Source organism: Chryseobacterium sp. LAM-KRS1 (assembly GCF_013184525.1).
Taxonomy (GTDB): domain Bacteria; phylum Bacteroidota; class Bacteroidia; order Flavobacteriales; family Weeksellaceae; genus Chryseobacterium; species Chryseobacterium proteolyticum.
On record NZ_JAAOIZ010000005.1, the window covers coordinates 230,686 to 346,028 of the forward strand.

At 36.7% G+C, this 115,343-nt stretch carries 117 protein-coding genes (2 of these 117 only partly in view); 45 read left to right on the top strand and 72 right to left on the bottom strand.

What is annotated here, in order from left to right:
- From G9C87_RS15595 to G9C87_RS15620, 6 genes are all read left to right on the top strand, one after another.
- Positions 1-189, top strand: the end of a protein-coding gene (locus tag G9C87_RS15595) for a polysaccharide lyase family 8 super-sandwich domain-containing protein (protein WP_172282807.1). It extends 1,878 nt beyond the left edge of the window; only the last 189 of its 2,067 coding nucleotides appear in the window; its start codon lies off the left edge, out of view; it ends in the stop codon at positions 187-189.
- A 68-nt stretch (positions 190-257) separates the two neighbouring features.
- Positions 258-2,396 (top strand): glycoside hydrolase family 2 protein, encoded by a 2,139-nt coding sequence (locus tag G9C87_RS15600; RefSeq protein WP_228457028.1) that lies wholly within the window; start codon positions 258-260, stop codon positions 2,394-2,396.
- Between the two features lie 44 nt (positions 2,397-2,440).
- Positions 2,441-3,868: an alpha-L-fucosidase gene (locus G9C87_RS15605; protein ID WP_172282809.1), complete on the top strand. Its 1,428-nt coding sequence runs from the start codon at positions 2,441-2,443 to the stop codon at positions 3,866-3,868.
- A gap of 271 nt (positions 3,869-4,139) precedes the next feature.
- Positions 4,140-4,991 (top strand): SDR family NAD(P)-dependent oxidoreductase, encoded by an 852-nt coding sequence (locus tag G9C87_RS15610; RefSeq protein WP_172282811.1) that lies wholly within the window; start codon positions 4,140-4,142, stop codon positions 4,989-4,991.
- Between the two features lie 5 nt (positions 4,992-4,996).
- Positions 4,997-5,251 carry an Atu4866 domain-containing protein gene (locus G9C87_RS15615; RefSeq protein WP_172282813.1) on the top strand — a complete coding sequence of 85 codons (255 nt, stop codon included), beginning with the start codon at positions 4,997-4,999 and terminating at the stop codon, positions 5,249-5,251.
- Positions 5,252-5,280: 29 nt separating this feature from the next.
- Positions 5,281-6,195, top strand: coding sequence for a helix-turn-helix domain-containing protein (locus G9C87_RS15620; RefSeq protein WP_172282815.1), 915 nt, complete (start codon positions 5,281-5,283; stop codon positions 6,193-6,195).
- A 23-nt stretch (positions 6,196-6,218) separates the two neighbouring features.
- Here the strand turns inward: G9C87_RS15620 and G9C87_RS15625 are convergent, their stop codons facing one another.
- From G9C87_RS15625 to G9C87_RS15640, 4 genes are all read right to left on the bottom strand, one after another.
- A complete protein-coding gene (locus tag G9C87_RS15625; RefSeq protein ID WP_172282816.1) occupies positions 6,219-6,719 on the bottom strand; it encodes a hypothetical protein in 501 nt (166 codons plus the stop codon).
- Positions 6,720-6,725: 6 nt separating this feature from the next.
- On the bottom strand, positions 6,726-7,547 hold the full coding sequence (locus G9C87_RS15630; protein ID WP_172282818.1) for a helix-turn-helix domain-containing protein: 822 nt from the start codon (positions 7,545-7,547) through the stop codon (positions 6,726-6,728).
- Between the two features lie 18 nt (positions 7,548-7,565).
- Entirely contained in the window at positions 7,566-7,967 is a 402-nt protein-coding gene (locus G9C87_RS15635; protein ID WP_172282820.1) for a GlcG/HbpS family heme-binding protein, read from the bottom strand.
- Positions 7,968-8,039: 72 nt separating this feature from the next.
- Entirely contained in the window at positions 8,040-8,828 is a 789-nt protein-coding gene (locus G9C87_RS15640; RefSeq protein WP_172282821.1) for an SDR family oxidoreductase, read from the bottom strand.
- A 216-nt stretch (positions 8,829-9,044) separates the two neighbouring features.
- Here G9C87_RS15640 and G9C87_RS15645 point away from each other — a divergent pair, with 216 nt between their 5' ends.
- The 4 genes from G9C87_RS15645 to pdeM all read left to right on the top strand — a co-directional run bounded on the left by G9C87_RS15645 (position 9,045) and on the right by pdeM (position 14,885).
- Positions 9,045-10,067 carry a ligase-associated DNA damage response exonuclease gene (locus G9C87_RS15645; RefSeq protein ID WP_172282823.1) on the top strand — a complete coding sequence of 341 codons (1,023 nt, stop codon included), beginning with the start codon at positions 9,045-9,047 and terminating at the stop codon, positions 10,065-10,067.
- On the top strand, positions 10,064-11,644 hold the full coding sequence (locus tag G9C87_RS15650) for an ATP-dependent DNA ligase (RefSeq protein WP_172282825.1): 1,581 nt from the start codon (positions 10,064-10,066) through the stop codon (positions 11,642-11,644). Before G9C87_RS15645 ends, G9C87_RS15650 begins: the two co-directional genes overlap by 4 nt.
- A gap of 1 nt (position 11,645) precedes the next feature.
- Positions 11,646-14,096: a ligase-associated DNA damage response DEXH box helicase gene (locus tag G9C87_RS15655; RefSeq protein WP_262888842.1), complete on the top strand. Its 2,451-nt coding sequence runs from the start codon at positions 11,646-11,648 to the stop codon at positions 14,094-14,096.
- Between the two features lie 144 nt (positions 14,097-14,240).
- Complete coding sequence (pdeM, locus tag G9C87_RS15660) at positions 14,241-14,885, top strand: ligase-associated DNA damage response endonuclease PdeM (RefSeq protein ID WP_172282827.1); 645 nt, start codon at positions 14,241-14,243, stop codon at positions 14,883-14,885.
- On the opposite strand, the gene G9C87_RS15665 is transcribed toward pdeM, so the two are convergent.
- Entirely contained in the window at positions 14,882-15,412 is a 531-nt protein-coding gene (locus G9C87_RS15665) for a GNAT family N-acetyltransferase (protein WP_172282829.1), read from the bottom strand. The two genes, pdeM and G9C87_RS15665, sit on opposite strands and share 4 nt — an antisense overlap.
- Positions 15,413-15,577: 165 nt before the next feature.
- Here G9C87_RS15665 and G9C87_RS15670 point away from each other — a divergent pair, with 165 nt between their 5' ends.
- Positions 15,578-16,309, top strand: a complete 732-nt coding sequence (locus tag G9C87_RS15670) for an MBL fold metallo-hydrolase (RefSeq protein WP_172282831.1) — start codon at positions 15,578-15,580, stop codon at positions 16,307-16,309.
- Between the two features lie 6 nt (positions 16,310-16,315).
- Here G9C87_RS15670 and G9C87_RS15675 read toward each other — a convergent pair whose 3' ends face one another.
- Positions 16,316-16,657 (bottom strand): helix-turn-helix transcriptional regulator, encoded by a 342-nt coding sequence (locus G9C87_RS15675; RefSeq protein ID WP_172282833.1) that lies wholly within the window; start codon positions 16,655-16,657, stop codon positions 16,316-16,318.
- A gap of 561 nt (positions 16,658-17,218) precedes the next feature.
- Here G9C87_RS15675 and G9C87_RS15680 point away from each other — a divergent pair.
- The gene (locus G9C87_RS15680) at positions 17,219-17,812 is read left to right on the top strand and encodes a Crp/Fnr family transcriptional regulator (protein WP_172282835.1); all 594 of its coding nucleotides are present in this window, start codon (positions 17,219-17,221) and stop codon (positions 17,810-17,812) included.
- A gap of 21 nt (positions 17,813-17,833) precedes the next feature.
- Positions 17,834-18,289, top strand: a complete 456-nt coding sequence (locus G9C87_RS15685) for a PCC domain-containing protein (RefSeq protein ID WP_172282837.1) — start codon at positions 17,834-17,836, stop codon at positions 18,287-18,289.
- Between the two features lie 20 nt (positions 18,290-18,309).
- Here the strand turns inward: G9C87_RS15685 and G9C87_RS15690 are convergent, their stop codons facing one another.
- The 3 genes from G9C87_RS15690 to G9C87_RS15700 all read right to left on the bottom strand — a co-directional run bounded on the left by G9C87_RS15690 (position 18,310) and on the right by G9C87_RS15700 (position 21,373).
- Positions 18,310-19,200 (bottom strand): MBL fold metallo-hydrolase, encoded by an 891-nt coding sequence (locus G9C87_RS15690; protein WP_172282839.1) that lies wholly within the window; start codon positions 19,198-19,200, stop codon positions 18,310-18,312.
- 179 nt (positions 19,201-19,379) lie between these two features.
- Positions 19,380-19,958, bottom strand: a complete 579-nt coding sequence (locus tag G9C87_RS15695; protein ID WP_172282841.1) for a nucleosidase — start codon at positions 19,956-19,958, stop codon at positions 19,380-19,382.
- A gap of 185 nt (positions 19,959-20,143) precedes the next feature.
- A complete protein-coding gene (locus G9C87_RS15700; RefSeq protein ID WP_172282843.1) occupies positions 20,144-21,373 on the bottom strand; it encodes an MFS transporter in 1,230 nt (409 codons plus the stop codon).
- 186 nt (positions 21,374-21,559) lie between these two features.
- On the opposite strand from G9C87_RS15700, the gene G9C87_RS15705 reads away from it, so the two are divergent.
- From G9C87_RS15705 to G9C87_RS15720, 4 genes are all read left to right on the top strand, one after another.
- Positions 21,560-22,150 carry a TetR/AcrR family transcriptional regulator gene (locus tag G9C87_RS15705; RefSeq protein WP_172282845.1) on the top strand — a complete coding sequence of 197 codons (591 nt, stop codon included), beginning with the start codon at positions 21,560-21,562 and terminating at the stop codon, positions 22,148-22,150.
- Between the two features lie 70 nt (positions 22,151-22,220).
- Positions 22,221-22,679, top strand: a complete 459-nt coding sequence (locus tag G9C87_RS15710; RefSeq protein ID WP_172282847.1) for a hypothetical protein — start codon at positions 22,221-22,223, stop codon at positions 22,677-22,679.
- 2 nt (positions 22,680-22,681) lie between these two features.
- Positions 22,682-22,984 (top strand): DUF3817 domain-containing protein, encoded by a 303-nt coding sequence (locus G9C87_RS15715; RefSeq protein WP_172282849.1) that lies wholly within the window; start codon positions 22,682-22,684, stop codon positions 22,982-22,984.
- Positions 22,981-23,340: a rhodanese-like domain-containing protein gene (locus G9C87_RS15720; protein ID WP_172282851.1), complete on the top strand. Its 360-nt coding sequence runs from the start codon at positions 22,981-22,983 to the stop codon at positions 23,338-23,340. Before G9C87_RS15715 ends, G9C87_RS15720 begins: the two co-directional genes overlap by 4 nt.
- Positions 23,341-23,392: 52 nt before the next feature.
- Here the strand turns inward: G9C87_RS15720 and G9C87_RS15725 are convergent, their stop codons facing one another.
- From G9C87_RS15725 to G9C87_RS15745, 5 genes are all read right to left on the bottom strand, one after another.
- Positions 23,393-24,037 carry an NADPH-dependent F420 reductase gene (locus G9C87_RS15725; RefSeq protein ID WP_172282853.1) on the bottom strand — a complete coding sequence of 215 codons (645 nt, stop codon included), beginning with the start codon at positions 24,035-24,037 and terminating at the stop codon, positions 23,393-23,395.
- Positions 24,038-24,127: 90 nt separating this feature from the next.
- Positions 24,128-24,736 carry a Crp/Fnr family transcriptional regulator gene (locus tag G9C87_RS15730; RefSeq protein ID WP_172282855.1) on the bottom strand — a complete coding sequence of 203 codons (609 nt, stop codon included), beginning with the start codon at positions 24,734-24,736 and terminating at the stop codon, positions 24,128-24,130.
- Between the two features lie 138 nt (positions 24,737-24,874).
- The gene (locus tag G9C87_RS15735; protein ID WP_172282857.1) at positions 24,875-25,831 is read right to left on the bottom strand and encodes a nitrilase family protein; all 957 of its coding nucleotides are present in this window, start codon (positions 25,829-25,831) and stop codon (positions 24,875-24,877) included.
- A 177-nt stretch (positions 25,832-26,008) separates the two neighbouring features.
- A complete protein-coding gene (locus tag G9C87_RS15740; RefSeq protein WP_172282859.1) occupies positions 26,009-26,803 on the bottom strand; it encodes a helix-turn-helix domain-containing protein in 795 nt (264 codons plus the stop codon).
- Between the two features lie 136 nt (positions 26,804-26,939).
- On the bottom strand, positions 26,940-28,178 hold the full coding sequence (locus G9C87_RS15745; protein ID WP_172282861.1) for a Na+/H+ antiporter: 1,239 nt from the start codon (positions 28,176-28,178) through the stop codon (positions 26,940-26,942).
- Positions 28,179-28,465: 287 nt separating this feature from the next.
- Here G9C87_RS15745 and G9C87_RS15750 point away from each other — a divergent pair, with 287 nt between their 5' ends.
- Positions 28,466-28,972, top strand: coding sequence for a pyridoxamine 5'-phosphate oxidase family protein (locus G9C87_RS15750; RefSeq protein ID WP_172282863.1), 507 nt, complete (start codon positions 28,466-28,468; stop codon positions 28,970-28,972).
- Positions 28,973-29,055: 83 nt separating this feature from the next.
- Here G9C87_RS15750 and G9C87_RS15755 read toward each other — a convergent pair whose 3' ends face one another.
- Genes G9C87_RS15755 through G9C87_RS15765 form a run of 3 tightly spaced genes read right to left on the bottom strand, consistent with a single transcriptional unit; the run spans position 29,056 to position 30,665 of the window.
- Positions 29,056-29,289: a thioredoxin family protein gene (locus G9C87_RS15755; RefSeq protein WP_172282865.1), complete on the bottom strand. Its 234-nt coding sequence runs from the start codon at positions 29,287-29,289 to the stop codon at positions 29,056-29,058.
- A gap of 4 nt (positions 29,290-29,293) precedes the next feature.
- The gene (locus G9C87_RS15760) at positions 29,294-30,178 is read right to left on the bottom strand and encodes a dihydrodipicolinate synthase family protein (protein WP_172282867.1); all 885 of its coding nucleotides are present in this window, start codon (positions 30,176-30,178) and stop codon (positions 29,294-29,296) included.
- 31 nt (positions 30,179-30,209) lie between these two features.
- A complete protein-coding gene (locus tag G9C87_RS15765) occupies positions 30,210-30,665 on the bottom strand; it encodes a cupin domain-containing protein (protein ID WP_172282869.1) in 456 nt (151 codons plus the stop codon).
- A gap of 100 nt (positions 30,666-30,765) precedes the next feature.
- Between G9C87_RS15765 and G9C87_RS15770 the strand changes: the two genes are divergently transcribed.
- Positions 30,766-32,220, top strand: a complete 1,455-nt coding sequence (locus tag G9C87_RS15770; protein ID WP_172282871.1) for a PLP-dependent aminotransferase family protein — start codon at positions 30,766-30,768, stop codon at positions 32,218-32,220.
- Between the two features lie 37 nt (positions 32,221-32,257).
- Here G9C87_RS15770 and G9C87_RS15775 read toward each other — a convergent pair whose 3' ends face one another.
- From G9C87_RS15775 to G9C87_RS15885, 23 genes are all read right to left on the bottom strand, one after another.
- Positions 32,258-33,046 carry a phosphatase PAP2 family protein gene (locus tag G9C87_RS15775; RefSeq protein WP_172282873.1) on the bottom strand — a complete coding sequence of 263 codons (789 nt, stop codon included), beginning with the start codon at positions 33,044-33,046 and terminating at the stop codon, positions 32,258-32,260.
- Positions 33,047-33,063: 17 nt separating this feature from the next.
- Complete coding sequence (locus G9C87_RS15780) at positions 33,064-35,487, bottom strand: TonB-dependent receptor domain-containing protein (RefSeq protein ID WP_172282875.1); 2,424 nt, start codon at positions 35,485-35,487, stop codon at positions 33,064-33,066.
- A gap of 5 nt (positions 35,488-35,492) precedes the next feature.
- Entirely contained in the window at positions 35,493-35,921 is a 429-nt protein-coding gene (locus G9C87_RS15785) for a PepSY-like domain-containing protein (RefSeq protein WP_172282877.1), read from the bottom strand.
- A gap of 64 nt (positions 35,922-35,985) precedes the next feature.
- Entirely contained in the window at positions 35,986-36,729 is a 744-nt protein-coding gene (locus G9C87_RS15790; protein ID WP_172282879.1) for a hypothetical protein, read from the bottom strand.
- Between the two features lie 87 nt (positions 36,730-36,816).
- Positions 36,817-38,103 (bottom strand): sensor histidine kinase, encoded by a 1,287-nt coding sequence (locus G9C87_RS15795; protein WP_172282881.1) that lies wholly within the window; start codon positions 38,101-38,103, stop codon positions 36,817-36,819.
- A gap of 119 nt (positions 38,104-38,222) precedes the next feature.
- Positions 38,223-38,903 carry a response regulator transcription factor gene (locus G9C87_RS15800; RefSeq protein ID WP_172282883.1) on the bottom strand — a complete coding sequence of 227 codons (681 nt, stop codon included), beginning with the start codon at positions 38,901-38,903 and terminating at the stop codon, positions 38,223-38,225.
- A gap of 84 nt (positions 38,904-38,987) precedes the next feature.
- A complete protein-coding gene (locus G9C87_RS15805; RefSeq protein ID WP_172282885.1) occupies positions 38,988-39,644 on the bottom strand; it encodes a DUF6766 family protein in 657 nt (218 codons plus the stop codon).
- 72 nt (positions 39,645-39,716) lie between these two features.
- Positions 39,717-40,514 (bottom strand): NAD(P)/FAD-dependent oxidoreductase, encoded by a 798-nt coding sequence (locus G9C87_RS15810; RefSeq protein WP_172282887.1) that lies wholly within the window; start codon positions 40,512-40,514, stop codon positions 39,717-39,719.
- A gap of 63 nt (positions 40,515-40,577) precedes the next feature.
- Entirely contained in the window at positions 40,578-40,724 is a 147-nt protein-coding gene (locus tag G9C87_RS15815) for a hypothetical protein (protein WP_172282889.1), read from the bottom strand.
- Between the two features lie 24 nt (positions 40,725-40,748).
- Positions 40,749-42,218, bottom strand: coding sequence for an alpha-amylase (locus tag G9C87_RS15820; RefSeq protein ID WP_172282891.1), 1,470 nt, complete (start codon positions 42,216-42,218; stop codon positions 40,749-40,751).
- A gap of 5 nt (positions 42,219-42,223) precedes the next feature.
- Positions 42,224-42,976 (bottom strand): SDR family oxidoreductase, encoded by a 753-nt coding sequence (locus tag G9C87_RS15825; RefSeq protein ID WP_194304268.1) that lies wholly within the window; start codon positions 42,974-42,976, stop codon positions 42,224-42,226.
- A gap of 5 nt (positions 42,977-42,981) precedes the next feature.
- Positions 42,982-43,782 carry an SDR family NAD(P)-dependent oxidoreductase gene (locus G9C87_RS15830; RefSeq protein ID WP_172282893.1) on the bottom strand — a complete coding sequence of 267 codons (801 nt, stop codon included), beginning with the start codon at positions 43,780-43,782 and terminating at the stop codon, positions 42,982-42,984.
- 4 nt (positions 43,783-43,786) lie between these two features.
- Positions 43,787-44,287: a CinA family protein gene (locus G9C87_RS15835; protein ID WP_172282904.1), complete on the bottom strand. Its 501-nt coding sequence runs from the start codon at positions 44,285-44,287 to the stop codon at positions 43,787-43,789.
- A gap of 44 nt (positions 44,288-44,331) precedes the next feature.
- Entirely contained in the window at positions 44,332-45,501 is a 1,170-nt protein-coding gene (locus G9C87_RS15840) for a zinc-dependent alcohol dehydrogenase (RefSeq protein WP_172282906.1), read from the bottom strand.
- A 48-nt stretch (positions 45,502-45,549) separates the two neighbouring features.
- The gene (locus tag G9C87_RS15845) at positions 45,550-47,685 is read right to left on the bottom strand and encodes a catalase (RefSeq protein WP_172282908.1); all 2,136 of its coding nucleotides are present in this window, start codon (positions 47,683-47,685) and stop codon (positions 45,550-45,552) included.
- Positions 47,686-47,724: 39 nt separating this feature from the next.
- The gene (locus G9C87_RS15850; RefSeq protein ID WP_172282910.1) at positions 47,725-48,105 is read right to left on the bottom strand and encodes a hypothetical protein; all 381 of its coding nucleotides are present in this window, start codon (positions 48,103-48,105) and stop codon (positions 47,725-47,727) included.
- A gap of 12 nt (positions 48,106-48,117) precedes the next feature.
- The gene (locus G9C87_RS15855; protein WP_172282912.1) at positions 48,118-48,465 is read right to left on the bottom strand and encodes a hypothetical protein; all 348 of its coding nucleotides are present in this window, start codon (positions 48,463-48,465) and stop codon (positions 48,118-48,120) included.
- 21 nt (positions 48,466-48,486) lie between these two features.
- A complete protein-coding gene (locus G9C87_RS15860; protein ID WP_172282913.1) occupies positions 48,487-49,077 on the bottom strand; it encodes a ferritin-like domain-containing protein in 591 nt (196 codons plus the stop codon).
- 72 nt (positions 49,078-49,149) lie between these two features.
- A complete protein-coding gene (locus tag G9C87_RS15865) occupies positions 49,150-49,905 on the bottom strand; it encodes a KGG domain-containing protein (protein ID WP_172282915.1) in 756 nt (251 codons plus the stop codon).
- Between the two features lie 219 nt (positions 49,906-50,124).
- Positions 50,125-50,739: a Crp/Fnr family transcriptional regulator gene (locus tag G9C87_RS15870; RefSeq protein ID WP_228457029.1), complete on the bottom strand. Its 615-nt coding sequence runs from the start codon at positions 50,737-50,739 to the stop codon at positions 50,125-50,127.
- 41 nt (positions 50,740-50,780) lie between these two features.
- Entirely contained in the window at positions 50,781-51,377 is a 597-nt protein-coding gene (locus G9C87_RS15875) for a Crp/Fnr family transcriptional regulator (RefSeq protein WP_172282917.1), read from the bottom strand.
- Positions 51,378-51,633: 256 nt separating this feature from the next.
- Entirely contained in the window at positions 51,634-51,873 is a 240-nt protein-coding gene (locus tag G9C87_RS15880) for a hypothetical protein (RefSeq protein ID WP_172282919.1), read from the bottom strand.
- 257 nt (positions 51,874-52,130) lie between these two features.
- Positions 52,131-53,015 (bottom strand): DMT family transporter, encoded by an 885-nt coding sequence (locus G9C87_RS15885; protein ID WP_172282921.1) that lies wholly within the window; start codon positions 53,013-53,015, stop codon positions 52,131-52,133.
- An 89-nt stretch (positions 53,016-53,104) separates the two neighbouring features.
- Here G9C87_RS15885 and G9C87_RS15890 point away from each other — a divergent pair, with 89 nt between their 5' ends.
- Positions 53,105-54,529 carry a PLP-dependent aminotransferase family protein gene (locus G9C87_RS15890; RefSeq protein ID WP_172282924.1) on the top strand — a complete coding sequence of 475 codons (1,425 nt, stop codon included), beginning with the start codon at positions 53,105-53,107 and terminating at the stop codon, positions 54,527-54,529.
- Here G9C87_RS15890 and G9C87_RS15895 read toward each other — a convergent pair.
- From G9C87_RS15895 to G9C87_RS15915, 5 genes are all read right to left on the bottom strand, one after another.
- A complete protein-coding gene (locus G9C87_RS15895) occupies positions 54,526-55,116 on the bottom strand; it encodes a Crp/Fnr family transcriptional regulator (protein ID WP_172282926.1) in 591 nt (196 codons plus the stop codon). The two genes, G9C87_RS15890 and G9C87_RS15895, sit on opposite strands and share 4 nt — an antisense overlap.
- The gene (gene ytxJ, locus G9C87_RS15900; protein ID WP_172282928.1) at positions 55,113-55,493 is read right to left on the bottom strand and encodes a bacillithiol system redox-active protein YtxJ; all 381 of its coding nucleotides are present in this window, start codon (positions 55,491-55,493) and stop codon (positions 55,113-55,115) included. The genes G9C87_RS15895 and ytxJ overlap by 4 nt, the downstream gene beginning before the upstream one ends.
- The gene (locus G9C87_RS15905; RefSeq protein WP_228457030.1) at positions 55,490-55,951 is read right to left on the bottom strand and encodes a DUF1569 domain-containing protein; all 462 of its coding nucleotides are present in this window, start codon (positions 55,949-55,951) and stop codon (positions 55,490-55,492) included. Before G9C87_RS15905 ends, ytxJ begins: the two co-directional genes overlap by 4 nt.
- Positions 55,945-56,481 (bottom strand): YfiT family bacillithiol transferase, encoded by a 537-nt coding sequence (locus tag G9C87_RS15910; RefSeq protein ID WP_172282930.1) that lies wholly within the window; start codon positions 56,479-56,481, stop codon positions 55,945-55,947. The genes G9C87_RS15905 and G9C87_RS15910 overlap by 7 nt, the downstream gene beginning before the upstream one ends.
- A 184-nt stretch (positions 56,482-56,665) precedes the next feature.
- Positions 56,666-57,808, bottom strand: a complete 1,143-nt coding sequence (locus G9C87_RS15915; RefSeq protein ID WP_172282932.1) for a DEAD/DEAH box helicase — start codon at positions 57,806-57,808, stop codon at positions 56,666-56,668.
- 266 nt (positions 57,809-58,074) lie between these two features.
- On the opposite strand from G9C87_RS15915, the gene pncA reads away from it, so the two are divergent.
- Positions 58,075-58,680: a bifunctional nicotinamidase/pyrazinamidase gene (pncA, locus tag G9C87_RS15920; RefSeq protein ID WP_172282934.1), complete on the top strand. Its 606-nt coding sequence runs from the start codon at positions 58,075-58,077 to the stop codon at positions 58,678-58,680.
- A 196-nt stretch (positions 58,681-58,876) separates the two neighbouring features.
- Here pncA and G9C87_RS15925 read toward each other — a convergent pair whose 3' ends face one another.
- A complete protein-coding gene (locus G9C87_RS15925; RefSeq protein WP_194304269.1) occupies positions 58,877-60,046 on the bottom strand; it encodes a pseudouridine synthase in 1,170 nt (389 codons plus the stop codon).
- A gap of 101 nt (positions 60,047-60,147) precedes the next feature.
- Here G9C87_RS15925 and aroB point away from each other — a divergent pair, with 101 nt between their 5' ends.
- On the top strand, positions 60,148-61,194 hold the full coding sequence (gene aroB, locus G9C87_RS15930) for a 3-dehydroquinate synthase (RefSeq protein ID WP_172282936.1): 1,047 nt from the start codon (positions 60,148-60,150) through the stop codon (positions 61,192-61,194).
- Positions 61,195-61,269: 75 nt separating this feature from the next.
- Here the strand turns inward: aroB and G9C87_RS15935 are convergent, their stop codons facing one another.
- Positions 61,270-62,043, bottom strand: a complete 774-nt coding sequence (locus G9C87_RS15935; RefSeq protein WP_172282938.1) for a hypothetical protein — start codon at positions 62,041-62,043, stop codon at positions 61,270-61,272.
- A 509-nt stretch (positions 62,044-62,552) separates the two neighbouring features.
- Between G9C87_RS15935 and G9C87_RS15940 the strand changes: the two genes are divergently transcribed.
- From G9C87_RS15940 to G9C87_RS15950, 3 genes are all read left to right on the top strand, one after another.
- Complete coding sequence (locus G9C87_RS15940) at positions 62,553-63,200, top strand: porin family protein (protein WP_172282940.1); 648 nt, start codon at positions 62,553-62,555, stop codon at positions 63,198-63,200.
- 142 nt (positions 63,201-63,342) lie between these two features.
- A complete protein-coding gene (locus G9C87_RS15945) occupies positions 63,343-63,903 on the top strand; it encodes a porin family protein (RefSeq protein WP_172282941.1) in 561 nt (186 codons plus the stop codon).
- 499 nt (positions 63,904-64,402) lie between these two features.
- A complete protein-coding gene (locus tag G9C87_RS15950; RefSeq protein WP_172282943.1) occupies positions 64,403-65,107 on the top strand; it encodes a porin family protein in 705 nt (234 codons plus the stop codon).
- 101 nt (positions 65,108-65,208) lie between these two features.
- Here G9C87_RS15950 and G9C87_RS15955 read toward each other — a convergent pair whose 3' ends face one another.
- From G9C87_RS15955 to G9C87_RS15980, 6 genes are all read right to left on the bottom strand, one after another.
- The gene (locus G9C87_RS15955; protein WP_172282945.1) at positions 65,209-66,156 is read right to left on the bottom strand and encodes a glycerophosphodiester phosphodiesterase family protein; all 948 of its coding nucleotides are present in this window, start codon (positions 66,154-66,156) and stop codon (positions 65,209-65,211) included.
- Positions 66,157-66,322: 166 nt separating this feature from the next.
- Positions 66,323-67,816, bottom strand: a complete 1,494-nt coding sequence (gene purF, locus G9C87_RS15960; RefSeq protein WP_172282947.1) for an amidophosphoribosyltransferase — start codon at positions 67,814-67,816, stop codon at positions 66,323-66,325.
- A gap of 110 nt (positions 67,817-67,926) precedes the next feature.
- Positions 67,927-68,646: a phosphoribosylaminoimidazolesuccinocarboxamide synthase gene (gene purC / locus G9C87_RS15965; protein ID WP_172282949.1), complete on the bottom strand. Its 720-nt coding sequence runs from the start codon at positions 68,644-68,646 to the stop codon at positions 67,927-67,929.
- 32 nt (positions 68,647-68,678) lie between these two features.
- Positions 68,679-69,374: a DUF3307 domain-containing protein gene (locus G9C87_RS15970; protein WP_172282951.1), complete on the bottom strand. Its 696-nt coding sequence runs from the start codon at positions 69,372-69,374 to the stop codon at positions 68,679-68,681.
- A 1-nt stretch (position 69,375) separates the two neighbouring features.
- Positions 69,376-69,981 carry a SatD family protein gene (locus G9C87_RS15975; protein ID WP_172282953.1) on the bottom strand — a complete coding sequence of 202 codons (606 nt, stop codon included), beginning with the start codon at positions 69,979-69,981 and terminating at the stop codon, positions 69,376-69,378.
- Positions 69,982-70,185: 204 nt separating this feature from the next.
- Positions 70,186-72,060 (bottom strand): endonuclease, encoded by a 1,875-nt coding sequence (locus tag G9C87_RS15980; protein WP_172282954.1) that lies wholly within the window; start codon positions 72,058-72,060, stop codon positions 70,186-70,188.
- A gap of 195 nt (positions 72,061-72,255) precedes the next feature.
- Here G9C87_RS15980 and G9C87_RS15985 point away from each other — a divergent pair, with 195 nt between their 5' ends.
- From G9C87_RS15985 to G9C87_RS16030, 10 genes are all read left to right on the top strand, one after another.
- A complete protein-coding gene (locus tag G9C87_RS15985; protein ID WP_172282956.1) occupies positions 72,256-73,395 on the top strand; it encodes an acyl-CoA dehydrogenase family protein in 1,140 nt (379 codons plus the stop codon).
- A 16-nt stretch (positions 73,396-73,411) separates the two neighbouring features.
- Complete coding sequence (locus tag G9C87_RS15990; protein WP_172282958.1) at positions 73,412-73,909, top strand: DinB family protein; 498 nt, start codon at positions 73,412-73,414, stop codon at positions 73,907-73,909.
- Positions 73,910-74,110: 201 nt separating this feature from the next.
- Positions 74,111-77,041, top strand: coding sequence for a reprolysin-like metallopeptidase (locus tag G9C87_RS15995; RefSeq protein ID WP_172282960.1), 2,931 nt, complete (start codon positions 74,111-74,113; stop codon positions 77,039-77,041).
- A 249-nt stretch (positions 77,042-77,290) separates the two neighbouring features.
- Positions 77,291-79,525 (top strand): zinc-dependent metalloprotease, encoded by a 2,235-nt coding sequence (locus tag G9C87_RS16000; RefSeq protein WP_172282962.1) that lies wholly within the window; start codon positions 77,291-77,293, stop codon positions 79,523-79,525.
- 422 nt (positions 79,526-79,947) lie between these two features.
- Positions 79,948-80,655, top strand: a complete 708-nt coding sequence (locus tag G9C87_RS16005; RefSeq protein ID WP_172282964.1) for a glycohydrolase toxin TNT-related protein — start codon at positions 79,948-79,950, stop codon at positions 80,653-80,655.
- A gap of 13 nt (positions 80,656-80,668) precedes the next feature.
- Positions 80,669-81,088 carry a hypothetical protein gene (locus G9C87_RS16010; protein WP_172282966.1) on the top strand — a complete coding sequence of 140 codons (420 nt, stop codon included), beginning with the start codon at positions 80,669-80,671 and terminating at the stop codon, positions 81,086-81,088.
- Between the two features lie 194 nt (positions 81,089-81,282).
- Positions 81,283-81,750 carry a nucleoside triphosphate pyrophosphohydrolase family protein gene (locus tag G9C87_RS16015; RefSeq protein WP_172282968.1) on the top strand — a complete coding sequence of 156 codons (468 nt, stop codon included), beginning with the start codon at positions 81,283-81,285 and terminating at the stop codon, positions 81,748-81,750.
- Between the two features lie 3 nt (positions 81,751-81,753).
- Entirely contained in the window at positions 81,754-82,320 is a 567-nt protein-coding gene (locus G9C87_RS16020; protein WP_172282970.1) for a thioredoxin, read from the top strand.
- A 3-nt stretch (positions 82,321-82,323) separates the two neighbouring features.
- Positions 82,324-82,929, top strand: coding sequence for a DUF4230 domain-containing protein (locus G9C87_RS16025; protein WP_172282971.1), 606 nt, complete (start codon positions 82,324-82,326; stop codon positions 82,927-82,929).
- Positions 82,930-82,939: 10 nt separating this feature from the next.
- A complete protein-coding gene (locus G9C87_RS16030) occupies positions 82,940-83,125 on the top strand; it encodes a hypothetical protein (protein ID WP_172282973.1) in 186 nt (61 codons plus the stop codon).
- A 75-nt stretch (positions 83,126-83,200) separates the two neighbouring features.
- Here the strand turns inward: G9C87_RS16030 and leuB are convergent, their stop codons facing one another.
- The 4 genes from leuB to G9C87_RS16050 form a co-directional block, all read right to left on the bottom strand.
- On the bottom strand, positions 83,201-84,325 hold the full coding sequence (leuB, locus tag G9C87_RS16035; RefSeq protein ID WP_172282975.1) for a 3-isopropylmalate dehydrogenase: 1,125 nt from the start codon (positions 84,323-84,325) through the stop codon (positions 83,201-83,203).
- Positions 84,315-84,914, bottom strand: a complete 600-nt coding sequence (gene leuD, locus G9C87_RS16040) for a 3-isopropylmalate dehydratase small subunit (protein WP_172282977.1) — start codon at positions 84,912-84,914, stop codon at positions 84,315-84,317. Before leuD ends, leuB begins: the two co-directional genes overlap by 11 nt.
- Before the next feature lie 120 nt (positions 84,915-85,034).
- Complete coding sequence (gene leuC, locus G9C87_RS16045; protein ID WP_172282978.1) at positions 85,035-86,423, bottom strand: 3-isopropylmalate dehydratase large subunit; 1,389 nt, start codon at positions 86,421-86,423, stop codon at positions 85,035-85,037.
- A 37-nt stretch (positions 86,424-86,460) separates the two neighbouring features.
- Positions 86,461-87,624, bottom strand: coding sequence for a 2-isopropylmalate synthase (locus G9C87_RS16050; RefSeq protein WP_172282980.1), 1,164 nt, complete (start codon positions 87,622-87,624; stop codon positions 86,461-86,463).
- 146 nt (positions 87,625-87,770) lie between these two features.
- On the opposite strand from G9C87_RS16050, the gene G9C87_RS16055 reads away from it, so the two are divergent.
- Positions 87,771-89,315, top strand: coding sequence for a hypothetical protein (locus tag G9C87_RS16055; RefSeq protein ID WP_172282982.1), 1,545 nt, complete (start codon positions 87,771-87,773; stop codon positions 89,313-89,315).
- Between the two features lie 52 nt (positions 89,316-89,367).
- Here G9C87_RS16055 and G9C87_RS16060 read toward each other — a convergent pair whose 3' ends face one another.
- The gene (locus G9C87_RS16060; protein WP_228457031.1) at positions 89,368-90,327 is read right to left on the bottom strand and encodes a dipeptidase; all 960 of its coding nucleotides are present in this window, start codon (positions 90,325-90,327) and stop codon (positions 89,368-89,370) included.
- Between the two features lie 270 nt (positions 90,328-90,597).
- Here G9C87_RS16060 and thrS point away from each other — a divergent pair, with 270 nt between their 5' ends.
- From thrS to G9C87_RS16105, 9 genes are all read left to right on the top strand, one after another.
- The gene (gene thrS, locus G9C87_RS16065; RefSeq protein WP_172282986.1) at positions 90,598-92,517 is read left to right on the top strand and encodes a threonine--tRNA ligase; all 1,920 of its coding nucleotides are present in this window, start codon (positions 90,598-90,600) and stop codon (positions 92,515-92,517) included.
- Between the two features lie 71 nt (positions 92,518-92,588).
- Positions 92,589-93,119: a translation initiation factor IF-3 gene (gene infC, locus G9C87_RS16070; protein WP_172282988.1), complete on the top strand. Its 531-nt coding sequence runs from the start codon at positions 92,589-92,591 to the stop codon at positions 93,117-93,119.
- Positions 93,120-93,308: 189 nt separating this feature from the next.
- The gene (locus G9C87_RS16075; RefSeq protein WP_172282989.1) at positions 93,309-94,130 is read left to right on the top strand and encodes an alpha/beta fold hydrolase; all 822 of its coding nucleotides are present in this window, start codon (positions 93,309-93,311) and stop codon (positions 94,128-94,130) included.
- A gap of 174 nt (positions 94,131-94,304) precedes the next feature.
- Positions 94,305-94,868 (top strand): hypothetical protein, encoded by a 564-nt coding sequence (locus tag G9C87_RS16080; protein WP_172282991.1) that lies wholly within the window; start codon positions 94,305-94,307, stop codon positions 94,866-94,868.
- Between the two features lie 180 nt (positions 94,869-95,048).
- Positions 95,049-95,246, top strand: coding sequence for a 50S ribosomal protein L35 (rpmI, locus tag G9C87_RS16085; RefSeq protein ID WP_034676300.1), 198 nt, complete (start codon positions 95,049-95,051; stop codon positions 95,244-95,246).
- A 121-nt stretch (positions 95,247-95,367) separates the two neighbouring features.
- The gene (gene rplT / locus G9C87_RS16090) at positions 95,368-95,712 is read left to right on the top strand and encodes a 50S ribosomal protein L20 (RefSeq protein ID WP_172282993.1); all 345 of its coding nucleotides are present in this window, start codon (positions 95,368-95,370) and stop codon (positions 95,710-95,712) included.
- A 110-nt stretch (positions 95,713-95,822) separates the two neighbouring features.
- Positions 95,823-96,998: a M28 family peptidase gene (locus G9C87_RS16095; protein ID WP_172282995.1), complete on the top strand. Its 1,176-nt coding sequence runs from the start codon at positions 95,823-95,825 to the stop codon at positions 96,996-96,998.
- Positions 96,999-97,125: 127 nt separating this feature from the next.
- Positions 97,126-98,310, top strand: coding sequence for a M28 family peptidase (locus tag G9C87_RS16100; protein ID WP_172282997.1), 1,185 nt, complete (start codon positions 97,126-97,128; stop codon positions 98,308-98,310).
- Between the two features lie 128 nt (positions 98,311-98,438).
- Entirely contained in the window at positions 98,439-99,617 is a 1,179-nt protein-coding gene (locus G9C87_RS16105; protein ID WP_172282999.1) for a M28 family peptidase, read from the top strand.
- A gap of 68 nt (positions 99,618-99,685) precedes the next feature.
- On the opposite strand, the gene G9C87_RS16110 is transcribed toward G9C87_RS16105, so the two are convergent.
- The 14 genes from G9C87_RS16110 to G9C87_RS16175 all read right to left on the bottom strand — a co-directional run.
- Complete coding sequence (locus G9C87_RS16110; protein WP_172283000.1) at positions 99,686-101,683, bottom strand: glycoside hydrolase family 97 protein; 1,998 nt, start codon at positions 101,681-101,683, stop codon at positions 99,686-99,688.
- Between the two features lie 246 nt (positions 101,684-101,929).
- The gene (locus tag G9C87_RS16115; RefSeq protein ID WP_172283002.1) at positions 101,930-104,050 is read right to left on the bottom strand and encodes a TonB-dependent receptor; all 2,121 of its coding nucleotides are present in this window, start codon (positions 104,048-104,050) and stop codon (positions 101,930-101,932) included.
- Positions 104,051-104,281: 231 nt separating this feature from the next.
- A complete protein-coding gene (hisIE, locus tag G9C87_RS16120) occupies positions 104,282-104,869 on the bottom strand; it encodes a bifunctional phosphoribosyl-AMP cyclohydrolase/phosphoribosyl-ATP diphosphatase HisIE (RefSeq protein WP_172283004.1) in 588 nt (195 codons plus the stop codon).
- On the bottom strand, positions 104,856-105,620 hold the full coding sequence (gene hisF, locus G9C87_RS16125) for an imidazole glycerol phosphate synthase subunit HisF (protein ID WP_172283005.1): 765 nt from the start codon (positions 105,618-105,620) through the stop codon (positions 104,856-104,858). Before hisF ends, hisIE begins: the two co-directional genes overlap by 14 nt.
- Positions 105,613-106,335 carry a 1-(5-phosphoribosyl)-5-[(5-phosphoribosylamino)methylideneamino]imidazole-4-carboxamide isomerase gene (hisA, locus tag G9C87_RS16130; protein ID WP_172283007.1) on the bottom strand — a complete coding sequence of 241 codons (723 nt, stop codon included), beginning with the start codon at positions 106,333-106,335 and terminating at the stop codon, positions 105,613-105,615. The genes hisF and hisA overlap by 8 nt, the downstream gene beginning before the upstream one ends.
- 2 nt (positions 106,336-106,337) lie before the next feature.
- Positions 106,338-106,916 (bottom strand): imidazole glycerol phosphate synthase subunit HisH, encoded by a 579-nt coding sequence (gene hisH / locus G9C87_RS16135; RefSeq protein WP_172283009.1) that lies wholly within the window; start codon positions 106,914-106,916, stop codon positions 106,338-106,340.
- A gap of 1 nt (position 106,917) precedes the next feature.
- Complete coding sequence (gene hisB / locus G9C87_RS16140) at positions 106,918-108,012, bottom strand: bifunctional histidinol-phosphatase/imidazoleglycerol-phosphate dehydratase HisB (protein ID WP_172283011.1); 1,095 nt, start codon at positions 108,010-108,012, stop codon at positions 106,918-106,920.
- 2 nt (positions 108,013-108,014) lie between these two features.
- Positions 108,015-109,040: a histidinol-phosphate transaminase gene (gene hisC / locus G9C87_RS16145; protein ID WP_172283013.1), complete on the bottom strand. Its 1,026-nt coding sequence runs from the start codon at positions 109,038-109,040 to the stop codon at positions 108,015-108,017.
- The gene (gene hisD, locus G9C87_RS16150; RefSeq protein ID WP_172283015.1) at positions 109,041-110,324 is read right to left on the bottom strand and encodes a histidinol dehydrogenase; all 1,284 of its coding nucleotides are present in this window, start codon (positions 110,322-110,324) and stop codon (positions 109,041-109,043) included.
- A 2-nt stretch (positions 110,325-110,326) separates the two neighbouring features.
- A complete protein-coding gene (hisG, locus tag G9C87_RS16155; protein ID WP_172283016.1) occupies positions 110,327-111,184 on the bottom strand; it encodes an ATP phosphoribosyltransferase in 858 nt (285 codons plus the stop codon).
- Positions 111,185-111,432: 248 nt separating this feature from the next.
- On the bottom strand, positions 111,433-112,530 hold the full coding sequence (locus G9C87_RS16160; protein WP_172283018.1) for a glycosyltransferase family 4 protein: 1,098 nt from the start codon (positions 112,528-112,530) through the stop codon (positions 111,433-111,435).
- Positions 112,527-113,303, bottom strand: coding sequence for a polysaccharide deacetylase family protein (locus tag G9C87_RS16165; protein WP_172283020.1), 777 nt, complete (start codon positions 113,301-113,303; stop codon positions 112,527-112,529). Before G9C87_RS16165 ends, G9C87_RS16160 begins: the two co-directional genes overlap by 4 nt.
- Entirely contained in the window at positions 113,304-114,233 is a 930-nt protein-coding gene (locus tag G9C87_RS16170) for a glycosyltransferase family 2 protein (RefSeq protein WP_172283022.1), read from the bottom strand.
- A 4-nt stretch (positions 114,234-114,237) separates the two neighbouring features.
- A protein-coding gene (locus tag G9C87_RS16175; protein WP_172283023.1) for a glycosyltransferase family 87 protein crosses the window boundary here: on the bottom strand, positions 114,238-115,343 show its 3' portion. 64 nt of this gene lie beyond the right edge of the window; 1,106 of the gene's 1,170 nt are visible here — the last part of the coding sequence; its start codon lies beyond the right edge, outside the window — the gene reads right to left on this strand; it ends in the stop codon at positions 114,238-114,240.

The following is a 115,343-nucleotide window of genomic DNA, read 5'->3' on the forward strand; positions in this document are numbered from 1 at the left end:
ACTCAAAGCCTGCAAGCGGTTTTTTATCAACCCGGAAAGCTCCAGTTAAATGATCGTACTATTACCGTAGATAAAGCCTGTAATCTGATCATCGAACATCTTAATAATAAGCATCGCAGGAAAATTTATGTCTCGAGTCCCGATAAAAAAGCAAAAACAAAAGATACAATCATGGTAGATATCTTATAAATGGACAGAACATAAAATAAATGGAATTGCATATCAGAAAATATATACGCACGATTAAAAAATTGAAAATGATGTATAGTGTAGAAAGACATTTTAGAAAATTTGCAAAAAAAAATACAACAGAGCTACCAATAGTAAAAGTACACTTTATGATCAGAAAAATCATGTTAGGCATTCTTATAGGTTTAATGATTTTAAAAACGGCCCCCCTTTTTTCACAAGGCCGCCAGGTTATTTCATGGAATACCGGTTGGAAATTTCATAAAACTGACATTCAGAAAGTTAAAAAGGTTTCTGATACGGTTTGGTCTCAGGTCACGATCCCTCATACCTGGAATAGAGAAGATATGCAGTTGGGCAAAGATTTTTACCAGGGTAATGCTGTTTACGAAAAACAGTTCAAAGCAGATCCGGCGTGGAAAGGTAAACGGGTATTCATCCGTTTTGAGGGAGTGGGCAATGTGGCAAAAGTTCTGATTAATAATAAAATGGTTGGAGAGCATAAAGGAGCCTATAGTGCATTTTCTTTTGATATTTCATCATGGCTTCGATGGGATGAAATCAATACCTTACAGGTAGTGGCTAATAATGAAGCTAGACCGGATGTGATCCCTGTTAATCACCAGCTGTTCGGAATATATGGTGGCATCTACCGTCCGGTTTCGTTAATTATTACTGATCCTCTGAATATAAGTGTCGATAATTATGCAGGACCGGGGATTTATATTTATCAAAAAAATGTTTCTGAAAACCAGGCGGATGTATCTGTTTGTACGGAGCTGAACAATAAGACCGGGCAGCCACAACAAGCTGCTTTAATAGCTAATATTCATAACCGGGAGGGACAAGTTATTCAATTAGCTGAACTTCCTATAACAGTAACTGCACAGGGTTTACAACGTTATTGTCAGAATATACAGATGCAAAAGCCCCATTTATGGAATGGTTTGGAAGATCCCTATCTCTATAAAGTAACCGTACAGGTTAAAAAGCAAGGGAATATAATAGATGAAGTTTCTCAGCCTCTTGGTATCCGTCACATTGAGATCAGTAAAGAAAATGGCTTCTCCTTGAATAATAAAAAAATAAAGATTCACGGAGTGACAAGACATCAGGATCGTTGGGGTTTCGGGAGCGCATTGAGTAATAAACAGCATGCAGAAGATCTCGAAGACATCCGTGATATAGGAGCCAATTCAATTCGATTGGCACATTACCAACAATCTGAATATGTGTATGCAAAAAGTGATAGTATTGGTTTTTTGATCTGGGCAGAAATTCCATTTGTCAATACAACGACTGGACAGGAAAAAGACAATGCTTTGCAGCAGATGAAAGAGCTTATCCGGCAAAACTTCAATCATCCTTCTATCTATGTTTGGGGAATGCATAACGAAGTTTATGAAAAAAATGCCGGAGGCTATGTAAGCCAGGTAACCGCAGCATTGCACGATCTGTCAAAAACAGAAGATCCCGGACGATACACGGTAAGTGTAAATGGATATGGAACTATGGAACGACCGGAAAATGGAGAAGGAGATTTACAAGGAATGAATCGTTACTATGGATGGTATGAAGGAGCAACCACTGATCTGGAAAAATGGATGAAGAAACTTGAGCAAGACTATCCTTCTAATAAAATAATTTTATCTGAGTATGGTGCTGATGGCAATATCTTCCAGCAAGCTGAAACACTACCGTTGGAATTTAATCCTGTAAATGGAACGTTCTTTCCTGAACAACGGGAAACACGAATGCATGAAATACAATGGGGAGCAATATCCAGATCCTCTTACCTGGTCGGCAGCTATTTGTGGAATATGTTTGATTTTGCAGTACCTCTTTGGAGCCGCGGAGGTATTCCTGCCAGGAATATGAAAGGATTGGTCACCTTTGACCGGAAAACAAAAAAAGATGTTTTTTATTGGTATAAAGCCAACTGGAGTACACAGCCTGTATTGTATATTTCGGATAGAAGACTGGTCGAACGTACAGAAGCCACTACAACTATTACTGTATATTCTAATATTGGAGTTCCCGCTTTAAAGATTAATGGACGAAAAATATCAGATCCTGAAACGGGTACGACAGCTGTCCATTTTCTATTCAAAAATGTTTCTTTAAAAAAAGGTAGAAACAAAATCAATGTTCTGGTAAAAAAAGGAGGCAAAACATATACCGACGAGGTATATTGGAATTTGAAATAGCAATGGACTCTTATTCATTCGTATAATCTTAAAAAACTAATGAGATGCAATTACCTAAACAATATCTATTGATCTTTTTTTTAATAGGATCTCTTTCATTAATAGGACAAAATCATGAAAAGAAGTTGCTTAAGTACGGAGCACAATATGAAGGCAAACGGACAGATGCAGCTATGCAAAAATGGCGGAGCAATCGTTTTGGGCAATTTATTCATTGGGGTCTGTATGCTATTCCCGGAGGAGAATGGAAAGGTAAAACATATACGTATGCTGCAGAGTTCCTGAAATCAAGTGCCCATATTCCTAATTCGACCTGGGATTCACTACAATATCAATTTAATCCCGTAAAATTTGACCCGAAAACCTGGGCAAAGATGGCGAAGAAAATGGGCGTAAAATATATGACTATCACCACAAAGCATCATGAAGGTTTTTGTTTATGGCCAACCCAATATACCAAGTTTAATATTGGAAACACTCCGTATAAAAAAGATATTATCAAAGCATTAGTGGATGCCTACAATTCAGAAGGGATTGACGTTAATTTCTATTATTCCGTCTTAGACTGGCACCATCCTGACTGGAGATACGATATTAAAACCAAAGAAGATAGTATCGCATTTTCGAGGTATCTTACTTTTGCACAAAACCAGCTCAAAGAACTTGCAGAGAATTATCCGAGTGTAAAAGGATTTTGGTTTGATGGAACCTGGGATCAATCCATAAAGAAAAATGGATGGTGGACATTACAGGTAGAACAAATGCTCAAATCCATTCGTCCGGGGGTTGTAGTGAACAGTCGATTAAGGGCTGATGACTATGGAGCACGTCATTTTGATTCCAATGGAAAGATGATGGGAGATTATGAATCAGGATACGAACGAAGACTACCCTCTCCTACAGATACTCAGGTTATTAACCGCGATTGGGAGGCTTGTATGACCATTCCCGAAAATCAATGGGGATATCATAAAAAATGGGATATAAGCTATACTAAAACTCCCCTTGAGCTTATTGAAATGTTGGTGCAAACCACTTCATTAGGAGGAAATTTTCTTTTGAATTTCGGACCAAAACCAGACGGAACGATACGAATAGAAGAACAACAAATAGCTGAACATATTGGAAACTGGATGAAAATAAACAGTGCTGCCATATACAATGCCGGACATGCCAAAGGCTGGCCACGACAGGACTGGGGATATTTTACACAAAATGAAACAACCGGAAAACTGTATGCTGTTGTTTTTAATATTCCCATTTCAGGAATTCTAAAAATTCAAACTCCGGAAGGCATAACAATTAGTAAAGCTTCATTCTTAGAAAAACCTGATGTTCCCATCACTGTTAAAGAAATAGCCAAAAAACAGGTTAATCTTTATTTGCCACAACAATCGTTCTCAGAACCTTTTGTTATTATTCTGGATACAATTAATGAGAATAAAAATAAATACATCGATGCAAAAACATAGTTTTTCAATTGTTTAAATATTGATCTTTTCGGTTAAATTCAATTAGAAATAATAAGATATTTCTCACATTATTGGAAAGGACAATCTTTGAAAAACCATATTCAGTCGTTATCAGCTACGTATCATCTTCGATTTCAGAACGAAGCGAAGAATCTAAATCAATAAAAATTACCATTCACGATTTGATTACATTTTTAGTTGATCGGGTTATCTAAAATTTTGATTTCCTTATGATCTTTGTATCATCAATTAAGATCAAAAAAATAAAAAAATGGAAACAAAAAAAGTATGGTTTGTTACAGGCGCTTCAAAAGGTTTGGGGCTTAGTCTGGTAAGAAAATTATTAAGTGAAGGATACCGCGTTGTAGCGACAAGCCGGAATGCCGAATCTTTGGTTAAAGAAATAGGTGATGCCTCTGATGCATTTTTACCATTGGAAGTTAATTTACAAGATGATTCCAGCGTAAAAGAGGCTGTGGAAAAAAGCATTGCACATTTCGGACAATTGGATGTTATTGTCAATAATGCAGGATATGGCCAGATAGGTACTCTGGAAGAATTATCGGACGAAGAAGCCAGAGAAAATTTTGATGTGAACGTATTTGGCTCCTTAAATGTAATCAGAAATGTTATGCCTTATTTACGGAATCAGGGTTCCGGAAATATATTTAACATTGCTTCTGTAGGAGGTTTATTTGGAAGTTTTCCGGGTTGGGGAATTTATTGTTCTACTAAATTTGCTGTTGCAGGATTCACTGAAGCGCTTGCTGAAGAAGCTAAAGCTTTCGGCGTAAAAGCTACAGTGGTTTATCCGGGCTATTTCCGCACAGATTTTCTTGCTAAAGGTTCTGTAAGGACACCTAAAAATACCATTAAAGCATACGAAGCAGCCCGTGAATCTGAGCAATTACACCTTGATACAATTAATGGAAACCAGGCCAACGATCCGGAGAAGGCTGCTGAAGTGCTTATTGCCATAAGTAAGGAGGCTCAGCCACCTGTGCATTTATTGCTGGGAAATGATGCCTATGATATACTTAAAAATAAAATTAATATGATTAACCAAGATGCGGAACAGTGGAAAAATTACACATTGTCTACCGCATACACAGAACTTTCATAATAAAAATGAATAAGACCATCGAAGAAACAAAAGAATACATCGGAATGTGGGCAACAGAGGATGGATACGTCCGTCATGAATTGCTGCCGGGTAACCGGTATGATGAAGCACGTGGCTCAAGAGAAAGTGCTTATCAGGGAAGTTATATCGTTTCAGGTAATCATATTGATTATAAAGATGACACAGGATTTACAGCTGACGGAGAGTTTAAAGAAGGGATATTATATCATGGAGGTATGATTTTGTACAAAGAAAATTGATTCACTAATTTAGCATCATAGTATAAGATATGGAAAAGACATTTCGCTTTAATTCGATTTCCGAGTTTCATCATTTTTGTAATCTTGAAGGACCTGAACATCCGCTGATCAGTCTGATTGATTATAGCAGGGTTTCTTACCCTGTGAAGGATGATGAAATGAAATGGATTCAGAATTTTTATTCTATTGGTTTAAAGCGGAATGTTAATGCTAAATTTAACTACGGACAGCAGGAGTATGATTTTGATTCCGGGGTTTTATCATTTGTTTCTCCTTTACAGTTTTTAAAGGTCGAGATCAATCAGAATGCTAAAGTGGAACCTACAGGCTGGATACTTCTGATCCATCCCGATTTTCTGTGGAATACGTCACTTGCCAAAAAGATCAAATCTTATGATTTTTTCCAATATGCAGTGAATGAAGCTTTATTTCTTTCAGACAAAGAGGAAAAAGCTATTGTAGAAATTCTGCTGAATATAGAAAAAGAATACCGGTCTAATATCGATAAATTTACCCAGGACCTGATCATTGCACAGATAGAACTACTTCTCATATATTCCGAACGTTTTTATGAAAGACAGTTCCTGACCAGGAAAAAATCCAATCATGAAGTCATAGAACGTTTTGAACAAACAATTTCTAAATTCTTTGATCATGAAAGGATTATTAGTAATGGTTTACCCACAGTGAAAGCTATTGCTGAAGAAATGAATATTTCTCCTAATTATCTGGGAAGTCTGTTGCGTATTCACACTCAGCAAAGCACGCAGAACCATATTCAGAACAGGCTTATCGACTATGCAAAGGAACGGCTAAGTACAACCAGTCTGTCCGTTAGCGAAATTGCCTATGAATTGGGTTTTGAGCATCCGCAATCTTTCAGTAAACTTTTCAAACAGAAGACGGCCCAATCCCCATTGGAATTCAGAAAGTTTTTTTCATAAAAGATTGTTTCTATGTTTACCTTTTACTTGTTAAGTTCTTGTAAAAAAGAAAGATAAACATTCAGCCTGGCATGAAATAAGGTATCTGTAATCAATAAAGTTAAAAACAGAATAATACACCCTGTTGAAAAACCTTTTATATACATACTGCTTGCCAGAAGGTAGATTACAATGGAAACCAGAAGCAATGAACCCCAGATTGTTTTAAAAACGACATAACTCTGACTGTTGGCATTTCCTCTGGATTGTTCTTTACTAATAATTCTCTTTTGATTTTCTAAATACTGCTGTTCTAATTTCTGAACCTCTTTGTCTTTTGTGATCAATAAATAGCTACCATACCCAAAAAGCATGAGGACCAGTAAAATTAATGGAATAATGAGACCTTTATAAAAGATTTTATTGATTTTAAAACAATAGCAGATGAGCGGTATACAAAAAATAAAGGCCCAGGCCAACATGATTTTAGCCTGAAGCAGATCCCCTTTTGCCCAATGATGAAGTTGCTGAATATAATTCATCATAATACATCAGGATACTGACTGTGGTGAAATTTCAGAAGTAGTAAGACCATATTTTTCTTTAAATGAATAATAGAAATGGGACAGGTTTTCAAATCCAAGATCCAGATAGATGTCAGCCGGTTTTTTATTTTTATGTTTGATAAGATAATACGCTTCCTGTAACCTTTTTTCCTTAAGCCATTTTTTAGGAGGCATATTGAATGTCTTCTGAAAATCACGCTTGAAGCCTGAAAGGCTGCGTCCTGTCAGCTTTGCAAAGGCATCTATAGAAAGATTAAAGATAAAATTCTTATTCATAAATTCCTTCAGGTCCGTTTTATGGGGATCGGAAAAATCAAAAAGCAGATTTTTAAAATCAGGATTGCTCTGTAAAATAAGCTCAATAGCTTCTTTCACTTTTAAGGAAGCAAGATTGGAGCTAATTGTTTTTGTTTTATCAATGTAAGGAGTAAGCGAAATAAAATAATTCGAAAAGAATGCATCCGATTCAAAGAATATTTTCTTGTTATTATGGAATACATCGTCCGTTACTACTTTATTTTCAGCGGCATATTGCCGTAAAGTTTCTTTATTCAGTGTTATAGAAATAAATTGGTATTTTGCACTTTTGGCAGGATACTTTATGGTCCTGATCAGCTGGTTTTTTCTCACCAGAACCACTGTATTTTCCTTTATAACGGTTTTCCCCTGATCATGGAAAGCGTGGGTTTCACCAGACAGCTGAAAACCAAGGAAATGATCAGGAATAAATTCCTCATGTCCCCTGTGTTTTTCAAATGCACAGGAATACACCAGTTGATTAAATAATATTTCAGATTGTGGAGCCATTATACAAATATGCAAAATTTAAAAAATAGAAGAGGCTCCTTCAAGTGCTATTTCTCTATCCTGCTCCACAGTACCTCCTGAAGACGCGATAGCACCTATTATATCCCCTTTTTCATTCCTGATGACTACGCCGCCTGCAATCGTAAGGAGACCGTCGTTTGAATTCAGCATGCCATATCCGTGAATGTCTGCGCCAGCAATGATGGTTCCCATTACCTCCGTGTCTACTCCGAACATAACGGCCGTTCTTGCTTTTTTTATGGCGAAATCTATTACTCCGTATACACTGTCTAAGCGGGCAAAAGAAACCAGATGTCCTCCGGTATCTACAACGGCGATGCTTACGGGAATACCAAGTGTTTCTGCTTTTTTAATTGATTCGTTTAACGCTTTTGTTGCTTCGTGATAAGTAATATTCATGTCGTTTAAATTTAAATGGGAGAATGAATGCATGAACAATAATATTCATGCATTCTATAAATAACTGTGTTTTTAACTCTTTGCGCTCCAGGCTTCAGTTTGTAATTGTTTTACAAAATCCTCGGTTTCCTTTGGATGTAAATTTCTGAAGTTGCTATGGTCATCCAACGTAACATTTACAATAACATCTGCCATGGATTGAGGATCCAATTGATGGGCTAATGATTCTTCAGCTCCTGCAAAAGCAGATTCCGGAGTGAAGTTTTCTTTAGGATCATACCAATGTCTTATGGAATCCACTCCCCTGTCGTTAAAACCGGTTCCGAATACTCCCGGATTGCATGTCGCAATTTTGATGTTAAAAGGAGCCAGTTCTGTCTTTAAGCCCTCAGCTATAGCTTCCAGAGCATGTTTTGATGCGCAGTATGCTGCCACGTACGGAACCGTCCACAAACCTCCCATAGAAGAGGTAAATACTATTTTTCCGCTTTTCTTTTGAACGAATTTTTTAATGAATCCCTGAGCGAGTTCCAAAGCTCCGAATACATTCACCTCAAACATTGAACGGATAAGATCCAAAGGCTGTTCAGCAATAGGTCCGCCTTCCATAATACCGGCGTTGCTTATTAAAATATCAATATCATATTTTTTTAAGATATAAGCGATATCTCTTGAATTGGTAACATCCAGTTTATCAACAGTCATTTCTACCCCTTGCTCTTTGGCTTCACGGATCATGTCGCTCATCTGGGGGTATACCTGTGTTGTAGCAATTACATGGTGTCCTTTTCTTGCTAAATCGAAAGCTGCTATTTTTCCAAATCCGCTTGCTGCTCCAGTAATTAAAATTGTCTTATTCATTTTGTACTTTTTATGGGTTAGTCATAAGGCAAATTTCAGATTTATACAGTCTTTGTTTATTGGTGAAAAGTCCAATGTTTTATTGCTGGGAAGTTCACACTGAAAAATGATTATTTTTCATGATTTAATGATAATTGGTCAGCTTTTTGAATGATAAATTAAACCAAATCGCTATAAAAGCATTATATCTTTTATCGATAACAAAATATACCTCATTTGAAACTAATTACATTCACAAAAAAAGGAATATACTGCCCCCAGGGTCAGTTTTACATAGATCCGTGGCGTCCTGTAGATCTTGCGGTTATAACGCATGGCCATGCTGATCATGCCCGTTGGGGAATGAAGAAGTATTTTTGCCATGATTTTACAAAACCTATTTTATACCAGAGAATTGGTCCCGATATCGAATGTCAGAGTGTAGGATATGGAGAAGTTACCACGATCAATGGAGTAAAAGTTTCCCTTCATCCTGCCGGACATACTATTGGTTCTGCCCAGGTCCGGTTAGAATATAAAGGATATGTAAGTGTGATTTCCGGAGATTATAAGGTTCAGGATGATGGATTAAGTACACCCTTTGAATTGGTAAAGTGTAATGAATTTGTTACTGAGAGTACCTTCGGACTTCCCATCTATAATTGGCTGGATATTGAAGATCTCAATAAAAAGCTTCAGAACTGGGTGTTGAGAAATAAGGAAAATTCCAAGACTTCAGTTTTTGTAGGATATTCTCTTGGAAAAGCTCAGCGTATCATGAAAGCTGTAGAGGGCCTAGGTAACATACATGTCCACTACTCTATCGGAAAGCTTAACGAAGCATTTGAAAGTGCCGGAATCGTCCTGCCTGAGTATGAAATCCCGGATTTCAGAGAAAGCATAAAACACCTGCAGGGTGAAATTGTCATTGTTCCGCCTGCTTTACTGGATACCAATATTATCCGCAAAATACCGGATGCCGCTACGGCAATTTGCTCCGGCTGGATGCAGGTTCGCGGGGCCAGAAGATGGCGGAGTGCTGATGCAGGGTTTGCAATGAGTGACCATGCGGATTGGGGTGGATTGTTACAAGCTGTAAAAGCTACCGAAGCTGAAATAGTACATGTAACCCATGGCCAGACTGAAGTTTTTTCAAAATACTTAAATGAAATAGGAATTAAGGCGGATGTGGTAGCCACCCAATTTGGCGACGATGAAGAAGAGGCTGAAAAAGAAATCATTGAAAACCCCGAATCATGAGACATTTTGCAGAACTGATCAACGCTTTGGAAAGCACCAATAAAACCAATGCCAAAATTGATGCGATCATTGATTATCTTGAGCGTGCTCCTGATGAAGATAAAGTATGGTTTATTGCCTTATTTACAGGCAAAAGACCCAAAAGGAATATCAATACAAACTATATGAAAGAATGGGCTTTGGAGATTACAAAGCTGCCTTTCTGGCTTTTTCAGGAAAGCTACTTTTCTGTCGGGGATCTTGGAGAAACACTTTCTCTGATTCTTCCGCAACCTACCGAAAAAATAGAACGAAGTCTTTCACAGTGGATGAATGATATTGTGAACTTAAAAGAAAAGACAGAAGCTGAGAAAAAAGAGTTTGTCTTACAATCGTGGAATGGGCTGGATTATACGGAACGATTAATATTCAATAAATTACTGGGCGGAAGCTTCAGGATCGGCGTATCGGATAAAACACTGATTAATGCGCTTACAAAGTATTCCGGACAGGAAGCCAGTGCACTAATGCACAGTATGATGGGGAAATGGAATCCCGGTGAAGTTTCTTTCCAGGAACTGATCTCCGCCGAAAAAGTAAATACAGATAATTCACGTCCTTATCCATTTTGTCTTGCCTATCCTTTGGAGAAAGAGCTTTCGGAATTGGGAGATCCGGATGAATGGCTCGTCGAATACAAGTGGGATGGAATCCGCGGGCAGATCATCAGGAGAAATGATGAAGTATTCATCTGGTCCCGGGGTGAAGAGTTGGTAACAGAACAGTTTCCTGAAATTGCAGAGTCTGTAAAGGCCATGCAGGGGAATTTTGTCATAGATGGAGAAATACTTGCGGTAAGGGATGATAAAGTTTTAAACTTTAATGAATTACAGAAAAGGTTAAACCGTAAAAATGTCACCAAAAAAATGCTTACTGATGTTCCTATCGAAGTATTTGCCTATGATCTTATTGAGCTTGAGGGAAATGATCTGCGCGAAAAGCCTATCTCAGCCAGAAGAGCAATGCTAGAAGAATTATTCCTGAATGAAAATCCCGAAAAATTAAAGCTGTCAGCAATCGTTGATTTTGAAAGATGGGAGGAACTGGATCAGATCAGGGAAAGCTCCAGGGATATTAATAGTGAGGGTTTAATGCTTAAACAAAAAAACTCTCCGTATCATTCAGGACGGAAAAAAGGAGATTGGTGGAAATGGAAGATCAATCCCATGACCATTGACGCAGTGCTGATCTATGCTCAAAAAGGAAGTGGCCGACGAAGTGCTTACTATACCGACTACAGTTTTGCAGTTAAAAATGGAGATTCACTGGTAACAATTGCTAAGGCTTATTCAGGATTGACGGATAAGGAGATCATGGAAGTAAGCAGGTTTGTTAATAAGAATGCGATTGAAAAATTCGGTCCTGTCCGGACTGTAAAGGCGGAACTTGTTTTTGAAATTGCTTTTGAAGGAATAGGTTTCAGCAGCAGGCATAAAAGCGGGGTGGCTCTACGTTTTCCGAGAATCGTAAGATGGCGGAAAGACAAAACGGTCGATGAAATTGATGATCTTGAAGAAATAAAAAAACTGATACAATAGTTTGAGTGCTTTTGAACATACCAACGGATTTAAGGTTATCCAGCAATGGATGGCTGAAAAAGGCAATACCCCATTTAAATTCCAAACGGATACCTGGTGGAAATTTGGAAACGGATACAGCGGAATGGTTATTGCGCCTACGGGATTTGGTAAGACCTATTCCGTGTTTTTGGCGTTAATTACAGATTTTCTTAATCATCCTGAGAAATTTAAAAAAGGACTTAAAATGATCTGGATCACTCCTCTCCGATCCCTTTCCAAAGATATTGCTAAAGCCATGGAAGAAGCTATCAATGAAATCGGGTTGGATTGGACAGTAGGTGTCAGAAATGGTGACACTGATCCTAAAACAAGACAGCAACAGGTAAAAAATATGCCTGAAATCCTTGTCGTAACACCGGAAAGTTTACACCTGCTTCTAGGACAGAAAAATCATGTCAGATTCTTCCAGAATCTTCATTGTATTGCTGTAGATGAATGGCATGAGCTGCTGGGATCCAAAAGAGGTGTGATGGTGGAACTGGGAATTTCACAGGTCAGAAAATACGCTCCAACACTAAAGATCTGGGGAATTACCGCCACAATAGGCAATCTTGAAGAAGCAATGGATGTTCTGATACCGTATGATGTAAAAAAAGTGAAGATCACGGCCAAACAACATAAAAAGATCGATATCATTCCTGTTTTTCCGGATGAAGTTGAAATTTTACCGTGGGCTGGGCATCTCGGGGCTAAACTGGCAGATAAAATTGTTCCCATCATTCTGGAATCCAAATCTACCATTGTTTTTACGAATACCCGGAGCCAGAGTGAAATGTGGTATCAGCTGCTTTTAAATGCATATCCTGATTTTGCCGGGCAAATTGCCATTCACCATAGTTCCATAGATGCTCATTTAAGGATCTGGATTGAAGAAAACTTAAGTAACGGCAAATTAAAGGCTGTTGTTTCTACTTCATCTTTAGATTTAGGTATCGACTTTAAACCTGTTGATACAGTGATCCAGATAGGATCAGCAAAAGGAGTCGCAAGATTTCTGCAACGGGCAGGAAGAAGCGGACACTCCCCTTTTGAAACTTCAAAAATATATTGTGTTCCTACCCATTCCCTGGAGCTGATCGAGGTGGCAGCATTGAAGGAAGCCGTCAAACAGAAAGTTATAGAGCCCAGAGAGCCTCAGGTTTTGTGTTTTGACGTATTGGTTCAGTTCCTGATGACTTTAGCTGTAGGTGATGGTTTCTACCCTGACGAAACCTATCAGAGAATTAAAAACATTTATACTTTCCAGGAAATAAGGGATGAAGAATGGCAGGCTATAATAGATTTTCTTACCATTGGCGGCAGTGCTCTGAAAAGTTATGAGGAGTTTCATAAGGTAGTTATTATGGAAGATGGTTTGTTTAAAGTTACTTCCCGCAAAATAGCTATGCTGCACAGAATGAACATGGGAGCGATTGTAAGTGATGCCATGCTGAAAGTGAAATTTATTTCCGGAGGCTATATCGGAATGGTTGAGGAATATTTTATTTCAAAGCTTAAAAAAGAAGAGAAGTTCATTTTGGCTGGAAGAGTTCTTGAGGTAGCAATGGTGAAGGATATGACCGTTTATGTACGGTTGGCAAAGGGAAAAGCTCTGGCTCCGAGCTATCTTGGAGGAAGGTTACCTTTAAGTTCAAATCTGGGGCATTTCTTAAGGGAAAAACTTTCCGGTGCATTGAATCCTTCATCTTCGGAAAAAGAGCTGAAATTTTTACATCCATTATTGGTTAATCAGGAAAAAAGGTCCCATATACCGAGAGAAGATGAGTTTCTGGTAGAACTTATTAAAAACAGAGAAGGTTATCATTTGTTTATGTACCCTTTTGAGGGACGTTTAGTGCACGAAGTGATGGCTGCCCTGATCGCTTTCAGGATTTCAAAACTGGCTCCCATTTCATTTTCAATGGCCATGAACGATTACGGATTTGAATTGTTCAGTGATAAGGAGATTCCGATACATGAAGATAATCTGCAAAAAATCCTGACCCGGGATAATCTTATGGTTGATGTAATATCGAGTATTAATTCGGCTGAAATGGCCCGGCGAAAATTCAGGGATATTGCTGTGATCTCCGGAATGGTGATTCAGAATTTTCCCGGACAACAAAGATCGAACAAAGCTTTGCAAAGCTCAGCAGGCCTTATTTTTAAAGTATTGGAAGACTATGATCCCAATCACTTCCTTGTTCGTCAGGCCTATACGGAAGTCTTCAACATGCAGCTTCAGGAGCAAAGGCTCGTGGAAGCTTTTAAGAGAATAGAAAAATCAAAGATTGTTTTAAAATATTCCAATACTTTTACCCCTTTAAGCTTTCCTATTAAAGTTGACAGTCTTCGTCAGACGCTTTCAAGTGAAGGGTTAGATACGAGGATACAAAAGCTGATACAACAGGCGACTAAGGGAAGGAAATAGAAAAAGAGAGTAAATAGAGCAAAGAAAAAAGAGAAAAGAGAAAAGAGAAAAGACCGGAATACTCAATAATCTTTAACTTTGCCTCTAACCTCTAACCTCTAACCTCTAACCTCTAACCTCTAACCTCTAACCTCTAACAAATAAATGAACATCGCCACAAAAAACGTAACCATTCAATCTGAAATCTTCACCTTAACCAATCAGCGCGCTGTATTTTGGAAAAAAGAGAAAGCACTGATTTTATCCGATCTCCACATCGGGAAAACAGCCCATTTCAGAAAAAATGGAATTGCTTTGGCGAACCATGTAATGAAAAGTGATCTGGAGCGTCTTTCTGTGCTGATTGCTTATTTTCAGCCTGAAAAATTTATTATGGTAGGCGATCTGCTTCATGCCGGAAATAATTCTGATGTGGATGAATTCTGTGCATGGAAAAATCAATACCCAGATCTGAAATTCTATCTTGTGGAAGGAAATCATGACCGGATTTCCAAAGTGCTGGATGAAAAATTATGTCTTGATTTTAAAGCCGATGTGCTTGAATTAGGAGATATCCTGTTTATTCATGATTTCGACAATTCGAATCCGAAGTTCCAGATTACAGGGCATATCCATCCGGGATTTGTCATCAGCTCTCCGGTTAAAAACATCCGTCTTCCATGTTTTGTAAAAACATCCGGACAGTTGCTTCTTCCGGCTTACAGTGAATTTACCGGATTAGATACAAAGAATCTTCCTAAAGGAGGAAAATTCTTTGTTTTTACCGATGCCGAGATCTATGAAATTTAAAATTGTTTATTCAATGTTTTCTTCATCATAAGATCTGTCTGTTCTTCATTGCCTAAACGGAAAATATGTTTGTCAAATTCCTCAAAACCGTTTTTTTTATAAAAACTAACAGCCCTATGGTTTTCTTCCCATACGCCAAGCCAGATATAAGCCTTATTTAGCTCTTGGGCAGTGTTTAATGCTTTTTCATAAAGAAGCTGACCCACTTTTTTACCGTGATGGCTGCTCTTTACATAGATTCTTTCAATTTCAAGTGACGAATGGTCCTGTAACTCAGTCTGTGCAGTTCCAGAATTCAGTTTCAGATATCCGATCGGGTTATCTTCTTCCCAGGCAATAAAAAAATAAGATTCGGGATTATTCAATTCATCAGTCAGTTTTTCTTTATTAAAACTTTTTTCAAGATAAAGATCCATTTCTTCTTTGGAATTGCTTGCTGCAAAGGTTTCCGAAAAAGTTTCTTTTCCAAGGATCTGAAGGATATCCAGGTCTTCCGGAAATGCTTTATTGAGTATTATCGAGCTCATATTTACTGTTGCTATTACTAATTGTAAAATTACAAATAGATTATAAAAAGGGATGGATACAGAGTTGATAAAAATTGACATTTTTGATAATAACATTGGTTTTACCGATAGTTTGTATTGAAAATAAAGTTTTCAATATTTACAAATATTCAGGAAATTTGCAACATGAAAATCATTCCACTAAAAGAAGGTAATTTTGTAGCCAGCCCAACCAAAGACTTCAGTCTTTTAACCACGGGGAAAATTGATCTTGCCCAAGGAATAAAAATGGCTGTACAACCTTTTCTGATCATTACTAAAAACGATTATATTCTGCTTGATACCGGATTGGGCTGGAAAAATCAAACAGGAAAAATGGTTATTTTAGACATTCTGGAGAAAGAAAATATCAGCCGTCATCAGATTACCAAAGTCCTGCTCTCTCATTTACATAAAGATCATATCGAAGGAGCGATCCTGCACCTAGAAACCGGCTTTGAGGCTACTTTCCCCAATGCTGACCTATATATCCAGAAGCGTGAATTGGAATATGCACGTGAAAATACCGGAAATCCATCGTTTGATTTCGATACCTTGGATAAGCTTGTTCAATTACCAAACATCGTCTGGATGACTGATGATAAAGGCAGCATTACCAGTGAAATTTCTTACCAAGTGGTTGGAGGACATACTCCTTTTATGCAGGTTTTCTGGATCACTGAGGACGGGCAAACGGCCTTTTATGGTGCTGACGATTTGCCACAGGAAGCCTATCTGCACTATCATCTCGCTTATAAAAGCGATTTTGATGGCAGAAAAGCTATGGAATTACGACAAGACTGGCAAAAGCAAGCCGAAGAAAAACATTGGAATATATTACTGTATCACGATCTTGATAAAACTTCTATACAGTTCTAAATCCTCCTATAAATCATTAAACCACTTGTAAATGTCTGTTTCAGAGGGAATGAATAGCTTTTTTCTGATTCTGTTTTTCCTGTTCTGGATGGCTTTTGGCGTTACAAAAGTATAGGTTGCAATCTCTTTTGTTGATAAATTCAGTTTTAGATAAACACAAAAAATCAATTCCGAATTTTTTAAATCGGGTTGTATAAGGGATATTTTTTCAAAGAAATTGGGATAAACTAATCTGAATTTATTCAATAGACGTGGAGAATTTTCTTTGGCTAATGCTATAATTTCGTCTTGAGCAAAAAATTTTTCGTTTAAATCTTCTAAATTAAATCCAGGTTTTTCGTTTTTCATAATATTTTTCTCATCTCTACTAGTTTCTGCAACGGTATCATTTTATTACACTGCTACAGAGTTTAATACGCTTTCTCACTATTATTTTTAATACATTTAGAATCTTCTGATTGTTATTGAAAACAATAGGACACCATTAATTTTTTAGACTGAACTATTTTTTACAATTCCTTCATACCTTTAAAAATAAAGTTTGCTTTAACAAAGACAAAGAAAGAAAAAATGATTAAATTTTTGTTAAATTAAAATACCACATAGATACCACGCTACTCTCTCTATAGTGCCAGTCAGATTTATTTTTAGTGTTTTTTCCAGATTCCGCATTTTTTAAATGAGAATTCAAATGTACACCGCTTCACTCATTACTTTTTATGATCATGATCAATGTTTTTCTATTTTGTTATAGCAGCATGTTTCCACATACCGACAAATAAAATACGTGGTACTGATGTGGTATGTTATTTTTAGGAAATTACCAAAAATTAGTCTCTCTTTACCAAACAAAGGTAGCAGCTACCTTACCAGCACATTTAATTTTTGACCTTATAAGCTGATATTACCATGATAAATGAAGATCTATTGCTTTCCTATGGAGCAGAAGTTAAAAATTATAAATCAGGCGACACGATATTCCGGGAAGGAGAACTTGCACTACATTACTACCAAATTATTAAAGGAAAAATAAAACTCAATAATTATACGGAAGACGGAAAAGAATTCATTCAGAATATTTTTTCGGATGGGAATAGCTTTGGAGAATCCATTTTGTTTGTCGATAAACCCTATCCCATGAACGCGGAATCCCTCACCCCCTCCGCAGTCCTCAAACTCTCTAAATCGGATTTTTTAATTTTAATGAAAGAAAATCCTGAAGTTTCCAACAATATTTACCAGTGTATGGCAGAACGGATGTATTACAAATATGTTATGTTGTATAATCTTTCCGTTCAAAATCCCGCTTCCAAATTAAAACTCTTAATGGATTATCTTAAAAGCTATGACGAAAATAAGACACCGTATTCTTTTCAAATCCCTTTAACCAGGCAACAATTGGCTTCTTTAACAGGGCTTCGTGTAGAAACTGTAATTCGTGTTATAAAAAATATGGAAAAAGAAAATGAATTAAAAATTGTGAACCGAAAAATTTTCTATTAATTTTAAGCAAAACTAACTATCATGAATTCACAAATTGTTACCGGCAATCTATGGACCGCTCACAGAATTGAAGATTACTACATTGTAAAGCTTCAGGACAAAGCAGATGTTCTGGATGCTTTAAATGATTTTGTCTCGTATGAAAGGATCAAATCAGGAAATTTTTCGGGTGTAGGAATCGTCAAAGAGATGACCCTTCGCTTTTTAGAGCCTATTGTAAAGAAGTATCTATATACCCATTTAAATAATCCCATAGAAATTCAGAATATTTCAGGAGCTGTTTCAGATCACGAAGGAAAAATATCCGTTTCCTTGAATGCTACCCTCGAATGGAGAAATGAAACCACATTATCGGGTCAGCTGATTGATGCTAAAGTGCATGGTTGTACGGAATTCCTGTTTTATTCTGCAGATGACCGGATAATCACCGATGAGTTTCTGGACCTCTGCCATACCAGCTTCTGGAGTTTTAATTAATTGTATTATCCAAAAATACTTCAGATCCTTATTGAATAGGGATCTGATTGTGCTTTCGGAATCCATTGCCAGCCTTTTTCGGTTTTCCCGATATATCCTATCCCCGGCCACGGAAGATGGCAGGTGGTCACTAAAGTATTGTTGACAGAACAACTTTCTAAAATCCGCTTTCTGGTAGCAACTCCTTCTTCAAAATTAACATCCCATTGGGTGCCCCAATCCGGATGAGCAATGAGCAAAGAAGAATGAACCACATCTACGAGGTGTGTGATAGATTGGTCACCGGAAAATATATGCAATATAATATGCCCGGGTGTATGGCCGGGTGCCAGTTCTGTTTTGATGCATGAGAATAATACATCGCCGGGCTCAAAAATAGTAAGCTCATTTTTAATCGCTTCAAGGATATCGGTCTGTATTTTTCCTGTTGGATAAACAGTCATTTTGCTTTTGGAGAAATCTTTTGCTTCGCTGTTCCAGAAGTTATATTCCGGAGCCGGTATATGATATTTTGCATTAGGATATCTTCTTCCGCCATCTTCAAAAAGGATTCCTCCGATATGGTCCCTGTGTGCGTGCGTGATCAGGATGTCCGTAACGTCTTCCGGTGAGAACCCTGCTTCCGATAAGCTATTTTGAAGCCAGCCAGCGTTTACGGGATCATGATACCCTTCGCCGGTATCCACAAGGATATGACGGTCTCCTCTCTTGATAAAAAGGGTGGTAATAGGCATCTCGTATTCAGATCCGGGTAAGTGTAAAGATTTTAAAGCATCCTTTACATTCTCTTCTTCAATTTCAGGAGCTAAAATAGGTTGTGGATTGCCTATTCCAAAATATCCGTCCGACACAATATAAACATCCATTTCCCCCATTGGAATATGGATCGATGCGCTATTTTTTGATTTCATTCGCTTTCTGAATTAATATATTCCTATATCAGTTTTCAAAAACTGTTTTAAATAAGAAACACCAGATCATAAGAACTGGTGGTAAATTGATTTACTGTATTGCAAAATTAAATAATTTTACAAATAAAAAAAATACTTTAAATTAAAATTAATCCTTTCTGACAGGCAATTTCTGTTATTTAAAACAACAACTTCCTGAATGCCTCGGCAGCAAGATGTACCTGTACCGACCAGTCGTCAGCAGCATCACTGCCAGCATCATCCGAAATATATTTCAAACTTAGAAAAGGAATTTCCTCCTTCATCGCAATCAATGCCAGAGGATAAGCTTCCATATCCACTACATTATAATCTGTTTCTATATGATCCATTTCAAAGCTGTCACCACTTCCGCATATCCCCTGTTGTACTCCATCCATTTTCAATCCGTATTCGAGGACAGGTGGAATTCCCGATAACGGAGTCTCATATTTTTTAAACCCAAGACCTCTTACGTCCATATCGCGCTGGATAAATTTTGTGCAACAAACAATTTCTCCTTTACCGAATGTTTTGCTCCCTGCGGAACCCAGATTAACAATTAGCTTCGGCTTTCTGGAATGGATTTCCCTGGTGAGTGCTGAGGCAGCATTCACCTTTCCTATTCCGGTGATCAGTTTATGGGTATCATTAAAAAGATCTGCGGCTTCAGATTCCAGTGCGAAAACAAAAAGGGTGCCTTCTAACGGATATGTATGCTCAGAATTAATTGCTATCATGAGTAATAATTTTTAGAAATAACGGATGCAAATGTATTTATTAAAAAGCATATAAAAAATCTGTGCAGATGGTTTTTTGCTTACACTGTTCAAAACATAGTTAGATTTGGTGTTGCAAGTAAAGACTCATCCCAAAAGGGTTGAGTCTTTTTATACGGATAAACAGTTAATCGTTTTTCCACCAATTATTTCAACAGTTTTTTTCCAAGACGAATACTGTATAATGTAATTATTACTGTAATCACAAGGAATAAAGCTCCGATCCATGGTGTACTTCCAATTCCTAAAGATGATGTTACAATAAGCCCACCTGAATAGGATCCTATCGCAATTCCGATATTAAAGGCGGCAATATTAATGCCTGACGCCACATCCTGTGTTCCCGGAAGTTCCTTTTCTGCAATCTGAACCACTAAAAGCTGTAATCCGGGAACACTGGCAAAAGATAATGCTCCGAGGAAGAATAAGGTTATAATACTTAAAACCGGACTGTGAACCGTAAAGTAAAAAAGAAATAAAACCAGACCTTGTGCTATAAACATCCATAATAATGCTTTCAGGGGATTTTTGTTAGCTAACCTTCCTCCGATAAGATTTCCCAGAGCAATAGCAATTCCATAAATCAGTAAGATCAACGTTACAACAGATTCTTTCAGCCCTGTAATTTCCTGCAGAATTGGTGATAGATAAGTGAAAACGACAAAGGTTCCGCCATATCCCATAGCTGTCATTAAAAAGGCAAAAATTAAACGTTTATTGGTAAGTACTTTTAACTGTTGTTGTAAAGAAGCTGTTTTTCCATTTTGTAAATGGGCAGGTACAAGAATCATACTGGCCAATAACCCGATAATTCCTAAAATAGCGACTCCGATAAAAGTTGCCCGCCAGCCGAAATGCTGTCCGATAAACGTTCCGAGTGGAACACCGGTAACAATGGCTAAAGTGAGGCCTGCAAACATAATCGATATTGCCGTAGCTCTTTTTTCCTCAGGAACTAAAGATGCTGCGATCGTAGATCCGATAGAAAAGTAGACTCCGTGAGCAAATCCTGTTAAAATTCTGGCTAAAATTAATGTAATAAATCCAGGGGCTATTGAAGCTAATCCATTTCCGATAACGAATAGGATCATAATGGAGATCAAAAGCGTTTTGCGGGGTACCTTACCTGTTAAAGCTGTCAAAACGGGAGCTCCTATGGCTACTCCTATAGCATACAAGCTTACCAATAAGCCTGCTGAAGGAATGGAAATACCTAAATCTCCTGCTACTGTTGGTAAAAGACCTACGATAACGAATTCTGTAGTTCCGATTCCAAATGCACTGATCGTTAATGCCCATAGTGCAGCAGGAAGGCCTTTTTTTATCTTTTGGGTGACTGTTTTGTCGGAAACAGCTATTTCATTCTGATGATTCATTGTATTATGTTTTTGGTTGTTCTTTTAACAGGACAAAGTTCCGATGAAATTTTGTATTATGAAAATTAGTTAAATAGTAGTTATTTATTATAATTATAATAGTTTAGAGGTTGAATTTAACCGGATCCGAATTTGTAATGATGAAAAAATATTGTTTATTTGTAGAAAAATACCGGTTAGTATCTAATGAAAAAATCTGAATCCACCCGACTAAACATTCTCCAGAAAGCATTTGAACTGATCTATTCCAATGGATATCAGACAACAAGCGTAGACGAGATCATAGCAACCACCCAGGTTACAAAGGGAGCCTTCTATTATCATTTCAAAACAAAAGATGAAATGGGGCTGGCCATCATCAATGAATTGATGAAAACTACCTTTCAGGATACTTTTATTGCTCCCTTTAAAAATACGGATGATCCATTGGATACTGTATATCAATTGATGTATTCCCTTCTGATGGATAATGAATTTTTAAAAGTAGAATACGGTTGCCCTGCTTCGAATTTCACACAAGAAATGGCTCCATGGAATATAGAATTCACAAAAGCACTGAACAGTTTGTCGGGCCAGTGGGAGGAGGCAATGATCCAGGCAATTGAGAAAGGCAAAGAAAATGGAACGGTTAGTGAAAAAGCAGATGCTAAAGGAATTGCAGTCTTTGTAATGTCGGGCTATTGGGGAATCCGTAATTTAGGAAAATTAGAAAACAATAAATCAGTTTATCTTATTTATTTAAAGCAACTTAAGGGTTATTTACAAGGCTTTCAATAATTTTTTTACTTAAAAACATACTAATTAGTATGTTTTTATTATATCTTTGTCTGCGTATTAAAAACTACATATGTACCAGACGCTTACTTTTCTGCATTCCATCTTCCGGTGGTTGGTTTTAATAAGCCTTATATATGCAATATTCAGCGCTTATAAAGGATACCGTTCAAACAGCAAATTCTCTAAAACTGATGATTCCGTGAGACACTGGACAGCAACGATTGCCCATATCCAGCTTGTTCTGGGAATTATACTATACTCCAAAAGTCCTATTGTCTCCTACTTCTGGAAGAATTTCAAGGTAGCTAAAGATACCGGTGACCTGTTATTTTTTGGACTGATCCACATTTCCCTAATGCTGATTTCTATTGTTATGATTACGATTGGCTCTGCCCTGGCAAAACGTAAAGAAACCGACAAGGATAAGTTTAGGACTATACTCTTATGGTTTGGCGTCGGATTACTTATCATTCTTATCGCGATCCCGTGGCCTTTCTCCCCTCTTGCAAACAGACCTTATTTCAGATAATTATGACAGATTTACTTAAAACCAAAATCGGACGCCTGCGGATCCTTGCTATTCTTGAAGGGATCTCGTTATTAACCCTCGTGTGCATTGCTGTTCCTATGAAGTACGGAATGGAAAATCCTTCTCTAGTAAAAATCATGGGACCGGTTCACGGTTCTCTGTTTCTGCTTTTCCTTTTTAATACCCTGAGTGTGGGAGTTGAGCAACACTGGAAATTTAAAGAGACAACATGGAAAGTCTTAATAGCTTGCTTTATTCCTTTCGGAACCTTTTATATTGATAAAAAAATACTAAGCAAGCTATGAAGAACCTTCTTATTTTCTGGGGAATTTTGCTTGGGATTTATGTCATCTACCGGGTCTACAGATACCAGACTCTGGACAATGGTTTGCCCCAACTTATTAAAAACGGAGCCGTTATCCTGGATGTACGGACGGAGAAAGAATATGAAACCGGCCATATTAATGGTTCCGTCAATATTTCTTTAGGAACAATAAGGGAAAGGTATATCGAATTGGATCCCAATAAAACGTATATCACCGTATGCTCGCATGGGCTCAGAAGTGTAAAAGCTGAAAGTATTTTAAAAGAAAGGGGATTTCTAAAAGTTTATAATGGTGGAGCATGGAGTGACTTGGAGAAGACCTTGAAACCGGATTAAAAAAAATCGAAAAGGTCCAAAAAGATCTTTTCGATTTAATATTTTAAAATCTTTATATTTTCTGCTTTGCCTCAGATAAGGTAACCAGTTTTCCCAAAGCACCGAATTCATGAAGGTCGCCAAATACTTCTATCCTGATCGATTGATCGATCCCTCCTACTCTTAATGCATCATAGCCGGTATCATGAATTAGCTTTTCTACCTGAGGATCGATACTGGTATCGTCTGTAGCATAGAATAAGACTGCTTTTTCAGGAGATTGATATGCTGCGTTGGACAACGTTTCGGCACCTAAGGTTCCCAGTGCTTTAACTAATTTTGCACCATGAGGAAGATAAGATGCATTGATTTCTCCTGCTGATTCATTTTCTCCGATAACTTTCTTGAATCCTCCACTTTCTGCGGGAGCAATCGGATTGGACGGATCAACGATGATTTTACCCTCCAGATCTGCGGAATAGTCTTTCATAAATCCACTGATGGTCCCAAAAGGAATAGCAAGGACTAGAATATCTGCATTTTTTACAGCACCTGGAATATCACTTGGTTCAGCATTCCATTTTTCAGAAAGTTCCTTTGCTTTTTCTAAATTACGATCTGCAGCAATAAATGAGGTATTGGACTTTGAAAGATTTCCTGCTACTGCCTGACCGATATTTCCCAAGCCGATTACGGCTACTTTTGATGATGTTGTCATGATGATTTTTTTTTAAATTGATAAGACAAATATCCCCCGAAAAATGCTCTGTTTCCAATGAACTGCATCAAGAAATACGATTGATCTGGTTTAAGATTTTGATTTTACCAGTCTGTTTCTAAGTCTGCTGAGAAATTCAGGTGTAATCCCTAAAAAAGATGCAATCTGTGTTTGTGACAGACGATTAGATAAATGGGAATACGTGTGCATAAAGAAAAGATATCGTTCTTCTGCCGTAGAACTTATGCTTTGCAACAATCTGTTTTGTAATGTAATAAAACTGTTTTCCAGCAAAACCCTGAAGATTCTGTCAAATTTAGGAGCATTTGTATACAAAGTAACTAAATCCTCCCGGGTGATCTGCAAAAGCATGGTATCCTCCAAGGCATCAATATTAAGTTCTGAAGGCTGTTTCTTATGAAAACTTCCAATATCATTGATCCACCAGTTTTCTGCAGCAAATTGGATAATATGAGTATGGCCTTTTTCGTCTACCTTATACATCCTGAGGCATCCCCGGACCACAAAATTAAAGTGAGTACAATGATCTCCTGCCTGAAGAACATATTGCTTTTTCCTGTATAATCTGGGCTTGAAAAGTTCAGTTACAAGTAGGCGTTCCTCAGCATTTAAAGGAATGCGTTGGTTAAAATAATCAATTAATGGCTCTACTGAATCTTGTCCGGGATTTTCTTTCATAAAATGGATTTGTATGACAAATTTACTATTCCTTTGCTAATTTTATCCATTGATCAGCAATATTTAAGGAAATCATAATTCTTATTCAGTGAGTCCCGCATATTCCGGCAATAATACAACTGTGCAAATCCGTAGATTTTAGTCATTTTCAGGATGTAACCAGATTACTTTCTGATCAGGCTGATGCTCGCATCCAATGATATCCCGGTACAGATCGGGCCGTCTCGCTTTAATATACCGGTATCCTCCTGACTGGAAGAGTTTTTCAGAAGTAATCAAAGCGGTTGTAAAGCTATCTTCAAATGAGCGGCATTCTGCCAGAACATCTCCAAAAGGATCAATGATCATGGAGCAGCCATTTTTCAGCTGGTCATCATCCATTCCTATGGGATTGGAGAAAATAACGTAGATACCATTGTCATAAGCTCGTGCGGGCATCCATTTCATAAGCCAGTCGCGTCCTTTCATTCCATCAAACTCAAGGCGTAATGAAGTGGGGTCGGCTTCCCGGTTTTTCCAAAGTTGAGCATCTACAAAACCGGCTCCCGGTCTTGAGGAGGGTGTACACATGGTAACATGAGGCATAAAAATAATATCTGCTCCTAAAAGTCTGGTAGCCCGTACGTTTTCAATAATATTATTATCATAACAGATCAAAATTCCGCATTTCCATCCATGAATATTAAAAATACAGTATTCCTGTCCCGGACTAAGATGGGGATTGATGAAAGGATGCAGTTTCCTGTATTTCGCTATCAATCCGTTCTTATCGACACAAACATAGGCCTTGAACAGGTTATCATGCTCATCTTTTTCAAAAAGACCGGCTAATATGGTAATGTTAAATTTCCCTGCGATTTCCTTTAGTTTCTGTATACTTTTGCCTTTCGGAATGAATTCGGCAATATCGAGCATTTGTTCCCTGTTTAGTTTTCGGGCAAATGTATATCCTGTGATTGAACATTCGTGAAAGGCAATAACGTGTGAACCTTTATGAGCAGCTTCCTCGCTTAGCTTTTCTATGACTGAAAGATTGTATTCTTTATCTCCACTTTTGTTTTCGAATTGCGCGCTTGAAATTTTTAGATTGGTCATATTTTTTTTCAGCAAAGCTATAAGCTTGAAATATTCCGGAATTGTAAAAATCCGCCATTTTCTCTGTGGCGTTTTTATCTTAAAATAAAATTAATAGTTAAAAAAAACACGTTCATTATATCCAGCGAATAGAAATGAATTGTTACTGTTTTTTATTTATTGTGCTTTAAATTGCTTTCAATGAAGCTCTATAAAATTAACAGCTAATTTATTCTTCGTTGTAAGATATTGTCCGGGAGTCAGGCCAATGATGTTTTTAAAATCTTTGATCAGGTGTGACTGATCCGTATACCCTGCTTCATAAGAAAGACTTGTCATGGTAGTGTTTTTAGTGGTATTCTTCATAAGACCCAAAAAGTGATGAAGCCGTATGATGGTATTGTATCTCTTAGGGGATATCCCAATATGGTTTTCAAATGTCCTTTCGATATGCCTTTCGGAATATCCCGTAAAGCGTTCGAGCTTTTTTAATGATACCGTTCCTTTATTTTGTAAAAGATATTGCTGGGCTTTTATCAGCCAAAGCTCAGACATATTTTTTTTGGAAATCAATTTTAAGAAGAAGAGATCCAAAGCATTGATTATCGATTGCGGATCATCTTTTTTATAAAGACTTTCCTGGAATGGTAGGAGCTGATTTTTTAAAATATCAGTTGCAGAAATGATTTCATTTTTAGTTTCTTTAGCAGGCACACCAAAAAGAAGATTGAAAAAATAGGGCTGGAAAACGACTGCCAATAAAGAAAACTCCCCTTTTGTATAAAGATCTTTGTAGACAGTTGGCTGACCATAAAAAAAAGATGAGGGCAGGTTTTGCTTTGAACTATCAGACATATTCATATCGGGTGATAGAATAAGCCCTGTATTCCCGTCAGCAAATAAACGCAGGTCTTTATGATCTTTTTCAGTGTTTTTTAAAAAGATGTAATGTTTGATAAAACCGGATAATTGACTGGAAGGAGAAACCTGCATGATCCAAAATTAGGTAAAAATAACTAATAAAATATGCCATTCAGGAAACGGGGTATTCAATTTACATAGTCTGCTGCAAGAGTTTGAATGATGAAAACAAGCAATTAAAGCCTTTATTTGAATATGCTTATACCATTTATAATTTAAACTTTTTAACGATCCATGGTAACGTTAAACCTTGTCCTAATAAGGAGATCAAAACCACAACGACAGATAAAAAGATAATTTCATTACGCATCGGAAACGGTTCTCCTCCATTAATCGTTGTTGGAAGACCTAATGCAATGGCTAAAGAAACGATTCCGCGCATTCCCGACCAGCTAAGAATAAAGCTCGTTTTGGAGTCGAACAAAGCTTCTTCGCTGATTTTTCTTTTACCCTGAAATGCCTTTTGAAGGTTAAATTGCTGCAGATATACCCTGGCCATTCTGATCAGTAAGGTTACAATCACAATAATAGCAGCATAACCCGCATAGGTCCATACCTGGATTTGAGGCATTTTCTTCAAAATAACAGGGAATTCCAGTCCAATCAATAAAAAGATCAATCCATTGAGTAGAAAAATAATGATATCCCAGAAATTACGGGATTGTTCCTTTACATGATCAGGAAATTTAATCCTGCTCAGTTTAGACATTCCCAAACCTAACATAACAACAGCAATTACCCCGGAAACTTTGAAATGTTCTGCAATAAGATAAGTTACAAACGGCATTAAAAGGATCAGGCTGTTTACAACCATGGCATCTTTACGGAAGAAGGCAATAGCGAATCTTAATGCTATAAAAATAATCCAGCCAATAAGAAATCCTCCTCCCAGTACACATAAAAATTCAATGGACGCTTTCCAGGTTACAAAAGCTACTCCTGTTACGGCAGCTACGGCAAAACGATATGCTACCAACGCAGAGGCGTCATTGATTAAACTTTCTCCTTCAAGTATAGTCATTGTTTTATGGGAGAGACCTAATCCTTTTGTTACGCCTAAAGCTGCCACAGCATCGGTTGCAGATAGAATAGCGCCTAAGACAAAAGCCAATGGCCAGGTCATTCCGGGAATTAGGTAATAAGCCAGCACAGCAATACCTGCAGTAGTCATAAAAACAAGTCCTATAGCCAGGGTACCTATTGTATTGAGATTGGTTTTAAACTGCTGAAATGAGATATTAAATGCTGCATCATACAATAAAGGAGGTAAGAAAAGCAACATAATGATCTCCGGATTGATCTCAACCTCTGGCATAGCGGGAACAAACCCGATCATCACCCCGGCAATTAAAAGCAGCATGGGGACGGGAACCTTAAATTTACCCGCTAAACCGGACACCCCGATCATCAGGGCCATAATTACTAAAATGACTGCATAGTTCTCCATCAGGTTTGTTGTATTTCAGAAAATGTGTCGTTTTAACTGTTTATTGAATGTATAAAAGTAACAAAATATTATTTCTGCTTATCAAGAGTCCTTTTGTTTTCTCTATATTGATTATAACATATGGAAATTTATTTTAAAAGAAGGTGAAAAAATATACCACAAATACAAGTTTTTAATAGACTAAATATTTTGTATTGGTATTTATGGTTAGGTTTTTGAAGTGTAATACCTGAAATGAATTATCATTTTATTCAATTTTCTTAACCAATCACTTAAAATATAATATTATGTCAACAAAAGATCTTGTCCATTTGGAGGCAATCAAAAAGATTCAGGAACTTTCGACGAAAGCAAGAATTTGTATGTTTTGTACAGAACTGGAAACTGTTCCTGTTAATTCCCGTCCCATGACTTTGCAGGAAACGGATGACAGCGGGAATTTATGGTTTATAAGCAGTGAAACCAGCAATAAGAATTTTGAGATCAAAGAAGATCGAAGAGTCCAACTGTTCTTTATGAATAATGATGATTCCCAGTATCTTTCTGTATACGGTGAAGCATCTGTATACAAGGATAAAGCTACAATTGAGGAAAAATGGTCCGCAATGGCAAAGGCCTGGTTCGATGGTAAAGATGATCCTAATGTGACCATTATCCGGGTGGAACCGAAAGAAACCTATTACTGGGACACTAAGGCTGGAAAACTGGTAAGTTTGTTAAGCTTTGTTGCTTCTGCCGTTACAGGAATCAAGACCAATAATGCTGATGGTGTGGAAGGCAACGCCAGCATTTGATCATAAAAAAGCAGACCGAGAAATCGGTCTGCTTTTTTATTATTTTCCTTCTCTATTAATACAGGTTTTGACCTGTTTTCATTTTATTTTTTCACATCTTCCAGCGATGCTCCGAAATTAATATGAAGTACATTCCCGTTAGGAGTAATTAAAGCAGGTACAGACTTTACACCAGCTTTTTCTGCAGCATCAATTCTGTGCCTTTCCTCTCCAAGATGTACAACTTCTATATTGTCTTGACCGATCAGGTTAAAGATATCGTGCTCTGCACTGACACATACAGGACATCCCGCATGATAAAAAACGGATTTTTTCATTTGATTAATTTTTAAGGTTATTAATAATATTTTTTAACTCTTTTATTTCATTTTCCTGCAAGGGTTTTAGAGGACTTCTTAAGCAGCCTCCATCTTCACCCAGGATATTTAAACCAGCTTTAATCGCTCTCGGAAGTCCTTTGGAAACAATAAACCTGAGTAATTCCACCTGTTTATAAAAAATATCCTGAGCCTCCTGTAATTCGTTATTTTCAATGGCCTTGTACAAATCTATATTCAGTTCAGGAATTAAATTAGGAGATGCAGTACACCATCCTCTTGCACCAGCTGCAAATGCAGCAAGCGCCAACGGGTTCGATCCGTTATAAAAAGCGACATCTTCTCCAAGCTCTTTTCGCAGGTAATGCATTCTTTGGATATCACCTGTGCTTTCTTTAATCATAGTAACATTGGGGATTTCCAACAACCTTTTCAGTAAGGCCGGGGACATATCTACTCCACCGGTTGCCGGATTATTATACGCCATAATGGGTATTGATATTTTACCGGCTACTTTATCATAATGAGCAACGATTTCGTCGTCTGTTAATTTCCAGTAACTCATTGGAATGATCATTACAGCATCGGCTCCCGCCTTTTCAGCAAATTGTGCATGATACGTTGTTTTTTCAGTGGTTAAATTAGAAACACCCACCAGTGTCGGGATCCTTCCCTTTACCTGCTTTAGTGTTGCTTCAGTAACGGCCTCTTTTTCTTCATCTGATAAATACGGCAATACACCGGTACTTCCCAAAGGTGCAATACCGTTACTTCCGGAAACAACAAGTCTTTCGACTAACTTTTTGAAAAGAGGGAGATCTACTTTTTCATTTGTGTCAAATGGGGTTATAGGATAGGCAATGATCCCTTTAAATGGAACATTTTTCATGTATTTCTTCTTTTTAAATGGTAATTTGATTTTACAAATCTCTTCCTTCTTCCTCTCTCAATGCTACTCCCAGGTTTTGTAATTGCGGAGCATTTTCACAGGCAATGTATTTTGCAGGTTCGGTATCACTGAGGTTTTGATGCTTGTGCCATCCCCACGATGGAATATATACAGCATCTCCGGCCTGCCATTCCACTTTTTCGCCTTCTATTTCCGTCCACCCTTTTCCCTCTATAACATACAGAACGGTTTCATAAGTATGACGGTGCCTGTTGGTTTGCTGCCCGGGTAATAATCCTCCAATAGTCATGCTTACATTTTTACTGGGCAGATCCACAAAGAAAACAGGATGTTTTCTTTCCGTTGAAAACTGATTATGCTCACCAGCTCTTTCTACATTTTTATGAATGAGATGAGTGGGTTTTTGGAATTCTGGTCTTGCAAAAGTTTTATGAAAATCTTTTGAACTGAATTTTTCATTGTCCATGATGTAAAATATTTAATGTTTTTTGCATTATTGCATGACAAAATTATTTTATATTTGGACCAGTTAACTGATTCAGTTTTTATAAAAACAGGTAGTCCAGATGTTGCGTCCTTGGAAATTAGAATTTAAAATCGATAAAAAAAGCTCAAAAGCAGTATATCTTCAGATTGCAGATACCATCATAGCAGATATCCGTTCCGGAAGATTAAGAGCCGGAGATGTACTTCCGGGCAGTCGTATTCTGGCCTCAATGCTTGAAGTGAACAGAAATACAGTCGTTGAGGCTTACCAGGTTTTGATTAATGAGGACTGGGCAATGTCTAAAGAGCGTAAAGGTATTTTTGTTTCTGACAGATTACCTTCTTCATTGGAAATTTATCCCGTTGATACCAAAGCCCGTGTAAATGATCATATCCCTTATGCAGATCCTTTTATCATTGATTTTGATGACGGACATCCAGACAGTAAAATAGCTCCTATTACTGAATTGGCCAGAGCTTACCGTCAGATATTCGACAGGAAAGCCAGATGGCAGATGATGGGATATACAGATGTTCACGGCGACATTGAATTCCGGAGAGCAATTTCCCGGATGCTTAATCACCAAAGAGGAATGGATACCACTGAACATGAGATTTCCATAACCCGGGGAAGCCAGATGGCCATGTTTCTTACTGCAAAAAGCCTTCTAAATCCCGGAGATTATGTAGTGGTCGAAAATCCAGGATATAAACCTGCCTGGAAAGCAATTGAGCATACAGGAGCCCAACTTTTGCCCGTATCCGTAGATCAAGAAGGTATAATCGTGGAAGATCTTATTCAAATTCTCAAAAAGAACAAAAAGATAAAAGCGATATATTTAACGCCTCACAGACAGTATCCTACAACCGTTACTTTAAGTCTCGCTAGAAGGATAAAATTAGTAGAGCTTTCCAATGAATATGGCATTACGATAATTGAAGATGATTACGATAATGAATTTCATTTTGGCTACCGGCCCATCCTTCCCCTTTCAAGTTTTGCGGAGCTAGACAATTATGTATATATCGGGACTATGAGTAAAGTTGTTGCTCCGGCTTTAAGAATTGGCTATTTAGCAACCAAGGACACTTTATTGCTTGAAAAGATCGGAGAATTGAGGAAGATTATTGATGTACAAGGCGATGTGATTATGGAACAGGCTGTTTTGGAGCTGATCAAGGAAGGAGCGGTACGGAAACATATTAAAAGAGCTACTATTCATTACAGGAATAAGAGAGATTTTGTATACCGGCTTTTAAAACAATATATGGCGGGTTGTGCGGATTTTAATTTACCAGATGGAGGACTTGCTTTCTGGATTACACCTAAAGCAGAATTGAACTGGGATATAGTAACTGATTTGTTATTAGATCATAAAATTAAAATAATTCATCCCAAGCATTATGGTTTTGATCAATATATTAACGGATTCAGACTCAGTTACGGTTCTCTTTCAGAGGAACAGCTGGATCAAAGCATTAAGGTTATCGGGGAAATATTGTCCGGTCAACATCAAGGAAGCTCTCCCGCTTAGGAAAGCTTCGTTGATTATTGATTTTTAAAATGCTTTTTTAGAAATTTTTAACTAAACCTATTCCCACATTTCCCTGCTGATAAAATGGCATTACCATGGTTTGAGATCTTTCACTTTTTCCTCCTAAAAGTTTATTGATTTTAGGATAAAGCCAATAGGCCAATTCTGTAGATAAAATACCAAAACCAGCGCCACCTACCACATCTCCGAACCAATGCTTATTATTCAGCATCCTGTAAACTCCCGTAAAAACAGCAAATGAATATCCGGAAACTCCCAACCAGAAATTAGTATCCTTATATTCCCGGAACATAAACTGGGCCGAGGCAAAAGCCATTGCAGTATGGCCGGACGGAAAGGACAGGTTGTTCGACCCGTCAGGTCTTTCTTCTTTTGTGAGATGTTTAAGGGGCAATGTAAAGGCGGAGGAAATAAGTAAAGAAGTACCATAAATAATACTTCTGTCCCTGAAATTATGCTGTCCTTTAATTCCAATGGCATTTAATCCGTATACCAGAGCTGCTGGTGCAAACTGGGAATAATTGTCCAGTTTTATAGGATCAGGCTTGTGCTCACTGATTTCATATTGTGTTGAAGAATTAAGCTGTTTGAGTCCTTTAATACTTAAACTGGCTACACCATAGGTAATTAATGTCGCGGGTATGATTAGTTTTTTATAAGAAAACTGATGATTGGCCTGATCCGTATTCAATGCAACAGGAGAAATTATACTGTCTTTAACTTTGTCCACAGCTATACTATCCTGAGCAACAACATTCTGAAAGCCTATGAAAATTAAAATGATGCCTGCAATTAAACCTTTCATTTGAATTATATTTGAAATTAAAATTTATAACTATAGCCTAGTCTGATGACCTGAGTTTCATAATAATCGTCACTTGTATACCTGAATCCACTACCCTGGATTTGTTTTTTCATGACGAGGGTGTTAAAAAGATCAGTTGCATTTAGAAAAACTTCACCTTTTCCGTTTTGAATGGATTTTTTTACTCCAAGGTCCATTGAAAAACGACCTTTGACTTTTCCTTGTGGAATAATATCCGGTGCAAGATAAACTGCTGTAAGCTGAGCATTAATGCCTTTAGAAAATTTAAAGGTGTTATTGAATTTTATATTCCCTGAAACAGCAGTTTGTTTCTCCGCTGAAAAAGTATTGGGTTGAGGATATAAATTTTCCACCGTAAAGGCGTTGATCTGATTCCTGTACACATTTCCATTGATATTGAATGAATAAACCGGGGAGATCTTCTGATTCCAGATGGCTTCAATCCCGGAATTATAACTTCTTCCTGCATTCTGAAATACGGCATAAATCAAATTACTTCCGGGAACAATGCTGGAGATCCTGGTAATTGTTCCGTTTGAAAAACGATGATAGACTGAAGAATACAAATACCCACTGTCCCAATTGTATTTATGCCCCAGTTCAATTGAGTTCGTAAATTGCGGGCGTAAACCTGGATTTCCAACCTTGATAATTTCAGCATCATCATACTTTGGAAATATCCTGATGTCAACCTCATTAGGACGGTCTACCCTTCTGTTATAGAATACAGAAAACTTATTGTGATCATTAAGCTTATAAGCCAATCTCAGATTAGGAAAAGGCTGGGTATAATTATATCCGTTACTTGAATATGTAGGATGATTGGGATTTACATCATACCGAATTTTTACATACTCCATTCTTAAGCCCAGTTCTGCTTCCCATTTTTTATTTTCAAAGACATAGTTACCATATACTGCAGGAATCAGTTCTTTATAGTTTGCCCAGCCTCCTGCATTGGCATCAATTACAGAATTGATCCCCGGGATAAAATTCATATTCGTCGGTATATTTCTGTTTCTAAGCTTGATTCCAGCCTCAATACGTCCATATTTCAAAGGTTTCACATAGTCGATATTGAAATCATAAACCTGTTCATCGGAAAGAAGTTTAAATGCATCTGTTCCTGCTGAAGAAGGCAAAAAATTATCATAGAAATATTTTTCATCTTCCCTGTGGAAAGTATAATTGAAACCTATATTAAGCAGGTGACCAGCTTCTTTAAATTTATGCTGGTAAGAAGCCGTAGCCATTACCGTAGTTTTTAATTCATCCTCTAAAAATTGCCACAAGCGTAAACGCTGTGAAAAGTCTCCGTTAAAAAAAGGCTGATCTCCACGATCTTTTATTTTTTCACTTCCGTAAAGCCCTGAAATTGTCAATGTATTCTGGCTATTCATATTCCAGTCTATTCCTGCTTTTGTAGTCAGAAAATTGGTATTTCTGTTTCTTTTCAACTGTGAGTTGATAACCGTTCCATCATCATATATTCTTCTTACATATTCATTTTTGTTAAGGGTCTCGGTATAAAGGTTATCCGCCTGTAAAAAAGCATTGATCTTATTTTTTCTGTAATTCAGGGAAATCGATGGATTGATCTTGGGAGTGGTTTTGTATTGTGGGCGTATCGTAGGAAGATTTTGTTTTCTTTCCCATAAAGATCCGAGCCCCAGTGTAAGGCCTGCTTTTCCATTCCAACCATTCTGTTTGTTTTTCTTCATGATGATATTAATGATCCCCGCATTCCCGTTAGCATCATATTTTGAAGAGGGATTATTAATGATCTCAATCTTATCAATTGCCGAGGAGGGAATATTATCCAATCCGGTCTGGCTTCCGAATCCCGTTAAAGCAGTTTGCTTTCCGTCAATCAGAACAGTCACCCTATCATTTCCACGAAGCTGTACTTTTCCATCCTGTACTGTTATTCCCGGGAGATTCTGCATGCTTTGCAATACAGAACCTCCGGCTTGGCTGATATTATCCGCAACAGAATAAGTTTTCTTATCAAGCTGGTTGCTCACTTCATTTTTTTTATCACTTGTAAGCACAATCTCTTCTATTTTTGTTTCTTTATCATTAAGATGCTGTCCAAGCTCAACGGGAGGAATATCCAGAAACTCTGAAAGGCTACCCACAAAAAGAGGCTGACTATACGTATCATATCCGGATATTGAAACTTCAATCTGATAATTTCCGGGTTTTACTTCCGTAAGGGAATATCGTCCTTCTTCATTGGTAATTGTTCCCGATACAAATGCATTGTCTTTTGATGATTTTAAAATAACGCTGGTGTAAGGTAATGCAGCTTTCCCGGTATTCGTTACGAGGCCGGAAACAGTTACAGATGACACCTGGGCTGTGATAACTGAAGAAAACGATAGAATGATGAACAAAAATAACAACCTGAATTTTCCCATTATTTCTAGTCTTTAATTTCCTTTAAAAATTTACCGTTGGCGTCAAAGATGATGTCCATTCCATTCACTTCTGCTTCGTAAGTAACCACCCCTTTTGAATCTGTTATTTGAGCAGCTTCTTTTATAGAGGATTCCGGATATTTTTTAATGATAAACTGTTTAATGGGAGCAGAAAGTGATTGTGGATTGATCAGCTTTTCACTCTCAATAATGTTTCCTGTTGCATCCAGCAGAGCTGAATAAGAAGTTCCTTTAGATGTAAATCCCGCTTCAAATTTCCCTTTTTCTTTTTCCCATTTTACATGATGAGCGTCTGGAAATTTTCGGGTGAACGAAGATTGTACCTGAACCGGGACATCTTTTGTTTGGATCTTTTGTGCATGAATCATGGCTGCACCTACTATAAATGCTATTAAAATTCCTGATTTTTTCATTGTATGATAGTTAATTAATGATACAATGATCGGGTATGATTTAGAATAAATTTAGAAGATGGAATTACAGGGGTTTATTTTCTTGCTTTTTATGAGAAATAAAGATCATGAAAAGTAATAGTCCCAGGGAAACCAATGACGCATTGAGTGTTCCCAGATCAAGTCCTCCCTTTGAAAGAGGTTTGGTCAGGAAATCACCAAAGGTAGCACCAAACGGTCTTGTAAAAACAAATGCAATCCAGAATAGCAAAACATGATTGATTTTGGTATGATAATGCAGGAGAACTACGACCAGGATAATGATACCGGTAACCCAGGCTCCCGTTAAATAACTCAATCCCAGATTGTCACTCAGGAAGTCACCGAATGCCGTTCCGAGACTATTTGAAAAAAGAATACTAATCCAATAATAGATCTCTTTGCTTCTTTCAAAAACAGGATAAACCTCAAGATTCTTATATTTTCGGTACCATAAGAAAAGCGTCGTTAATAATCCTGCAACTAAAATTAAACTGCCTGCAAGGTATCCTGCTTTTAAAGTCCGGTCAATAAAATCAGAAATTTCAGTACCTAAAGTAGTGGTTCCTATGATTACCAGCCAGTAAACAATGGGAATATATTGCTTAACCGTTAATTGGATTGAAATAGTGATGATAAAAAGGCATAAGGTAACAAGAATACCCATCGTATATCCGAGATTGAGGGTCATGGATATAAAATCCCTGAAAGTTTCACCCAGGGTCGTAGCCGTTATTTTCATCAGCCAGAAAAGAAGCGTGACAGAAGCTACTTTATTAATCGTTTTCATTTTTTCATTCAAAGTTCCTGATCAATTTGGAAGAAATTTAGAATGAAAGAATAGATTTATGGCATCCGCATCATACCTTCGGGATTATTAGAAATTTACAGAAAAAATGTGATGATGATGCTCAAAATGATATGTTATGGTCCACTGTTGATGATTACAAATCTCTTTCACAATAGCCAACCCAAGACCACTTCCATTAGTGTCTGTAGAAGCTTTTGAAAACCTTTTAAATAGAGACTCTTTCTCCAGTTCAACAGATCCTGAATTGGAAATGACCAACTGTTTTTCGGAAAGCTTTACATAAGCTGTTCCATTATTTGGGGTATGCCTTACCATATTGATCAGAAGATTATTGATCAGCGTTTCAGCTAATGTATGATTTCCATCAATATATACTTCTTCAGTGATTTCTGAACGAATATGTATCTGCTTTTGATCAAAATACTCCTGAAACATATCTAAACTCTGGTGGAGAATTCCACTCATTTCCAGGTTTTCTTTTTGAGCAAACTGACGGTTTTCAATCTTAGCCAGTAATAAAAGATTTTGATTGATTCTTGAACTTCTGGTCAAAGCCCTGTTGATTTCTTCTATGATTTCATATTGCCTTTCCGTAAGATCCCTGTTCTGCAATAGAACATCCAACTTATTTTTGATAATAGCCAAGGGGGTTTGCAGCTCATGAGAAGCATTTTCCGTAAATTCCTTCTGAGTTTTATAAGCTGAAACATTATGTTCTATCAACTTCTTTAAGGATTCGTTCAGTTCTTCAAATTCTGTAATATCAGTGCTGGTAAAATCGATGGTATTCTGACTATTCAGATTGAAAGTTTTTAGTTCTTCCAATGTATTTCTGAAGGGCTGCCAGATGGAACGAGAGAGTCTTCTATTGAGGAATAAGAGTCCCACAACAATAAGAACAAAGAAAAACACAGTAATGGCAGCAATAACAGCTATTGTTTCATGTGATTCTTCAATATTGGTTTCTACTGTAAAAAGAAATGGTTTATGATTGATATAAACCGTTTTTTTTAAACACCGGTAGCGTTCGACCTCTGGCTTTTCAGAAAAAGTTTTCTTTTTCTCTACTGTAAATGTAACGTCTTTTTGCGCGTCATTACCTGAAACATATTCAATATCAGTTCCTGGCTGAATCTTGTTCCAGAGGACAATGCTTTTTTCCAGCTCACTATCCGAAAGTTTTAAGCGGTTAAAGCTATAAGCCGTTTTCTCTACAATGGTTATATTATGCTCATCCAGCTCACTTTTCCAAATAGTATCCACTACCCAGTAATAAATGGGTATACTGATGACCAATACGATAAGAACGTAGATCAGGAAAGGTTTTGTGGTTTTACTTAGTAAAGGTTTCAAAGTTCGGGGAAAATAAGCATTATATTATTAATCATGAGGTTTACTTTATCTGGACCGAATTTCAGAATCCGGAAAATTTTATATCATATTTTTAATATCTAAGTTCTAATATCTGTCTCCTAATCTTCCTCTTCCCATTTATAACCTGTTCCATATACTGTTTTCAAATAATGATTACATCCTGCATCGTAAAGCTTCTTCTTTAAATTTTTAACGTGGGCATACACAAAATCGTGATTATCAAGCATATCAGCAAAATCACCTGAAAGGTGTTCAGCCAAAGTACTTTTGGAAATTACTTTATTTTTATTACCTATAAAATAGATTAAAAGATCAAATTCTTTTTTGGTAAGCGACACGACGGTATTATTAATGGATACTTTTTTAGCCAAAAGATCGATAAGGAGCTCACCTTGGCTGATAACATTAGAATTATTAAACTGTTTTCTGCGGATAATAGAATATATCCTTGCCAGAAGCTCGGAAAGATGGAATGGTTTCGTCAGATAATCATCTGCTCCCATTTGTAATCCGTTGATCTTATCATCCAAAGCATTTTTTGCAGAAATAATAATGACTCCGTCCTGTTTGTTTTGCTTTTTTAGTTCTTCTAAAATTTTGAGCCCATTGCCATCGGGAAGCATGATATCCAAAAGGATACAGTCATATTGAAACATTTCTACTTTCCTTGTTGCTTCAAGAAAAGTAGTGGCAAACTCACATAGGTAATCCTCTTCCGACAGATATTCAGAAATGCTTTTGGCCAGCTCGGTTTCATCTTCTATGATCAGAATTTTCATGGGACTAATTTACATATCCAATTTTGAAGAAATTTTGAATAAACTAAAATAGTGCTAAAAATCCGAAAAAATAGAAAACATTAATCAGGGATTTTCGTCATGAGCCATGTCAACGGGTTTAGATTCTGGAGATCCTTTCTCCCTAAGCCAGATGGATAGAATAACAAGAGAAAAAACAGCTAGAAATTCGCTTTGCCAATTCTGAAATGATTCAAACCAGAAACGGGATTCCGTTATATAATCAAATGCTGTAATTACTGGTCTTTCCTTGGAGATCTGTTCCGTATTGTACTCTTTGAGACTACCGTAAAAATGCAGTGCAAAGCTTAAAAGAAATAAAATGGCAAAGGCAATGGATAGAGAATGCTTATATATCCTTAACCAAATGCCTCCTTTCTTCACAGGCCATGGGGCTTTTGGATGTGGGACAGGCTCTTTGTCCACATCTTCTTTTTCTTCCAGGGATTTGGATTCACTGGAGCCCTTTTGTCTAAGGGAAATCGTCAGCAAAACATAGATCATCATTTGGAGGAATTCACTTTCCCAGTTTTCAAAAGTCGCCTGAATGAAATGACCGCTGTATACATATTCACTCAGGCTGAGAATAGCATTTCCTTCCTCCATTAATTCTTTATTCTGAGTATTCCAGCCGGTTAAAAACTGCCCCAAAAGACAAATGAGCATTAAAGAAATTAAAACAATACTCAGACTATTCCGGTAAAAAAAACTATTTTTTGACATGACCGTAAGTTTTAAAATTAAGGTTCTATTCTTTGCAAATCCTTTACGGCAGGACCCGTAAAAAGCTTACCATTAACCAAGATCTTTCGGATATGAATCACCTTTTAAGGTAAATGCAATGGCATAACTTCTATAAGGTGCATTCATAAAATGAAGCTGATTAATCCCAGGAGGAATGTGAGTGGCATAAATTATATGTGCGGCGTTGATTATGCCTTTCGATGTATGCAATCTCACCATATCGTCAAACTCCTCATGGCTTTTACAAAGGCACTTTTCGATAAACACACCACCGGAAGCGATAAAAGCTTCGGTAAGTTTTTTTATATATTTAACCGGATGAAATTGCGCCTGATCAGGAATAATTGCCGCTGCTTTAAACGGGATGGGAAATGGAATATCATTAATGGAATCAATACGATGTCCTACTTTTGAAGAGCCTTCTATAATATCAGCGAGTTTCTTCTCCTGCTTTTCATCCAGAGCAAAAAGATAGCCGGCTTTCATCTCAAAATCGCAATCAATATCAAACTCATGGATATTGTTTTTAATAATATGAAGTGCTTCTATTCCTACATTTTTTAAGAGTATGGCATTATCTAATCCAAAATCTTTAATAGCTTCAGCATAGGTGGTATCAAAGAAATTATTCAGGTGAGCAGTGGTGCCTCCTGTTGTTCCAAAGCCAATATTGGAGGCTTCCAGGATAATGCAATTTTTGCCGGCCTTTTGCAGGCGCATTGCTGTTGAAATACCAGTAATACCGCCACCTACTATGGCTACATCATACAATGGGTCTGTATGGATTTTAGATGGGAATTTTCTGATTTCTTCCTGCCATATACTTTTTCGTACGCCGTCTCTAAACATAATTGATGTTTTAAGTTGTTATTCCAAAATATCAGATTTGTTTCCATTACTTATTAATGCACCCTACTTTTTAAGAGTGATGGTGTCGTTTTCGATATCCGGGCTTTTTTTATATTTTGTCTTTGGCTCATCTTCTTCGAGATTGCACCTGCATGAACCCGCAGAAAAGAGACAAATAATACCTAAAAGGATCGTTGCTGTTGTTTTCATAATACAAGTATTTGATGGTTTATATTATTTTTGAATCCAGATGCTTACAGACCGGGTATTTACTTTAAAAACGGCCTTTCCGTTCTCATCTGATTTTATTTTATCTTTTCTCTGTTGAAGAAAATCGAAATATTCGGAATTAGCATTTTCTTTCCCCATATCAATTTCTTTGGCTCCCTCACCGTTGTTAGAAATGATGATGATACATCCTTTGTGTTTTTCATCACCTTTTCTCATCCATGCAATGCAGTTCGGATCATCAAAATAGTTGATCTGCTCACCATGGGCAAATTCCTGCCGGGCTTTTAGAAGCAGTGGCAAAAGATGAACTTTAGGCATAGAAACTTTAATTTCTTTACCCTCTGACAAGTCAGTATATTCAGCGCCGTATAGGTCCGGATAGAAAATACATGGATAAGCATTTTCGTTCATAAGGATCAATGTGTAGGCAATCGGTTTAAACCAATCTTTAACGATGGATTCCAACGCCTGAAGCTTTTGGGTATCATGATTTTCTACAAATGACACGGAACATCTGGGGTTCTGACTTAAAAGAGTGCCATCCAGAATATTTCTCAGATCATATTTCTCCCCTTTATTGGAGGCATTATAAAAATGGTAATGCAACGGAACATCAAAATAATATAAAAGATCTTCCATGAGTTCAGAAAAGTCGTTGATCTTTACTACCTCATCTTTCCACAATTCCCCCATAATAAAAATATCGGGCTTAAGCTCCGTTTTTATGTAGGTAATCCATTCTTTTAAAAAATCATAGGATAGATGTTTTAACGCATCAAGACGAAGTCCGTCTACTTTAGTCGTATCCATATACCATTTAATCCATCTTTTCATTTCTGTAACGACATCCGGATTCCGGTATTCCACATCCGCTCCCATCAGATAATCGTAATTTCCAAACTGATGACTGACAGAGTCATTCCATTCCTGCCCCGATGTATTGTGGATTTTAAAAATTCCCTGCTTTTCATTGTTGTCCTGAACAATAGTATCTATACCACTAAAAAAGTGAAAATCCCATATGAAATCCGAGTATTTTCCATTTCTCCCAGGAAAAGTAAATTTCGTGAAAGCCGATGCTGAAAAAGAATCTCCTACCATTTCATTTCTGTTTTCTCCGTTTACTTCATGTACGATAATATCTTCTTTTTCATCCCCTCCTATCTTGTGGTTAAGAACGATATCCGCATACACCGACATTCCAATATCATGCGCTTTTTGAATTGCGATAAGATATTCTTCTTTTGTTCCATATCGTGTGGCTACTGTCCCCTTCTGATCAAATTCCCCTAAATCATAAAGATCATATACATCGTAGCCTCTTCCCTCTTTACCCAGCCCGCCTTTTGTCGCAGGAGGAAACCATACGGCAGTTATCCCAAGTTCTTTTAGATCATCTGCTTTTTCTAAAAACTCTTTCCAGAGGTTTCCTTCATAATACCAATGGAAAAATTGCATAATAACTCCATTCATATCATTTATCCATTCACAATAAGTCCTCCGTTAGGATGTAAAACCTGCCCCGTAATCTGCGCAGATTCTGTACTGGCAAGGAATAAAAAACTGTAGGCAACCTCTTCGGGAGTTGCATTTCTCTCAAACGGAGGTTTGCTGGGATCCTCCTCTTCTTCACCAAAAGTTTCCTTGGTAAGAGGTGTTGCTACAGGTCCCGGTGCAACAGCATTGATCCTGATTCCTTTGGATTTCGACTGTAATGCCAGGGAACGGGTAAAAGATACAATTGCCCCTTTTGTAGCAGAATAGTCTACCAGTTCTTCGTGTCCCTGATAAGCCACCGCAGAGGTTGTATTAATAACACTTCCCCCTTCTTTCAGATAAGGGAAAACTACTTTTGTAAGCAGGATCATTCCGATGATGTTGGAATCAAATGTTTTTCTGATATTTTCTTCCTCCAATTGTTCGATATCCTCTGCAGGGAATTGAACTCCTGCGTTATTCACGAGGATATCTATGCCTCCGAATTCTTCAGCAACCTTCGCTGCCGTCTTTTCACAAAATTCATAGTCATTGATATCTCCCCTAAAAAGGATTGATTTTCTGCCGATCATCATAATGTCATTCTGTGTTTTTTCTGCATCCTCATCATCAGCATGGTAAATGATGGCAATATTAGCTCCCTGCCTTGCAAACAACAAGGCGACCGCTTTTCCAATGCCACTGTCAGCTCCTGTGATAAGAACCGACTTGTTGTTTAATCTTAATTCTCCCATGATCTTTAGTGTTTTTCTGAAACCGGCTCCTGCATGGCACCCATTCTCTGAGCAGCCATGCCGTCCGTTGATACATTAAGCATCGCAATGTTTAACTTATTTCTTGTCCCTGAAATGATCTTATCATCTCCTTTCATCAGAGCATTGAATCCATCCATGGCTACATCTGCCGGAGAGGAAAAATTTTCTTTATCTTCCATGATCTTGCTCCTGGTCATATCTGCTTTGTTAAAGAAATCCGTATCTGTCGGTCCCGGTAAAAGGGCTGTTACAGTAATTCCGGTATCCTTCAGTTCTTCACGGATAGCTTCAGACCATGATAATATAAATGCCTTAGTACCGTGGTAAACGGAATGCCAGGGCCCGGGAGATTTGCTTGCAATGGACGCCAGGTTAAGTATTTTTCCACTTCCTTTAGATATGCGATCCTTTAAAAATAGTTTAGTCAGGATCACGACCGATGTGATATTGAGGTTGATGATGTCTATTTCCCTGTGTATATCGGTATCCTGAAATTTACCATAAACTCCCTGGCCTGCATCATTAACCAAAATTTCCGGACTAATGGCGTTGGCTTTGAGCTCAGAGTACAAAGAATAAGCTTCATCCTGCAGGAAAAGATTTTTGGAGATAGGGATCACATTCACTCCGTAACCTTTAAATTCTTCTGCTTTGATTTTGAGCTGATCATGATTTCTGGAAACAATAACCAGGTCATATCCGTTTTTGGCAAAAATTTTGGCAAGCTCATAGCCTATTCCACTTGTAGCCCCTGTAATGAGTGCATATTGATTTTTACGTTCCATAAGTTTATTTTAATATTAAAACCTGGTTAAGCTCACTTTTAAAGCATCCTAGAATAAATTCGGTATAATATAACTGTGCATCCAATGCATCGGTCTTAGGATGAAGTTCAAGCTTTTTACTCAGAATAATTTCTCCTTTGTATGAAAATGCGAAATATGAAAATATTTTATAGGATGAACTTCTCACCGGTGTACAATAACCTGTAGTTGCAATGGACCAGTCTGTATCAAATAATCTTGCGACACTCAGGGCCATGGTTTTGGCAATATTTTCAGATACGCAATCACATTCTTCAGCTTCTTTCTGATCCACATCCAGAAATATAACTTTCTGTGGTAAAGTGTAGGCGGTGATACCACCGTTATAAAATAGAGAAGCGTTTGGCATTTGTGAAAAAGCAAGCTGTAATAGGCCTGATGTTACACTTTCTGCTACAGCAATTGTTTCTCCTGTTTTAAGTAAGGACTGGCTTATATATTGAAGCAAATTTTCTTGAAATTTCATAATCGTAAATTTTTAAGTGATTAATTGGTGTACCATATCGTGTTTCATACTTTCCATGGATCCAGGACGACTTTTACACAGCCGTCTTCCTTTTTGTCGAAGATTTCATAGCCTCTGGCTACTTCATCCAGCCCAAGACGATGGGTGATAATATCATCGAGTTTTACTTCCCCATGTTCTACATGTTTCATCAGTTTGTCTATAATAGGATGTACAGGAGCCTGTCCTGCTTTTAAAGTGATTCCTTTATCAAAGATCTGTCCGAGTTTAAAATTATCGTAATTCACAGGATAGACCCCCAGAATAGAGACGGTTCCTCCACGTTTTACCGCACTCATACAGGCCTCCAATACCTTGATTGATCCCTTTTCAAAATTCAGGACAGCTTTTGCCCTGTCCAGCAAATCTCTTTCAGGTTCGAAACCAACAGCATCAATGCAAAGATCGGCTCCCCGCCCGTCCGTCATGTCTCTGATCTGTTCAATGGTATTTTTGGCATCTTCCCATAAAATGGTTTCACAGCCCGTCAGCCTTTTGATCTGATCCAGCCTGTATTGTAAAGTATCTATTACAATGACCTTTCTGGCATTATGAAGAATAGCACTTTTTACTGACATTGAACCAACGGGTCCGGCCCCAAATACCGCTACTGTTTCTCCACCTTTTAATTCGCCCCACATAACGCCGGTATAGCCTGTCGGGAAAATATCGGTAAGAAATAAAACCTGTTCATCGGTAAGGTTATCGGCTACTTTTCTGGGTCCGAAATGAGCATAGGGAACCCTTACATATTGTGCCTGCCCACCATCATAACCGCCATAAAGATCCGTATACCCGAATAAGCCGCCTCCTTTTTCGGTAAGGATTCCGCCTTCTGGTCCATAATGTTCCGGATTACTGTTTTCACAAGCTCCCGGCAGATCGTGCTGGCAAAAAAAGCAGCCTCCACAGGCAACGGGGAATGGAACAACCACCCGGTCTCCAATGTTCAGATGGGTGATGCCTTTACCCAGTTCCTCAACAATTCCCATAAATTCATGTCCCATGACCATAGGACGAAGTTGTGGCAATCCCCCTGAATACATATGAAGATCGCTACCGCAAATGGCTGTAGAGGTTACTTTTAAAATGATATCATTTGAATCCTGAATAACGGGATCGTCTACTGTGTCGCAGGTAATTTTACCTGGTGCGTGAAAAACTGCAGCTTTCATAATGTAATATTTTGGTGTAATGGTGTTATTGGTGTGTAGTATGAATTTTTAAGAATTCCTTTCCGTCTCCAGATGCCACACCCTATGACGGGCAATAGCGTCGATAAAACGGTCTTCTGAATTCTGATCCGATGCTTTTATAATCGCAGGGTCTTCGTGCTTTTTATGAGCTACATTAGAATTAGCATAAAGGTTATCCGTTCCAGCTCCAAAATAAAGAGCTTTACAGTGTTGATACGCTTCGTTTATAAAGTTGAGGACTGCATGTTTGTTTTCAGGGCTCAAAAGCTCTTTTTCAGACAGTTCTCCCGGACAAAGCAATAACGCATCAAAACATACACTCTTTGTACTGGTGAGAGAATGCTTGGGAATAAAAGAAGTACCATCATCAGCGGTCACGGGTGCTACGCTCGGACCTATGATCTGTACCTTAGCACCATTTTTTTCAAGAAGGTTTTTCAGCCGGGTTGTTGATTTAGCATCTGTTCCGTTCCCCATTATAAATCCTATTACCCTGCTTTTAATGGTGTCTTTAACCGTGTTTTCCATACTTAAAGCGTCCGATTTCGCAATTTCAGGTTCCTTTTCTTTGCTTTGCAATTCCTTTGGATCCGCATCTGCCGGTATACTTTGATTCGGCTGCTCAGGTTTTTTAACTTTTACCCCTAATTTATTTGCTACAATGGAAGCCAGCTTTTTATCAATGAATGTTAATTGACCCACTAACCTTTCCCTGATTGCAGGAATGGTTACTTTAGAAAGTTCAAAAATAAGAGCATTTTGCAAATGACGCTGTTCCGGATCAGATTGACTGTTATAGAACAGTTTTGCCTGAGAATAATGATCAACGAAACTCTTACTTCTGGATCTTATTTTAGCTCCTGATACAGGCTCCTGATGAGAAACAAATCCTCCATCCTTCATCATAGCCTGGAAAGGACATCCTCCTCCTATAGAATTGGGTTCGTAACTTACTTTTCCTTTAACGATCTGTTGTCTCATATGGCCGTCACGCTGGTTATTGTGTACGGTATTTACAGATCTGTTAATGGGAATTTCATGGAAATTGGGTGAGCCTAACCTGGATAACTGGGTATCTGTATATGAAAACAACCTACCTTGAAGCAGAGGATCATTACTGAAGTCTATTCCGGGAACAAGATGTCCGGGATGGAAAGCGACCTGCTCTGTTTCAGCGAAAAAATTATCTGGATTTCTGTTTAAGGTTAAAGTTCCTACAATTTCTACAGGAACAATTTCCTCAGGAATAATTTTGGAAGGATCTAAAAGATCAAAATCAAAACGATGCTCATCTTCTTCAGGCACTAATTGTACCCCCAGATCCCATTCAGGAAAATTTCCGGATTCGATGGCCTCCCAAAGATCTCTCCTGTGAAAATCCGGATCCGCACCTGAAATTTTCAAGGCTTCATCCCATGCAACAGAATGCACTCCCAGCCTTGGCTTAAAGTGAAATTTCACGAAATGGGATTTCCCTTCGTCATTAATCAGTTTAAAAGAATGGACACCGAATCCTTCCATCATCCTAAGACTTCTTGGGATGGCTCTGTCGCTCATCAGCCACATGATCATATGCATGCTTTCCGGCATTAAAGAAATAAAATCCCAGAAAGTGTCGTGTGCTGAAGCAGCTTGCGGGATTTCATTATCGGGTTCAGGTTTTACCGCATGGATAAGGTCAGGGAACTTCATAGCATCCTGAATAAAAAATACAGGCATATTATTCCCCACAAGATCATAGTTTCCTTCATCAGTGTAAAATTTGATAGCAAATCCTCTTACATCCCTTGCCAGGTCTGTGCTTCCCCGGCTACCAGCAACCGTTGAAAACCTTGCAAAAACAGGAGTTTCTTTACCTATCTCACTGAGAAATTTAGCTTTTGTGTATTGGGAAAGACTCTTTGTTAGTTTAAAAACGCCATGGGCTCCTGAACCCCTTGCATGAACGATTCTTTCGGGTATACGCTCATGATCAAAATGAGTGATCTTTTCCCTGAGAATAAAATCTTCAAGTAAGGTTGGGGCCCTTTCTCCTGCTTTTAACGAATTCTGATTATCATTAATCTTAAGTCCCTGGTTGGTTGTTAACATTTCGTTGTCGTTAGAGGTACTTAACGATTCCAGTTGTTCAATCTTTTGATTATTTTGTGTATCTTTTTTCATAATAGTGTAATTGTTGATTGGTGTTACTCCGAAGAGCTGTTATTCTATGTGATTTATTTCTCTGTCCAGACTATTGATAAGTTTCTGAAGATATTCTTCTTCTTTTAAGACCTTATAATAAGCTGTTTTAGCATATAATGTAAAATTCATATTCCCTGTTGTTTCATGAATACTGGGATGGGTTATTGAACTTTCATTTTGGTATCGGGTGATGGAAGCAATACATTCTGTTGTATAATTATCCAGTGTTGTTTTCAATTGTCCGCAGCTGGCATTATGTTTTATTTTTTCCAAAGATTTCATAACAAATGCACTTACTCCATAGGTATTAATGATACCAGGAAATAAAGATTCATTCTCAAGGATATTATTTTTATCATAGAGACCCGAATGTTTTAATGTTTCATTTTCAAATATCATAACCGTGGATGTTTAGATTTCTGGGACTTTCAGATATTTATCAAAATAATGCAAATCTTCCTTGTTCTTTATCGAAAGATAGAACATGATCTGTTTCGGCTCTTTTGATCCAATACTGTTAAAGTCATCAAAATGGCCAATCATGGCTCTGATACTTTCGGTTTCAATATTCTTCACCGTGATAAAAACAAGAAAAATATTCTGTCCGATTTCCTTGGCATATACGGTGGCATTGTCTTCCAGCCATTTTCCTTTATTGGTAACCTCTTTAAACTGATCACATTGTATTGATTTGATTATCGCCTGGTAATTCATTTTGCTATAAGGTATTAAATAAGCCAGATCAATAGAAGCATCCATCTGGCTTATATAGGTAAATGTTTAATCTTCCTGCTCAGCATCAAAATTGATGTAGGTTTCAGCAATCTCCGTTAAGGTATAGTCTGTATCCTCTTCTTCTTCTAGGGTCTTTTCCAGAAGATCCGCTGCCTTATCATGTCCCATTGTTATAGCGAGCTGAGCAAGGCCTCCATAGGTTGCTATTTCATAATGTTCTACTTTCTGCGCTGCAATAATTAAAGCGGCATCCCGGGTCATCGATCCGTCTTTGGTGGATTTTATAATCTCTTCTCCTTCTTTAATGATCCCTTTTATAGCTTCGCATTCTTTCTTTTCAGGCTTCTCATCGATTAATTTAAAAACCTTTTCAAGGCGGCTTACATGTTTTTTAGTCTGTAACTGATGATCTTCAAAAGCATCTTTCAGTTCCTCTGTCGTAGCGGCTTCCTGCATTTTTTCGAGAGCATCAATAATTGCATTTTCAGCAAAATAAATATCTTTTAATGCACTTACGAAAAATTGATGGAGAGAAGAATCTTTCATCTCCTTTTCATTAACAGAAGCGTTTCCTACTGTTATTTTCTTTTCAGGAGTTGTTGTAGCTGTATTGGTTTCTGATGTTTTCGTTGCCATAATGTGTGGTGTTTAATAGTATAAAGATTGCCCCTTCTATCAGGGAAGGGACAATCTGATTAATAATATAAATTATGAATTACGTCTGCCTCCGAATCCTGATCTTCCGGAACCTGATCCCGAACCCGAAGATCTTCCACCTCCATGAGATGCCTGACCTCCCATACGGGCGATTCTTGTACGTTCAGCTTTGCTCATGGCAGCAAAACCTCTTTTTGATGTGCCAGAACCTGAATTAGATCCACGACCTGATCCACTATTGCTGCTTCCCGATCTTGAACTACGGGAATTATTACTGTTACCCGTTCTGCTTCCGGAATCCCCCGATCTTGAAGATGATGAAGATGATCTTCCTCTACCGCCTGAACCTGAAGATCCAGAACCGCTACGAGATCCGGAGCTACTTCCTCTTCCGGAAGTAAATCTGCCATCACTGTCTCTTTGCTGATTATTAGTTCCTGATCTTGAGCTACTTCTTGAGCCGGAGCCCGAACTTCTTCCTCTTCCGGAAGTAAATCTGCCGTCGCTGTCTCTCTGTTGGTTACCGTTACCGGACCTGCCTCCACCTCTGTTATCATCTTCATCATTATAGTCATCTTCATCTTCGTAATCCTCATTGTCATAATCTTCATCATAATCATCGTCGTCGTCATATTCATTATCATAATAATCCTCATAATCTGAGAAGTCATCATCATAATCCTCTTCTTCGGATGCATCGTTATAACCATGGTCATAACCTAATTGATACACTTCTTCAAGTGTTGATCTTGATTCATTGGATGAATTACCTCTTGAACTTCGATTGTTTGAATTTCTGGTGTTCATAACTTTAAATTTTTTTGTAATTAATATTGCGTGATGTTATTAATTATTGGACATGACTAGTATTGAACAACAATTAATGATTTGATGTTTAAAATAAATTGTACAGTAAAAAAGGAGTAATTATTTTACTCTGGAAAAGGAATTATATTCCTTAGTTGTAAATTAGTATATCAAAGATAGGAGATTAAAATACCTGTTCTTATGACTTGAATCATGTTACTAATATAAAATTCGTCTATTTTCGATTTTAATAGAATTTTCTTTTTCCATTTTCTTTAACGTTCTGATTACAGTCTCTACGCGCAAACCGGTAAGGTTGGCAATCTGCTGTCTCGTCAGCTCTATGGGAAATTCAAACTGGCAGTCATTCTCCGAATAGCTCTTCAGGTACTCCATGAGCCCTTTCAATCTAAATACAGGATTCTGATATGCCATATACTGAGTCATCAGTATTTTATAGTACAGCCTCTGAGAAAGGCAGGCGTTCATTGTTAGAGAAAGGTCAGGATTTTTTTCCAGTAACTTCAGGAAGCTTTCTTTGGATATCCTTATAATTTCTGTAGATGTTAATGCTGTTGCGTTTGTTGGATATAATTTATCCAGAAAGAGTAATGGATCTCCAAAACTCTGGTTTTTACCTAATATATTCTGGATAAACTCTTTTCCTTCTTCATTATAATTATTAAGCTTTACTTTTCCGTCAGCAATCTGAAAATAATAAAGCGCATGGTCACCTTCCCTGAAAATCAATTCCCCTCTTTTATATGTTCTATCTTCTGCACCAAAAGAATATAAAAGTTCCTGGTCAATATTCATGCAGCTTATTGTTTTCATTCTGTTTCCATTTGTACCCAGAAAAATACTAAAACTAAATCTTAATACAAAATTTTTCTGTTTTCAATCTGTACGGTGCTTTCTTTTTCCATTTTTTTAAAAGATCGTATCACTGTTTCCACGCACAATCCTGTAAGATTGGCCATTTGTTGTCGGGTTAAAGGAATAGAAAATGAATAAGGGCTCTTGTCATTATGAAAGCTCTTCAGGTAATCCATCAAACCTTTTAGGCGTGTAATGGGATTAAGTGAAGATATATTCTGCATCATTACATATTTGTAATAAAGTCGTTGAGATAAAAAACTGCTGATTTCCAGATACAATTCCGGAGATTCCTCCAGCAATTGAAAAAAAAGATTTTTAGAAAGTCTCAGGATATTACATTCCGTCAATGCCTCGGCATTCATAGGATAAGGTTTATCTATGAAGAGAATAGACTCGCCACAGCATTGTCCTTCTGATAAGATGTTCTGGATAAATTCCTTACCATCTTCATTATAATTATTCAATTTTACTTCACCCTCTACAATCTGATAATAATAGTGTGCAAAATCTCCTTCACTAAAAATAAAATCCGAAGGACTATATTGTTTTGTCTCAGCTCCCATAGAATATAAGACGTTTTCGTTGATTACCATAATATTTAGTTTTTGGTATTATTATATAAACAAAGTTCACAAAAACACCCTAGTAAAATATTTTAATGGACCAATGCTTTTACAAGTGCAATAATTGCACCTATTGATTATTTTTTATGTTAATTATAATTTAATTAACTGATTGAAATACAAATTATTATATGAAAATATTTTACATAAATCTATCAACAAAAGGCATTCGTGAGATATCACGAACACCCATTTACTTGAAAGAATTTTTACGTTAATTGAAGAATTATCTCTTTTTATTTGTGGTAGAATCCTGTGCAGGCATAGTGGTTGTGCCGGATTGGGCAGTACTGTCTCTGGAAGGAAATGATGTAGTCATCGTGTCAGAGGCTGGAGGAACAGCTCCCATCATATCCCCCGGAACTGTAGTTACCGTGTCAACGCCGTTATTCATCTGATTTTCCTTTTCTTTTTTGCAACTCAGGATAAGTAAACCCATGATGCTTAATGATAAGATCAATTTCATACTATTTTTATTTTGTGGTGTGTGGTGTATATAATATAATTTTAAATAAAAATCAATCATATTTATATATGAACGATTATTTAATAATTATATTTCAAATCTACAGATAAAACATTCATAAATTTATGACTTCAATCATAAGGTTTTTTGTGTGAAAGTTTAATTTATAATACCATAAAGCGTTACAGAGTGATTTATATACAACAAAAAAGACTGCCTTACAGCAATCTTTTCTTGTTATAATATTTTTAAACCTTTTATTTTGCAAATTTTTTGGTCCCGGCAACACATAAAATCACACCAATTGTCACTCCCAGCATTCCTATACTTACAGGTTCATGAAGCAGATAGGCGGCCAATGCAAGTCCAAAAAATGGTTGTAAAAGCTGTAATTGCCCTACACTCGAAATTCCTCCCTGCGCAAGTCCTTTATACCAAAAAATAAACCCGATAAACATACTGAATAATGAAATATAAGCTAGGCCAAACCATCCCTGTCCGCTCACGGTTTCAATATGGTTGGGAAAATAGATGAAAAATAAAGGGATCATAAGGGGTAAGGCCAGTATCAGCGCCCAGGATATCACCTGCCACCCTCCCAGTGTTTTTGACAACTTAGCACCTTCCGCATAACCAAGCCCACATAAAACAACAGCGGCAAGCATCAGAATATCGCCAACAGGAGAAGCCGATATCCCTTGCGAAACAGCATATCCTATAACCAAAAGGCTGCCGGCAATAGAAAAAAACCAAAATACAGGATGCGGTCGCTCACCACCTCTCAGTACCCCGAATATAGCTGTTGCAAGAGGAAGCATTCCTAAAAACACGATAGAATGTGCAGATGTAATATATTGAAGGGCCAGAGAAGACAACAAAGGAAAACCAATAACACATCCCAATGAGACCAGAGCTAATGGGAATATCTGTTCCTTTACCGGACGTTTTTCTTTATATATCAGAATGACAGATAAAGCCAATACACCGGCAATGGTTGCCCGCGCGATCGTTACGAAAATTGGGTTCATATCCATTACGGCTAATTTTGTGGCCGGCAGCGAACCACTGAATAGCAATACTCCGATAAATCCGTTGATCCATCCGCTAAGAGCCTGATCTTTTGAAATTTTATTCGTTATCATTTTATATTTTTTTATAAATCAAAATTAGAGAGGAAAAATAAATAAACACAGTCTCAGTTTTGTATATTTGCATGAGCACAGTTTAAGATATGAGTAAAAATTTTTTGTACACAGAGATCACCAATGGTTTTGTTTCACAGATTACAAGCGGGGTTTTGAAGCCTGGCGATAAACTTCCGTCGGTAAGAAAATTATGCCTTGAGCATCAGATTAGTATGAACACGGCAAAGCGTGTATTCCTGGAACTGGAATCCATGTCACTCATTGAACCCAAACCACAGTCCGGATATTTTGTAAGTCAGTTACTTTCGGTAAAGCTTCCACTTCCTGAAGTCAGCAGGCCATCACTGATTGCCAATAATAACGAACCCGATGAACTCATCAGTAAAGTGTATGAAAATATGGGAAAGAAAAATCTTACCCTTTTTTCCATAGCAATTCCATCCGGAGAATTATTACCGCATGCAAAACTTAAAAAGGAAATCATCCATGCCACACGGGAGCTTGAATATGGAGGCGCAGAGTATGAAGAACTCCAAGGGAATTTAAAATTAAGAAGAATGATCGCCCAAAGATCTTTATCCTGGGGCGGAAACTTTAGCGAAAATGACCTTGTGACGACCAACGGTGGAATGAATGCTTTGTCATTTTGTCTGATGGCTTTAGGAAAACCGGGAGATACTATAGCTATAGAAAGCCCGTGTTATCCGGGCATCTTACAACTGGCTACCGGCTTTGGACTTAAAGTATTGGAATTGCCTACCCATCCTGCCCATGGAATTGAAATCGAATCCCTGAAAAAAGCTATTCCCAAAATCGACATCTGCTTATTGATCCCTAATTTCAATACTCCTTTAGGAAGCTGTATGTCTGATGAAAATAAAAAAGAAGTCGTAAAACTTCTTGCCGAAAATAACATTCCGCTTATTGAAGATGATGTGTATGGGGATATTTATTTCGGAACACACCGCCCGAAATGCTGTAAATCCTTTGATACAGAAGGAAATGTTTTATATTGCAGCTCTATCTCAAAAACGCTTGCCCCGGGTTACCGTGTAGGATGGATTGCTCCCGGAAAGTACAAAGACAAAATCCTCAAACTCAAACTTCTTCATTCCACCTCTTCTATTTCTATTGTAAATGAAGCCGTTGCTAATTTCTTAAAAACCGGGAAATACGAAAAACACCTTCAGGAACTACGGAAAACCCTGCAGGCTAATTATCAGAATTATGTCCAGACCATTGCGCAGCATTTTCCGGAAGGAACCAAAACAAGCAGGCCACAGGGAGGGCTTTCCCTCTGGGTGGAATTCGATAAAAAAATACAGACCCGGAAATTATACGACCTTGCCATTAAGCAAAGTATAAGCATTGCACCGGGAAGAATGTTCAGTCTCCAGGATCAGTTTGAAAATTGTATGAGAATGTGTATCGGGCTTCCCTGGTCAGAAGAAACCCAACAAAAGCTAATAGAGGTAGGAAAAATGGCTAAAATGATTGAGAGGGAATCTTAATCAACAACAAAGTTTTTCCTTGCTAATTCCTTTCTTACACGGCTAAGGCTTTCTGGGGTAATTCCTAGATAAGATGCGATCATCCATTGCGGTACCCGTAATAATAAATCCGGGTACATTTTAATGAATTTAAGGTATCTTTCTTCTGCAGTCTCACCTAATAATGAGCTGATCCTGTCCTGAAGACTTCTGACGTGCTTTTGTAAAAGAATATCCCGTCTTTCTGCACTGTCCGGAAACTGGGAGACCAGTTTGTTAAAAAAGTCCGGATGAAGAAATAAAACTTCGGAATCCTCCACAGCCTCTATATAATACACCGATTGTTCGTTAAAGTAAATACTGGTGCGGTCAGAAATCAGCCAGCTTTCAGGGGCAAATTGTATGATGTGTTCTTTTCCGTTCTTATCGATCGAATACATCTTTAAAAGCCCTTTTTCTACAAAAAACACATAGCGGCAAATTTCGCCGTATTGCAGAAGGAACTGGTTCTTTTGAACTTTTTTTACTTCATAGTGCAAGCTACAGCCATTAACCTGTTCTGTGGGAACATTTAAAACCTGAGCTAGGTAGTTATTAATATTCTTCATTGTGCGATTTGGGTTATTGATATATTCTGATGCGAAGCATTATTTACGGCTTTTCCGTTTTCTACTACAATCAGTTGAGGACTTTGATGGGTTACATCAAGATCTTCTGCAATCTTATTGGAAATAGGTCTGTATGCCAGCAAATCAAGAAAATATAAATCTGCATTGGTACCGGCATCCTTAATTTCCGATTCAAAATTCCTGAGCACCGTCTTACTGATAAAACAACTGGTAGAATGTTTGAATATGGCAACCTTGTTATGGTATGATCTTTCTATAGCTTCTGCGAGATCTTCCTCGGATTCTATTTTTTTCCAGAAAGATTTCTGTTCCGGTTTCTCTTCTTTCCCGCCAAATATTTTATCAAAAAAACTCATACATTAAATTGTTTTAGGTGATGATCGAGATGTTTATACTCCAGAAAACCCCAGTCTTTCTCTCCCATTTTTCCAAATAGAACATGCTTTTCAGGCAGGTTATCTTGGGTATAACATTCCCAGTATTCATTCATTGTTTCTAAGAGTCCTTTTCTGGCCTCAGTAAAATCACATTCAAAATTAACGATAAGTTTTCGAAAAGTAGGCATATTTCGGGGAATTCCGTTATTAAAGACCTGCATTTCTATTTTAGTGAGCACTCCTATTGTCTCAAAAAGGGGATTGATAGTTGAAAGCCAGGTTTTTCCCAATGCAATGCCAAGAATAAGGTCACAATGTTTTAACATTTGAGCAACATTCATCTTACCCCATTTTCCTGGAGAATTTTCAGTAAGCATAGAAACCCTGTTGAGGATCTCATCAAAATAGATTCGGTTATGCAGACTCTTTTTTACCAACCTCTCTCCTTCTTCAGATTTTCAATATGAGTAAAATGATGATTGCAATGCCAGCTATAAAATGCCAGATAGCTTCTAAGGTCATAATCCTGATGGTTTTCAGGATGATGAAATGTTCTTTCGAATTGCTTATTCGTGAGTGTTTTAAGGAGGATATACCATCTTTCGTGAGTTCCTTTGATCATTCTCATTGCCGGTTTCACAGGAGAACTTCTGCTGTCCTGGAGTTCAGCCCATTTTGCCTCTTCATAAGGTTTGATGGTTGGATTATTTTCCGTTAAAGCCAATTTAAAACGAATGAAACTATTAATATGGCTGTCTGCAATATGATTGACAAGCTGTCTTACCGTCCATCCACCTTCCCGATATGGGGTATCCAATTGATCATCCGAAAAGTTTTCAATCAGATTTTTCAGTTTGGCAGGAAAGTGTTTGATCACTTTTATATATTCATCCAATTGGATATCATCGATGCTTTCCGGCTTTTCAAATGGTCCGATCGGATATTTTTTTAATTCTAAATTGCTCATTTTTAATTATCGTGGTTAATATGTTCTTCATCCTTTCAATAAATAACAGAAAGGTTTTTGCCCTTCCGGAATTTTTTCTAAAATTACTACAAGAAAAGCTATCAGCCAACAAAAAAATAGGGATTAACGGGATAAAATAAAACGCCTCAATTCTTAAAAAAAAATTGAAGCGTTTTTATTGTTTCTAATAACCGTGAAGATCGATTCCTTCCGTCCTTTGCAATGTCACTTTTTTACCCATTTTCTTTTGAATAACCCTGAAATGTTGCAACTCATCATCCGTGAGGATTGAAATGGCGGTACCTTTTTCATTGGCTCGTCCCGTCCTTCCGATACGGTGAATATAATCCAAGGGTGAACGTGGTAGCTCATAATTGATCACACAAGGCAAAGACTCAATATGAATGCCTCGTCCCAGTAAGTCCGTAGCAACCAAAATCTGAGCACCGTTTACCTTGAACTCTTCCAGATTATTTCGTCGGGCACCCTGTGACTTCTGACTGTGAATGGCTACTGCCTTAATTTTATTCTTTTTAAGCTTTTCAACCAGTTTATCTGCTGACTTTGTTGAAGATACAAATACCAAAGCTTTTTCAACCTTTTTCTCTTTGATTAAATAACGCAGGAAAGGCCCTTTATGTTCAGGAGAAACATGATAAGCCAGCTGCTCGATATTATCAATTTCAACCGCTTCCTTTTTTATTTCAATAATAACGGGATTATGAGATAAACGTTCTTTTATTTCAGAAACTTTATCATCTACAGTTGCTGAAAACATAGTCGTTTGTTTCATCACCGGCATTAAAGCAAAAAGCTTATTCATTTCGTCACCAAATCCAAGCTGGAACATTTTATCTGCCTCATCAATCACCAGGTGCTTTATTTCTGAAATGCTCAAAGCTTTATGTTCTATCAGGTCCAATAAACGTCCTGGGGTCGCAATAAGGACTTCTACTCCGAACATTCCTTTCATCTGAGGGTTGATAGAAACTCCACCATATACTGCCATCGTACGGATATCACGTTTCAGGTTTCCGGTAAAGGCTCTGAAAACTTCATCAATCTGGATTGCCAGCTCACGCGTAGGAACCAATATTAAGACCTGAATATTACGGTCTTTCTTAACTTCTGCATTCTGTAATTTTTCTAAAATAGGCATCACAAAACAAGCCGTCTTTCCGGAGCCGGTTTGTGCAATTCCCATCAAATCCTTTCCCTGTAAAATAACAGGAATAGCTTGCTCCTGAATTGGAAATGGCTTTAAATAGCCTAGCTTTTTGACAGATTGAATAATATTGTGCGATAATCCCAAAGACTCAAATGACATAAATACATATTTGCTGCAAAGATAAACTATTGATATTTGGTTTACACCCGAACCGGATTATTAATTTTACAGGTGAATGAGTCTGTTGGGATAGAAATTAATTATTTAAAAATTTAATCTATAATCAAGGACCATTTTCTGTGATGAACTCATCCATTGACAATGGTGAATTCTTTCATAAAGTGTCGTTTTGTCCGATAATTCGTGTTTGGACAATTTTTTGAGTATTAGTTTTTGTAAATTTATCAAAAATTCGAGATTTAAATATGAAAAAAGCACTAATAATAGTAGATGTTCAGAATGATTTTTGTGAAGGTGGAGCTTTAGCGGTTCCGGGAGCTAATGAAATTATTCCTTATATCAATCTTTTAATGGAGGAAAACGAATATGACCAGATTGTTTTAACCCAGGATTGGCATCCCGCAGACCATAAAAGTTTTGCCAGCAACAATGGAAAAAAAGTAGGAGAAAGTATTATTTTAGGTGGTGTTCCGCAATTTATGTGGCCGGATCATTGCATCCAGGGAACTTTCGGAGCAGATTTTCATAAAGATCTTAACAGGGATAAAGTAACCCATATTATTCAAAAAGGAAAGAATACCGAAATTGATGCATATAGCGGTTTTCAGGACAATAATCACTTTATGAAGACCGGATTGGATGACTTCTTAAAATACCATGACATTCAGTTATTGGAAATCGTCGGTCTGGCAATGGATTATTGTGTAAAGTTCACCTGTACAGATGCTGTAGCAAACGGATATGTTACCTGCCTTCATTTTAACGGAACACGCGCGGTTAATGTAAAACCGGATAACGGTAGAGACGCCATTTACGAAATGATCCAGAAGGGAGTTACTGTTTTAGGATAGTCTTTTATTATCATAAAAATAAAAAAGCACAGTTAATTACTGTGCTTTTTGTGTATCGATTACACCGGAATGAAATCAGTATAAATGACACAAATAGTTTTTACTGAATGGTATTAAATAAAAAAGCGTGGTTATTCTTTTACCACGCCTATATTTTTCAGTTTAAAAACCTTTTTGATCAATTAAAAATTAATCTCTAAAGCATTTTTAAATTGTTAACTTCTAATTCCGTAAGAATTCTCCAGTGACCTCTTTTGATGTTTTTCTTTGTTAAACCGGCAAACATCACCCTGTCTAAAGCTTCCACTTCATACCCTAATCTCTGGAATATCCTTCTTATGACACGGTTCCATCCGATATGGATCTCAATTCCTACCTCATTTTTAGGCTTTCCTTCAATAAACGAAATCTGATCCACCGTAGCAACTCCTTCATCCAGACGGATACCTTCAGCAATCAGTTTCATATCTTCATGTGTCAGTTTTTTGTCCAGTGTTACATGATAGATCTTTTTAGCATCAAAAGACGGGTGTGTCAGTTTTTTGGTCATATGTCCGTCATTTGTTAAAAGAATAACACCTGTTGTGGAACGGTCCAGTCTTCCAACCGGGAATACACGATAAGGAGACGCATTTGCAACAAGATCCATTACCGTTTTTCTCGCTTTATCATCTTTTGTAGTGGAAATATATCCTTTCGGTTTATTCAGAAGGACATAAACAGGTTTTTCAGGAGTAATATTTTGTCCGTCAAAAACTACTTTATCACTTTTCTGAACCTGATAGCCCATTTCAGTAACCACTTTTCCGTTTACTTCTACAAGACCCTGTGTGATCAGTTCATCTGCTTCCCTTCTGCTGCATATTCCTGAATTGGCTATATACTTGTTAAGACGGATCGTATCTTTATGGACATCTTTTTCGATCTTGCTCAATCTTCTTTTCTGTACAAAAGATCTTGCTTTATCTTCATCTCTGTCATTGCCCGATGAAGGTCTTCTACCATATTTTAAGCTACCTCTCTCATATTTGTCTCTTGCATCAAAACTTTTCCCTCCTCTTTTAGGACCTGGTTTTCCATAGGTCTTTTTTTCTCGTCCTTCACTTTGATTGGTAATATAAGGTGTTCTCTCAGGTTTTGATTTCCCTTCTTCAGCACGTCCTTCAAAACTTTCCTCACTCCTCTTAAACTTCGAACTGCTGCTTTTGTGATCAAAATTTCTCTCTCCTGCTTTAGGAAAAGATTTCTTGAAAGAACCTGATCTTGAAGAATTTCCAGATTTAGAAGCACGAGAATCATCAGAATTTTTTCTGGTTGAAATTCTTGGTCTTTGTGGTTTCCCTGATTTATTATTATCTCTGCTCATTCTAAATATTTTTGCAAAGATAGTAATTTAGTTACGAGTTAAAAATTAAGAATCATAACTTTGCAATATTGTTCTACAATTAAATTTATATTATTCCAGAAATGATAACACTATTAAACGATCAGTTTTCCCAGCTTAATGATTTTTTGCATGGAAAATCTTTCAGTAAAATTTTCATATTGGTTGATGAAAATACACATGAATATTGCCTTCCGGTACTTTTGGGCAATATGGAAACGGATCTTGCTTTTGAAATCCTGGAGATAGAAGCGGGTGAAGAAATGAAGAATATTCAGACTGCCAATCAGCTTTGGGAGATTTTAACGGAAATGCAGGCAGATAGAAAAGCTCTGGTTATAAACCTCGGTGGTGGTGTTATTACCGATATGGGCGGATTTGTTGCCTCAACCTATAAAAGAGGGATCCAGTTCATTAATGTTCCTACTACTCTATTATCGATGTGTGATGCCTCTATTGGAGGAAAAACAGGTATTGACCTGATGCACTACAAAAATATGGTAGGTACCTTTACCTTTCCTGAACAGATTTTTGTATATCCTAAGTTCTTAGAAACACTTCCCTTCAAAGAATTACGAAGTGGTTTTGCTGAAATGCTGAAGCACGGGTTAATTGCAGACCGTTTACATTGGGAGAATCTGATCAAAATACAAAAGCTGGATGTAGAATCAGTACTACCACACATTCAGACCTCGATGGCGATCAAACAGGATGTTGTAGATCAGGATTTTCATGAAAAAAATGTCAGAAAAACTTTAAATTTCGGACATACGATCGGTCATGCTATCGAAAGCTCTTGTCTTGAACAGGGAAATCCGGTTTTACATGGAGAAGCAGTAGCTGCCGGAATGATCTGTGAAGCACATCTTTCTCACCTTGAAAAGTTAATTTCAAAAGAAGATTCGGAAATGATCATTGACCATATCAAAAGGTATTATCCATACCTGGATATCAGTGATTTTAGCGATGAAAATCTGATGTCTCTATTATTAAACGACAAAAAGAATACGGAAAAGAAGATTAATTTCTCTTTGCTTTCCGGAATAGGATCGTGTGTTTTTGACCACGAATGCAGCCAGGAAAATATTGAAAAATCACTGCATTTTTACAGAAAACTGAATGATGCATAACATGTTTGTTTACTTTTTAGATAAAATTAAGAATCCTGATTGTTTGATCAGGATTTTTTAATGATCATACCACCTCTATAGCGTATCATGAGTATTGAATTGAATATGCTTTATCAGGCGATGTCTAATCATTTGAAATACCTTTTCCAGGTCCTCCACATCATCATATAGAAAGGGTAAGTAAAAACTGATCCCTTCAATATAAATTTTTATTTTGTCTCCGTTCCAGGTGTTATTAACCTTTTCAACAGAAATCTGATCTGTAAAATAAGCTTTACGCATTTTTTTCTTAAAAAATAGAGATAGCGCACTTATGTTTCGGGTTGCAGTTCCAAAGTCGTAAACAGGGAGAAATTCGATGCTGTCATCATTGATAATTAACTGTACGATTTTCCTTCGTCTGATAAAAAGCTTAATTCCTGTCAAAAAACAATAAATAGATCCTATAAATAAAATAACATATAAGAGCATCAGAACAATTACTATTACCGAAGGTTCCATATAAATTTCTTCAATAATTTCAGGGAATAGCTGAGTGAAAAGATAAATGAAAATTGCGGACAAAAATATCATTGACATACTTAGCAAACTTGTCCGGAAAGTTGAAATATAGAAGATCTTTTGTCCAGGTTCATCGACGTATTGCCTGGATGATAAAGATTGAGCTGCTTTGGATAGAAATAGATTATAGATTAATTTTAAACTTAATGCAATGATTAAAATACCCAGGCAGATCATTACCCATACGTTTAATGGATAAAAAGTTTTACCAGCCACCATAGTCAACAGCAGCAGAATAACCAATCCCAGAATAGGAAGTATAAATTTCAACTGCTTGTTTTGTTTCATTCCCAGATTAGTTTATTTTTCATTTAAGGTTCAATATAAACCCTGATCCTTAAGTTTTATTATCAAAATTACAACTTATATACTGTATTGTATTACAGACGATTAAAAATATATTAAAAGAATGATTTAAATTACTATTCATTACAGGCCTTATGGTTTTTCATAAAGGAATTTTCATCCGGCCTTGATTTTAAAATAAATTCCACTAATTTCAAAAAAGGAGTAATATATATCAATTACGTTCAAGTCATTTGAGTATTATTTTACTCGAAATAAGCCTAATTTAGAATTTAAGCTGTTTTTAAGATATGTTAAACAAATGTTTGTTTATTTATTTTATTGGTCTGATTTCTAGTATTTTATAGTAGTTTTTAGCAGTATTTATATACCTGACTTTTGTCATGTTTTATGTTTTGGCATCTAATTTGAAAGATACTCTGCGTCAAACGAAAGTTGACAAGTAGTAAAATTTAAAATTAAGAATAGTAAAATATTAAAAAAATTAAGTTATGAAAAAGTTAATTTTAGGATTAGCAGTAACTGCAAGTTCATTAGCATTCGCTCAGACAACTTCTACTTCATCTTCTAACCCGGTTACATTTGGTGTTAAAGGTGGTATGAACGTTTCATCTCTTTCAAAAGGAGCTGACCTTAGTGATTCAAAATCTAAAATCGGATTCAATGCAGGGGTTTTTGCAAACATCCCGGTAGCGAGCTCATTCAGCATTCAACCGGAGGTATTGTATAATGACTTGGGTTCAAAAGTAACCAGAGAATATACAGTATTAGGTAATAACTTTAAGGATGAATCTTCAAGAAATTTAGGATACATAGCTGTACCGGTAATGTTCCAGTATAATGCAACTCCTGAATTCTTCTTGGAAGCAGGTCCTGAATTCGGATTTTTAGTAAGTGCTAAAGATAAATTCAAAAGTTCTACGAATGATAATACAAGCACAAGAACGAGAAGTCTTGACAAAGATGCTTTCAACACATTCAACTTTGGAATCGGTATTGGTGCAGGATATTATTTCACACCAAACCTAGGAATTACAGCTAGATATACTGCCGGATTAACAGATATCTACAAAAACAACAATGGTGATGCGATGAGAAACAACGTATTCCAGGTAGGTTTAGCTTACAAATTTAAATAAGCATAAAACACATTCAGATAACAAATTTTGATTTCAATAAAATGGTTAGATTTAATGGTTAAATCTAACCATTTTTGTTATTTTAACATAATTTGGCAAGAATTTTGCAGCAAAACAGTACAAATTAAAATTAAATATAATCATGAGAAAATTATTATTAGGTTTGGCAATCGTTGCTGGTTCATTAACGTTTGCTCAAACATTTGGAGTAAAAGCAGGTCTTAATATTTCTACAATTTCAGGTGGTGATTCAAAATCAAAAGCAGGATTCTATGGTGGGGTTTTAATGAATGTCCCTGTAGCTCCTAGCTTTAGTGTACAACCCGAAATCTTATACAATGGATTAGGTGCAAAAGCTGATGGAAACACTGATCTTAAAGTAAATTTAGATTATATCTCTGTTCCTGTGATGTTCCAGTATAATGCAACTCCGCAGTTTTATCTTGAAGCAGGACCTCAGTTTAGCTTCCTGATCAATTCAAAATTTAAATACAAATCTTCTTCTGTGGATGGAAAAGATTTTGTAAAAGGTTTTGATTTTGGTGTAGGTCTTGGTGCTGGATATTTCTTTACAAAGAATATCGGTGTAAATGCAAGATATGTTGCAGGTGTTATAGATATTGCTAAAGAAGTTAATAACGTACAGGCAGATGGAAAAAATAACGTATTCCAGATCGGTCTTACTTATAAATTTAATAAGTAATAATATACTTAATAACAAGATAAGCGGTTAGATTTAATAAATTTAACCGTTTTTTTTATATCCGGATCTCCTGTAATGTTCTGTTTTCACATTGAATAATCATTGCAATGCATCCATTAATCAACAAATGATGATCATAAAAAAGTATAAAAGTCTGATCAAAATGTTCATCTGGCATTTTTGTAAGCTTCAATTCATCTGGAAAGTTGGGTGAAAATGGTCATAATTAACGATGAATAAAGGGTGTTGAATAAAAAAAATGAAAAAAAATGCAATTTTTTTTCAAGCAATTTTAACTTAAAAATTAAACATATTAGATTGTTTTAACTAAAAAAATCCCACGTATGTGGATTATCACTTGTTCTTTTAAAGAAGCGGCTCGCAGCTTATCTTTCTGCAAATCATAAAATTATAATTATGGCAAGCCTTTTGCAAAATACACCCCATCTGAATGAATAATTCGGATAACAAGAAATAGTACAATTTAAAAAATAAAATTATGAATAAGTTATTTCTAGGACTAGCAATAGTTGCTGGTTCATTAGTATTTGCTCAGGAAACACAAACAACAGCTACTATTACTACTGTTAACAAAGAAAAAGAACCAATCAGATTTGGTATTAAAGGTGGAGCTAACTCCGCTCAATTCAGTCAGCAACAATTAAGTGCAAACAATCAGAAAATAGGATTTAATGCCGGTGTTTTTGTAAATATTCCTCTTTCCAAGCAATTCAGCATACAGCCTGAAGCATTGTATAACCAATTAGGAGCAAGAAGTGTTCTTTCTTCTACTGAAGTTACAACGGGAGCTACTACTGTAAAAACTCAACGTGATTACAAAACAACATTGAATTATGTTTCAGTACCGGTAATGGTTCAGTTTAAGCCAGCCGATAACTTTTATGTAGAAGCAGGTCCTGAATTCAGTTATTTCATCGATGGAAAAAACAAAGGTGAAAATACTGTTACAAGCACTACAAACGGTATCGCTACCACTCAGAAAAATTCAGTTTCTGAAACGATCAACAAAGATGACATCAATAAATTCAACTTTGGTCTAGGTCTAGGTTTAGGATACTATTTCACACGTAATCTGGGAATCAACGCAAGATATGTAAATAGCTTGACTAAGATTGATAAAAGCAGACCTGCTGCTGAAAACAACAACAGAGTATTCCAACTAGGTTTGAATTATAAGTTTTAATAACAACAACCAATTTTTTAACCATAGAATGTAGTTTTCTGCATTATAAAATGGCTGGAAGAATAACTTCCAGCCATTTCTATTGTATGGGTAAGGCAAATCTATTCGAAAATTCGAGGGTCATCGCTGATCACCCCATCTATTCCCATTTCTTTTAATTCCTGCAGTCTTTCTTTCGAGTTTACTGTCCATGGTATGACTTTCATTCCCAGCTTGTGGCATTCCTGTACCAATCCGGGCGTGACAAGAGATTGATCCGGACTGTAAATTGTAGGAGTAAAACTTAAGAATTTCATATCACCCGATACTCCATTAAGATGATCGGGATACATTCTGAATTTTTCGACAGGGATATTTTTAAAATAATTCCGCTGCTGGGCGAGCTTTTTATCATCCACCTTCTCTACCAGTAAGGCAGTCATTATTTTAGGATATTGTGCATGGATAAGCTCTAAGGTTCTTGGATCGAAGGATTGAATAATAACCCGGTCCTGGATATTTTTTCCTACAATGATCTTCATCATCAGATCGACAAATTCCTTAGGTTCAGGATGGAAAATATCATCCGAAAAAGGTCGCGTTTTAGTCTCTATATTATAAAACGGCAAAGGCCTTTTAAGTTCCCGGGCATAACTCTCACAGGCATCTATAACATCTGAAAAGAGCGGTTTTTGTACCCTCATTTTCTTTTGGTCAGGATAATTAGCTAGTGTTTTCATCCCTACATCAAAAGTTTTGATCTTTGCATAAGGCATTTCATAAATTTTGTAATAAAATCCTGAATCCCGGGGAATAAATGTTCCGTCAGGCTTTGTTACCAGTTCAGGTGAAAGAAATGCATCGTGAGAAAGAATCACCTGCTTGTCTTTTGTGATGGCAAGATCCATTTCAAGTGTCGTAACCCCCATCTTTAAAGCATTTTTCATTGCAGGGATGGTGTTTTCCGGATATAAGGATTTTCCACCCCTATGCGCCTGGGTATCAAAATACTGAGCTGAATACAGCTGAATAAACAGAAATAAAATACCCGTGATAAATGTACTTTTCATAATCCTGATCTTAATTACGCAAAATTAAAGGATACCGGCATATCCTGTACGACAGTAATATTAAGCTTTTGCTACATTTATATCAATTATTTTTTTCGACAATAAAAACGAAAAAAGACCTGATATTATGCTATCAGGTCTTTTTATGTATTGATTGTTGAGACAATTAATTAAATAGCTCTACTTCCTCCCCTTTTGCTACAGGATATTGTTCTGTAAAACATCCAAAGCAGTGATTGGAAGATCCTAAAATTTCTTTAAGGTTTTCTGTACTGAGGAACTCTAAAGAATCTACTCCAAGGTAGTTTCTTAGCTCTTCAGTCGTCATATTGGCTGAAATCAAATCATCTTTTGATGGAGTATCAATCCCAAGATAACAAGGTGCAATGATCGGAGGAGAAACACTTCTGAAATGGATTTCCTTTACTCCGGCATCCTTTAAAATCTTAACCAGTCTTTTAGAAGTAGTTCCCCTTACAATAGAGTCGTCAATAATAACTACTCTCTTGCCTTTAATTTCAGATATAATAGGATTCAGCTTCAGGTTAACGATCCTTTCTCTCATTTCCTGAGTCGGAACAATAAAACTTCTTCCGATATATCGGTTTTTAATTAAAACCGGGCGGAAAGGGATCCCTGATGCTTTTGAAAAGCCAATCGCTGCAGGTACTCCTGAATCCGGAACTCCGATAACGATATCTGCATCCACAGGAGCTTGTTCCCAGATTTTTTCACCCGACTTTTCTCTGATCTCATACACATTAATGTTTTCTAATGTAGAGTCAGGTCTTGCAAAGTAGATATATTCGAAAGAACAGATTCTTTGTTTTCCTTTTTCATTCACCATATAAGACTGTAATCCGGTCTCATTTTCGTTGGTGTAGATGATCTCTCCAGGTAAAATATCACGAACATACTGTGCTCCCACTGCGTCCAATGCTACGGATTCAGAAGCCACCACATATGATTTTTCATCAATAGCTCCTAAAACCAACGGTCTGATCCCGTTGAAATCCCTGAATGCAAAAAACTTATTTCTCGTCATTCCTACCACTGAATAAGCTCCTTCGATCTTTTCCATTGTTGCTTTGATCGCTCCTCTTAATCCCAGATCAAGGTTTTTCTGGATTAATCTTAAGATAACCTCAGAATCTGAAGTTGCTCTGAAAACAACACCTTCTGCCTCCAGTTCGGCTTTCAGTTCTTTTGCGTTCGTTAAATTACCGTTATGTGCAATCGAAAGTATAATCTGGTCATATTCATTTTTCGCAAAAAATGGCTGGAAATTGTACTTCTTTTTGTCTCCTGCTGTAGTATAACGTGTATGCCCTATTGCAGAATTCCCCATAAAAGCTTCAGGATCCTGAATATCTTTATAAACGTCTAAAACCAACCCTTCATCTTTCAGGTTATTGATCTTCCCGTTTTTAAGAACGGAAATACCACAGGCCTCTTGTCCTCTGTGCTGTAAAGCAAAAAGTCCGAACTGAGAAAGGGAAAACGTATCCAGATCATTGTCAGAATACAATCCGAAAATACCGCACTCCTCATTCGGAGCATCAAGTCTTTCCTCTTCCTTTGTTCTGAAAAGGTTTCTACCGTAAGTCTGGTTTTTAAACTGTTTTAAATATTCACTTTTATGAATGTCTAAACTTTTCATTTCTATTTTTTCTAATCTAGATTTTATTTTGATAGATTCTACAATTAGATGTGAAATTCAATATTATGTTAAATACAATCTCAAGTCTGATTATAAATCTTCCGTATTACTTATTTATTAAGTAAAGCTTTCAGTCTGTTATAGATTTCGACATACGCTTCAGTTACTTCACCTAAGTCTCTTCTGAATCTGTCTTTATCTAATTTTTTCATGGTGTCTTTATCCCATAATCTGCATGTATCAGGAGAGATTTCATCTGCCAGGATAATTTCACCATCTGATGTTTTCCCTAATTCGATCTTGAAGTCAACCAGGATGATATTCATTTTATCAAACAGATCGATAAGGATTTCGTTGATATCAGAAGTCAGCTCGTACATTTCGTCAAGCTCTTCATACGTAGCTGCACCTAAGAAAACAGCGTGGTGATCATTGATCAAAGGATCTCCCAATTCGTCTTTTTTATAGCAGATATCAAAAATAGTTACCGGAGATTTTATACCTTCCTCTACTCCTAATCTCTGAGCCATACTTCCGGCAGAATAGTTTCTTACAACCATTTCCAAAGGAATAATGGATACTTTTTTTACCAATTGTTCTCTTTCGTTCAATTGTTTAATGAAATGAGTTTTAATCCCTTTTTCATTTAAATACTCAAAAATTAAAGTGGTGATCGCGTTGTTCATTTCGCCCTTAAGATCAACCTGTCCTCTTTTCTGAGCATTGAAAGCCGTAGCATCATCTTTGAAACGCACTACTACTTGATCAGGATTATCGGTAGCAAACACTTGTTTAGCCTTACCTTCGTACAACATTTCTTTCTTTTCCATTTTCTAAATTGTCTTTATAGTTAGATTTATAATTATTTTATTAAAATTCCCGTTAAAACAGCCATTCCAAAACTTAAAAGCGTTCCTACCAATACATATTCAGTCAACTTTCGTTGTTTTGCCTGTGCAAGGTCACTGAATCTGAATACAGATTTGGCAGCAACCATGAAACCTACCCCTTCCCAGTGGTTTACCAGAATAAAAATAAATACCAGTAAACGTTCCAGGATTCCTATATATTTACCTGCACTCGTTAAAGATTCGGTTTGTATATTATTCTGAGCTTCAGCAACCGGAGTCCATGAAGACAGTAATATTTTAATGATAATAGATGAAGGCGTCGTTAAAAATAAAACAGCCATTACTATTTTCAGAAATTCCTGATTTTCAAATATTGTTACATCAAATTCTTTAAAATAAAATGAAACACCTAGAATGACCAGAATATGAAGAACCTGATCAATAAAAAACCATCTTTTCTTTGTTTTAATGTTTTGAAAGATAAGCTTAGCTGCATCAATGATAAAATGAGAAATACCTACCAACGCTGCCACCCACCAAAGTTGAAGGTTCCAGAGGAAAATAAAAGTTAAAGCGGTATGTATGAGAACATGCAGGTAGAGATACCTACTTTTAAGTTTACGATTTTCTTTATCAGCAACCCATGAATTTGGCTGAAGAATAAAATCTCCGAGTAAATGTGCCAATATGAGTTTAGTGAAAATCATGTTACAGTTCTGAAATTTTCTTTCTAAAATATTGATTTGTCTCTACGATAAGGTCATAGTTCGCCCGTTTTAGCCTCTGGCTTACCGAAGATTGCGATATGGCAAACTTCCTGGCTAGATCTTCCTGGGTGATATCTTTATTCATAATCATTTCATGAATAATCTCTGCGGTAGCCATTGTCCAGTTATCAAAATCTTTTGAAGCCCACTTTAAAAGAATATTGAGGTCCCTGTCTACCGTTTCGTTCGATGTTTTAATAGCAACAGTATCACCATCACTCTTTAATCCATTCAGTAATCTTCCGGAATTAACGTAGGCCGTTCCATTGGATTCGGTAATCTTTTCGGATGAAAAGTTTTCCTCACCAATACCGATGGCTATCCTTACATCTAAATTTTCCTGACTTTTTATAATAGATTTTATGGCTAGAAAACGCCAGAAAACTTCATCGATAGTACACTTAAACTGAAATTCATCTCCTCTGTAAATTTCCCATGTGAGGGGTGAGCTCCCCCAATTCTCCAGGAGATTCTTTAGTTTGGTAATCCAAACTTCTGTGTCTGCATGTTGCGAATTTATAATATCACCGGTGATGACCGCTATCATTTTGCAAATATAAGCATAATTACTTATAAATAAAAGATATAAGCAGAAACACTTATAGATATTAATTATTAGTGAATCTGCTTATATCAATATACTGTAAAACAGTAGATTCAACGGGATATGAGCTCTTTAAAAATTAATTTCCAGAACTATAATTTCATTACTTTTTAAAGTGAAAAAATCTATTTTCTGAATTTTATAAAGTTATTTCTTAATAAATTTAAATACTTTGTTATCCAGTTTTAAAAGATAATGACCGGATTGTAAATTCTGTACGGAAATATTATTTTTATTTAGGAAAGGTATTTTTTCAGTAATCAATACCCTTCCGGACCAGTCGATGATCTGTGCCGTTTCTATGCCTTCTGTTTTTCCGCTTACAAATATATTTTCACTGACAGGATTAGGATATATTTTAAGTTCTTCCTGTCCGGCATACTGAATATCCTGTAAAAATAAAGTTCCCGTATCTTCACAATGATCAGCAGGATGTACGTCCCATTCATTTATATTAAAAGAAGTTGTGGGCTGAGTAACATTAGCTTTTCTGTAAAGAGAAACGTCAGTCAATTGAGATGAATTGGATTGGGACTTGATACCAATAGCATCAACAGTTGCAGATTTATAACTCAGCTCAATATACTGGCTTCCTGAAAATGTCATTTGCGGGGCTGCAGTAACAAACTTAGCGCTTTCATTGCCAAAGCATGAAAAACTGGCGTTAGGATTTAAAATAATAAAAGTTTCATTATTCTGTACGATGCCCTCCAGTTCATATGGAGCAGGAAAATAATAATTGGTTCCACTAGGAAACTGAATAGCAAGTCTGTAATTGCTTAAATTCACCGCATGCCCCGTTCTGTTGGTAATCTCAATAGCTTTATTATTGGATGTTCCTTCTAAATATTTAGAAACAAAAAGGTCTTTGGAGTATACATCGGAAGCAAGAGTGGTTACTGAAACAATATTACTGTCTGGTGAAAAAAGATATCCGTTATCATAGGCTTTAACCGTATAATTGTAGTTGGTAGAAGGAGAAAGATGATCGATGCTTATCGAGGTATTTCTTGTTGATGCCACCAGCGACCCATTCTGATAAATCTTATATCCGATAACATCTGAACTTGTACTTGGCGTCCAGCTCAATGTTGTAAAGTAGGCGCTTGTCTGACTCACAGTTAGATTCGTTGGTGATTGAGGAGAAATCGTGTCAGGAACCTGTCCCCAGATATCATTTACCCATTGCGGATGATCAATAAATGGATTTCTGTTCTTTTGTATCATGTAAACAGAATTATTTCTGTCAATTTCTCTTTGGGAAACAGGATCCTGGGCATGCCATTGGAGAAGCATAGCTATATACGCATCATCAAATGCTTTTTCTTCCGTACCGTCCAGAGGATTGGTATCCGAGGCCGGGTTTGCATTATTGTTGAATTTAAAAGTTCCTAATTTTCCTTCATACCTCACTGCAAAATACAATAAGCTCCTGGCAACATCTCCTTTGAACTCATCTATTGGTTCGTAAACACGTCCTGTATAAGCATAATTGGGAATGGCACTTCTTCCGATTTTGGAAGAATTGGTAAAGGTGTAAAATACATTAGAAGGTGTTGTAGTAGAAATTCCATACGGATAATTACTTCTCAACTGATTGATCCTTGCATCTGTTGGTGCTACATAAAACAAATCCGAATACATGGGATAGTTACTGTAAAATGTACTTTGAGGCATCATATGCTCTCTGTTCCATCCGAGTCCTTCGGCCGACGAACTTCCTATAAGATTAGCGGTCGTATATTCGTAAGCATCCGGTCCTGTCGGAATTTCAGAGTACATATCCAATAGTATCGTCGTGTTGCTTGCATCATGATCATAATAAATATCGAGATCCGTCTGATTATAATAATTGGTGAGATCACCATAATGCCAGCTTATGTTCTTAGTCGAAATAATGTCATGCAATCTGGACTTCAATGTAAATCCGGTAAGTCCCGTTGTTCCGTCATAATATCCGGCCGGAGCTTGTGCTGAAACAAAAGAGGAAAATAAGATAATAGATCGTAAAAGTTTTTTCATATTCTAAAATTTGGTATTGTAAAATAGATAAATAATCAATATCTCTTTACATGATTTTTATTAAAAAATTATTAAATTATATTATGTAAAAAACTGATAGTTAATTTATTGTAGACAGAATATTACGCAGTGGATAATTTATTTTCGTATTTCTACAATTTAAGTATCTTTGAGAACTAACTATTTACTTATATAATGAATACCGAGATTGTTGACAACATCAAAATGATAGCAGAAACAGCAAAAGAATTTGCTGAAAAAAACATCAGACCCCATATTATGGAATGGGACGAGAGCCAGACTTTTCCAAAAGATCTATTTCATCAATTAGGAGAAATGGGTTTTATGGGAATTGTTGTTCCTGAGCAATATGGAGGTTCCGGGTTAGGCTATCACGAATATGTTACTATTCTTGACGAAATTTCTCAGGTAGACCCTTCTATCGGACTTTCTTTAGCCGCACACAACTCATTGTGTACGAACCATATTTACGAATTTGGAAATGAAGAGCAAAGACATAGATGGTTGCCTCAGCTTGCAACAGGAAAAGTACTTGGAGCATGGGGATTAACAGAACACAATACAGGTTCAGATTCAGGAGGAATGTCTACAACAGCTGTGAAGGATGGTGATGAATGGGTAATCAATGGAGCTAAAAACTTCATTACTCATGCTATTTCCGGAGATATTGCAGTCGTAATGACAAGAACGGGAGAAAAAGGAGCAAAGAATAATTCAACTGCTTTTGTTTTGGAAAAGGGAATGCCGGGTTTCACTTCAGGAAAGAAAGAGAACAAACTGGGAATGCGTGCTTCTGAAACGGCTGAATTAATTTTTGATAATGTACGTGTACCAGATTCTAATCGTTTAGGAGAAGTTGGAGAAGGCTTCAAGCAAGCTATGAAAATCCTGGATGGTGGAAGAATATCGATTGCAGCATTAAGTCTTGGGACAGCAAGAGGTGCATATAAAGCAGCATTAAAGTATGCTAAGGAAAGACATCAGTTCGGAAAATCTATCGCAAGCTTCCAGGCTATTAATTTCATGCTTGCTGATATGGCAACTGAAATTGACGCTGCTGAACTTCTTATTCACAGAGCTTGTACATTAAAGAATGCAAAACAAAAAATGACCAAAGAAGGAGCAATGGCGAAGTTATTTGCTTCTGAAGCTTGTGTGAGAATTGCAAATAATGCAGTTCAGATTTTTGGAGGTTATGGATACACTAAAGATTTTCCTGCAGAAAAATATTACAGAGATTCTAAACTTTGTACCATTGGTGAAGGAACTTCAGAAATCCAGAGATTGGTAATCGGAAGAGATATTACACAATAATTTATTTTCAACTATCATGATTAAACAGGCTCTTTTAGGTGAGTTTCTCTATGAAGCAGAGAATACCCGAAAAATTTTAAATGCAATTCCCGACAGTGTTCTGGATTGGAAACCTTCCGATAAAAGCTGGACCACGGGCCAACTGGCCTCTCATATTGCAGAGATTTACAACTGGTATGAATATACTTTCAATCAGGATACTTTCGATATGGGAATCTACCAATATGATAAAGGGGATATTTCCACAATTCAAAATATTGTAGCAAAGTTTGAAAATAATGTCAGTAGAGCCCAACAAGTAATAGAGGGCTCTGATGAAAGTACATATTTTAATGAGTGGAAAATGGAAATGAATGGAAAAATTCTTTTCGCTCCTACTCCAAGAGTTCAGGTAATTAGAGGCTTTTTATTTAATCATTTATATCATCACAGAGGAGAACTGGTTGTTTATCTGAGATCAACGGGAAATAAAGTTCCCGGATTGTATGGCCCTACGGCTGATGATAGATTGTAATGTAGAGTTAACTTATCAATAAATGAATAGCATGCGTATTTTACGTATGCTATTTTCTTTTTTTGATACAATATGAATTTTGTTATTCTCAACATAATGCTTAATACATTTAAAATATAATCAAAAAATTTCTTAAAAAATTTTGTTTTCTGTTGTGAATTTTTTATTAGCTTTGACATTCCACAATCAAACAAATATTTTATGAAAAAACAATTAACTCTGATTGGAGTGCTTTTTATGACGGGCATTTCTTTCGCTCAGACCGATCGTCTCTGGTCTCAAAGTTCACAGAAAACATCTGCAAATGTTTTCGAGAATAAAACGAACATCAATAATCCAAAAGTCTATACACTGGACATAGATGGTTTGAAAAACGCGCTTTCAAGAGCTCCCAAAAGACTGGCTGCCGGCGAAAAATCACAAGTCATTATTTCTTTTCCTAATTCTGACGGGAAAATGGAAAACTTTAAAGTAAAAGAAAATTCAAATTTTGATCCACAACTGGCAGCCCGGTATCCGGACATTAAATCTTACGTTGGTGAGGGTCTTGGAGATTCTAATTCCACAGTTTATTTCAGTATTTCGCCCTTAGGGTTATCCTCGATGGAAATTTATGGTGATAAATCGGCTGTGTTCATCGAGCCTTACACCAAAGATCTTTCAACTTATGTGGTTTATAAAAAATCAGACAAAAAAGACAATCTTAACAAATTTGAATGTACTGTTATTGATGTTGCCCAAAAAGGGATTGATAATACCAGTCTCGCTGCAAGACCTAACGCTGATGATGCCAAGCTGAGAACTTTCAGATTAGCACTTTCATGCACGGGAGAATACACTACTTATTTTGGGGGAACAAAAGCCAATGCTTTAGCTGCAATGAACAATACAATGACCCGCGTAAATGGTGTTTTTGAAAAAGATTTCGCAGCAAGAATGGTTTTAATTTCTAACAATGATGCTGTAATTTACACTAACGCTTCTACGGATCCCTACTCTCCTTCAAGCAGCATGAATAACTGGAATTCGCAACTTCAAAATACCCTAACTTCTGTGATTGGCGAGGCTAATTACGACATCGGACACCTTTTCGGGGCTACCGGAGGTGGTGGAAATGCCGGATGTATCGGATGTGTTTGTACAAACGGCTCGAAAGGAAGTGGCTACACCTCCCCTGCTGATGCAATTCCTTCAGGAGATAATTTTGATATTGATTATGTAGCGCATGAGATGGGGCATCAGTTCGGAGGAAACCATACATTCTCTATGAGCAATGAAGGAACCGGAGCTAATATGGAACCTGGTTCAGGATCTACCATCATGGGATATGCAGGAATTACCTCTCAGGATGTACAACCTCATTCTGATGCATTTTTCCATGCAATAAGTATCCAGCAGATCACTAATAATATTAAAGCTAAAACATGTCCTGTAAGTACAGCAACAGGAAATGCAATTCCAACCGCTAATGCAGGATCTGATTACACTATTCCTAAAGGCACACCATTTATGTTAACAGGAACCGGTACGGATTCAAACGGAGATTCCTTAACCTATATATGGGAACAAATGGACAATGCTTCTTCGTCACAGACAGGAGCAAGCTCTGCAGCCAGCGCAACAAAAGCATCCGGACCTACTTTCAGATCATGGACTCCAACAACTTCTCCAACCAGATATTTTCCAAGGATGGCTTCTATCCTTGCCGGTGCTACCACAACCGCAGGTTCAGAAATTACTGTAGAAGCTTTATCTAATGTAGCAAGAACACTGAACTTCAGATTTACAGTTCGTGATAACAGAGCCGGAGGTTCAGGAAACAATTCTGATGATGCAGTGATTACGGTAAATTCTACAGCAGGACCATTTGTGGTTTCTTCCCAAAATTCAGCAACGACATATACAGGAGGAACTTCCCAAACTGTAACATGGGATGTAGCAGGAACTACAGGAAATAATGTAAATGCTGCTAATGTAGATATTCTTTGGTCAACTGACAGTGGAAATACCTGGACTACATTATTGGCCGGAACACCTAATGATGGAAGCCAGGCTGTTACCATACCTAATGCCTCTACGACAACAGGGAGAATTATGGTAAAAGGTTCCAATCATGTATTCTTTGATGTAAATAACGCTAACATCACGGTAAATGCAGGTTCAGGAGGAACTGATACTGTAGCGCCTACAGCACCTACTCTTGCTGCTTCCGGTACTACTGCAACCACAACCAATTTATCATGGAGTGGAGCTACGGATAATGTAGGAGTTACCGGATATGATGTATATCAGGGTGCTTCATTAATAGGATCTACTGCTTCTACTTCTTATACAGTAACAAGCTTAAGTCCATCTACCACTTACAGCTTTACCGTTAAAGCAAAAGACGCCGCAGGAAACACTTCAGTAGCCAGTAATTCCGTAAGTGTAACAACTCTTGCAGGAAGCACGGTAACCTATTGTTCAGCAAGTGCAAACAATACTGCTGACGAAAGAATAGGAAATGTGAAGTTTGGAACGATCAACAACACTTCTACGGGAACTGCAGGATACGAGAATTTCACATCTGTTTCCACTAATGTTACAAGAGGAACTGCCTATACAATTTCTATTACTCCGGTATGGACTTCAACCGTATACAGTGAAGCGTACGCAGTATATATTGACTACAATCAAAACGGAGTCTTTACAGATAGCGGCGAATTGGTATGGACCAAATCAGGATCTACTACAACACCGGTAACGGGAAGTATAACGATTCCTGCCTCTGCTGCACTTGGCTCTACAAGAATGAGAGTAATGATGCAGTACAGCTCTATCCCATCATCATCTTGCGGAACTTATACGTATGGACAAGTTGAGGATTACACAGTAAATATCGGATCAACATCTAAAGGAGACATATTAGCTGGCAATAATATGCTTACAGATATCAAACTTTATCCTAATCCGGTAAAAAATATCCTTAATGTTTCCAATACAACATCTGAAGAATATAAAATCTTCGATATGACAGGAAAATTAATCAATTCAGGAAAACTCGAAAGAGGATCTGTTAATGTAAATAATCTCGTAAAAGGAGCTTATATGATACAAATTGGTGAAATTTCAAGGAGATTCATTAAAGATTAATAATATTAAATCAGGATTAAATGAAAAAGCTACCTCACCAGAGGTAGTTTTTTTATTTGTTGATTTAGAAAAAAATTAATCATTTATTTTGTTTTAATTTATTTTATTCATTTTTTATTAAAAAATTAACTATTATTCAATTCGTAAATGAAAATAATAATTAATACCTAGTAAAAATATGAATTAAGTACGTTTTTCGTAATATTATTTTCGTTAGCTTTGGTATTCCACAATTAAACAATATTTTATATGAAAAAACAGTTATCCATGATTGGGGTGCTTTTAATTTCGGGCATCTCTTTCGCGCAGACCGATCGTCTCTGGTCTCAAACTTCACCAAAGACAGCATCGCAGGTTTTTGAGAACAAAACCGGCATTACTGATCCAAAAGTGTACTCACTAAATCTTGATGCACTCAAAAGCGTCCTTTCAAAAGCTCCAAAAAGATTGTCTGCGGGAGAACCATCAGAAATTATTATTTCTTTTCCTAATTCAGAAGGAAAAATGGAAAATTTTAAAGTAAGGGAAAACTCAAACTTTGATCCTCTTTTAGCTGCAAAATATCCGGATATTAAATCGTATGTTGGACAGGGAGCAGAAGATAAAAGTTCGACTGTGTATTTCAGTATTTCTCCTTTGGGGCTTTCTTCTATGGAAATTTACGGTGACCGCTCTGCTGTTTTTATTGAGCCTTACACGAAGGATCTTTCTACGTATGTAATTTATAGGAAGTCTGATAAAAAGGATGCACTTAATAAATTTGAATGTAAAGTGATTGATGTTGCACAGAAAGGGATTGATAAAACAACCGTTGTTGCAAGACCGAATGCTGATGATTCAAAGTTAAGAACCTTTAGATTAGCCCTTTCCTGCACCGGTGAGTATACGTCTTATTTTGGAGGAACTAAAGCAAACGCCCTGGCTGCTATGAATAACACAATGACCCGTGTAAACGGAGTGTTTGAAAAAGATTTTGCTGCCAGAATGGTCCTTATCTCAAATAATGATGATGTCATTTACACCAATTCATCCACCGATCCTTATTCCCCTTCATCACAGCTTGATAATTGGAATTATGAACTTATGCAAACCTTACACTCAACAATTGGTGATGCCAATTTTGATATAGGACATTTATTCGGAAAAGATGGTGGTGGTGGTAATGCAGGTTGTATAGGCTGTATTTGTAGCAATGATAAGACTTTAGATTCTGATGGTTCACCTGAGAATTACAAGGGAAGCGGATACACCTCACCGGCAGACGGAGTTCCTTCAGGAGATAGTTTTGATATAGATTATGTAGCTCATGAGATGGGACATCAGTTTGGAGGTAATCATACATGGTCTTATCAGACCCAAACCGGATTGCAACCTGTAGAACCGGGATCCGGATCTACCATTATGGGCTATGCAGGGATTACAAGTTATGATGTGCAAGCTCATTCGGACGCTTTATTCCATGCTTTAAGCATTCAGCAGATTACGGACAATATTAAAGCCGCAACCTGCTCTGTAAATACAGCTACAGGAAATTCCATCCCAACAGCCAATGCAGGTCTTGATTACACTATTCCTAAAGGCACACCCTTTATGTTGACAGGAACCGGTACGGATGCTGACGGAGATACATTAACTTATATCTGGGAGCAAATGGATAAGGGAACTTCTTCACAAACAGGATCCAGTTCTGCAGCCAGTGCTACAAAAACCGCTGGTCCTACATTCAGATCATGGACACCAACTGCCTCTCCTACCAGGTATTTCCCAAGAATGGCTTCTATCCTTGCAGGTGCTACAACCACCTCAGGATCCGAAATCACAGTAGAAGCATTATCTAATGTGGCAAGAAAACTGAATTTCAGATTTACAGTCCGTGATAACAGAGCCGGTGGATCAGGAAATAATTCCGATGATGCTATAATTACAGTAAACTCTACAGCTGGTCCATTTAAGGTGAGTTCCCAAAATTCTGCCGTAACTTATGCCGGGGGAAGCTCTCAAACCATAACATGGGACGTTGCAGGAACTACAGGAAATAATGTAAATGCGGCTAATGTGGATATATTATGGTCAACCAATAGTGGAACTACCTGGACTACTTTGCTGGCGGGAACTCCAAATGACGGTACCCAGGCAGTAACAATTCCTAATGTTGCAACAACAACAGGAAGAATTATGGTAAAAGGAAGCAATCACATTTTCTTTGATGTGAACAATGCCAATATAAAGGTAACTGCATCTTCAGCCAAACAAAAAGACATCACTAAAGACCTGATCACCGAGGTGAAGCTCTTCCCTAACCCGGTAAAAAATATCTTAAATGTTTCAAACGCTACTTCAGAAGAATATAAAATTTTTGATATGGGCGGGAAACTAATTAATTCAGGAAAACTTGAAAGAGGAGCCATTAATGTAAGTGGCCTTATTAAGGGAGTTTATTTACTTCAGACTGGAGAAACAACAAAAAGGTTTATTAAAGAATAATTATCTTGATAACAATGATCTTAAGGCTACTCTTTTTAGAGCGGCCTTTTTTTATTCAATTCATCTTATAGAAAAGTAATAAATTCTAAAATTAAAAACTAAAAAAGTAAATAATTCATTAATTATTAATTTTTAAAATAATTTATTCTTTTATTATAGTTTTTTTAATTTAAATTTATCGAATCATTGTACCGCCTGCCATCGGGTATTCGGATCGAAGATGCTATTAGTAAGCATTGCCTGATTCATATCACTTTGCATTCCATTACTTTGGATAAAGTCTTAATAAGCGCCTTATTTTACATCCAAAGTGAACCAATAAATTTATTCCGAAGATGACCGCCAATATTCACTAGATGAATATTAATGAAAAAGATATGCCTCCTGACACTAACTTAATTATAAATAAAAAACTAATTATTATGAAACATTTACTGAAGTATTTACTTTTTTTATCCGTTATCTTTTTCTCGACTGCTTGTAGTTCGGACAGGGATGATGAAATTGATAACACAAACGGAGTTACCCACGTATTTTATAAGAACGCTGATGAATTTGCCTTAACTTATGACACCGCGGGATTGGTTAACCAGGATATCCGGAATCAGGCTTTCGAATTATATAAACAGGGAAAATGGAGTGAACTGGAAGCTCTTTTTAAAGCCAATAATCTAAATGGAGGCTGGCCCCCTGCCAATGGGGGATACAATATAGTTGATAATGTTCCCTTTCAGGCCGGGCAAAAGTTTGACCGATACAGCGGAGCGATTAATTATAATGGAAGCGGAATTCCTACGTTAGGAGGCAGTTTTACAAGTCCTATTATAAACGGGTATGTGTATACTTTCTCTCAAAGAGCATTAAATCAACCTGAAAACACCTATGATTTTTATTATGAGATCGATGTTCTGAATAATTCATTACCTTTCACTTCCCAAACAGCTGATGTAATTCCCTGGTTTAATCAGGTAGGTGGCGGAAAACAAACGATGTGGAAAATCCCTATAGATCCGGCAACCGGCTATCAGAAAACCTGGAATAAGCTGGCGGAGGAAGGATATGTGAAAATAACCATAAAAAAAAGTCCAAGCGGTCATTACAACAATTTAGTAGGTACAGTGATTCAATAAAAGACAGATCCTGATGTATTCAATATCAAAAAAAATAAGAATTGGCAGAAAAGTTCTCGTAGCAAAAACAGTTTTTACCAATGGTGAAATTATCCCATCTGCAGTCACAACATTTGCCTGTTGTGACTGCGGTTATGAAAATAAACTCGAAATTATCCCTTATCAATCAGGGTTCCCGATCCTTCAGATTTATCAGAGTGACAAAGTCCTTTCGAAAAATGAATTAACAGATAATGGTATTGTTGCTCCCACCCTCCCTAGCATGTTGCATTTTGGAGAATTAACGGTTTCTAATTTACCTACCTTATACTTTGGTACGGACTGTCCATCCTGCCACTCCTCTTATATCTGTGTTTTCAGTTATGGTGAAAAACAACCGGGAGCAACGGTCTTACATATTTCCGGGGTCTGGAAATTTGAAAAAATGGAGTAATCTGTTTTTAATCATCATTTTGATAATTTCGCATGGTTATTAATGAACATGATTATATGCAAAATCCGACAGAGGATCATGAAGCTTAGATTACGGAGAAGTAGTCTATATTCTACCGTTTTTAGGTACATTTTGCGTTGTACATTTTACCATTAGCAAATCGTTTTCTATCTTTGCTTTAAATAAAAAAATTCATGGATAAAATTGATAGTCTGAACCAAGTAGCAGAATTCCATACTACTTTTAAAGCCCCTATTTTAGAAACACCACAAATTCCTTCTCCTGAAAGATGTAATCTTAGAGTTGAACTGTTACAGGAAGAATTAAACGAATTAAAACAAGCAATCGCAGACAATGACATCGTTGAAATTGCAGATGCTTTATGTGATTTACAATATGTTTTGAGTGGTGCTGTTTTAGAATTTGGTCTTGGCAACAAATTTGTAGAGCTTTTCAACGAAGTTCAGCGTTCCAATATGTCAAAAGCATGTGACAACGAGGAGCAGGCAAATGAAACTGTTGAATTCTATAAAGAAAAAGAAGTAGAATCTTTTTATGAAAAATCAGGAGAAAAATTCAACGTTTACAGAAAAACCGATCACAAAGTTCTGAAAAACAAATACTATTCTCCTGCTGATTTGAAAACGATCATCGAGAAATAAAATATGAAAAAATTTATTACAAATACTGTTGCAATTTCAGGATTGTTCCTGGCTACCCAGCAGCTCAGTGCTCAGAAAGTGGTTGTAAACCGTGAGGTAGAAACCCAGAATGATGGCAAAATGCTTTTGGGTAACCAGTTAAAAGAACAGTTTTTAAAGGCACCTTATGCAGATTGGTATGTGAAAGAGCATGATGAATATGCTTTAGATCAGAAGGCCATTGCAGACTTGAAAAAAGCTAAAATAAGTTCTTATCACATTATCGTTTTCATGGGAACCTGGTGTGAGGATAGCCACAGGGACTTTCCGAGACTGATGAGAATCCTGGAAGAAGTAAATTTTCCGGATAACAGGCTGACCATTATTGCAGTCAATCGCAAAAAGGAATCTCCATCAGGAGAAGAAGGTATTTATAATATCCAGAAAGTTCCGACTATTATTGTTGAAAAATATGAAAAAGAAATCGGAAGAATTATTGAAATGCCCAAAACCGGTTATGTAGAAAGGGATCTGGTAGAAATTCTGAAAAAAGATGACAAATCGGTACTTAAAGAAATATTTAAAAAGTAAATATTGAAAAATAATAAGCTTATACTATCTTTTGTAGCAGGAATTCTTGTGATGCTTTTCCTGTTTTTCGGTCTTAAGTCCTGTTTTAATTTTGGAGGCAAAACGGAAAAATCGGATTATTATATTCTGACGAACCAGATTTCCAAAATGAATAAAATGGTGGTTTTGGAACAGAATATTTCCAGCATGCAGAAAACCAAAATGGGTTATGAAGTATTCGGAAACGAAGTATCCAGTAACAGTATAATCACCTATACCAAGACCAATGCCCAGGTTTCCTACGATCTTAATAAAATGAAGATAGAGGTGGATTCGATCAATAAAAAACTGGTTATTACTCAGCTGCCTAATGCCGATATCCGAATTACTCCAAGTGTGGAAATACAGTCGCTTGACGATTCTTTCTTTAACAGGATTTCTGAAAAAGACATTAAAAATGTAACCAACAAAGCAAAAGAAACAGCTATTAAAGCTATTGATGAAAATAAGCTACGAAATGAAGGACGTAAGCAATTGATGGAAAATCTTAATAATATTTTTGTTTTGGCAAAGGCTTTGAATTATACCATTGAAGACAAAACAGGTCAACTCGGTATTTTAGAACTTTAAAATCTAAGCTATGAATTCAAAAGATAATGCTAAAAAGAAGGAATCTGCCAATGCTGCAGAATCGAAAAAACAAAACCAGGATTTCCCGGATATTCCTGCATCATCTAAGAAAACCAATCCACCGGATATCGATAAAGAGGATATTGAAAAATCTTCGAAGAATAAGTCCGGAAAAACAGATAATACCCGTCGGTAAAATAATGAAAGGTCTGCTTCAGAAGAAGCAGACCTTTTCAATATAAAAAAAATAAAATCAAACTCTTAGTTATCACTATACAATAGTGGATTTTCCGATCTTGATATTCTCAAAATTGTAATATGATTTTTCGGAAAATCTGATATAGTCCGCAATGAAGTCCCCTACTTCGCTTGTAGAATAAGATTGCTTCGCATTAAGATCTACGGTTACATATTTGTTTTCAATGGCATGTTCTACCGATTCTCTCAATTTATCTGCTGCCTGATTCAATTTCAGGTGATCCAACATCATTGCCGTACTCAATATTGAGGCTACAGGATTAGCAATACCTTTGCCTTTTGCCTGCGGATAAGACCCGTGAATAGGCTCAAATAGTGCATTTTCATTTCCTATAGATGCGGAAGGCAGAAGTCCTATGGAACCGCCGATTACACTCGCTTCATCAGAAATGATGTCTCCAAACATATTCTCCGTTACGATAACATCAAATTGTTTAGGATTAAGAATCAGCTGCATCGCAGCATTATCTACAAACATAAAATCCAACTGAACTTCAGGATATTCCTGGGCGATTTCCTTACAGATCTTTCTCCACAATCTTGAAGTGTCCAGAACATTAGCTTTATCAATAAGCGTTAATTTCTTTTTACGTTTTTGGGCTTCCTGAAATGCCATATGGACAATAGGTATAATATCTTCCCTGCTGTATTTACAAACATCATAGGCATAAGATCCTTCTTCATCGGTAAATTTTTCACCAAAATAGATCCCACTCACCAATTCCCTAAAAATCTGAATATCCGCTCCTTCAATGATTTCTCTTTTCAAAGGACTTTTCTCAATCAATGAAGAATAGGTTTTTAACGGCCTGATATTGGCAAAAAGCCCTAATTCCTTACGAAGCTTCAGCAATCCCTGTTCAGGCCTTACTTTTGCGTCGGGATTATTATCAAAAGCAGGGTCGCCTATCGCTCCAAAAAGCACGGCATCTGATTCTTTACAAATGTCCAGTGTTTGTTCAGGCAACGGATCTCCTGTCTGAAAAATTGCTTCCGCTCCCATCAATCCATAGGTAAACTGGAAATTGTACTGGAACACTTCACCAATTACTTTAAGGATTTTCACACTCTCACTGACCACCTCAGGACCAATTCCGTCTCCGGGAAGTACAGCTATTTTGAAATAATTATTGTTCATATACTTTTTGTGTTTTTAATTCAAACTCTTTTATGGCTTCTTTTTTACTGATCAGAAAATCAATGTCGTCATATCCGTTAAGCAAACATATTTTCTTATAAGAATCCAATTCAAAATATTCTGTTTTACCATTAAAACTTATAGTTTGCTGTTCAACGTCTATGGTAATTTCCTTTTCAGGATTTTCTGTAATGTCCGTTAAGATTTCCTGTAAGAATACATCAGAAACCTTTACAGGCAACAAACCGTTATTCAAAGCATTTCCTTTGAAAATATCCGCAAAATAACTGGATACAATCACTTTAAACCCATAATCGGTTAAAGACCAGGCAGCATGTTCACGGCTACTTCCACAACCAAAGTTATTACCGGCTACTAGAATCTCACCGCGGTACTGGGGTTTATTTAAAATGAAATCAGCATTTGGCTGATTGGTATGGACATCATATCTCCAATCTCTGAACAGATTATCTCCAAACCCTTTTTTGTCTATACTCTTCAGAAACCTTGCCGGAATGATCTGATCAGTATCTATATTCTCTACAGGCAAAGGAATTGCACTTGATTTTATTATAGTTAGCTTTTGCATTGCTTTAGTTTACTAGATTACAATATGTTTTGGTTAAAAGCTGCTTTATTTAAAATGTATGAGAAATCAGTTCAAACAAAAGCAGCTATTTTTAACATCCTCTATTTGTATGTCTTATTATTAATTTAAATTTTCAAAAATATTGATTCTGCCTTCTATGGCGACTTTAGCAGCAGTCAACGGACTTGCCAGAATAGTTCTGGCTCCCTGTCCCTGTCTGCCTTCAAAATTTCTGTTGGAGGTCGAAACGCAATATTCACCTTCAGGAATCTTATCATCATTCATGGCCAGACAGGCTGAACATCCGGGCTGCCTGATCTGAAAACCGGCATCATTGAATATTTTATCAAGGCCTTCTTCATAGATCTGCTTTACGACTAGCTGGGATCCAGGAACAATAAGCGCTTTAACATTTTGAGATTTATTCTTCCCCTTAATATATTGCGCTGCAGAACGAAAATCTTCAATCCTTGCATTCGTACAGCTTCCAATAAATACATAATTTACCTTAATATCAGAAGGAGACTGACCGGCTTTTAATCCCATGTATTGCAACGCCTTTTCCTCAGATTCATTTTGTGGAACAGGAATAATCTCATCCAAAGAGATACCCATTCCCGGGTTTGTTCCATAGGTAATCATAGGTTTTATTTCTGATGCATCGAAACTAAATTCAGCATCAAATATGGCATCTTCGTCCGTTTTCAGGCTCTTCCAATAGGCAAGCTTTTCTTCCCACTCCTCTCCCTTTGGTGCAAAAGGTTTTCCTTTTACGTAGGCAAAAGTCGTTTCATCAGGAGCAATCATTCCTCCTCTGGCTCCCATTTCAATACTCATATTGCATACCGTCATTCTTCCTTCCATCGACATTTCCTCAAAAACCGACCCCGCATATTCACAGAAATAACCGGTTCCCCCATTAGTCCCTACTTTAGAAATAATATACAGGATAACATCCTTAGGCTGGACATCTTTTTTAAGCTTTCCATTAACCGTAATCCTCATTGATTTTGGTTTATTGAGCAATAAACACTGGCTCGCAAAAACCTGTGCTACCTGGCTGGTTCCGATACCAAAAGCTATTGTTCCGAAAGCTCCGTGTGTAGAAGTATGACTATCTCCGCATACAATGCTCATTCCCGGCTGCGTGATCCCCAGTTCCGGTGCAATAATGTGGACAATTCCCTGATAGGGATGCCCAAGACCATATAGTTCGATATTATTTTTGGTACAGTTTTCAGTAAGTTGTTGTACCTGGTTTCTTGAAGACTCATCGCGGATAGGCTGCTCCTGATTTAAAGTCGGTACATTGTGATCCGCTGTAGCTACAATCTGATCAGGCCTGAATATTTCAAGATTTCTGGATTCCAGTTCTGCAAAAGCCTGAGGGCTTGTCACTTCATGAATAAGATGTTTATCGATATAAATAATTTGCGGTCCGTCAGGAATTGTTTCCACCACATGAGCATCCCAGACCTTATCAAAAAGTGTTTTCTTATTATTGTTCATTTTTTGTTTGATTTTATTGAGAAATGATGTAAAATGCCTAACTGATTTTTCTCGTTAATGCATTCATCATCAGGCTAAGATCATCATTATCCACTTCTTTTTTAGCATCTGCAATTTTTAAAAACTCCCCATACAAAAAGTCCAGCTCATTTTTGGTAACATCAAAGCCGATATGCTTAAAACGGTATGCAAGAGCAGAACGTCCGCTTCTTGCTGTAAGAATAATCGAAGATTCGGTTACTCCCACATCTTCAGGATTCATGATCTCATAAGTTTCCCTGTTCTTGATCACACCATCCTGGTGGATGCCTGAACTGTGGGCAAATGCATTGGCTCCTATGATCGCTTTATTAGGCTGAACAGGCATTCCCATAAGGTCTGATACCAAAGAACTCATTGTATTCAACATTCTGGAATTAACATCTGTATGAAGTCTAAGGTCTTTATGTTGCTTCAGAATCATGACGACTTCTTCCAAAGCCGTATTTCCTGCTCTCTCTCCCAATCCGTTGATCGTGCATTCAATTTGTCTTGCCCCGTTCATTACTCCTGCAATGGAATTAGCAGTTGCCAATCCCAAATCATTATGGCAATGACATGAAAGGATTGCTTTATCAATGCCTTTTACATTTTCTTTTAGATATTTAATTTTCTGTCCGTATTCCTCCGGCAGGCAATATCCTGTGGTGTCAGGAATGTTTAAAACGGTTGCCCCGGCTTTTATTACAGCTTCACAAACCCTGGCAAGGTATTCATTATCAGTTCTTCCTGCATCCTCTGCATAAAATTCAACATCTTCCACAAAGCTTTTAGCATATCTTACAGCATCCACTGCCCGTTCAATAATGTCTTCTCTCGTAGAGTTGAATTTATATTTAATATGTGAGTCTGAAGTTCCTATTCCTGTATGGATTCTGGGGCGTTTTGCATATTGCAATGCCTCGGCAGCCACTTCGATATCTTTTTTATTGGCCCTGGTCAGTCCGCAAACTTTTGCATTTCGTACCAACTTGGAAATTTCAGAAACGGAATGAAAATCTCCCGGACTTGATACCGGAAAACCGGCTTCTATTACGTCAATCCCTAGCTTATCAAGCCTTTCGGCGATAATTAATTTTTGTTCTGTGTTTAACTTACATCCCGGAACCTGTTCCCCATCACGCAAAGTGGTATCAAAAATTTCAATTTTTTCGGAATTCATAATGAAGTTTTTACTTAATTTTGATCCAAAACTAAGGCTTGCATATTTTTTACATTTTCAATTTTAATGAAAATTACAATATTCAAATAATGAAAAACTAAACGTAAGTATAATAAAATCAATAATTTAAATTATTAAATTTTACAATGGCAGAATTGCAGAAAGACTTCTTATTTGTACTCATTAAATCATTAACCACTTCTGAGAAACGGCAATTTAAGCTTTATGTTAATCGTTTAGGAATTAATGTAGATGCTAAATTTCTACTACTTTTCTCTGAGCTTGACAAAATGACTGAGTATAACGAGTCTGTCATCATAGAGAAGAAAATTTCTACCAAGCAGCAGCTTTCTAACCTGAAAGCGCATCTCTATAAGCAAATCTTAGTAAGCCTTCGTATGAACCCGAGCCATCAAAATTACAGGATTCAGCTTCGGGAGCAACTTGATTTTGCTAATATTCTGTATCAGAAAGGACTATACAAGCAGGCTTTAAAAATATTGGATAAAACAAAGCAATCTGCCCTGGAACTGGATGAAAAAAGCATCGCTTCAGAGATTATTGACCTTGAGAAGGTAATTGAATCCCAATTTATTACACGAAGTATAGACGGAAGGGCCGAAGAACTGATAAGAGAGTCTAAAGAAATAAGCAAACAAAACCAATACACAACTGAACTTTCCAATCTTTCATTGAAGTTATACAGTGAAATGCTCACCCATGGGTATGTGAAAAACGATGCGGACAGGCAAGAGATACTGGAGATCTTCAATTCTCAGATTAAAAATATAAAACCCTCCAGTTTAAATTTTACCGAAAAACTTTGGTATTATAAAGCGCATGTCTGGAAAAATCAGCTATTGCAGGATTACAAATACACGTTGAAATATGCCTATCAGTGGGTTGAGCTGTTTCATCAGAAACCCGAAATGATTTTTAGTCATCCGGTGTGGTATATCAAAGGCAATACTTATTTACTGAAGATCCTTTTCCTTTATGGTAATATCGATATTTTAGAAAAACAATTTGAAAATTTCACTAAAACGGTTTCTTCACCTGGATTTGCCCAAAATGAGAATTTACAGGCTCTTACATTCCTTACCTACTCCAATACTTTAATGAATATCCATTTCGTAAAAGGAGAGTTTTTCAGTGGAACGAAGCTTATTCCAGAAATAGAAATGAAGATGGAAAAGCTCCGGGATAAAATTGATGAGCACCATTTTATGATTCTGTATCTTAAGATGGCAGCTATGTTTTTTGGAAGCAAGAAGTATAATGAATCGATGCGATACTCCATGAAGATCATCGAGTCAAAAGGCAACGTACAGGAAGATCTTTTATTTCATACGAGGATTCTGATCCTTATGTCCAAGCATGAATCCGGAAATGACGAAGATTACGATGAGTTTATTAAAGCTACTTTAAAATTCGCTTTAAAGATGAAAAAGCCGGAAGAATTTCATTTTGAAAGCATCGATTTTTTTAAAAATCTCAATAACCTTGTTTTGGATGAAAGACAAAAAGCATTTGAAGCATTTGACCGGAAACTGGATCAATATGAAAACAATGAATATTACAGACGTTCACTCTTTTATATCGATATCCATGGCTGGATACAGTCAAAAGTTCAGCATGTGGATGTAATTGAAATTATAAAGAAAAAAGTGAAGTATAAAAGACTGAAATAATAAAGAACACCAGATGGTAACGGACTCTTAAAGCCAACATCTGGTGTTTATTTTAAAGCTTTTTTATAAAATCCAGAGCATTTTTATGGCTTATTTTTTCCATTAGCTCAACGGAATAATTTTCGGAAATCTTTTTATTGATTGCTTCATAGGCTGTAGCATTCTCGAACTCCTGAAAGAATATGGGAAGCTTTGACGGATCCGGATAGTTTTTGCAGTAGTAAAAATCTGCACCAAAAGCAATTGAGTTTTCTCCACCAAGATCAAGTCCATATTGAAGATGTTCATATAGCTTGTAAGGGTCAGTTTCATCAACACAATTCCTGATAAAGTTAAGTCCGATAAGACCTTTTCTCCTAATCACTTCTTTGGCCAGCTCATCAGGAAGATTCCTCTTTTTATCATAGATAGTGCGGTAATTGGAATGGCTTGCCAGGATAGGAATATGATAGTTTCTCTGATCGATATAATTAAGAATATCATAGGCCAGCTGATCGCTTGTATGGGAAAGATCAATGGCAATTTTTCGGTCCGAAATATAATCCAGAACTACTTTTCCGTCTTCTTTTAATCCTGTCCCTGAATTATTTCCGCCCCCAAATCGGTTTTCTGTATGATGCGTAAGTCCTATATAAAGGATTTTCTGCGTGTTATTAATAATGGCTTCCAGGTTTTTAAAACCTGTTTCGAGGTCAGAATCCTCTTCACAAAATGAGGATGCATTTTCTATGGAAGCAAGTACTCCTGCCCGATCCTTATTTTCGCCTGCTTCATAATTTGAAGGATCAAACAGGAAGAAATCATCAGTATTCAATAAATCAGCGAATACCTCACTTTGCCTGATTCCTTCGGCCGTGCTGTTCTTAGCTGTAGCCGTGTAAATGGCCATTACCTGTAATTTTACATTTCCTTCCTTTAAATAGGGCAATGAACACCCCAACTCCCTGTCATCTGGTTTTGAATTTTTTCTTACCAGATAATACAATAAATCACAGTGTAAATCAAAATTCATTTCATTCATTATATTTTATCTTTATTTATATTGAACTTGTTATCAAACTTTTTACGCTAGTTTAAAAAATAAGTATCTCTATTTTTTACAATATAAAACCTGAAATTTTGGGGCTTTTTTTTGTGAAAAAGAGAATGTGAAAAATAAAACAGTAAATACCGTTAATAGGTTTTTCATTATTTTGAATTATTTATTTATTCAAATATACGTTAATATACCATTTTAAATAAAAAATGCGTATTTTTGCATCTTAAAATTTCATAGTAAACAATGATAAAAATTACACTTCCAGACAATAGTGTCAAAGAATTCGAGGGAGAAGTAACTCCTCTAGATGTGGCAAAATCTATAAGCGAAGGATTGGCTAGAAATACCATTTCCGCAGTCGTAAACGGCAAACAAGTAGAGATTACCACACCTATAACGACGGATTCTACGGTACAGCTATTGACATGGAATGATGATCTTGGAAAGAAAGCTTTCTGGCATTCTTCTGCCCACCTTCTGGCGCAGGCCATCCTTGAATTTTATCCTGATGCTAAGCTTACTATCGGCCCAGCCATAGAAAATGGATTTTATTATGACGTAGATTTTGGAGACGAAAGTTTATCTGAAAAGGATTTTGAAAAGATTGAAAAGAAAGTTTTAGAGAATGCTAAGAAAGGTTCTACATTCTCCCTCTATCCTGTTTCCAAAGAAGAGGCATTAAAAACTTATGCAGATAATCCTTATAAAGTAGAACTGATCTCCAATCTTAATGACGGAGAAATTACTTTTGTAACTCATGATAATTTCACGGATTTATGCCGTGGAGGTCATATTCCCAATACAGGAATTGTAAAGGCCGTAAAAATATTAAATGCAGCAGGAGCATACTGGAGAGGTGATGAAAAGAACCCCCAATTGACAAGGGTTTACGGTATTTCTTTCCCAAAACAGAAAGAGCTTACAGAATATCTGGAAAGATTGGAAGAAGCAAAAAGAAGGGATCACAGAAAACTTGGAAAAGAATTAGGGATTTTCGCATTCTCTGAAAAAGTGGGTGCCGGACTTCCGCTATGGCTTCCAAAAGGTACTGCATTAAGAAGAAAATTAGAAAACTTCCTTAGTGAGGCTCAGAAAAAAGGAGGCTATGAATTCGTGATGTCCCCGCATATTGGTTCAAAAGAGCTGTATGTGACTTCAGGACACTGGGATAAATATGGAGCAGACAGTTTCCAGCCTATTAAAACACCGAATGAAGGTGAAGAATTTTTGCTGAAGCCTATGAACTGTCCTCACCACTGTGAAATCTACAAAACTTCACAATGGAGCTACAGGGATCTTCCAAAAAGATATGCAGAGTTCGGTACTGTTTACAGATATGAGCAAAGTGGAGAGCTTCACGGCTTGACAAGAGTACGTGGATTTACTCAGGATGATGCCCACTTATTCTGTACTCCTGATCAGCTTTCGGAAGAATTTGAGAAAGTAATAGATTTAACACTTTATGTTTTTAAATCTTTAGGATTTGAGGATTTTGTTACTCAGGTTTCTTTAAGAGATCCTGAAAACAAGGAAAAATATATCGGTTCTGATGAGAATTGGGAGAAAGCTGAAAATGCCATCATCAATGCAGCAGAGAAAAAAGGATTGAAAACCGTTATCGAATATGGTGAAGCTGCCTTCTATGGCCCTAAACTGGACTTCATGGTTAAGGATGCATTAGGAAGAAAATGGCAGTTAGGAACCATTCAGGTAGACTATAACCTGCCGGAAAGGTTTGATCTTCACTACATCGGAAATGATAACGAAAAGCACAGACCGGTAATGATTCATAGAGCGCCGTTTGGTTCTATGGAAAGATTTATCGCTATTTTATTAGAAAATACAGCAGGAGATTTTCCTTTATGGTTGAGCCCTGATCAGTATATAATTCTACCGATTAGTGAAAAATATGTAGATTATGCAAAAAAAGTTTCACAATTTTTGGAAAATCACGATATTAGCGGTCTGATTGATGACAGAAATGAGAAGACCGGAAAGAAAATCCGTGATGCAGAATTAAAGAAAATCCCTTTCATGATTGTGATCGGTGAAAATGAAGAAAAAGACGGAACCGTTTCAGTAAGAAGACGTGGAGAAGGAGATCTTGGCGTAATGAAGATGGAAGATTTCGTCAATTATTTTAAAAAAGAAGCAGCCATATAAGAAAGCTGTCAATAGAAAGTTAACCAATAAAATTTAAGACAATAGCACAAAGATTTAACAACAGAGGCCCAATGCGTCGTCCGGTACAGGAGGATTTGCATCAAATTAATGGTAAAATCAGAGCCAGAGAAGTTCGTTTGGTAGGTGACAATGTGGAACCTGGAGTTTACCCATTAGATAAGGCTTTGCAGATAGCCAAGGATCAGGAATTAGACCTGGTTGTGATTTCAGACAAAGCAGAACCTTTTATTGCAAGAGTATTAGACTATAAGAAGTTTTTATACGAGCAAAAGAAAAAACAAAAGGAACTTAAGGCAAAACAAATAAAAGTGGTTGTAAAAGAGATCCGTTTCGGGCCTCAGACAGATGACCATGATTATGAATTCAAGAAAAAGCACGCTGAGAAATTCCTGGAAGAAGGTTCGAAACTTAAAACCTATGTATTTTTCAAAGGACGTTCAATTATCTTTAAAGATCAGGGAGAAATTTTACTTTTAAAACTTGCACAGGAACTTGAGCATGTAGGTAAAGTAGACCAGCTTCCTAAATTGGAAGGTAAAAGGATGATTATGATGATGAGTCCTAAAAAAGCAGCTAAATAATCAAATTAAATTCAGAATTTAATTTCCAATATAAACCTCAAAGAAATTTGAGGTTTTTTTTATTCAATACGAATAAAATACCCTATGTTAAGACTCATGTGGATTAATAAATTTAATTTTGAATTAGAAATAAGATTAAAATATTATAGGTACTAAAAAATTAAATTACTAATCATAAAATTAAAAACAATGAGTACAATTCAACTAAAAGACGGAACTGAAATTTATTACAAAGACTGGGGAAAAGGACAACCTGTATTTTTTCATCACGGATGGCCATTGTCAAGTGACGACTGGGATGCTCAAATGCTTTTCTTTTTGGAAAAAGGATACAGAGTAATTGCTCACGACAGAAGAGGACATGGAAGATCCACCCAGACTGCGGAGGGACATGATATGGACACGTATGCATCAGATGTTGATGAGATCGTAACGGCACTAGATCTGAAAGATGTGATCCACGTAGGACATTCCACAGGAGGCGGTGAAGTGATCAGATATGTAGCACAGTATGGAAAAGGAAGGGTTGCCAAAGCTGTTTTAATAAGCGCTGTTACCCCGATTATGGTTCAAAATGAAAATAACCCGAACGGTGTCCCGATTTCTGTTTTTGATGATATCCGTAACAATACGGCACACCACAGGCAGCAATTCTATATCGATATTACCTTCCCTTTTTATGGCTATAACAGAGAAGGAGCTAACATTTCCGAAGGTATCCAGAGAAACTGGTGGAGACAGGGAATGATGGGATCGATTAAAGCACATTATGACTGTATCAAAGCTTTTTCAGAAACTGATTTTACAGAAGATCTTAAAAGTACAGATGTTCCCGTATTGGTGCTTCATGGGGAAGATGATCAGATTGTACCTTATGAAACTACAGGTGTGGTAGCCGCAAAATTAGTTAAAAATGGAAAGTTGATCACTTATCCGGGATTCCCTCACGGTATGCCAACGACTGAAGCTGAAACTATTAACAGAGATCTTCTTGCTTTTTTCCAATCATAAAACCTTAATTGAAATAAAAACTAAAAGGACTGATTCACCAATCGGTCTTTTTTTTGTTATAAATTTATCTTCCTGAAAATGCGATTAATAAAGAGAAAATCAAAATATATTAAGTCTTATCATTGTGAGTTAATTTGATTTTTTATTATTTTTGCGGCTCAAAAAAAATAATATATGAAGATAAAATTATTGACTTTTGTAAGTCTTTCAATGCTTTTAGCATCTTGTGGTCAGGATGATACTCTTGATAATGTAATTGTAGAAAATGGAAAGGTACAAACAACTGCGAATGCAAATAAATCTATTCCTGGTGGTGGTCTTACCACATTAACATTTATTTCGGAAACAACCAATCATCCTCAGGTATTAAATGCCGGCGAATCAATTAGTTTAGAAAATCAGGGTGTTACTTACCGTCTGGTAATGCAAGGAGATAGTAATCTTGTCCTATATGCTGAAACACCTAGCAGCTACAGAGTACTATGGGCATCTAATACGGTAAGAAGCGGAGGTACCCCAAAACTTATTGCACAAAATGATGGGAATCTTGTTATTTACAATAACGATACTCCTCTTTGGAATTCAGACAGCGCAGTTGCAGGGAACGTTTCCAACCCACATATTAAGCTTCAGCTTTATTCAAGAACCGGATATTTAATCGGTAGTGGTTTTAGAGTTAAAGTTATTCTGGGTGGAAATAATCAGGAAAGAAGAGAAATAACTCATAAGGATATCTAGTGAGTAATTTAATGATTTGTAACCACTTTTTATAGAAGTGGTTTTTTGAAAATACTATAAAATCACAATTTTGAAAATTCGAATTGATATTTTTTGTATCTTTGCACACTATTATTCCTAAGTGTCTTTGGGAAGAAAGTAAATCAGATATTGATAACAAAATAATAAAAAAGCAAGACAATGCCAAAATTAAAAACGAAATCAGGTGCTAAGAAACGTTTTGCTCTTACCGGAACTGGTAAGATCAAAAGAAAAAATGCTTACAAAAGCCACATCTTAACTAAAAAAGAAACTAAGCAGAAGAGAAATCTTACTACTACTTCTTACGTAGCTAAAGTGGATGAGAAAAGCGTTCAACGTCAATTAGCAATTAAGTAGTTTTTATAAATCTATATTCGGTTTATAGGAATTAAAACAATTCAGAATTTTTAACCCTGAAACGGAGCAGATAAGTGTAATGAAACAGTTTACCGCCCTTTTCAAAAAAACAATTTAAATTATGCCAAGATCAGTAAATGCAGTAGCTTCAAGAGCTCGCAGAAAAAAAATCATGAAACAAGCTAAAGGTTTTTTCGGTAGAAGAAAGAACGTTTGGACTGTAGCTAAAAACGCGGTAGAAAAAGCAATGCAATATGCTTACCGTGGAAGAAAAGAGAAAAAGAGAAATTTCAGATCACTTTGGATCACGCGTATCAACGCTGGAACAAGAGAGCATGGAATGTCTTACTCTCAATTTATGGGAGCTCTTAAAAAGAACAACATTGAGCTTAACAGAAAAGTTTTAGCAGATTTAGCAATGAATCACCCTGAAGCTTTCAAAGCAGTTGTAGATCAAGTAAAATAATGTAAAATTTTTTGTTATCAATATTAAATCCTGAGTTTTTTGCTCAGGATTTTTTTATTATATACATTTGTTTCATTAAAAATATAATAATTCTGTAATTCTTTTATCAAGTGAAAAAAATAACTACTCTACTTCTCTTTTCCATTGCTATTTATAGCGCAAAGGCACAAAGCTTTATTCAGGCTTACCAAAGCAGAGCAACTCAGGTTTCACAAACCAATATTACAGCTAATTTACACGAGTTTGAAAACCTGGGTGTAAAAACAACAGGTTCTGTAAATAATACCAATACTTTAAACTGGATCAAAAATAAATATACGTCTTACGGATATAGTGCAAGTCAGATGGTTGAGGATCCTTTTACCTTTGGAAGTACCAGTTCTAAGAATTTAATTATTACCAAAACAGGAACTGTTTATCCTGATACCTATGTAATTATCTGTGGACATTATGATACCATAACCGGTTCCGGAGTTAGCGACAATGGAAGCGGAACGTCTATTATATTGGAAGCTGCAAGAATCTTAAAAGATATTCCAACAGAATATTCTATTAAATTCATTCATTTTTCAGGAGAAGAGCAGGGACTGGAAGGAAGCTATCATTATGCAGACAATGTGGTTTTTCAGAATAATATCCGTCAGATGAATATAAGACTGGTATTTAATATAGATCAGGTAGGTGGTAAACTTGGCAATAACAATAATACGATAAAGTGTGAGAAAGGCGTTAACGGAAGCTCTGCCAATAATGCAACTTCAAGTGCGTTTACACAACAGCTGGCCACTTGTACAAGTCTTTACTCCCCTCTTCAGACTGTAATTACTAACGCGTATTCCTCAGATTATATACCTTTTGAACAAAACGGAGATATCATTACAGGTTTTTATGAGAATATCAAAAGCAATAATGAACATACGGTAAATGATACCTTTGCCAATATAGATCCTGTATATGTCTACAACGTAGGTATGGCAGCGGTTGGTGCTCTTCAACATTTTGCTGTAGCAACAACTCTGAATTTGGGAACAAGCGAAACAGAAGGACAGAAATCATTAGAATCTGTAAAGATCTACCCTAACCCGGCAAAAGATGTATTGACAATTGACCTGCCAAATACGATTAATGATTTTAATTTTGAATTAACAGATCTGCTAGGCCACACTTTAATTAAACAGAATAATAAGAAAGCGATCCAGGTTTCTTCTCTGACAAACGGTGCCTATTTAGCTATAATAAAAACTGCTGATCATACCGCTGTACGGAAAGTAGTAATCAGCAAATAACTCACCGCTAAAAAAATAATTTAAAAATGCTTTTATTACACGTTATAAAAGCATTTTTTATTTATACTACAAAATTAATATTCTTTCATTGTGATTTTATTATTACTTTTGCAAAAATCACCAACTAATGAAAAATATAATTACTTTTCTAATTTTTTGCCTGCTATGTCAGCAACTATCATCTCAAACATTTATTCAGGCCTATCAGAACAGAGCCAATCAGGTTACTCAAACCAATATTACAACGAATTTACAGCAATTTGAAAACCTTGGTGTCAAAACTACAGGTTCCACGAACAATGCGAATACTCTGACGTGGATAAAAAATAAGTACCTGTCTTATGGCTATACAGCCAGTCAAATCGTTGAAGATCCTTTTACATTTGGAAGTACGAGTTCAAAGAATCTGATCATTACGAAAACAGGGACAACATATCCCAATACGTATGTAATTATTTGCGCCCATTATGATACGGTAACAGGATCCGGCGTAAGTGATAACGGAAGCGGAACTTCAATTTTATTAGAGGCCGCAAGAATTTTAAAAGATATCCCTACCCAGTATTCAATAAAATTCATTCATTTTTCAGGAGAGGAACAGGGACTTTACGGGAGCTACCACTATGCGGATAATGTAGTTTTTCAAAACGGAGTTCGCAAACTTAATATAAGACTGGTCTTCAATATTGATCAGGTGGGAGGTAAATTAGGAAATAACAACAATAAGATAAAATGTGAAAAGGGAGTTAACGGAAGCTCCGCCAATAATGCAACATCGAGCTCTTTCACCCAGCAGTTGGCAACCTGTACAAGTCTGTACTCTCCTCTTCAGACAGTGATGGCTACCGCATATGCTTCAGACTATATTCCTTTTGAAGAAAACGGAGATATTATCACAGGTTTTTATGAGAATATCAGGAGCAATAATGAGCATACGGTAAATGATACCTTTGCCAATATAGATCCTGTATATGTATTCAATGTAGGTAAAGCTGCTGTTGGTGCGCTCCAACATTTTGCCGTTGCATCTACAACCGCAGCAATGGTTCTAAACACAGAAGAAACAAAAGCTCAGGCATCAATAGAATCAGTAAAGATCTATCCTAACCCGGCAAAAGATATTATAACTATTGACTTACCTGATACCATTAAAGAATTCAACTTTGAGCTGACAGATCTTTTAGGACATATTCTGATCAAAAAAGAAAATCAAAGAAAAATCGATATTTCCGGTTTGCAGGAAGGAGCTTATCTAGTCATTATAAAAGCCAAAGGTCAGACTACAACAAGAAAAATTGTTATAGAAAAATAAATCATCAAATATCTCTCAATTACAAAAATGCTTTTATTATCAACAATAAGAGCATTTTTTATTTATTACATAATATTTTTATTCTTTCATTGTGATTTTATGATTACTTTTACAAAAATCACCTAACAATGAAAAATATAATTACTCTTCTTTTTTGCGCTTTATTAGGCCAGCAATTACAATCTCAAAGCTTCATTCAAGTTTATCAGGACAGGGCAAACCAGGTTACACAAACCAATATTACAACCAATCTGCAGCAGTTCCAAAATCTTGGTGTAAAAACAACAGGTTCTACCAATAATGCCAATGCGCTTACGTGGATCAAAAACAAATATTTATCGTATGGCTACACAGCAAGCCAGATTGTTGAGGATCCTTTTACCTTTGGAAGCACAAGTTCCAAAAACCTGATCATCACCAAAACAGGAACAGTATATCCTAATAAATATGTTATTATTTGTGGGCACTTTGATAGCATCGTAGGTCCGGGAACCAATGATAACGGTAGTGGTACTTCAATTATACTGGAAGCTGCCAGGATCCTTAGAAATGTTCCGACAGAATATTCTATCAAGTTTATTCATTTTTCCGGAGAAGAACAGGGATTAAGAGGAAGTTCCCATTATGTAAACAATGTAGCTTATCAAAATGGTGTTCGAAAGCTGGATATAAAATTGGTATTCAATCTTGACCAGGTAGGTGGAAAAATGGGGAATGTAAATAACAGAATATACTGTGATGAGGATCAGGGAGGAGTAAGCAGCAATAATGCGGCATCAAGTGCGGTTACACAACAGCTGGTGACCTGTACTACTCTATATTCTCCACTACTTACAGGGATTGATCCGGCAGAAGATACGGACTATATCCCTTTTGAACAGAAAGGAGAAGTGATTACAGGATATTTTGAGTATAAGAGAAGCAGTTATCCGCATACTGTGAATGATACCTTTGCGAATACAGACCCTGTATATATTTTCAATGTAGGAAAAGCAACAGTGGGGGCACTTCAGCATTTTGCAGTAGCATCCACTACGGCATCTTTAGTTTTAAATACCAAAGAAACCGCTGCAAATACGCTTGAATCCGTTAAAATTTATCCCAATCCGGCAAAAGATATTCTGAGCCTGGAATTACCATCTTCCGTTAGCAACTTCAGTTTTGAAATCACCGATCTGTTAGGTCGGTCTTTACTTAAGCAAGAAAACCAGACAAGAATTAATGTTTCTAATTTGCCAAAAGGGGTTTATTTAGGAAACCTTAAAGCCGATGAGCATACAGTAGTTAGAAAAATTATGATTGAATAATCACTTATACTATATATCTTAATACAAAAGCTTTCTAAAAATAGAAAGCTTTTGGTTTTTATAATTCTTTATTTTTTTGTGATCTTTATTACGTAACCTCCTCCTGACGCCATTGATACGGTTAATTTTCTATTGGCTGGAATGTCAATGACTTCCTTTTTGTAATCTTTAGCAACACGATTCGCGTTGATTCCATCTTTAAATACTTCACCTTTGAAATTGCCTTTTCCTAGGAATGATAAATCTAATTCTACAGTACGTGCATCCCAGTTGGTTAAAGCACCCATATACCAATCATCTCCTTTTTTACGGGCTATTGCTACATATTTTGCGACCTCACCATCTAAAGCTATGGTTTGATCCCAAATGGTAGGAACCTTAGCAATAAATTCTGTACATTCCGTTTCTGCCATATAATTTGACGGGCTATCACAAAGCATATTTAACGGAGACTCAAAGACTATATATTCTGCCAGCTGACGGCATCGTGTTCCCTGACTCATAGCTTCACTATCAACACTTTTGAAATTATCTTTGGTTGCATTACGCATTGCTCCCTGAGTATAATCCATTGGACCTGCTATCTGTCGGATAAATGGAATGGTTACATCATAGGTCACCTGGTCAAGATGATCTGCCCATTTCATTTGCTCCAATCCGTTTACCCCTTCAAAATTAATAACATTAGGATAGGTTCGTTGTAGCCCTGTAGGTTTATATGTCCCATGATAATCTATCAACAACTTATATTTTGAAGCCATTGCTGCCCCTCGCCGGTGAAAGTCAACAATGATCTGATCATCCCGATCCATAAAGTCTACTTTAAAACCTTTGATTCCCATTTCACTATAATGTTTACAAACAGCTTCCATATCACGATCAAAAGCATAATAACCAGCCCAAAGAATAAGCCCTACTTTTTTGGAATTTGCATAAGCAATCAATTCCGGCAGATTGATTTCAGGCACTACCTGAAAGAGGTCTGCTTTCTTATTGACTGCCCAACCTTCATCAAGAATCACATATTCTATTCCATATTGAGCAGCAAAATCGATATAATATCGATAGGTTTCATTATTAACCCCGGTCTTAAAATTTACATTGTACAAATTCCAATCATTCCACCAATCCCAGGCTACTTTTCCTGGTTTCACCCATGAATAATCTCCCTGAGAAGGAGTTGCCAATTTATAGACGATATCACTATCTGTCAAATCTGAGTCTTTCTCGGAAATAATAATGATTCGCCAAGGAAAGTCTGTCCCTTTATCGAATTGGGCAACAAAGTTTTCACGAGATTTTATGAGCATCTGCAAATTATTATGTCCCCCTTGCTGAACTTCTTTCGGGTAAGGTGCAAATACGCCTTTTAAACTATTGGATTTATCTCCCGGATATAAGAACATTCCCGGGTAATTGATCAGATCAGACTCGGCAATACAAAGCTTTTTACCCTTTACCCCTTCTACAAGTAAAGGATTGATAGCGAGTCTTTTCTTATTCCATTCGGATAAAGGATAATGAAAATAAGGTTGTTCAAACGAGTTGAAAAATTGTTTTTCCAAAGGAGCTGTTTCCGGTTTATTGGTATAGTTGATAAAAGCTTTTTGATCTGCAGGGAAATTAAATTCAGCTTGTTCAGCCATTATTTTAAATGGCTTTTTAGCTAAAGACACAAATCTGTAAGCAATCCCTTCATCATAAGCTCTAAAAATAATATGATAATCTTTAAACTCTAATATCAGTTCATTATAATAGTCTTTAATTTGCTGGCGTTTATATATCCGCACATTGAAAGTCTGGTTAACTTTTTTTTCTGACGATCTTAAAAGTTTTCCATTTTTCCCATAGAAAGATCCATCATCAAGTGTCATGGAAATAGCAGATTTGTCGAGCATTACATCTCCATTGTGTAGCAAGGAATACTCTACTGTTTTACCTACGTTGATGAAGGTTTTCAGTTTATTATTAGGAGAAGTGAGTATTAATTGTTTTTGAACTGAAACCCCTGTAGGCAAAAGTATCAGACAGAATAAGATGAAAATAATAAAATCATTTTTTTTCATAAATATTACTGGGTATTTGTACAAATTCTGTTTATGACATATTCTTTAAGGTTGTTTTGAAAATAAAATGTAAATTATGAAAAATGTTTTGAAAATTTCATCTGCTTTATAAGTTTTTTATGCCTAATACTGCTATGGCGCTCAGAATGCAAAAGATTACATGGACAAAGAGGATTATATTCTTTAAAACACAAAACCCTATCTAAAAGCAGATAGGATTTCATTATTCATATAGCTAAAATTAGTCTAGTAATTAAAATTCAGAGACAAGGTATAATACCTTCCGTTTCCTCTTACATACTCTGCATCTCGTGCAGTGTACATTGAAGTTGGAGTATAATAGGTTTTATTCAAGACATTTTCTATTCCTAATCCTACCGTAATTACATTATTAAATTGGTAACTCCCTTGAAAATTAAAAAGGTTAAATTCCTTTACAGGACCTTCTCCTTCCTGATATTTTCCGGATACCGGTTCAAATTGTTCTCTTTTAAAGGAGTACATATGATAAACTCCCAATTGAAGCTTCTGGGATTTATTATTCCATTTGATATAAGAATTAAGTCTGGCTGGAGCGATCCTCAATCCGCTCAAATATTTATCGTAGCTATTATCATTTTTCACGTCTACTTTTCCTTCCTGGTAAGTATAATTAGCTCCTATACTTAATCCTCTGGTCGGATATACGTTCATTGCCAGCTCTACTCCACTAATGTATTGTGGCGCTCTCAAAGGCGTCCAAAATCCGTTTACAGAGACCAAGTCTGCCCCCAATTTTGAATAATTATAAAAATAACTCGCTGAGAAATCAACAGCCCGGCCAATTTTACTGTTAAATCCAATCTCGTAATTATCAATAACAACAGGATCCGCATTGATTTCATTTAAAACATTAGTTTTAGCATCTCTCAGCACTCGTCCTAAATCATAAATATTAAATCCTCTTGAGTAAGAGGTAAAAGGCTGGAAAAAGTCAATTGCAACATAACTTACTCCTACATTATATGATATATTGGAATAATTTAACCGGCCTCCCTGCACATTAAATTCAGAGGCATTTCCAGAAGGCAATGTAGTATAATCCGGAACTTTTACAGACATCTTATCCCATCGCAATCCTGCTTTAACAGTTAAGTCTTTGGTGATAAACAATTTACCTTGTACAAAAGGAGCAGCCGCCAGCATATTCATTTCAGGAACCCATATTCTTCCGTCTACCAAAGGCTGGCTTGTTTTCTCATTGAGTAAATCAAGACCATAGGTTAAAGAACCCATCAGCTCATTTCCTTTTTTAAATTCAGTATTAAAATCTGCCCTGAATCCATATTTCTTTTCCAAAATAGCCGATTGTCCCCCTGTTTTCCATCTTGGTGGGTTACGATAATCATAGATTGTATAAAAGTCCTGAAAATAAAGCGTTGTATTGAGGGAAGTCTGATGGAAAATATTTTTATTGATATATTTTAAATATCCGTTGTGATTATATCTTGTTCCCTCTTTCACCCCTTCTCTGTTTCCTAATTTTCCTGTAGAAGGTCTTTCTCCATACTTTCCGATATCAAGAATATATTTAGAATCCTGTAAACTGGAATAATAATTATACATTAACTCCACTCTATTATCATCATCTATATTATATCCTATTTTTCCGAATACGTTTCCTACACTGGTTTCTCCTAATCCATATCTTGGATTTTGAACCAAATCATCACCGTCTATTTTCACTCCATTCTGAGTAATTGTACCATTAATAAGGTAATCCCACTTTCCTAAGTTTCCAAAAAAACTCTGGGAAACCCTGTAGCCAGCGCCACCGTCCGATTTGAACATATTACTATTGAATAAATCATGACTGGTAAAGCCCAAAACTGTTTTTCCTGAAAATGGTTTGCTCTTAGTATTTTTCTGAGTGATATAATTGATAATACCGCCCTCTGCACCATTTCCATAAATGGATGTTGCTCCTTTAACAACTTCAATACGTTCAAGTACTGACGGATCAATACTTCTGATCTCCCTGTCATTATTTCGTAACGGACTTGATTGAGGAATACCATCGATCATGATCAGTACATTTCTACCCCTCAGGGTTTGGCCTCTATTTCCTACGAGATTATTACCAAAAGCAAGTCCCGGAACTTTATATGCTAATATATTACTGAGATCTGGAGATATCAGAGACTGCTCTTCAATTTCTTTTTTATGGATAATATGTACTGTAGAAGCCGTCTTTTTTACAATTTCGGGGGACCTTGATGCTGTGATAATAACTTCTTCAAGTCTCCTTTGATCAAGTGAATCTTTTTTTTGTGCATGTATTAAGGAAGCTGCGATTAAGCTTCCCAAACAAAAAATATTTTTTTTCATCTACGTGTTCTTATTTAGAATAATTAAAAGGCAAAAGTAATGCTTTTAATATTTTACTAAATCAGGCAGAGTCAACCCAATCAGATAAAATGAAAAACGATTGACCTATAAAAACTTATTTTAATGTAAAAAATCCAAAAATTCAATTAAGTAATTTTATTTTTTACACATTAAAAGATAAATGTCATGTTTACTAGCTAACACAGATCTAATATAATGTGCCAAATGTTTTTATTTTCCATTCCTTTCCAACAAAACGCGTTCAATGTCTTTCAGGGAAAAGTTTTTGGCTTTCAACAGAATTAAAAAGTGATACATCAGGTCCGCAGCTTCATCCTTAAACAATTTTTCATTATCGTCCTTTGCTTCGATTACCAGCTCTACAGCCTCCTCACCTACTTTCTGGGCAACCTTGTTGATACCTCTCTGATATAGTGAGTAGGTATAAGACCCCTCTGTTTTATCATCAATTCTTTGTCCTATTTTTTCCTCCAGCTCATATAAAAATCCCTTGGAATCTTTTTCACCAAAACAGCTAAAGCTTCCGGTATGACAAACCACATTTTTAGGAGTAGCTTTTATCAAAACAGTATCCTGATCGCAATCAATATCGATACTTTTTACCGTTAAAAAATTCCCTGACTCCTCTCCTTTTGTCCATAATCTGTTTTTTGACCGGCTGAAAAAGGTAACAATTCCTTCCGCCCTGGTTTTGTTCCATGCTTCTTCATTCATATAGCCGAGCATTAAAACCTGTAAAGTCCGTACATCTTGTATAATAACCGGAACCAGCCCGTTTGTTTTATTAAAATTGATCATTTCTTACCTGTATTTTTTTATATAATAATTCTTTTTTTACATCCTGAATATGAATTTCTCCAAAATGGAAAATACTCGCAGCCAAACCACCGGTAGCTTTCGTTTCCTGAAATACTTCTGTAAAATCTCCTATTGTTCCTGCCCCTCCTGAAGCAATTACGGGGATATTGACAATTTCAGACACCGCTTTGGTTATCCTGATATCAAATCCCTTTTTAGTTCCGTCACCATCCATTGATGTCAGAAGAATTTCACCGGCACCTAAAACTTCAGCTTTTTTAGCCCACTCCAGAGTTTTCAGCTCTGTTGCTTCTCTTCCTCCTTTAATGTGTACCCAATCTTCATTATTCACGAATTTTGTGTCAATGGCAACCACAATACACTGACTTCCGAATTCATTGGCCAGATCTGTGATAAGCTGTGGTTTTTTGACAGCAGAAGAATTGATACTGATCTTATCTGCTCCCGCTTCAAGAAGTTTTCTTACATCTTCAATAGAATTGATTCCTCCGCCAACTGTAAAAGGAATGCTTAATTCTTTTGCGATATCCCGGACAAGTTCTACAAAGGTTTTTCTTTCTTCAATAGTGGCTGTGATATCGAGAAAGACCAGTTCGTCTGCACCGTCAATTTCATATTTTTTAGCCAGGCTGATCGGATCTCCTGCATTTCGGAGTCCTTCAAAATTAATTCCTTTCACGGTTGTCCCATCTTTAATATCAAGACATGGAATAATTCTTTTTTTAAGCATTTTCAATAAAGTTCTGAAGTTCTTTTAATTCAATTTTCCCCTCGTAAATAGCTTTTCCGATGATCGTTCCGGAACAGCCTATTTCTTTCATCCTATATACATCCCCGATACCTGAAATTCCTCCACTGGCAATCAGATTAACAGGAACATTCCCTAAAATATCCTGATACAGATCGATTGACGGTCCCTTCAGCATTCCGTCTTTAGAAATATCCGTGCAGATTACCTGCCTAATTCCTTTTTCTTTATATTGAAGGATAAAAGAGAGTACATCAATTTGACTTTCTTCAAGCCATCCGGAAGTTTTTATTTTTCTGTTTTCACAATCAGCTCCGAGAATAATTTTTTCAGGACCGTATTTGCTGACTAAAGTGTAACAGAGTTCCGGATCCTGAACTGCAATGCTCCCGATAGTCACCTGACTTGCACCAGCATTAAGAGCCGTCTCAATATCTTCCGGTGTTTTTAATCCTCCTCCAAAATCAATTTGCAAGGAAGTCTCGCGAGCAATTGATTCCAATATTTTCTGATTTACAATATGCCTGGATTTAGCTCCGTCCAGATCTACCAGGTGGAGATACTGAATACCGGAATCTTCAAACTCTTTTGCCACCTCAAGGGGGCTTTCGTTATATACTTTCTTTGTGTTATAATCACCTTTTGAAAGGCGTACACATTTTCCGTCAATAATATCAATAGCGGGAATGATCTTCATAATTACAGATTTAAAAAGTTTTGAAGTAATCTTGCACCCACTTTCCCGGACTTTTCAGGGTGAAACTGGGTAGCAAAGAAATTGTCTTTTTGTAATGATGCACTGAATGGAAGTATATAATCACAAACAGAAGTCGTATACTCAGAAAGCTCACAATAGTAGCTGTGCACGAAATACAGGTCATTTGTTTTTTCAATACCTGAAAAAACAGGACTCTTCAAATCGTTTACCGTATTCCATCCCATATGAGGAACGATATCATTCGCCGGAAATTTTTTGACATTGATATCAAAAATTCCCATCCCTTTAGTATTTCCTTCTTCATTATCTTTACACATCAGCTGCATTCCCAAACATATTCCCAATACCGGCTGTTTTAACCCGGGGATAAACGTATCAAGTCCTTTTTCCTTTAAAAGTTCCATTGTTGAAGATGCTTCTCCTACGCCAGGGAAAATCACTTTATCAGCCTGTTGAATAATAGTAAAATCATCACTGACCACTGATTCCACGTTTAACCTACCCAAGGCATTCTGAACGGATTGTACATTTCCGCCATTATATTTAATAATTGCAATCATCTTATAAGCTTCCTTTAGTTGAAGGTAAATTAAAATTCTGATCGGTCTGATTTACAGCCATCTTTAAAGCTTTGGCAAAAGCCTTAAAAACAGACTCGATCTTGTGGTGTTCATTGCTTCCTTCCGCTTTAATATTCAGGTTGGATTGAGATGCATCGGAAAATGATTTAAAAAAGTGGAAGAACAATTCAGTAGGAACATCTCCTATTTTTTCTCTTCTAAAATCAGCATCCCAAACCAGCCATGGTCTCCCTCCAAAATCCAGAGCCACCTGGGCCAGACAGTCGTCCATCGGAAGTAGAAAGCCATATCTTTCAATCCCTTTCTTATTTCCTAATGCTTTAAGAACAGCCTGCCCCAGAACGATGGCCGTATCTTCTATCGTATGGTGTTCATCTACCTGCAGATCTCCCTTCACCTGAATACTTAGATCTAAATTTCCATGCTTTGAAATTTGCTCAAGCATATGATCAAAAAAGTGCAGTCCTGTTGAAATACTGGAATTGCCTTTCCCATCGAGGTTAACTTCAATTTCTATTTCTGTTTCATTAGTCTTCCTTGCAACTTTTGCTTTTCTTGGCATATCTTTTAAAAACTGATAAATTTCCGACCAGTCTTTGGTTGTCAAAGCAGCATTATCATCAGCCGTTTCACTGATAAAAATTGCTTTTGATCCTAAATTTTTGGCCAACTGAATATCTGTCAATCGATCTCCGATAACGTATGAGTTTTCAAGATCATAATTTCCATAGATGTATTGACCAAGCATCCCGATTCCTGGCTTTCGGGTAGGAAGATTTTCACGTTCAAAACTTTTATCAATTAATATATCATTGAAAATTATTCCTTCATTTTTAAAAGCATTCAACATTTTCTCCTGAGGCTTAATAAAGTTTTCGTAAGGGAAGCTTTCAGTTCCCAATCCATCCTGATTGGTTACCATTACCAACTCATAATCCAGTTCCCTGGCTATTTTGGAAAGGTTTTGAAAAACACCCGGATAAAACTCCAGTTTCTCCAAAGAATCAACCTGAAAATCTGTAGCAGGCTCAATAATGAGTGTCCCGTCACGGTCTATAAACAGTACTTTTTTCATAATTACACTCTATTTAAAACAGCAATTAATTTCATATTTTCTTCTCTTGTTCCGATATTGATGCGTATGCAATCAGGAATGGCCGGAGCCCTTTTATTGGTAAGTACCTCATTGGCCAGTAACTTTTGATGCACCTGGTCTGCATTGGTAAATTCAACCAGGAAAAAATTGGCATCAGTAGGGAAAATTTTGGTCACGCATTGAAGTTTTTTGAGCTCATTGTCTAACCAGGCTCTTTCAATTAATATATTTTCAACATTCTGCTGAAACACATCTATCTGATCGATGCTTTTTAAAATCAAATCCTGGCTTAAAGAATTAACGTTATAAGGAGCCTTCACTGTGTTGATGAGATTAATGATTTCTTTAGAAGCATAGGCGATCCCAACTCTTGCTCCCGCTTTTCCCCAAGCCTTTGAAAAAGTCTGAAGAACGATAAGGTTTGGATATTTCATCAGCAATTCCAGGCTGGATTTTTTATCTGAAAATTCAATATAGGCTTCATCGACTACTACAATTCCATCAAAATTCTGTAAGTAGAATTCAATATCATCGACACTGTTCCCCGTAGGATTATTAGGCGAACAAAGGAAAAATATCTTAGGCCGGTTTTCCATGGATATCTTGAGAAAGTTTTCCTTGATAATCTCGAAGTTTTCGTCAAGATCCATTTTGATCACCCTGTTTTCGTTGATCGTAGCATAAAATGCATACATCGCAAAAGATGGATTCATCATCATGATAGACTCTTTTTTGGGCTCACAGAAAATCCTTATGATCAGGTCTATAAGCTCATCACTTCCGTTTCCGATTGCGATCTGCTCTGGAGATAGTTCCTTAAGATCTGCAATTTTATTTTTAAGCTTCTTCTGGGTAGAATCCGGATACCGGTTAAACTCTCCAAAAGGACTTTCATTGGCATCCATTAGAACCGGTGATTCAAATTCATTATGATCCCTGAAACTGATATAAGGTTGTAGCTCTAAAATATTCTTCCGTACAAATTGACTGATCGTTAATTGTTTCATCTATTTTTTATTTTTTAATCGTATTGAAACGGCATTCTTGTGGGCAAATAATCCTTCTGCCTCTGCCATTATTTCTATTGTTTTTCCCAAATTCTGCAAGCCTTTTGCTGAAAGCTCCTGAAAAGTGATTTTCTTTACAAAACTGTCCAATGAAACACCGCTGTAATTGCGTGCAAATCCGTTGGTAGGAAGTGTGTGATTGGTTCCACTAGCATAATCTCCGGCGCTTTCACAGGAATAGTTTCCTAAAAACACGGACCCGGCATTTTGAATTGAAGAAATAAATCCCTCAAAATTTTCTATTGCCAGAATAAGGTGTTCCGGACCATATAAATTGCTGAATTCTATTGCTTCTTCTACCGTATTCAGTAAAATAAAATAACTGTTGTTTAAAGACTCTTCTGCAAATTGATTCCTGGGAAGTTTTTTGATTTGATTATCTATTTCTTTGATCGTTTCACTAAATATTCCAAAATCTGTAGAAATAAAAACAACCTGACTGTCACTTCCGTGTTCTGCCTGGGAAAGAAGATCAGCCGCACAGAAAGCAGGTACTGCCTGTTGATCTGCAATAACCAGAACTTCACTTGGTCCTGCAGGCATATCAATGGCTACCCCATAGTTTTGTGCATATTCTTTTGCTGCCACCACAAACTGATTTCCGGGCCCGAATATTTTATATACGTTTGGTATACTTTCCGTTCCGATAGCCATTGCCGCAATAGCCTGTGCTCCTCCTGCTTTAAATATTCTGGTCACCCCACAAATCATTGCGCTATAAAGAATGGCAGGATTAATATTTCCATTTTTATCCGGAGGAGTGCACAGAATAATTTCTTTACATCCTGCTAAACGGGCAGGAATAGCCAGCATCAGAACTGTTGAAAATAAAGGCGCAGTTCCTCCGGGAATATAGATCCCTACTTTATCAACCGCACGATTTTCCCGCCAGCAAATCACTCCTTTTGTAGTCTCTATCTTTTTCGTTTCCGGTTGTTGCAGAGCATGAAATTTTGTAATGTTTTCGCTCGCCTCCTGAATTGCCTTTTTTAACGCTGGGCTGACCAAAGATTCCGCCTGTTCAATCTCGACTTGGGAAACTTCTATTTCTTCAATATCAGCAGAATCATATTTCTTCGTAAATTCAAGCAATGCTTTATCACCTTCCTCTTCTATCTTCGTGAATACTTCTGAAATAATTTCTGAGATTTCTTCTTTTTTCCGGGCCGGACGCTTAACCAGCTCCTTCCATGTTTCTTTTTTAGGATATCTGTGTATAAACATAATTAAATCACCATTTTATCGATTGGAATTATAAGAATATCTTGTGCTCCGTTGTCCTTGAGTTCATCAATAACGTCCCAGAACCTTTCTTCGTCAATAACGGAGTGAATACTGCTCCACCCTTTTTCAGCCAGGGGAAGTACGGTAGGACTTTTAAGAACCGGAAGCACTCTGGAAATATCTTTGATCTTATCATCAGGTACATTCATAAGGATGTATTTGGAATTTTTTGCTTTGAGCACAGCCTTGACCCTGAATAAAAACCGATTCAGAATGTTTTCTTTTTCCTCATTCAACTGAAGGTTTTTAGCAAGTACTGCTTCAGATTTCAATAAGGTGATAGTCTCCCTTAATCCGTTTTTAAATAAAGTGCTTCCCGAACTTACAATATCACAGATCCCGTCTGCCAATCCTATATTGGGAGCAATTTCAACAGAGCCTGAAATAACGTGAATATCTGCTGATACAGCATTTTCTGCCAGAAATTTTTTAAGGGTGTTAGGATATGATGTAGCAATTTTCTTTCCCTGAAAATAATTCAGTTCATCGGTTTCTACATCTTTGGGAACTGCTAGAGAAACCCTGCATTTTGAAAATCCGAGCTTCTGAACAATTTCAATTTGCTTTTCTTTTTCTACCAGCAGGTTTTCGCCTACAATAGCGATATCCACCACACCATCTTCAAGGTATTGAGGGATATCAGAGTTTCTGAGATACATGATTTCAAATGGAAAATTGTCTACAGAAACCTTTAGCTGGTCTTTTCCGTTGTTAACGAAAATTCCACAATCTTTTAAAAGCTGTAAAGAATCTTCATAAAGTCTGCCGCTCTTCTGGATGGCAATTTTTAATTTACTCATTGTTGCACATATTGGGTCTGAGTAAATGAAAAGTATTTTTGAAAAGTTTCCGGGAAGAATTTAAAACAAAAAAACCGTCTGTTACTCAGACGGTTTTTAATTATTTTTTGATTTTAACACAGGCTACTATCAATCAATTCCGTCTTAGCAGAGATGATGATGATAATGATGTAGTGTTAAAAAATTCGGTTTCATGTTTGAAAATTGTGGTACAAATGTAGGACTTATTTTTAAATAACAAAATTTTTTTACAAAATTTCATGATATAAATTCATCAGTTCCTGTGCAATAGGTTCGTCATTAAACTTCTGAACAAACTCAAAACCCAGATCAGCACGACGTTTTCTTTCGGCCTGATTATCCCATAAAAATTGTATTTTGGATTGAATATCCAAATGATTTTCCGGATTAATATAAACGGAGTTCTTTCCTCCCGCTTCCGGCAGACTGCTTATATTACTTGTTATGGCAACGGTTTTTGAAAAAAGCGCTTCGATAACAGGGATTCCAAATCCCTCAAATAAACTGGGATAAATAAAAATATCAGCAAACTTATAGATAACGGCCAGTTCATCCATAGAAACTCCTTCTAAAAAGTGAACCTGATTTTCTAATTTATTCTTCCTGATGAAGGTTTCCAGTTTCTTATAATATCCGGTTTTCCGTCCTATAACAACCAAAGGAATTCCGGTTCCATTGATAGCCTTTAAAACATTTAAAAGATTTTTACGCTCCTCAATAGTCCCTACATTTAAAATAAATCTTTCCGGAAGTTTAAATTTTTCTTTTGTAGCTTTAATCAAATCTTCGGGCTGCTGTTCTTTAAAAGCCTTGTGACAACCCTGATAAATAACTTTAATTTTATTTTCAGGTACCTTCAGATATTGGATAATATCGTTTTTGGTCTGTTCTGAAATAGCAATAATTTTGTCTGCACTTTGCGCCGCCTTTTTAAATTTCCATAAATGAATCTTGCGGTCAAAAAATGAGTAATACTGAGGATATCTTACGAAAATAAGATCATGAATCGTTACAACCTTCTTTATTGGTTTTTTGTCCCATTTTAAAGGCAATTCCCCGGATAGACCATGAAAAATATCGGCTCCGCTTTTCTGGGCATCCTTTCCCATTTTGAACTGACGGGACATACTTCCTTTGGAGGTTTCAACAAACTGAACATTAGGGTTTTGAAGTATATCTGCCCCCCTGTCGGATTTATTTTTATTGAGTAACAGGTACTGATTATCAGGAAAATATTCTGAAAGAATTCTTACAAGATCCCTGGAATAATTACCCAGCCCGGAAGTATTATGGAAAAAACGTTTAGCGTCAAAAGCAATCTTCATGATTCTATCTTTTTTTGAAATTCCTGAAATGTTCCAAAGCTATACTTCTTATTTTTCAGCCATCCTATGAATTCATCAAACCTTTCGACCATATCAATTCCGGAATTTTTCACCGTAAAGCCGGGAAGTTTAAAGGCTTCATCCTTAATTTCAGCAAACTCCCAAGGGTGAAAGTATATATTAAGATACTTATCTTTCTTCAGGCTATCTGAAGCTATTTTTTTATAGATGGAAAGGGGAAAATTATGGAAACTCAGCCAGAATAAAGGAATCCTGAAATTTGGAGAAACAGAAGCCGGAATCTGGGTAACATTTCCCTCTTTAAAATAGGTCCTGGATACTTTCAGGTTATTATATCTTCCCGGTAAAAAGGTTGGATTAATCGAAGAATTATAAGAATAACCCGCTTTTTCCACTGCCATTTCATTAACAGGCATCATCCTTGGCATCCGAAGGCCGGTAACTTTTGCTGAAAATAACTCTTCAAGTTTCTCCCGGGATTCTTTTAAATGCTTTTCCTCAAATTCAGAATGAAACCATGTATGGGAAGCCAGTTCATGTCCTTCACTTAACAATCTTTCGATTAAATGTTTACTGTTTTCTGCAAAGACAACAGTTGAAAAAAAAGTCGCTTTTACCTGATGTTTTTTCAAAAGGTCAAGTATTCTTTCCAATCCTTTCTGAGAAATAGAGATCTGCCTATCAAAAGGAATTTCTCCTTTATACTCTAATGGCATATCAAATTCCTCGATGTCAAAACTTAATAAAACCATTTATAATTTTTTATTTTTAATAATGTAATTAGGCCTTTCTTTAACCTGTTTAAAAATTTTACCCAGATACATCCCGATAATTCCAAGGATGATCAGCTGTAAGCCACCAAAAAATACGATCGTCATAATCAGAGAGGCCCAACCTGAAATTTCTGTATGAGACACAAAAGAATGAATCACATAGATTCCATAGCCGATCACTGATATTGCAGAAAACAGGAATCCCAAATAAGCCGCAATATAAAGAGGTTTTACGCTGAAAGCCGTTATTCCCGTGAAAGCAAAAGTTATCATCTTCTTAAGATTATAGCTGCTTTTACCAGCCAACCTCTCATTAGCTGTGAAATTAAGAGCCGTTTGTTTAAAGCCCATCCAGCTTGTCAGTCCTCTTAGGAATAAATCATCTTCATTGAATTGCCTCATTACTTCCACAGCACTGGCATCCAAAAGTCTGAAATCAGATCCTCCGCCTTTAGTAAGGTTTACATCAGAAAGATTAGATAACAGCTTATAGAAAAAATCGGATGTTTTCCTTTTAAAGAAAGAAATTTCTTTCGGATAGGTCCTTACCGTTAATACAACATCATAGCCTTCTTCCCATTTTCTGATCATATCAGGAATCAGCTCCGGAGGGTGTTGAAGATCTCCGTCCATAGAAATCACAGCATTTCCGTAAGCCTGATCCATCCCTGCTTTTACTGCCGGCTGATGCCCGAAATTCCTTGAGAATTCAATAAATTTCACTTCATCATACAGCTCGGACAGTTCCTCAAGTTTTTGCTGTGTATTATCCCTGCTTCCGTCATTTACAAATATAATTTCGAAATCATAAGCCTTTAACCCGGAAAAAACCTCTTTGATCTTCTGATGGATCATAGCTACGTTTCCTTCTTCGTTATAGGCTGGTATTACAATAGAAATTTTTTTCATCGGATCAGTTCAGGCTATAATTTTTTTCAAAATCTTTGGTTAAAAGTTCATATACAACTCTTAGCCAAACAACAATGCAAGGTACCGCTTTTAATGAATATTTGATGATATAATCATTTTTGACTGATTTAGGAAAAAGATCTGAAGTTGAAAAACAAGTAAAAATGATCACAAAAATCAACAATCCAATGATAAATGGTGTTCTTTCTTTCTGAAGAAAAAACCAGATCATCACTCCTACAACAGCAATGATATACGTAGGTGATTCTGAACTTGAGCTGAATAGCACCAAAAACAATAATGTAGAAGCCAGAATCATTAGCTGAAAAGCATAATTTTTATATTGTTTTATTCGCACATATGGCAAAGCAAATAATGGTAAGCCAAAAGCTAAAAATATAAGATTGGAAATGGAGGCATCCCCAAGAACTCTTCTTACAAAACCCATTAATGAAATATCCTGCATATTTCCCAATACCTGGTTTTCATTATTCTTCTCTATAATAGAATGAAACCAATCTGCATAGCTCTGTATGACAAACTGAGGAGTGGAATAGATCATAGGAATGACAAAAAACAATGCGGCAATTACAATCCCCGAAATAATAAACTTCATCTTATTTTTGATGAAGAAAAACTGGCTCAATCCTACAATACCATATATTTTCACAAAAACACCAATGAGAATCGCTGTAGCCGAACGTACTTCTTTTCTTTCATAGATGTATACTGCAGATAATATCAAAAGCCCTGTAAGAGCTACATTAAACTGCAGACTTAATGCAGCGGTAATATACTCCTGGAGGCACAGCAATCCGAATATCGCCTTTTTGGAATCCGAAAACGGAAGCTTATAAATGGCAAATACAAATACAAAAGTATTAATCAGATTCCAGAGTGAAATTCCCAGCCAATCCGGCATAACGGCAAACGGAGCAATCAATAAGCTAAAAAAAACTCCATAATGATTCAAATCAAAATAGAGGTCAGGATAATGGATAAATAAATTTTTCTGATGAATGGTATTAAAAAATACATTTTTAAAAATCAGATAGTTGTTGATAGCATAATCTCCTCTCAGATATTTGGAAATTGCAGTAACTACCGATA

Coding starts and splice junctions, on each gene's coding strand:
- G9C87_RS16105 (WP_172282999.1), top strand. CDS start 98,439: ATGAAAAATATAATTACTCTTCTTTTTTGCGCTTTATTAGGCCAGCAA.
- leuB (WP_172282975.1), bottom strand. CDS start 84,325: ATGAACAATAATTATTTCAAAATAGCTGTACTTCCCGGAGACGGAATT.
- pncA (WP_172282934.1), top strand. CDS start 58,075: ATGAAAAAAGCACTAATAATAGTAGATGTTCAGAATGATTTTTGTGAA.
- G9C87_RS16080 (WP_172282991.1), top strand. CDS start 94,305: ATGAAGATAAAATTATTGACTTTTGTAAGTCTTTCAATGCTTTTAGCA.
- G9C87_RS16005 (WP_172282964.1), top strand. CDS start 79,948: ATGAAACATTTACTGAAGTATTTACTTTTTTTATCCGTTATCTTTTTC.
- G9C87_RS15695 (WP_172282841.1), bottom strand. CDS start 19,958: ATGATAGCAATTAATTCTGAGCATACATATCCGTTAGAAGGCACCCTT.
- G9C87_RS15635 (WP_172282820.1), bottom strand. CDS start 7,967: ATGAATATTACTTATCACGAAGCAACAAAAGCGTTAAACGAATCAATT.
- G9C87_RS16160 (WP_172283018.1), bottom strand. CDS start 112,530: ATGAAGATTGCTTTTGACGCTAAACGTTTTTTCCATAATACTTCCGGG.
- ytxJ (WP_172282928.1), bottom strand. CDS start 55,493: ATGAGTTTTTTTGATAAAATATTTGGCGGGAAAGAAGAGAAACCGGAA.
- G9C87_RS16165 (WP_172283020.1), bottom strand. CDS start 113,303: ATGGTTTTATTAAGTTTTGACATCGAGGAATTTGATATGCCATTAGAG.
- G9C87_RS15670 (WP_172282831.1), top strand. CDS start 15,578: ATGAAAATCATTCCACTAAAAGAAGGTAATTTTGTAGCCAGCCCAACC.
- G9C87_RS15985 (WP_172282956.1), top strand. CDS start 72,256: ATGAATACCGAGATTGTTGACAACATCAAAATGATAGCAGAAACAGCA.
- G9C87_RS15825 (WP_194304268.1), bottom strand. CDS start 42,976: ATGGGAGAATTAAGATTAAACAACAAGTCGGTTCTTATCACAGGAGCT.
- hisG (WP_172283016.1), bottom strand. CDS start 111,184: ATGAGTAAATTAAAAATTGCCATCCAGAAGAGCGGCAGACTTTATGAA.
- G9C87_RS15710 (WP_172282847.1), top strand. CDS start 22,221: ATGTACCAGACGCTTACTTTTCTGCATTCCATCTTCCGGTGGTTGGTT.
- G9C87_RS15725 (WP_172282853.1), bottom strand. CDS start 24,037: ATGACAACATCATCAAAAGTAGCCGTAATCGGCTTGGGAAATATCGGT.
- G9C87_RS15620 (WP_172282815.1), top strand. CDS start 5,281: ATGGAAAAGACATTTCGCTTTAATTCGATTTCCGAGTTTCATCATTTT.
- G9C87_RS15805 (WP_172282885.1), bottom strand. CDS start 39,644: ATGTCAAAAAATAGTTTTTTTTACCGGAATAGTCTGAGTATTGTTTTA.
- G9C87_RS15700 (WP_172282843.1), bottom strand. CDS start 21,373: ATGAATCATCAGAATGAAATAGCTGTTTCCGACAAAACAGTCACCCAA.
- G9C87_RS16020 (WP_172282970.1), top strand. CDS start 81,754: ATGAAAAAATTTATTACAAATACTGTTGCAATTTCAGGATTGTTCCTG.
- G9C87_RS15835 (WP_172282904.1), bottom strand. CDS start 44,287: ATGAAATTTCAAGAAAATTTGCTTCAATATATAAGCCAGTCCTTACTT.
- G9C87_RS15875 (WP_172282917.1), bottom strand. CDS start 51,377: ATGGTAATCAACGAAAACGTCTTATATTCTATGGGAGCTGAGACAAAA.
- G9C87_RS16100 (WP_172282997.1), top strand. CDS start 97,126: ATGAAAAATATAATTACTTTTCTAATTTTTTGCCTGCTATGTCAGCAA.
- G9C87_RS15955 (WP_172282945.1), bottom strand. CDS start 66,156: ATGAAAAGTACATTTATCACGGGTATTTTATTTCTGTTTATTCAGCTG.
- G9C87_RS15780 (WP_172282875.1), bottom strand. CDS start 35,487: ATGGGAAAATTCAGGTTGTTATTTTTGTTCATCATTCTATCGTTTTCT.
- G9C87_RS16010 (WP_172282966.1), top strand. CDS start 80,669: ATGTATTCAATATCAAAAAAAATAAGAATTGGCAGAAAAGTTCTCGTA.
- purF (WP_172282947.1), bottom strand. CDS start 67,816: ATGAAAAGTTTAGACATTCATAAAAGTGAATATTTAAAACAGTTTAAA.
- G9C87_RS15910 (WP_172282930.1), bottom strand. CDS start 56,481: ATGAGCAATTTAGAATTAAAAAAATATCCGATCGGACCATTTGAAAAG.
- G9C87_RS15680 (WP_172282835.1), top strand. CDS start 17,219: ATGATAAATGAAGATCTATTGCTTTCCTATGGAGCAGAAGTTAAAAAT.
- G9C87_RS15865 (WP_172282915.1), bottom strand. CDS start 49,905: ATGAACACCAGAAATTCAAACAATCGAAGTTCAAGAGGTAATTCATCC.
- G9C87_RS15830 (WP_172282893.1), bottom strand. CDS start 43,782: ATGGAACGTAAAAATCAATATGCACTCATTACAGGGGCTACAAGTGGA.
- G9C87_RS16110 (WP_172283000.1), bottom strand. CDS start 101,683: ATGAAAAAAAATGATTTTATTATTTTCATCTTATTCTGTCTGATACTT.
- G9C87_RS15745 (WP_172282861.1), bottom strand. CDS start 28,178: ATGGAGAACTATGCAGTCATTTTAGTAATTATGGCCCTGATGATCGGG.
- G9C87_RS15785 (WP_172282877.1), bottom strand. CDS start 35,921: ATGAAAAAATCAGGAATTTTAATAGCATTTATAGTAGGTGCAGCCATG.
- hisA (WP_172283007.1), bottom strand. CDS start 106,335: ATGAAGATCATTCCCGCTATTGATATTATTGACGGAAAATGTGTACGC.
- G9C87_RS15640 (WP_172282821.1), bottom strand. CDS start 8,828: ATGAATAAGACAATTTTAATTACTGGAGCAGCAAGCGGATTTGGAAAA.
- G9C87_RS16060 (WP_228457031.1), bottom strand. CDS start 90,327: ATGAATTTTGATTTACACTGTGATTTATTGTATTATCTGGTAAGAAAA.
- G9C87_RS16170 (WP_172283022.1), bottom strand. CDS start 114,233: ATGAAAAAAATTTCTATTGTAATACCAGCCTATAACGAAGAAGGAAAC.
- G9C87_RS15860 (WP_172282913.1), bottom strand. CDS start 49,077: ATGGCAACGAAAACATCAGAAACCAATACAGCTACAACAACTCCTGAA.
- G9C87_RS15820 (WP_172282891.1), bottom strand. CDS start 42,218: ATGAATGGAGTTATTATGCAATTTTTCCATTGGTATTATGAAGGAAAC.
- G9C87_RS15815 (WP_172282889.1), bottom strand. CDS start 40,724: ATGAAAACAACAGCAACGATCCTTTTAGGTATTATTTGTCTCTTTTCT.
- G9C87_RS15940 (WP_172282940.1), top strand. CDS start 62,553: ATGAAAAAGTTAATTTTAGGATTAGCAGTAACTGCAAGTTCATTAGCA.
- G9C87_RS15685 (WP_172282837.1), top strand. CDS start 17,834: ATGAATTCACAAATTGTTACCGGCAATCTATGGACCGCTCACAGAATT.
- G9C87_RS15915 (WP_172282932.1), bottom strand. CDS start 57,808: ATGTCATTTGAGTCTTTGGGATTATCGCACAATATTATTCAATCTGTC.
- hisC (WP_172283013.1), bottom strand. CDS start 109,040: ATGAAACAATTAACGATCAGTCAATTTGTACGGAAGAATATTTTAGAG.
- G9C87_RS15990 (WP_172282958.1), top strand. CDS start 73,412: ATGATTAAACAGGCTCTTTTAGGTGAGTTTCTCTATGAAGCAGAGAAT.
- G9C87_RS15770 (WP_172282871.1), top strand. CDS start 30,766: ATGTTGCGTCCTTGGAAATTAGAATTTAAAATCGATAAAAAAAGCTCA.
- G9C87_RS15880 (WP_172282919.1), bottom strand. CDS start 51,873: ATGAAATTGATCTTATCATTAAGCATCATGGGTTTACTTATCCTGAGT.
- G9C87_RS15765 (WP_172282869.1), bottom strand. CDS start 30,665: ATGGACAATGAAAAATTCAGTTCAAAAGATTTTCATAAAACTTTTGCA.
- G9C87_RS15885 (WP_172282921.1), bottom strand. CDS start 53,015: ATGATAACGAATAAAATTTCAAAAGATCAGGCTCTTAGCGGATGGATC.
- G9C87_RS15810 (WP_172282887.1), bottom strand. CDS start 40,514: ATGTTTAGAGACGGCGTACGAAAAAGTATATGGCAGGAAGAAATCAGA.
- G9C87_RS16050 (WP_172282980.1), bottom strand. CDS start 87,624: ATGAATTCCGAAAAAATTGAAATTTTTGATACCACTTTGCGTGATGGG.
- G9C87_RS15845 (WP_172282908.1), bottom strand. CDS start 47,685: ATGAAAAAAGATACACAAAATAATCAAAAGATTGAACAACTGGAATCG.
- G9C87_RS15850 (WP_172282910.1), bottom strand. CDS start 48,105: ATGATATTTGAAAATGAAACATTAAAACATTCGGGTCTCTATGATAAA.
- hisIE (WP_172283004.1), bottom strand. CDS start 104,869: ATGATCAATTTTAATAAAACAAACGGGCTGGTTCCGGTTATTATACAA.
- purC (WP_172282949.1), bottom strand. CDS start 68,646: ATGGAAAAGAAAGAAATGTTGTACGAAGGTAAGGCTAAACAAGTGTTT.
- G9C87_RS15715 (WP_172282849.1), top strand. CDS start 22,682: ATGACAGATTTACTTAAAACCAAAATCGGACGCCTGCGGATCCTTGCT.
- hisH (WP_172283009.1), bottom strand. CDS start 106,916: ATGATTGCAATTATTAAATATAATGGCGGAAATGTACAATCCGTTCAG.
- G9C87_RS15690 (WP_172282839.1), bottom strand. CDS start 19,200: ATGAAATCAAAAAATAGCGCATCGATCCATATTCCAATGGGGGAAATG.
- G9C87_RS15630 (WP_172282818.1), bottom strand. CDS start 7,547: ATGGCTCCACAATCTGAAATATTATTTAATCAACTGGTGTATTCCTGT.
- G9C87_RS15950 (WP_172282943.1), top strand. CDS start 64,403: ATGAATAAGTTATTTCTAGGACTAGCAATAGTTGCTGGTTCATTAGTA.
- G9C87_RS15790 (WP_172282879.1), bottom strand. CDS start 36,729: ATGAAAACGATTAATAAAGTAGCTTCTGTCACGCTTCTTTTCTGGCTG.
- aroB (WP_172282936.1), top strand. CDS start 60,148: ATGATAACACTATTAAACGATCAGTTTTCCCAGCTTAATGATTTTTTG.
- hisD (WP_172283015.1), bottom strand. CDS start 110,324: ATGTTTATACACAGATATCCTAAAAAAGAAACATGGAAGGAGCTGGTT.
- G9C87_RS15610 (WP_172282811.1), top strand. CDS start 4,140: ATGGAAACAAAAAAAGTATGGTTTGTTACAGGCGCTTCAAAAGGTTTG.
- G9C87_RS15800 (WP_172282883.1), bottom strand. CDS start 38,903: ATGAAAATTCTGATCATAGAAGATGAAACCGAGCTGGCCAAAAGCATT.
- infC (WP_172282988.1), top strand. CDS start 92,589: ATGCGTCGTCCGGTACAGGAGGATTTGCATCAAATTAATGGTAAAATC.
- G9C87_RS15775 (WP_172282873.1), bottom strand. CDS start 33,046: ATGAAAGGTTTAATTGCAGGCATCATTTTAATTTTCATAGGCTTTCAG.
- G9C87_RS15980 (WP_172282954.1), bottom strand. CDS start 72,060: ATGAAAAAACTTTTACGATCTATTATCTTATTTTCCTCTTTTGTTTCA.
- G9C87_RS15935 (WP_172282938.1), bottom strand. CDS start 62,043: ATGAAACAAAACAAGCAGTTGAAATTTATACTTCCTATTCTGGGATTG.
- G9C87_RS15740 (WP_172282859.1), bottom strand. CDS start 26,803: ATGCAGGTTTCTCCTTCCAGTCAATTATCCGGTTTTATCAAACATTAC.
- G9C87_RS15605 (WP_172282809.1), top strand. CDS start 2,441: ATGCAATTACCTAAACAATATCTATTGATCTTTTTTTTAATAGGATCT.
- G9C87_RS15895 (WP_172282926.1), bottom strand. CDS start 55,116: ATGAAGAATATTAATAACTACCTAGCTCAGGTTTTAAATGTTCCCACA.
- thrS (WP_172282986.1), top strand. CDS start 90,598: ATGATAAAAATTACACTTCCAGACAATAGTGTCAAAGAATTCGAGGGA.
- G9C87_RS16115 (WP_172283002.1), bottom strand. CDS start 104,050: ATGAAAAAAAATATTTTTTGTTTGGGAAGCTTAATCGCAGCTTCCTTA.
- G9C87_RS15840 (WP_172282906.1), bottom strand. CDS start 45,501: ATGAAAGCTGCAGTTTTTCACGCACCAGGTAAAATTACCTGCGACACA.
- rplT (WP_172282993.1), top strand. CDS start 95,368: ATGCCAAGATCAGTAAATGCAGTAGCTTCAAGAGCTCGCAGAAAAAAA.
- G9C87_RS15890 (WP_172282924.1), top strand. CDS start 53,105: ATGAGTAAAAATTTTTTGTACACAGAGATCACCAATGGTTTTGTTTCA.
- G9C87_RS15760 (WP_172282867.1), bottom strand. CDS start 30,178: ATGAAAAATGTTCCATTTAAAGGGATCATTGCCTATCCTATAACCCCA.
- G9C87_RS15735 (WP_172282857.1), bottom strand. CDS start 25,831: ATGACCAATCTAAAAATTTCAAGCGCGCAATTCGAAAACAAAAGTGGA.
- G9C87_RS16075 (WP_172282989.1), top strand. CDS start 93,309: ATGAGTACAATTCAACTAAAAGACGGAACTGAAATTTATTACAAAGAC.
- G9C87_RS15975 (WP_172282953.1), bottom strand. CDS start 69,981: ATGATAGCGGTCATCACCGGTGATATTATAAATTCGCAACATGCAGAC.
- G9C87_RS15945 (WP_172282941.1), top strand. CDS start 63,343: ATGAGAAAATTATTATTAGGTTTGGCAATCGTTGCTGGTTCATTAACG.
- G9C87_RS15665 (WP_172282829.1), bottom strand. CDS start 15,412: ATGAGCTCGATAATACTCAATAAAGCATTTCCGGAAGACCTGGATATC.
- G9C87_RS15615 (WP_172282813.1), top strand. CDS start 4,997: ATGAATAAGACCATCGAAGAAACAAAAGAATACATCGGAATGTGGGCA.
- G9C87_RS15970 (WP_172282951.1), bottom strand. CDS start 69,374: ATGATTTTCACTAAACTCATATTGGCACATTTACTCGGAGATTTTATT.
- G9C87_RS15995 (WP_172282960.1), top strand. CDS start 74,111: ATGAAAAAACAATTAACTCTGATTGGAGTGCTTTTTATGACGGGCATT.
- G9C87_RS16055 (WP_172282982.1), top strand. CDS start 87,771: ATGGCAGAATTGCAGAAAGACTTCTTATTTGTACTCATTAAATCATTA.
- G9C87_RS15730 (WP_172282855.1), bottom strand. CDS start 24,736: ATGAAAGAAAATCCCGGACAAGATTCAGTAGAGCCATTAATTGATTAT.
- G9C87_RS15650 (WP_172282825.1), top strand. CDS start 10,064: ATGAGACATTTTGCAGAACTGATCAACGCTTTGGAAAGCACCAATAAA.
- G9C87_RS15625 (WP_172282816.1), bottom strand. CDS start 6,719: ATGATGAATTATATTCAGCAACTTCATCATTGGGCAAAAGGGGATCTG.
- G9C87_RS16015 (WP_172282968.1), top strand. CDS start 81,283: ATGGATAAAATTGATAGTCTGAACCAAGTAGCAGAATTCCATACTACT.
- G9C87_RS16000 (WP_172282962.1), top strand. CDS start 77,291: ATGAAAAAACAGTTATCCATGATTGGGGTGCTTTTAATTTCGGGCATC.
- hisF (WP_172283005.1), bottom strand. CDS start 105,620: ATGCTTAAAAAAAGAATTATTCCATGTCTTGATATTAAAGATGGGACA.
- leuC (WP_172282978.1), bottom strand. CDS start 86,423: ATGAACAATAATAAGAAAACACTTTTTGATAAGGTCTGGGATGCTCAT.
- G9C87_RS15925 (WP_194304269.1), bottom strand. CDS start 60,046: ATGAGCAGAGATAATAATAAATCAGGGAAACCACAAAGACCAAGAATT.
- G9C87_RS15705 (WP_172282845.1), top strand. CDS start 21,560: ATGAAAAAATCTGAATCCACCCGACTAAACATTCTCCAGAAAGCATTT.
- rpmI (WP_034676300.1), top strand. CDS start 95,049: ATGCCAAAATTAAAAACGAAATCAGGTGCTAAGAAACGTTTTGCTCTT.
- G9C87_RS15600 (WP_228457028.1), top strand. CDS start 258: ATGATGTATAGTGTAGAAAGACATTTTAGAAAATTTGCAAAAAAAAAT.
- G9C87_RS16030 (WP_172282973.1), top strand. CDS start 82,940: ATGAATTCAAAAGATAATGCTAAAAAGAAGGAATCTGCCAATGCTGCA.
- G9C87_RS15855 (WP_172282912.1), bottom strand. CDS start 48,465: ATGGATGCTTCTATTGATCTGGCTTATTTAATACCTTATAGCAAAATG.
- pdeM (WP_172282827.1), top strand. CDS start 14,241: ATGAACATCGCCACAAAAAACGTAACCATTCAATCTGAAATCTTCACC.
- G9C87_RS15755 (WP_172282865.1), bottom strand. CDS start 29,289: ATGAAAAAATCCGTTTTTTATCATGCGGGATGTCCTGTATGTGTCAGT.
- hisB (WP_172283011.1), bottom strand. CDS start 108,012: ATGAAAAAAGTACTGTTTATAGACCGTGACGGGACACTCATTATTGAG.
- G9C87_RS15870 (WP_228457029.1), bottom strand. CDS start 50,739: ATGAAAACAATAAGCTGCATGAATATTGACCAGGAACTTTTATATTCT.
- G9C87_RS15675 (WP_172282833.1), bottom strand. CDS start 16,657: ATGAAAAACGAAAAACCTGGATTTAATTTAGAAGATTTAAACGAAAAA.
- G9C87_RS15720 (WP_172282851.1), top strand. CDS start 22,981: ATGAAGAACCTTCTTATTTTCTGGGGAATTTTGCTTGGGATTTATGTC.
- G9C87_RS15750 (WP_172282863.1), top strand. CDS start 28,466: ATGTCAACAAAAGATCTTGTCCATTTGGAGGCAATCAAAAAGATTCAG.
- leuD (WP_172282977.1), bottom strand. CDS start 84,914: ATGCAAAAGCTAACTATAATAAAATCAAGTGCAATTCCTTTGCCTGTA.